The sequence below is a fragment of the Tolypothrix tenuis PCC 7101 genome (genome assembly GCF_963874875.1).
Classification (GTDB): Bacteria; Cyanobacteriota; Cyanobacteriia; order Cyanobacteriales; family Nostocaceae; genus Aulosira; species Aulosira tenue.
On the sequence record NZ_CAWNJS010000001.1, the window covers coordinates 2,687,020 to 2,802,362 of the forward strand.

The following is a 115,343-nucleotide window of genomic DNA, read 5'->3' on the forward strand; positions in this document are numbered from 1 at the left end:
TGACAATATCTTCAAAATCTTCTATATGAGAACGTCCATTAACTTGCCATTCACCTGTAATTCCAGGTTTAACTAGCAACCTTTGAAAGTGGTGGAGTTCATAATTCATCACTTCATCAACAGTGGGAGGACGAGTACCAACTAAACTCATATCACCTTGCAAAACATTCCAGAATTGAGGTAATTCGTCTAAGCTGGTGCGGCGTAAGAAAGAGCCAACGCGAGTAATTCGGGGATCTTGAGCATTCTTGAAAATATGTCCCTTAGCCTGATTTGGCACTAGATGCTTCAGATATTCGGCATTAGGAAGCATCGTCCGGAACTTCCAGATACGAAAATTTTTGCCGTTTAAACCACAACGAGTCTGACTGTAAAAAATTGGGCCGGAACTATCTAATTTGATAGCGATCGCTATTGGTATAGCTACTAATAAAGTAAGAGATAAACCAATGAGCGCACCCACAATATCTATCAATCGTTTTACTAAACTCGTAGCCGAAGGATGTACCCTTTGTGCAAAATTAGCACTCGTTTGAAGATGAATCTGCATGGACTTTTAGTAACAGCGAACTATGACATTTAAATTGACAAAATGAAGAATTAATCACAGAAAGTTCGCCCATTTTTGTGGCTCAAGAAGTAGTGCAATAACCTTGCGATCGCGGCTCCCGAGAAATCAAGTTTTTGGATAGTGATGAGTGGGGAACCAATACCCAAAATTAATTCGCAAATGGCGATGGCAAATATGCTTTCGTTTCGTCTTGTTTCTCAAGCCTAAAAAATGGGCGAATTATACGAATTTGGGATTGGAGATTGAAAAGCTGGAACCTAATACTGTTTTCAGATTTTCAAAAGATAGTACATAACCCAATGCTGATGGTTACTTAAAACCACTCTTGCTGTTAACTGTATGCATGGAATTTATGCATATACTCCCGAAAATTGACCTTGTTCACTTTGCCAATTTTCTAACAATTCAGTGTAAATACCATTCACAACATAACGAGCGTCATAGGGTTTAACTACGCGCACACATGCTTCCGAGGGATAATTTTCCGGATTCCTTAATACCTTTCTCCACTGATCGGCGATCGCTACTGGAGTTTGTTCTTCACAGACAATACCACTATCTGCGGTGAGGAAATTGGGTGTTTCACCCGCACGAGTTGTCACAACAGGTGTTCCACAGGCCAGTGCTTCAATACTACCCCGGCATAATCCTTCGTAAGCACTCGTTAACACAAACATACTAGAAACTCGATATAAATCTGCGAGCTTTGCTTGTGCAAGTGGTGGAAGTAGCGTGACTCTATTCGACAACTCTAAACGAGTAATTTCCGCACGTACATCTTCTTCTAACTCACCCTGACCCACAATTAATAAGTGAGCCTGAGGATCGTTAAGCGCCGCAAAGGAACGAATCAATAATAGTGGCTGCTTTTGTGGATGCAGACGACCAGCAAACAAGATAAACCGAGTATCAGTTGATAGCCCCAACTCTTGTGCTTGCTTGATTCTAGCTGCTTCTCGTTCGCTAGAACTTAAAGAATAGAAAACATCTCCATCCACAGTATTGGGTAGATAGGAAATCCGTTCTGTAATATCTGAGTAACGCTGTTGATATTGTTTTGCAGCTTTAGTATTGCAGGAGAGGATGCGATCAAACTGGCGTACTAACCGGCTTTCCAGCGCGTAATAAGCTGCAGGGAAATATCGCCAGAGAATACCGCCTCCCTCGCTTGAGCCTTTTATTTCCTGCTCAATATCATTATGAATATAAAAAATTCTCTTGCCAGACCAGCCAGAGGCAGCTATTGTCGGTTCTATGCGATGGAATTGCATAAAGTCCGATGAGAAATCGCGCCCTAATAGTGCCATTGTATACTTAACTGTGGTAGGCACTAAACCGCGAATATTGTCGTTCTTTAGCTCAATTAAGGGCATGAACGAAAACTTTCTGCCAAATAACTCAGCGTCAGACCACTGACCCACAGGCATATTTGGATCGCCATTACCTGTTCCCACTAGGCGGATGTGGAACTCCTTAGGCGCATATTTGATTACATAACGGATACAAGTCTGGATACCGCCAATGGTAGGATTCCAGGGATTAAATTGATAGAAAATTGTGAGAGTAGGCTGACTCATAATTAGACTCCTTCATTCTTACCATTGGCTTAGGAAATTTTTGTGGTAACGAGTTTTTTGCCTGGTTGTTGATTAGGCGAATTTACCAGTGCTTCGTATAAGCTCAGATTGTCAGCAGCAATTTTTTCCCAGCTGTAGTGCATTTGCAAATATCGTTGAGCATTGTCAGCCATTGCCTGCATCTCTTGAGGATGGTGAATTGCCCAATTCATTTGCTCAACTAAGGAGTCTAAGTTGCCAGCACGGAACAATATACCTCTCTTAGAACCAATTAGCTGCTGATGCGGTGGAATATCGCTAGCAATGATGGGAATATTTTCTGACATTGCCTCTAGCAATGCTAATGGCAATCCTTCTAGATTAGAGGGTAAGGCAAATAATCCTGTGCCTCGCACAATCTCCCATAAACGTGAACCTTGTAACTCACCTGCAAAAACGATATCGCGATCGCTAGCTACTTGGGCTAAGAGTTGGGCGCTAAAGGATTTTGTATCGCTGACTCCCCCAGCTAGCACCAATTTCCAGCCTTGAGGCTTGAGTTTCTTAAAGGCTTCTAAGAGCAGATCGGGACACTTTTCGGGAACTAATCTACCGAGAAATAAAATGTAGCGTCCTGGTGTTAACCCTAAAGAACGTGCATAGGCAAAATTGGGATCGGACGCGCCATAAGTTGCTGCCGAATTGGGAATATAAACAGACTGCCTACCGTAAGTGTTGCGGAAATAACTGCGTAACTCTTCCGAAACTACAATCATTTCATCGGAAAAGCGAACAGCAGCTTTTTCGCCTTCAAAAATCAAACGGCTGGACATTTTGCCCCACTTGTTACGTTGCCAATCTAATCCATGACAAGTAACTACAACCTTTGTAGACAAAGATAATTTAGGGAGCCAGCTAAATAAAGCCGGGCCTAAAGCATGAAAGTGAACAATGTCGTAGCGGGTTGTGGTAGATAAAATTGCCCCCAATACTGAGCTAAATAAGGCATCTAATCCCTTTTTACCTGGACAAGGTAGAGAGATAACTTGGACACCTTGAAACTCAGTTTGAGTAAAAGGAGAGACATGTGTAGTGGATGAGCGAGCAAATAAATCAACAGAATGACCTTTTGCAACTATGCGGGGATAAATTTCTGCACAGTGATGCTCAATCCCTCCTTGTCTCGGAGGGAGACCTTTTGCACCTATAACAGCTATTTTCATTATTTTTACTGAACAAGATAGATTATTAGACTCATCCAAAAATTTGCCAATTCTTTGCTTTTTGCTGGGCAGAGCGTGAAAACGAAGCCAGAAAAACTAGAGAAGTGAGCCTCAAGATAGTTATAAATTACAAACTACCTGTAAAAATTTTGACAAATCTAGAGACAGATAATTTTAGTTATGATCCGCATTAGTTTGATGCGGTGCAGATATCTTTGAATATCATGAAGTGAAATTTTAATTTTGATTGATGCTCACTGATTCTGTTCTCCCATTTTGATTGTGCCCAGATAATGTTTTCAAAAATCTCCGACAATCTACTTAGAGCGAGATAATTGAACCTCCTTAATAGCTAGAATCCTTGTGTAATAGTTGTTTTAGGCTCAGAATCAAGAATGCTAACTGTGGAATTTACAGAATACAAACTTCTCTGAGTGGCAAATTAACTTTAGGTTAAATCCGAGTTAAACCTAGTATATAAGGCTTATTACCGAAATTGGTTTAAAGTTAGCGTTAAATTTATACGGGTTTATGAACGGAACATAAAGCCTGTGTAATCACGGTATAGCGAAGTTCGGGATTTACGCTAAAACCACACTTCTTTCAAGCGATGTCAGGCGATCGCCTTCAATACCACTCAAGTAATCACTAGCTTCTTTATTAACCTGTATGAGATAGCAAAGCCTCTCCTAGTAAGGAAAATCTGGTAAATATAAAGAATTAGTAAAACTTTTGCCTACTTTTAATTATTTCCTTGCAAAAAATTCTTCAATATTCCGCTATAAATGGGTTTAAGCTAGGGTTAATACAGACTCAGTGTTACGACACAGAGTCTTAGTTGAGATCCAGATAACCAGAGTGTTTACCCGGAATTTAGTTACAATTCTTAATAAAGCTTTTACGATCTCGACGATATGTACCTAAAAGGTGTAAACCTAATAAAACTGGCTAAAATTTTCAGCAGTGACCGAGCAACTTTTAGAATTTCCGTTGGTTTTAGTGACCTTTAATAAGCCCAAATCCCTGCTATATAGAGGTTACAGCGTCATAACTTTTCTAAGAAATTCTAGATTGCATCAACAAATCAAGCTGAAATCACAGTTGGTATCAAAATAAAAATTGCCAAATTTCCCATAATGTGTTATTAGTGAAATCTTAACTTAAGTTAATTCCGAGTTAACAAAGAGTCAACGATTTCAGGTTAAATCGCTCAATTAGGCACTAATGGCAGACACGTGTCAGTGGCATAGAGCCTGAAATAAATAATTAATTTAGAAAACATAGCAATTCCTATTAACGCAATAAGGAGCGGGTGAGATCATGCCAGCACTCCAGGTTGTGCAAATACTCAATAACTACCTCGACAAAAAAAATATTCGTTACTGTCACTGGAAGAGTAACGAGCATGTTGATGCGGCGGTAGAAGGCAAAACAGATCTAGATGTTTTAGTTGATGAAAACGAGAAAGAAAATCTCAAGCAGGTTTTAAGTGAAGTTGGGTTCAAGTATTTTGAAGCAATTCCCTGCCGAAGATATATTGATATTGATGATTATTTAGCTATTGATCGCGAGACAGGAATTTTAGTGCATCTCCATTTGCACTATCGTCTAGAGTTAGGGGAAAAGCATCTTAAAGGTTATCGTCTGCCTTGGGAAGAGTTGTTACTATCGACTCGGATTTATGACAACGAAAATCAAATTTATATTGCTGAACCTAACATTGAAACAATTATATTAATTGTCCGTGCGGTACTCAAAGTGAGAACTCGCGATAGCTTCAAAGCTATGTTGGGTAAGGATTATTTTAAAGGAGATTTTATTCGAGAATTTCGCTGGTTGAAAGAACGGATAGATCTATCGAAAATCCAGCAACTCAGCGAAGAACTTTTAGGTAGTAAAGCCGCTAAGTTAGTTTTAGATGTAATTAACAGCGAATCAAATCTCAAGCTGTTATTAAAATCTGGTAATCCTATCTACTCATCTTTACAAAAATATCGCTATTCCAATCCATTATTCTCTAGATTTTTCAGGTGGCAGAGGGAATTTAAATCTCTTTATTACAAGAGCATGAGAAAGTTTCTCCAAGCTCCTGTTCCTGCTCACAGAACACCTACTAATGGCGGCATAATTATTGCTGTTTTAGGTGCAGATGGCTCTGGTAAATCTACTGTCACTGGTGAAATTACAAAATGTTTTTCTCATAAACTTGATGTTCTGCCTGTGTATTTAGGTAGTGGCGATGGCCCTGCTTCCTTAATTAGATTGCCTTTAGTTTGGGCAAGTAAAGTTGGTCAAGTTCTGCGCTCAAAGAAATCGCGTAATCAGTCCAATTATGCTCAAAAGTCCTCCAGCTCATCAGGAAGTTCTAAGCGGAAATCGAAATTCTCCATTCTTGGTAAAGTCCTATGGGCAATTACCTTGGTTTATGAAAAGCTACAAAAACTTCAGCAGTCTCGCACAGCCAGAGATAGAGGCATGATGGTGATTTCCGATCGCTATCCGCAAACCCAGATTCTCGGCTTTAATGATGGGCCGTTATTGAGTAGTAGCAACCAAGAAGCTTCTCCATATCCTGCTGTTTTACAAAAATGGGAGTTGCAACGCTATCAATACATGGTAAATACCATGCCTCCAGATTTAGTCATTAAGTTGCACGTCACTCCCGAGATTGCTTTAGCGAGAAAGTCAGATACACCACCAGAAATTGCGAAGCAAAAAGTAGAGGCTGTGCATAAATTCAAGTTTCCTCCGCAAACTATGGTGGTGAACATTGATGCAACTCAACCTCTCGATCAAGTTTTATTACAGGCAAAACTGGCTGTATGGGACAATCTCTAACTCACACTAATTTGATGAATACCAACAGTAAACAGTCACTAATATTAGAGTTTGTCGGATTACCTGGCGCTGGTAAAACTACTGTCTGCCGTGAAGTTGCTTCACGATTAAACAACCAGGGAGTATCTCTGGTTGGTGGCGATGAAATTTTGCAGCAGTGGAAGCAGCAAAGTACTTGGCAAAGAATGATCAAACTGATTCCCCAAACCCTGAATCAATGGCAGATTTTGCTGTACTCGCTGTTTTTGGCATTCCAAGTCAAACCCACTAATAGGCAAAGTTTTTCTAAAGCTGCCAAGATTTTTGCCAATGTCAAACGGCTGGATGCGATCGCGCGATCGCATAGCGTCTCGGAGAGAAGCGCAGCGCCAAGGGCGATCGCGCGCCATCAAGATTCGCAAATCATCTTACTCGACCAAGGCTTATTGCAAGAAACTTGGTCAGTGGGAATCACAGGTACCACTCCATCTGCAGAAAGCATCAAACAGGAATTAGCGCTGTTGTTCCACCAAAGACCGATGGCGATCGTTTATTTCCAAATAGATATAGACACTGCACTTAAGCGCATCCAAAACCGTCCAACAGCAGAAAGCCGTTTTGATCGGATGCATCCCGAAGCAGCGCAGCAATTGTTATCTAAATATGTTGCTTATCTGCAAGATATTGTTAACTGCGCGCAAACTTTCAATATTCCCATTCTAGAAGTTGATAGTTCACTGCCTATAGATGAAAAAGCACAACGTATTTTGTCCTGGATGAACAATGATTTTATGGCTCATCCTGAATCTGTTTGTGTAAACAATTTGAGGTAAATATACTCATATTTACTCTATAGAGATAGGATTTATCATTCAAAAACAATAACAGTTTGATTGCCACAAAAATTATTGAAATTCGTTAGAAAATAAAGAATCATAAATCTGTTACTTGTTTATTTAATCTTGAAAATTAATACCTAACAAACATAGTGCTTAACACCAAATATCTGCTCAAAATATTAGTTGATTTGAGCAGATATTTTCCTGATTTTAAATTAGTGCTTGGACTTAAATAAAGCATATATATATACCATAATTAAATCTCAGTATGCTTATGATTGTACGCATAATATTTTCTTTAAAAAGAGTATATTTATCGCAAATATTGGGTTATCAATTATAGATAAAGTTTATATGAAGTTTATGATAAAGTCTTTGATTATACCTACATTACGTATTAATTAGATATAAGATAAACAAGATGACTTACGCATTAACAATACATACAAACTATTATTTGCGTATGGATTACAGGCTGTTGAGATTGATTTTTTGAAGTTTTGTAAGTAATTGTTTAGCAGTAATTTAAAACTCTGAAAACACACTTATAAAAAGCATTTGTTATATTCTTCAAAAGATGATTTACAAAAGCCAAAAAATGTATTTTTGTGATAGCACAAAGTACTAAATTTTTGTAGTGCGTAAGTTTTAATCATTAAGTTATCGTCAATCAATTTATTGTATTAACAGGAATTTCAGCAGCAAAAAGAATGGCAAAATTAGTACAGATTATCTACACTTCTCAGTTCAAGCCTCCTGTTTCTGAATCCAATTCTTTAATAGTGGCCAGTCCAGATCCATCAGGGATTGTTTATATTGATCATTTGCAAAGCCTGTTTATTGCTGATGGCGAAGTAGATGAGATGAAAACTAGATTCGTCTCAAAAAACCTGTTTGAAACTACTCTGACAGGTAGTTATGTGGATAATAATTTAAATGCCATAAATTTTACGCAAGAGGCAACAGGGATTACTTATAATCCCCAGAATCGTTTTCTCTATATTTCTGATGATGACAGGAGTAGAATTTATCAAGTCAATCCCGGAGCAGATGGAAAATACAGTACATCAGATGATGTGGTGACGTATTTTAGTACTAAGATTGACGGTGTTCTTAAGTCCGACTCAGAAGACGTTGCTTATTCCACGAGGACAGGTAATTTATGGGTAGTTGATGGGTTAAATGCACAGGTTTACCAATATACGACCAGCGGCCAATTAGTTAGTCAATTTGGTGCTGCTTTAGCTGACCCCGAAGGAATTGTGGAAGATCCTTTAACTGGGAATCTATTTCTTGTAGGTAGACCACTAATAGAGGCAGGCATACCAGTTTATTATGTGTTTGAAGTAACAAATACAGGTCAAGTTGTCAGCAAGATTGATATTTCCGCAGCAAATCCCAATAAACCTGCTGGTATTACTATTGCACCCAATAGTCAAGATCCTTCCAAGAGAAGTCTTTATATTGTTGATCGTGGTCTTGATAATGACGATCATCCTGATGAAAATGATGGTCGAATTTACGAATTTTTACTAGATGGTAATGGTAGTACCAATCCAACCCCCGATACAACATCGGGTGGTACAACATCGGGTGGTACAACATCGGGTGGTACGACATCGGGTGGTACAACATCGGGTGGTACGACATCGGGTGGTACAACATCGGGTGGTACAACATCCGGTGATACAACAACATCCGGTGGTACAACATCCGGTAGTAGCACATCATTAGACTCTAAATTCACAACTGTGTTTGTGGCTAACAGTGCTAGCACTAACACCACTAATACTTTGGGAGCAGTAAGTTTTGATAAACAAGACATCTTAGCTTACAACCAGAATACAAAAATCTGGTCTATGTATTTCGATGGTTCGGATGTATTCAAGAATGGTAGCTCCAATCTTAAAGATGTCCGTCTTCGAGACTTTCACATCAATAGTGATGGCTCAATTTTGTTTGCTATTAATCAAAGCGTTACATTACCAGGTGCAATAACAGCAGATGAATACGATGTCATCAAGTTTACCCCTACTTCAACTGGTGAAAATACTAGTGGCACATTTCAAATTTATTTGGATGGATCTAAAGTAGGATTAGACCCTGGGGTAAAAAGTGAGGTAATTGATGGAATCGCTATTGACTCAGATGGTGCTTTGGTAATTAGTACAAGGAATGGTTTTAAAGTTCCTGGAGCATCTGGTACAGAACTGAGTGGTTCTGGTGAAGACCTCATCAAGTTCAACGGTACTACAGGAGAAAATACAGTTGGTACCTGGACAATGCTTTTTGATGGTTCTGATGTAGGTCTCAAGGATAATAATATTGATAGTTTTTGGTTAGACTATGACTCTAACAAGAATATTAAATACATTTATCTAAGTACCGAAAAAGCATTTAGCATTACCAATAATAGTAAGACCATTACTGGTAGTGATAGTGATATCCTGCGCTTTACTCCTACCTCACTTGGTAACGATACTAAAGGTAGTTTTGAACTCATAACTAGACTCGATGGACTAGGTGCTTCTACTATTGAAGGTCTTGCTGTTAGTCCAAATTTTTCAGGTTTTTAATCAAGTTAACGTAACAGTAATTCTCTAAAATTCAGTAACAAATGCAAACTCCCAAACCCTTATAAAAGGTAGCTGTCTGAATTTTGAATGGGTATAACTTGACTACCTAATTTCCATTACAAGGCTAGCGGTCAATTTCTTCGCATCTACCATATACTTTGGCTTTTATCTATCAAAACTATCAGCATTTTTGTAACCAAAACCAACCTAATTGATAGAAATAATCCAAAATATACCCAATATTATTAATGCATATCAAAAGATAAGTTTGGCATTATTAAATTTAATTAAATCAAGATATAGTAATTCTTGATAATAAATTTAAGAAATTCCAAATTTTTAGATTGTTAACATTATCCTTCAGAATATTCAAATTTCACAAATCTCATGATCAACTAAGTAGGCTGAATTAAGGCTACAAAATCTTCTATTTTCTCCAAAGAATAAATATTCAGTCTTATAGAAATTTTTTACAGCGTAGAGCAATTTGGATAAATTCTCTTCTCTTGCTCTTCAGTCATAATTTCTATATGCCTTATATTTATCGCGTAAAAAATATATTAAGCATAGATATTTTAAATATGAATTTTTTATAAAGCTTAAATGAATTTTATAATAAAGTATTTGATTTTACGTATATTAAAGTATTAATTAGATGTAATATTAACACTAGAGTTTACGCATTGACAGTACGTGAAAACTATGTTTTGCGTATGGCGCTTCAGGTTCTCAAATGTGATTCTTTGCAGCTTTTCTCATAAATATCTGCTTAACGGCAAGCTGCTACTCTATGGCAACGCTTTGTAAAAGCATTTATGCCATTTATCAAAAGGTATTTAAGCAGCCTGAAAAGAGAATTTTGCGTGAATTCACAAGAGCCTAGATTTGTCTGGTGCGTAGATTTTAATGTGCTTGATCAAGTTAAAAGCAAGCTGTTTAATTCTGAATAATTTCACAAATAGAAACAATGGTCAAACCAAAACTCGTACAAACCATTTACACTAAATTTTCTCCTGACAGTCCCGATCCCTCGGGGATTGTTTATAACTCTAAGACCAACACATTATTAATTAGTGATGGTGAAGTAGAAGAAATAGATGATGTATTCAAGGGAAAAAATATTTTTGAGATTAATCTCAATGGTCAGTTAAAGAATACCTTGACAACTACTGGCATACAAAACGTGGCTAAAGGTTTTTCTGACGAACCAACAGGGATTGCTTATGACTCAAAAAATAATATCCTCTACATTTCTGATGATGACCAGGCTAAAATTTTTCAAGTCAATCCTGGACAAGATGGGAAATTTAACACATCAGATGATGTAATTACCTCTTTTAGTACTAAAGGTAGTAATTCTAAATCTGACTCAGAAGACGTTGCATTCTCCACTAAAACGGGTAATTTATGGGTAGTTGATGGGTTGAATGCAGAAGTTTTTCAGTACACCACCAGTGGCAAAATAGTCAGCCAATTTGATACTGCTAAACTAGGATTGCTTGATCCTGAAGGGATTACAGAAGATCCACTCACAGGGAATCTATTTCTCGTAGGTAGACCTGTGCTTGAGAATAAGACTCCGGTTTACTATGTGTTTGAACTAACAAGTACAGGTGACCTTGTCCGCAAGTTAGATATTTCAGATGCGTTTCCCGATAAACCCGCAGGACTCACCATTGCGCCCAATAGCCAAGATCCTACTAAGAGAAGTCTCTACATAGTTGATCGTGGTGAAGATAATGATAATAATCCAAAGGAAAATGATGGACGGATTTACGAATTTTTACTAGATAACAACAGTGCAGGTGGTGGCGGTACTGGCGGCGGTACTGGTGGAGGCACTGGCGGTGGTACTGGTGGAGGCACTGGCGGTGGTACTGGTGGAGGCACTGGTGGGGGTACTGGCGGTGGTACTGGTGGGGGTAATCCATCACCATTCGATCCACAAGCTACTATTTTTGTAGGCAGTAAAGTCAGCGGCGACACTAATATTGGGGGAGTAAATGCTGATAGGGTAGACATTTTAGCTTACAACCAGAGTAAGCAAACCTGGTCTAAGTATTTCGATGGTTCAGATGTAGGCTTAGATCCGAGCAAATACTACCTACGAGACTTTCACATCAATAATGATGGCTCGATTTTGTTTGCTCTCAATAACCCCGCCACTTTGCCAGGTGGATTAAAGGTAGATGATTCCGATATCGTCAAGTTTACTCCTACCTCCAAGGGTGAGAATACCAGTGGAAAATTTGAACTGTATTTTGATGGTTCAGATGTAGGTTTAGATAGCAGCAACGAGGATATAGATGGAATCGCGTTTGCTCCAGATGGTGGTTTGGTAATTAGTACAACTGGTTCTTATACAGTTCAAGGGTCTAATGGAGATTTAAAGGGTGGAGATGAAGATTTACTACTCTTCAAACCTAGTAGTACAGGCGAAAATACCGCTGGTACCTGGACATTGCTTTTTGATGGTTCTGACGTAGGTCTATCTAGTTCTAGCGAAGACATAGACGCTTTCTGGATTGACTATGGCAATAACGGTGTTATTAAACACATTTACTTAAGTACCGAAGGAGATTTTAGCGTTCCTGGTGCCAATGGTGTTGTCATCAATGGTAAAGGTAGTGATATTCTCCGGTTTACTCCAACTTCGCTTGGTGACGTTACCCAAGGTACTTTTGAACTTGTATCTTGGGATAAATCTAATGTAATAGCTAATGCTGGTATAACTGTTGAAGGTTTCTCCGTAGCTTCAGGTATTTCAGGTTTTTGATTAGCTAAATGTCTTAACTCGACTTTATCCAATTATTTCAATTGCTATACCTCAAACAAGTAGTTAAGAGGTTGTTTTAAAAGTCCTCTGGTTGGTAGCAAAACATTTAGCTCCCCCTAAATCCCCCTTAACAAAGGGGACTTTAAGAGGTTTTTCCCCCTTCTCAATGGGTTGGGGGAATAAACAAGCACTTAAAATCACAGCCAACCACTTTTCAAACATCCTCTAAATCACCACTATATAATGTGACTTTTGTCCATTAAGAATGTAGGCATTTTTCATATAACCAAAACCAATTTGTGTGATATGAGGTGCTGACTAAATACTGATAATTCTATTTGGTATAAGGGTGTGGATTGTTTAATTGGATAAATCATTCGGAGGGCACAGCATTGCTGTGCCCCTACCCATCTGTCACATTCTTCGTTCAAATTAGTATTATCTGCGAGCTAAAACTAATTCATGCTGCTTTAAATAATTGCTGTGCTCTTTGTGTACGTCCGCAATAATCTTTTGACAGATTTTTAAGTTAAAGCGGCTGAAATCGGCATGATGCGGCTTAATACCGAAAATGGTTTTCCCAACTTTATAAGTAGTTTGAAAAAGTCCCCATTCAATTATTTGATTTAGCAGACGATAAGTAAGGAGTGATTTAGCACCACCTTGGGGATGGCGATCGCTAATCGGCTGAAATTTAGCTTCATTGGCGTAGTCATCGACAATAATCAATCCACCAGGTTGCAGCAGAGGCCAGAATAAGTAAAAATCGCGGTCGATGCGTCCATCAGCATCATGTATGAAAGCAGCAATTTTCTGGGTATTAATTAATGCGATCGCTTCTTGTCCATTGTTAAAAGTGAGTTCTTGCGGAAAGAGGCGCACTTGCTCAGTCACACCAAAATTTTCAAAATGTTTTTGAATTAATTCAAGATTTTCCGCATAGCCACCAACATCGGTACGAGTACCGCCTTGGCACTTCTCAACTACAATCAATTTAGATTTTTTTTGGCTATCTCTGATCGACCAACCAATCGCAATACTACCTGTACCCGCAGCACCACCAACTTCGATAATATCGAGGTCGGGTAATTGCAAACAAAGTTGGTAAATCTTTTTATAGACAAGTGGTAATAACATACCATTTGTTTGTTCTCTTAAATGGTAGAATTTAGAGTTTGTAACTTGTTCATAATATAGAAAAATCTTTCTTAAAACCGCTTTAAAATTGGTGTTCATGCTTTAGCCAATCTAGTACTTGGTTACTTATTTTTTATTATTACCATAAGCATAAACAAAACTTTATATTATACGGCTTTACTGTATCTTTATAATCAGCAAGTAGCAAGAATAGCTGAGTTCAATTAACGTAAAAAAAGAGACGGTATTACTGATTTAACCAACACTCGTTTAAATCCTGTGCTCACCGTCTCAAATTATTTTCGTAACTCTATTTTTGGTAGATAGACCGTTACTTTTTGAGTAAATTCATCAATGTAACTTTCACAACCTGAAGAGGGTAATGAGAGTCTTTATGCCTCTATTGATATGTCATAGTTAGATGACTTCCACTTTCACACTGCTCATCTTGATCAAATTTTGTGAGCCTTCTGTTTTTTGGAGGATACCCCGATGTTGAACTGTGCCACCTTGAACAGTAATTTTGGCATTTTTATCAGATTGGAACACCCTAGTTAAAGGATTGGTTGACTTCAAGGTGCAACGAGTCAGGGTAACATCAGCCGACTCAGTAGCATAGATTTGTGCTAGACAACCTGAACCACCACGACAACGAGGTTCTATACCAACGCAATCCTGAACATCTACTTTTGACCAAAATCTGAAGTTACGCTTGTTATCTGCTGCTTTGGCACGAATTAACACAGTGTTCTTAGCTTTGATGTCGTATCCACCATCAGTATTGCCAGCAGCGCTCGTATCTTCAAATCTAATATCTGAGACGTTAGCCTCTGCTGTAAAACCATCTCCATTCCAATAGTCTTTGTTAGAGAGAGTCTGTTGACAGTTATTCATAGTGGTTCGCCGCAGCGTCACATGATGTACATCGCCACGGAGATGTACACCCATACAGAAGTTGTCGCCATCTTGACGTTGCGAGTCACCAACAACTTGCTCAATCAGAATATTATGTGCATCAGCTTGGTTACTAGGTTTAGATTTACCGAAACGTATTGCTCCTTTGGAATAGCCTTGAATATCTGCATTACGGATGGTGACATTCGCTAAATCCCATGAGCCACTAGGATCATGTTCAATGAATCTTTGGACGTTGGTAGCTTTGGTTTTTTCGATAGTCACGTCACCTTTAGTGCCAGCAAATACGAAGCAACCATTACCCTGGTTCATACAATGAATGTTACGGAAAGTCAGGTAACTAGCGCCAGGGAGGAGATTGAAGAGACTGTTCCCTGTCTTTCCTTGTGGAGGTGCCTGATATGGACTGGAGCGATCGCCTACAATTACTGGCATGGATGTTTCAAGTCCCGATGCATCGGTTCCGTGGATGGTTATCGGTTTGCCGGCAGATCCGCCACTAGCAATGCGAATATTCCCACTGTACTTGTAGACTCCAGTCAGTAACCTCACTTCACCGCCTGGCTGCACTCTACTAACAAATGCAGGTAAATCAGTCAGTAATCCTGCATTTTGAGCGCTACTACCATCACGCTTACCAGCACCTTGCGGTGAAATATAGAGAATTTGCGATAAGGTTGCGGCTTGTCCAACGCTGGAATTATGGCAAATCCCCATAATACAGCCAGAAAATCCGACTGAGAATTGAGCCAAGAGCAGCGCTAGGACAAAACCTAAACTAGAGAACACAAGCATCAAAGCTTTATTACTAAATTGCCGTTGCCATTTGCGTACCTCTTTAGCAACGGTATTTAGTAGCACTATGTGTTTTTTCATGGAATCACACAAATATGAACTAATGGACTAGCCGAGAATATCAAAACCCTTATCATGTAAAGGTTTTGATATTGAATGCTGCGATTAGCTTGATACGATCTAAGTATGCCAATCTGTATCATTTATCAAAGCTTTAAATAATCAACAGGAAATTTTTACAATATTGCTGAGTTTGCGGGAAGTGATAAAAGTCCAATTTATTACAGGATAAGCTTTACAGCCACACTTAGATGAGTGTTACAAAATATTACGTAGTTATAGAGACGCGATCAATATTGCAAAGACGCGATGAATCGCGTCTCTACAAGAAGATTTAAACGTCAATCGATTTGTTTTATCCTTGGAATCATCCAACTTCTTGGAAAGAACAAGCGATCGCTAATTCGGCGTGTTCTTTGAGTGTATCTTTATCCAAAGTATGGACGAGATATTGAGGTGCGATCGCTAGTAATTTATCGATTCTGTCTTTTGCTGCTGCGACTACTGTGGGGTCGAGGCTACCGTTACTTAGGGAGTCAGCAAAATCTTGGGCGATGTAATAGGTACGTTCCAAAGAAGATGAGTTGATATTGCGGGAGACAATAAATAAATCACAGCCAGCATTTACTGCTTTGGTGACAGTCCCCTTTTGCACAAACATATCTGAGACGGCTTTCATATCTAAATCATCAGACACTACCACCCCTTTGAAACCTAATTCTTCCCTGAGTATGCCTTGAAGAATGCGTGGCGAAAGTGTTGCTGGTACATCCGGATCTATTTTTGGGAACAGGATATGGGCTGTCATCACCAGAGGTACCTGTTCCTCAATCAGAGTTTTGAAAGGTATAAGTTCGCGATTTCGCAGGTCTTCTGTAGTTAAATCAAGTACTGGTAGTTCTAGGTGGGAATCTTTACTAGTATCTCCATGACCAGGAAAGTGTTTAGCACAACCCAGAATTCCTGATTCTTGCAGACCTAAAAAGTATTCCCGTGCGCCGTTAGCCGCAGATTCGGGAGTTGTACCAAAGGCGCGCGGGCCAATCACAGGATTTTGCGGATGGGAATAAATATCTGCTACAGGTGCCCAGGATATATTGATTCCCAAGGATTGGAGTTCTACTGCGGTGGCTTTAGCTACTTGACGCGATCGCGATTGTAACAGCGAAGCATAGGGAAATCGGGTAATTGGGAAAGGTGTACGCACCACCCGACCGCCTTCATGATCTAAGGTGATAAACATAGAATCACGTTCGGCGTATTGTCTAATTTGGTCGATTAACTCCCTATAGCTTTGCAACCAAATTTCATAAGCAGTGCTATCTAGAAAGTTCTTAGCAAAAAATATTACCCCAACAGGTTTTAATTCACTAAGTGCACGTTTATCGTCGTCGCTTAATGTCGTCCCGGAGACACCGAGAATTAAATGATGCCCAAAGCCCTGGAGATGCTGCGTTACTGACATAACGTTTTACCTGTGGCTATTCATTTAATAGCATTTAATTTTTGATAACAGAGGTATGGTAATTGCTAGTAGCTATTTATGCAATTAGCTATTAAGCTGATGCACATCTAAATTGCAAATTTTTTTGTTTGGGTCGTCAAGAGTCAAGAGTCCAAAGTCAAGGCTAAATTTGAACTTTTGACCCTGGACTCCTGACAATCCAGATGAGTAACTATGCAACTTACAATGCCTAAAAGTTTAGCAATCAACCATCAGTAGCTAGCAAGAATCCAGGTGGGATTAAAATTCCGATACTAATGCTAGTTGTCTCACTGGCTTGGGTTTTGCTTTGGTGAGAGTAGAAGCTTTCAAAGTCATTTTGGGTTGGCTGCTTTGCAAAATTACCGCTTCATAGGGTACGACTCCAGCTATTTCACTACCAAGACAACGGGCTGCAACCCTTGATAGGTCTAAGCTTCTGGGTTCTATATAAGGGCCGCGATCGTTGACTCGGACGATCACAGATTTACCACTTTGAAGATTTTTCACCTGCAAGTATGTATTAAAGGGCAGAGTTTTATGGGCTACTGTCAATTCGTCTTGGTCGTATATCTCGCCGTTTGCTGTTAAACGACCATGAAAATAGCCTCCATACCAAGAAGCTATCCCGGATAGTTTTTTGCTAGAAGGACTGACACCATACATCTCTTTTTGACCCTCCACGAGGGTCAATGTTGGTGCTTTAAAAGCTGAACGGAGATTGTTAATCCATTCAATTGCTAACAATTCACCAGTCTTATGGAACCTCTGGGAGATTTGTTTTTCAATCCCCCATAAAAAGCGATTACCTGCCATTAGGGCAGGTATACCATCAACTAAAGCGGGTCGTAATTGATTAGCGTCCAAGCTGGGTAACTTTGCTAGGTTAGTCAAGCGTTGTTGCATTAACTTTGCTGCCTTTTCTGTAGGTAAAGTAGCAACTAAACTGTTATTCACCCACACTTCATAGTTACTTTGGTCGCGATGGACAACTACTACAGGTAAGGAAGCAGAAATAAAATTCTGCTCTATAGGACTGGTAAAACGGAAGAAATCTTGTAGCGATCGCAGAATTTTATGGGTAAAAAAATCTGGGCTGGGAGAACTTGAGTTGATGATGGTTCCAGATGTCCAACCGCTAGATTTTCTCAAAATTGGCTGTTGTGATGCTATCTCTTGCCCAGCACTACAAAGCTCTTTTTTACTTTTTTTAACTGTCTGTTTTTGAGAATTACGCGGCTTTTCTATGTTGGTGCCACTGTCATTATTGTGCCAATCAATTCTTAAAAACCTTGTAGGTAGCAATGTTGTACTCAACACTTTCCCCTGGGGAAGTACAAACTGGCGATGCTTACTGACAAATTTACCCAGATTTGTTGAAACTTTCGCTGGTAATACTTTCGGCGTAAAATTTGCCGGTAATTTTTCACTCAATGAAAAGAAAGAACTAATCGTGGATGTTATCCAAAGAAATTCAAAAATTAGCATGTCGATTTAAATTCCAAGTTTTTGCACAATTAAACCGTGCACCCCTGGGTTTGCTAAACAACATTTTTAGACGAAAAAATTAAATTTTTATTCTTTAATCCAGAGAAAAATCCTCTCACTTTGTTGACATAATACTGAGCGATCCCCAGCAGGGATCATCATATCTTGTTACACGTAAATAAACAAATAAAACTTTTAGATACTGTTTTGAATTATTTGCCACTTTTAAATTTAAATTTTTTATAACTGCTGCTTTTATTGTTTTTAAAATATACAGAAAATCTAATTTGACAACGATAAAAATACGTAAATGATAAAAATACTAGTATTATTTTTTACTCTTGCTGTTTAATTTGCTAACACAAAAAATACTCACATCATGGCTCATAGTCTTGCTCAAAGCCAGAAAAATTTCTGCCAAACAAATTCAGTAGCGAGCAAAAAATCAATTAAAACCAGAAAAGTAAAAATCTTTGTCAAGAGTCAAGGGTCAAAAAATTTTCGGAATTTTTCAGTTCTTGGTCTCCCCTGCTTTGCTGATTTTTTTAGTCAAGCACTCAGAGGAATATCTTCTAAACAAACATGAAAATTGCTTAAATCCCAATGCTTCCTCCCCAATTTTCTACTTGGGTAAAAGGTAAGAAATAGATCTCGAAAGTATTGGCAAATGACCAATGAAAATGAAAAATGACGACTTGGCTCATCAATTTTATTGATGCTTAAACCTAAAAGCAGCAAGATATTTCCAAGTTTTTTAGGAAAGCGATCGCACAATCGCTGCGAAATGTAACAGATTGCAACGTATAATGAGAACGGCAAAACGATTAAGAAATCTTGAAGAGCAGTAGGGTTAAATGCGAGTAGCGATCGCGGGAGCGGGCCTAGCAGGACTTTCCTGCGCCAAATATCTCACAGACGCGGGTCACACCCCCATTGTCTTGGAACGCCGAGACGTACTGGGTGGCAAGGTGGCAGCGTGGCAAGATGCTGACGGAGACTGGTACGAAACAGGTCTGCACATATTTTTTGGGGCATACCCCAATATTTTGCAGCTATTCAAAGAACTGGGCATTGAAGACCGTTTGCAGTGGAAAGAACACACAATGATCTTCAACCAGCCCAATGCCCCAGGGACATACAGCCGCTTTGATTTCCCAGATTTGCCAGCACCCTTAAATGGCATAGTGGCAATCTTGCGAAACAACGATATGCTCACCTGGCCAGAAAAAATCCGTTTTGGGTTGGGTTTGTTACCAGCAATGGTACAAGGCCAGAAGTACGTAGAGGAAATGGACAAATACTCATGGACGGAATGGCTGCAAAAGCAAAACATTCCCCTAAGAGTTGAAAAAGAAGTTTTTATCGCTATGTCTAAGGCATTGAACTTCATTGGCCCAGAAGAAATTTCCGCTACTATCTTGCTAACAGCCCTCAATCGCTTTCTACAAGAAAAGAAAGGTTCAACCATGGCCTTTCTTGATGGTTCACCAACTGAGCGATTGTGTCAGCCGATAGTAGATTACATCACCGAACGGGGCGGGGAAGTAAGATTAAATGCCCCCCTCAAAGAAATTTTACTCAACCCTGATGGTACCGTGAGGGGATTCTTAATTCGGGGGTTGAATGGCGCAGAAGACGAAGTGTTAACGGCTGATTTGTATGTATCTGCCATGCCCGTTGACCCCTTCAAGGTAATGCTGCCAGAACCGTGGAAGCAAATGGAGTTTTTCCAGCAGCTAGATGGACTAGAAGGAGTGCCAGTAATTAACCTCCATCTCTGGTTTGATCGCAAACTGACAGAAATTGACCACTTACTATTTTCGCGATCGCCCCTCCTCAGCGTTTATGCTGATATGAGCAACACCTGTCGTGGATATGCTAATCCGGATCGTTCAATGTTGGAATTAGTTCTAGCTCCAGCAAAAGATTGGATCTCTAAATCCGATGAGGAAATTGTTGATGCCACCATTGCTGAACTAGAAAAACTCTTTCCCCAACACTTTGGTGGGGATAATCCAGCCAAGCTGCTGAAATATCATGTGGTGAAAACGCCGCGTTCAGTTTACAAAGCGACTCCAGGTCGTCAACAGTACCGTCCCTCACAAAAAACTCCCATTGCCAACTTCTATTTGACAGGGGATTACACCATGCAACGCTATTTGGCCAGTATGGAAGGGGCCGTACTTTCTGGTAAGCTTACAGCGCAGGCGATCTCGGAAGCAATCCCGGTGGACACTGCAAACAAACCGCAAACGCTCACCCGATCGCCCGCAACGAATGCTGCAACTGCCTGATTCACCCCCGCGCATGAAAACGCTGGTCTCTGTAGACGATTCCTACAAACTTTGTCGGCAACTTATCGCCAAGTATTCCGCGACTTTTTACCTGAGCACTTTGCTCCTGAGCAAAGAAAAGCGTCCCGCTGTTTGGGCAATTTATGCTTGGTGTCGCCGTACAGATGAACTGGTAGATGGCCCTGCATCTGCTATGACTACGCCAGAAACCCTAGATCTATGGGAGAAGCAGCTAGAATCAATTTTTGCTGGTCATCCAGTAGAAAATTTTGATGTGGCTTTAGTGGATACTGTGAAACGCTTTTCGATGGATATTCAACCCTTTCGGGATATGATTGCCGGTCAGCGCATGGACTTATATCGCAGTCGCTATGAAACGTTTGAGGAATTATACGTCTACTGTTACCGCGTTGCTGGCACTGTCGGTTTAATGTCCACGGCGATTATGGGGTTGGATGATACCAGAAATACAGCGCCGTGGAACCGTACACAACAGCCCTATGTTCCAGTTCAAGAAGAAATTGCTTTAGGAATTGCGAAGCAACTCACCAATATCTTACGAGATGTTGGTGAAGATGCTAGGCGAGGACGAATTTATCTTCCCTTAGAAGATTTGGCACGTTTTAACTACACCGAACAAGATTTATTTAAGGGTGTAGTAGACGATCGCTGGCGTGCCTTAATGCAGTTCCAAATTGAGCGCGCACGAGAATTCTACACCAGAGCAGAAAGAGGAATTTCCTACCTCTCCGCCGATGCTCGTTGGCCTGTTTGGGCAGCGCTGATGCATTACAGCCAAATTTTAAACTTTATCGAACGCAACGATTATAATGTCTTCACTCAGCGCGCCTACGTCCCCCAGTGGAAAAAATTGCGTACTTTGCCACTGGCTTGGATGCGAGCGCAAGTCCTGTAAATTTTAGTCAGTAGTCAGTAGTCAGTAGTTAACAATTATTTACTAAAATCTTTCCAGATGACGCTTTTTCCTGACTCCAACTTCTGAAAAAACAGTTGACTAATGACTAATGACTAATGACTAAAAAATGTTTGACTTGTAAAGATGTATCTGCTACTATTGTTATTCGTGACCCAGGAGAGGTGGCTGAGTGGTCGAAAGCGGCAGATTGCTAATCTGTTGTACGGCAGGCAACTCCGTACCGAGGGTTCGAATCCCTCCCTCTCCGTTTTCCCAGCCATTAAAAGTAAGTGATGACACTGAGTTTGCATCACTTTTTTAATGAATTTAGGATGATAAGTTTTTTTAAACTCTAAAAATACGTCTTCAGGCATAGGTATTAATGTTGGCATCAACACCTCTATATCTTCAGGAGGATGATATTATTTATGCTTTGGAGTCTGTAAATATTAACCTAACCTCAAATATAGTTAGAATTTTACTTTCAGACTCCTAAAGAATAGAGGAGTGAAAGTAATTTATGCCAAGAATTAGTACAGCCTTAGCCCTGAGTGTAGCTACCTTAGCCGCTGGTTTTCTGTTAGGAGCTTGTAATGATACTGCTAGCAACTCTAATAGTACAGGGAACACACAAGGCACCGCTACCCCAGCAGCCAACTCAACGACCACAACTAATGCCAAAGGTCTGAAAATCGGTTCCTTACTACCATCAACAGGCGATTTAGCATCGATCGGTCAGCAGATGGTGGGTTCAGTTCCCTTGCTGGTAGACACAGTCAATGCTTGTGGTGGCGTAAACGGTGAACCAGTCACCTTAGTACCAGTAGACGATCAAACAGATCCGAAAGCAGGTGCAGCTGGGATGACCAAACTTGCAACCTTGGATAAGGTGGCTGGTGTAGTAGGTTCCTTTGCTAGTAGCGTTTCCACTGCGGCTATCTCAGTGGCGACACCGAATAAAGTGATGTTGATTTCCCCAGGTAGCACTAGTCCTGTGTTTACGGAAAAGGCTCAGAAAGGCGACTATAAAGGCTTTTGGGCACGCACTGCACCCCCAGATACTTACCAAGCACTAGCCTTGGCGCAACTTGCTAAGAAAAAAGGATTTAAGCGCGTTTCTACAGTCGTGATTAATAACGACTATGGTGTTGGTTTTGAAAAAGCATTTGTACAAACTTTTGAAAAATTAGGTGGAACAGTAGTTAATAAAGATAAACCTGTCCGTTACGATCCTAAAGCTCAGACCTTTGATACGGAAGCTGCGGCGGCTTTTGCTGGCAAACCAGATGCAGTATTAGCAGTACTGTATGCGGAGACAGGAAGTATATTTCTTAAAACTGCTTACCAGCAAGGCTTAACCAAAGGAGTGCAAATTCTGCTGACTGATGGCGTAAAATCACCTACTTTCCCAGAGCAAGTAGGCAAAGCTAGTGATGGCAAATATATTTTAACTGGTGCGATCGGTACAGTTCCAGGTTCCGATGGCAAAGCATTAGAAGGCTTTAACAAACTCTGGAAAGAGAAAAAAGGTGGTTCACCAGGAGAATACGCACCTCAAGCTTGGGATGCAGCTGCATTGTTAGCATTAGCCGCACAAGCTGCTAAAGAAAATACAGGTGTTGGCATTGCTAGTAAAATTCGAGAAGTTTCTAATGGCCCGGGTACAGAAGTTACCGATGTTTGTGAAGGGCTAAAATTGCTCAAAGAAGGTAAAAAGATTAACTACCAAGGAGCTAGCGGTAACGTTGATGTTGACGCTAATGGCGATGTGGTTGGTGTTTACGATGTCTGGACTGTGGGGGATGATGGCAAAATCACAGTGATTGATAAAGTTAATCCTAAATAGGGCTCTTTAATTACTCTTTCTAAAATACAAGGTTGGGTTGTAGCTTGCTTCCCTGTAGGGGTTATATCTCAATACATTTCAGAGAAGATCATTAGTGATTGATTTGTCACTTGGGAAACAGTTAGCTCAATTGGGGGATTCTCCCCCAAACCCCCGATTGGAGGACGGTTGCGTCCCCCAAACCCCCTCCAAAATTATTTAGGGCTTACGCAAGTGTCACATTTTTTTCTTTTAGTCTGTCAAAAGTCCAAAGTCCAAAAAACTGAATTTTTGACTCTTGACTCTTGACTCTTAAACCAGAAGATGGATGTACCAGTTGCGTAAATCCTGATTCAAAAATGGGATTTAGAAACCACTGAAGTTGTAGCCAACGCCTAACATCACGCCTATGTCAGTATTGTTAAAAAAGCCAGCATTGACAGACGCAGTAGCCGTAAATTGGGTATTGAGAGGAAAATCAAAGCCACCAGAGACTAAAAAGGCGGCTTCAGAGTTATCACCAGTTTTAATTGCTGCACCTAATCCTATGTAAGGCGCAATTGGTAAGGGTTCACTAAATGGATCTGCTACCTGCTGAAAGGTAAAGTCATAGGTGAGGGGAAGTAGAATTGTGGTGTTGTCACCTAAAACTGCTGATGGACGGAAAGATATAGCATTGCTTAATCCAACTTTACTAATGACAGCAAAGTTACCATCACCTAAAGCAGAGTCACTACCACTGACACCAATGTTACCTGCAATACCAATATAGCTTCTCCCACCACGGGTAGCTCTACCTGGTTCAATATCAGCTTGCGCTACTTGAGTAGTAGCTGGTTGAGTAGTGGGTTGTTGCGCGGTAGGTTCCGAGTTCTGGGGGATAAAGCCAGCAGCTGAGGTGATTGCTGTACCGGGAACTGGTGTAACTATGCGATTAGCGGTTTCTTGTATAGCAGCGTTAGGGAACTGCTGCGAAACCGTGAAATTTGTATTGGTTTGAGTAGGGGTATTTTGGGCTGTAGCTTCTGGTTCAGTAGTTGATTGGCTGGGGGATGCTACGGTTGTAGCAGCATTAGTAAACTGCTGATTATTTGAGGAATCTACTGTTTGAGCGACAGCAGATAAGCTACTACCTAAGACTGCACAAGCTGCTAAACTTGGCAAGCAAAAAACAGCTTTACGAATAATAGTATTCACATTCACTCCTTACAAAAATATTGCCACACATAAATAAACGGTTTTTGGTGTTAAGCCAAGAAATCTTGGTAACATCCAACCATTTAACACGAAAAAACTAATTCTCACACCCCGTATTTGACGGAATTATACTAATCCTTTAGGGTTTGTGATGTTACTCAAGATGGCTGTATAGCCCATGTCAATAAACCTCTCTTATAGGAAAGGCTGCACCCACAGGGTAGCGAACAGGAAAGCAATGGCAATCTTTTCCATGCTCACTGGTCATTCGTAGTGTCTCACAAATAATACCAATTTGAATAAATAATGTGATAAATACGTAGGCTGGGGTGAGTACGCCGCAATACTACAAGGGATAGCTTTTTGAACTCAAAATTAGTTAAGGGGAAAAGGTTAAAGGTTAAGGGTTAAGGGACTTCCAGAAAATAAATTATCGAATATAGTCCGAGAATATTTTTATTCTCCTCCTGCTCCCTGCCCCCTTGCCAAGAAAGCGATAGTATATTTTTTTAGTTGGAAGTCCCTAAAGGTTTTTTCTTTCCCTTTTCCCATTCCCCTTTTTCCCCTTAACCGACAAGTATTGGAGTAAGCCGTACTTTTCTAGTAGGAAATAGCAATCCCAATCAGGAAATACTTAGGGTAATTCACTCATCATTCAAAGTTTCAATTAGCAAATCGACTTGCTGCTGTCGCTGCTGCAAAAAATTCTCGCATTGACGCAAATTCTCGACAGCAGTTGTAAATTGTGCAAATACTTCTTCTAATTCCAACTCGCCTGTTTCAATACGAGTAATAATTTGTTCGATTTCAGCCACTTTATCCTCATAATTCCAACCTGTGAGGGCATCAGAATTAGCAGGGTTCTTACGTTTTATCATCCTAATCTTTTACTTCTTCAACTTTCACTTTAACTTCTCCCTGCCCCAATTGAATCAATAACTCATCACCCACAGCTAAATCTGCAGCAGTTCGGGCGATCGCACCATTTTCTTGTATAACTACAGCATAACCACGCTGTAATACTGCTTTTGGGTCAAGGGTCACCAATTTTTGGCGTAACATTTCTAAATGTTGGCTGGCTTGCTGCGATCGCCTTTTTGTAACTTGCACTAATTGCTGACGCTTCCAAGCTAGCCGTTGCTTTTCTTGTTGTACTTGCCGATCTAAGCGTAAATGTTGCAGCCGATTTTGCAATACTCGCAGCTTGTGTTCAGCAGCTTGTGTAGAGTAAAGTACCGCCTCTTGTAAAGCTTCCACTCGTTGCCGATGTTGAGTATACAATTCCGCCAGTGCTGGTACAACCAGTTCTGCCGCAGCAGTGGGAGTATGCACACATACATCTGCAACTAAATCTGCTAAAGATTCATCTCGTTGATGACCAATGCCTGTAATTACTGGTATAGAACAATTAGCTAGCGATCGCACTACTCGTTCATCGTTAAAGCAAGCTAATTCCTCAACTGCGCCGCCTCCCCGTGACAAAATTAGCACCTCGGCTCGCCCATCTCGTTCTACCCGTTCAATGGCTTTTACTATCGATTCTGGCGCTTGCTCACCTTGTACTGTGGCCGGAGAAAATAAAACCTGTAACCCTGGATACCTTTGTTTCAGAGTTCTTTGAATATCACCCCAAGCCGCAGCCGTTGGGGAAGTAATCACGGCGATAGTTTGGGGATGAGAAGGAAGCGATCGCTTTCTTTCGGAATCAAATAACCCCTCAGATAGCAAGCGGTTTTTTAACTGTTGATAGCGTAAAGCCTGTAAACCTGCGCCAGCAGGTAAAGCTTGCCAAACAGATAGCTGATATTCTCCCCTTTGAGGATAAACTCTCAGACTACCTAAAATAATTAACTGTTCACCAGGAATAGGGATTTGCGCCAGCTTTGCCAATTGACTATTCCACGCCACACATTTAATTCCAGCTGTACCATCAGGATCTTGCAATGTGAAAAATAAACCACTGCGATGGTGATTAGCACTGGAAACTTCTCCTGTCACCCAAACTTGTCGCAGTTGATTGTCTTGTTCCAACAGCAAGCGAATGTAGTCAGTTAACCCAGCTACCGAAAGTGCAGTATCAGGAATTAAAGAGTTGACAAAATCGGAAGTCATCAAAGACGCAGCTAAAAATCTATCCAAATCCTAGCAAATCAGTGCTGACTTACTGAAGGAATTAAAAAACGCAGAGGGGCGCAGAGTGTTTTTGGCGTTTAGCAAAGCTGGTTTTTTAACTGTGGTTGTCTATTTGGGCGCGTTGTAAACTACCAGAAAAGTCAACATAAACACTTTTCCATTCAGTAAAAACATCTAAGGCGGTAGTACCAGCTTCTCTATGTCCATTGCCTGTTTGTTTGACACCACCAAAAGGCAAGTGTACTTCAGCACCAATAGTCGGGCCATTGATATAAGTGATACCTGCCTCAATGTCGCGCATAGCTGTAAAAGCGCGGTTAATGTCGCGAGTGTAGACTGAGGAAGATAGACCGTAATTGGTATCGTTGAGGACTGCGATCGCATCTTCAAAGGAGCTAACCTCAATTAATGCGACTACTGGCCCGAATATTTCTTCACGGGCAACCCGCATTTCTGGTGTCACATTATCCAAAATTGTCGGTTTAAAGAAGTTACCGTTTTTTAATTGCCCCTCGCTGGCAATTTCTCCACCAATTAATATTTTTGCCCCTTCTTCACGGGCAATATCTAAATATTTGCTGACTCTTTGCAACTGCGATTCATTAATTAGCGGCCCGATATCTATATCTGGATCGGTTCCAGCCCCTAAGCGTAATTTGCTGGTACGCTCGTAAAGCATGGCAGTAAATTTTTCTTTGATGTCACGATGCAATATTAAACGACTAGTAGCTGTACATCGTTGTCCCGCAGTTCCAAAAGCTCCCCAAACAGCACCATCTAACGCCAGTTCTAAATCTGCGTCTTCCATGACAACTTGAGCATTTTTACCGCCCATTTCCAAGCAAACGCGCTTGTGAGTACGTCCGCAAGTTGCACCGACAAATGCACCTGTTTCGGAAGAGCCAGTAAAAGATACTAAATCCACATCAGGATGCTCGACTAAGGCTTTCCCCGCTTCTTCTCCCACACCATGCACAAGGTTAATGACTCCTGGTGGTAAACCTGCTGCGGCAAAAATCTCAACTAATTTGGTTGCACAGGCGGGGGTATCTTCAGCAGGTTTGAGGATAACGGTATTACCACATACCAATGCTGGCATAGCTTTCCAGCAAGGAATCGCCACGGGAAAATTCCAAGGAGTAATTAAAGCACATACCCCTATTGGCATTCTCACCGTCATAGCAAATTTATTGGGCATTTCTGAGGGTGTCGTTTGCCCGAATAATCGCCGCCCTTCGCCAGCACTATAAAAGGCGCAGTCAATACCTTCTTGCACATCGCCTCTGGCTTCAGTTAAGGGTTTACCCATTTCGCGGCTAATTAACTGAGCGAGTTCTTCTTTGTGCTGAAGTAATATCTCTCCGACACGAAAAATATATTCGGCTCTAGCTGGTGCGGGAACTTTCCGCCAACTGCGGTAAGCTTGACGGGCGGCGGCTACTGCTTGATTAACATCATCTGCTAAGGAACGGGGAAAGATAGCAACAACTTCATTTTTATCAGCAGGGTTGCGACTTTCTAAAGTGGCTCCCCCTAAAGCACTCAACCACTCACCGTTGATGTAATTGCGGCAACTTAAGGCAGTAGTCATTTTTAAGACCTCCAGCTCTACATCCACTGGAACTTTTGTACTAAGTGTGCCGTGCTTTAGAGGTTGTCGTCAAGTATTGGGCATTGGGCATGGGGCATTGGGCATAGTAATGGGTAATTGGTAATGGTATTTATCTCCTTTTCCCTTTCCCCTTTCCCCTTTCCCCTTTTCCCCCATCCCCCTCTGCTTTACTTCATGGCTGCTAAAGTCCGCCGTCCAATGATGCCGTCTGCTCTTAAGCTTTTGGATTTTTGGAATTTGATGACTGCGGAGCGTGTTTGTTTATCAAATACACCATTCACATTTCCGGTGTACAGCCCTTGTTGCTTTAAAAAGTTTTGAGCAGTTTTAACTCCTTCTCCCTTGCTACCTAACTGAAGTGTAGTAGTAGGCTTTGCCGCAGTATTGGTAATTTTTGTAGCGCTAGGCTTTTTAGTTGTATTGGTTGTTGGCTGGCTAGTTTGAGTAACTGGGGTAGTGCTAGCAGGATTTTGAGTTTTATTCGCAGTTTTGGAGAAGGCTGGAAAAGCAGTCGCTAAAGTTAGTACAGGAATTAAAGTAAGTACTTTCCAATTCATAGTTCTAGTTCCTATTAAAAAGAGATTTTGATGTGCAGAGTCATCGTGTCAGGCCTATGACGCGATCGCAAATCTCCTGAGTAAATCTTGGTGCTTTTTATCGCCAAATATTATTTACTCATTTAGATATGAAATAAGCATCACATATCTAATTGACAAGGCTATTGCAGAACTATGACGAAGCTATGACCAATTATTTTCAGTATTAATATAAGTAAAGAAAATTACTTTTATTTTTGACTATTAATTAATACTACTTAATTTTTAAATTAAGAAAGTAACGTTTAATCTGAGTTCTTACACTTTGAATCTGTTACTAGATTGTAGAGAATTAGTAACAATCATTAACTCTATATGCTAAGGCAGATGAAAAGGGAATAAAGACTAAGTACTACAGACAAGAATGTTTTGCGAGAACTTAGAACTAAGAATTTTATTTTTCCAGCTAGGTGGGAGAGTATAGGATTTGAGAGCCAAATATAAGGAAATGAGTGGAGGATTGTTTTCCTCCATGACCCATTTCCTAATCTCTAGTTTCCATTAAATATGAATTCCACATTCAGTTTTGCCGGTTCCCCGCCAGCGTCCAGCACGTTCGTCTTCACCTTCGCCTACTTTGGTGGTGATTGGTTCGTCACCAATGCTGGGATAGCCTTGGTCATGTAGGGGATTGTAAATTACGCCATGTTCAGCTACATAAACCCAGCTTTGTTGGCGTGTCCAGGCAGCTAAAGGATTTACTTTCAAGCGTCCTTGACCATCTAATTCAAAGATAGGCATATTAGCACGGGTAACAGCTTGGTCACGGCGACGACCAGTAATCCAAGCAACTGTATTGAGTTCGTCTAAACCTCTTTGCAAAGGTTCGATTTTTGTAATGTGGTGGAATTTAGTAATATCTCTGTCCCAAAGTGCATCACCGTATTTTGCGTTAAAGGCTTCACGGCTATCTACATCTGGGGTTTTGTAAGTTTGTAGATCTAGGTTATAGATTTCTTTGCTTTTCGCAACTAGTTCTAAGCTTTGGGGGAAGTGGAATAGGGTATCGAGAAAAATAACAGGGACTGGATGCTTCAGTTCACTATAAAGAATATGGGTAATTATCATGTCATCTACGTTAAAGGCGCTGGTTTGCACCAATCCCGTGGCGATATTTTCTACAGACCAAGCCAGTATGTCTTTTGGGGTAGCAGTTTCAAATTGTTGGTTTAACTGTTCTAAATCAAACTCTTTGGTTTGGTTTCTCGATACCGTGGAAACTGTCATGATAATTTTTTTTAGGTAAATGGGTCTTTTACTCCAACAAAGTCTATTTTACCCCAAATAGGTACATATAAAAGCACATAAATCGCTAGGGTATTAGGTATTCAAAAAAATTATAGTTTTTAGTAATTGTACTTATATTGGCAAATATATAGGGATTGGGGAACTCGGGGCCCCCTCTGGGGATAAGGGGTAATGCAGGGCCGTTTCATTCCCTAAAAGTCCTGAAAATGCAAGAGTTCAGGAGATGAAAAATAAGCAAGGCATTCAATATTAGGCATCAACATGGTCAAGAATTTATGACTTTTGCCCTGATATTTATCGCCAATCATATTGACAAAATACATATCCTTACGAATGAAACGGCCCTGCTCTGGGGATAAGGGGTAATGGGGATTGGGGATAAGGGATAAGGGATAAGGGATAAGGGAGATGAGGAGGATGAGGGAGAAAGACCAATGACCAATGACCAATGAATGACCCATTACCCATTACGCACGTAAGTAAATACCACAGCCTTTACTAAGATAGTTTGCGTTAGATAAAGTTTTACCGCACTTATATAGATATTAAATTATGAGACTGGTATTGTTAATGAATCCTTAACTTTGATGTGGATTCTAAGAAAATGAATAAGTCAAAAACTCCTGGATCTTTTGGTGAATCTATAGTTATGGGCGCTCTCATCATGTTAACCAGCGTAAGCATTATCACCATCATGAGTGCATTTTAAGATCATAAAAATAAATTTTAGCAACGAAACTTTACAAAGCTCCTCTGAAACTGAGAGGGGCTTTTACATTTTGTAGTCTAGGCAGTTAGCGATCGCTTACATTGGCGTTAAGTAATTTTGTGAGTTTGGTCAGTGTCTACACTGAGGTGATTATTGGTGCAAGATATCAAGGAAAAAGAAGATAATTTTTGCCAGTCACTATTATGTTGGACTTGCTGATTCAAAATGGGTTGATTTTCGATGGTTTAGGATCTGCACCTATACGTGGGGATGTTGGAATTCAAAATGGCCGGATTGTAGGTATTGCTCCCAGCTTATCTACCCCAGCGCGGGAAGTGGTTGATGCTGCTGGGTTGTGGGTTACGCCAGGATTTATCGATATTCACACCCATTACGATTTAGAGTTAGAGATTGCACCAGGATTGAGCGAATCGGTGCGTCATGGTGTTACCAGCGTGGTGATTGGCAATTGCAGTTTATCTGTTGCCATTGGTGAAGCTCAAATGCTGGCAGATATTTTTCAGCGAGTCGAGACATTATCTCATCGGTTAATTGCCAAATGGTTGAACAAATCAATATCTTGGCAAACACCAGCAGAATATTTACAGCATTTACAACAGTTACCACTAGGGCCAAATATTGCCCCTTTGTTTGGACATAGTGCTTTACGCGCTCATGTTATGGGGTTGGAACGCAGCTTAACCGTTCAGCCGACCAAATTTGAGCTAAAACTGATGCAGCGTATAGCAGCAGATGCTTTAGACGCTGGATTTGTGGGGATTTCTATTGATATGTTTCCTTGGCATCGTATGAGTGGCGAATGGCGAGGTTATACAATTCCCTCACAACACGCGAAATTTAAAGAATATGCGATGTTGGCTAGGCTTTGTAAGCAGCGCGATCGCGTTTTTCAAGTCACTCCCAATTTACAAAAGCTGGCTTCTTTTGTAGAGATTCTGCGTATGGGTTCGGGGTTTGGCAAACGGCTGCGGCTAACTGTCCTCTCTGCTTTAGATGCTGTACATAATCGCCAACTCTGGCGATTATTTTCCCCTCTTCTATTTATTTGGAATCGGCTTCTCAATGGAAATGTGCGCTTTCAAACCCTAACAGAACCATTCACAATTTATTCTGATGGCCCCGTTACTCCCTTATTTGAAGAATTCGCTACAGGCGCACAATTAAATGGTTGTGAGTCACGCCAAGAACGGGAAAAATTGTGGCAATCTGAAGGTTTTCGTCAGCAATTCCGTCAAGAATGGCTGAGTAAATGGCGAAATTCTTTTCATCGCCGATTAGATTTGATGGAAGTTGTTCGCTGTCCCGAAGCAAGTTGGCAAGGGTTGAGTTTTGCGGAAATTGCCCATCAAAAGCAACAGGAACCAGTAGATTTTTTGATCCAGGCGTTGCAAAAATACGATACAGATTTGCGCTGGGTAGCAACAGGAGCGAACGATCGCTTAAAACCGCGTTTGGCGATGATGCAGCACCCACATATTTTACCTGGATTTACTGATGCTGGCGCTCATGTGCGTAACCTGGGATACTATGATGGCGCATTGTCTTTACTGAAGCAGGCTGTAACAACGAATTTTCTGACATCAGAAGCGGCGATTTTTCGAGTTACAGGAGAACTAGCAACTTGGTTTCGTCTGGATACGGGGGTGCTGAGAGTTGGTGCAAAAGCAGATATAGTTTTACTTAACCCTAATGCGCTCAATCAGCCAATCAGTCCCCAAGTGGAAATATTAGATCCCGTTTTGGATGGTGAACCTCGGATGGTAAAGCGCGGTTCAGATGAGATTGTGCAAGCGGTTTATATTAATGGAGTTCGGGTTATTTCTAAGGGAGAGGTGAGCGATCGCTTAGGGCGTGAAAAATTGGGAAGTGTTTTGTCTCCTTTGTCATAAGAGTATTTCTCACAGAGAAGCAGAGAGCGCTATCCAAGAACTTGTTTGGATTGCATATTAAAGCAATATTTTCCGACAATTGCTTATCTTAAAATAGATATTAAATCTTAAATTTGCTCTAGTAGGCGATGGATACTACAGATAATTACGCTAGCGAAGATAAATGATAGAATTAAATTTTTATTATCTGAATAATCCCCATTCAAATAATGTTTACCATAAATAAATCATTTAGAGGATACAGAACTGTTTCCTATATATCTGTAATATCTTTTTTTAATTAGTATAAGGTGATGACTAAACTAGAAATTATGTTGAAAAATAATCTATCTACGGCATGATGAAGATAAATTATTAATAGCTTTATAGTATTTTAACGATGCCCAAGTTAAGATTGAAGCGGCAAGTATTATAACTCGCTAAAGTAATACCAAAAATTGCGATCACTTGTGTTAAATCTATTAAAAATTTGCATCAGAATCATGTTTCCTGCTGTCAATTCCATTACGACAGCAGAATTTGCTAAGTGGCGATCGGATTCTGCCAAGCTACAGCCTTTAGTGTTAGATGCGCGCAGTCCAGCAGAGTATGGGGTCAGTCATCTCAAATCAGCAATACATATCGATCCGATTGTTTTACACTCAAAAAATGCTTTGAGGATTTCAAAAGATAGCCCTATTGTTGTGTACTGTTCAATTGGTTATCGTAGCGCCAAAATTGCTCAACAGCTTCAAAAGCAAGGTTTTACCTCTATTTACAACTTAAGCGGAGGTATTTTTGAGTGGGCAAATGAAGGACGACTTCTTTTTAAAGATGACAACCAGCAAACAGAGTTTGTGCATCCTTATGATGCAAATTGGGGAAAAATGCTGAAAGCTAATTACCATCCTCAAAATTGTTCTTATCTCGCTTCTCGATGACAAAAAAGCGCCAATAAGGAAAAAGATAATTAGCAAAAGATCATAGCTTTGCTCCTCGACTTCTTTATTTGAGTTTGATGGATGATTAAACCCCACAAATACAAACAACAATCAGGAACAAGCTACTTATGTCTCAAGTTTCGATTGTTATCCCTACTTTAAATGAAGCAGCTAGTTTAGAGCGTACACTACGTCAACTGACGCTACTTCACCCCCCTGCAAAAGAGGTGATAGTTGTGGACGGTGGTAGCGAAGATGAGACAATAGCGATCGCCAAACAAAGCACTGAATCATTTGATCACAAATTAAATATGCAAGTTCTCTGTTGCGAACGACGCGGACGTTCTATACAAATGAACCACGGCGCATTAGTTGCAACTGGAGATATTATTTGCTTTCTCCATGCAGATACTTGGGTTCCTGATGATTTGATTGCAGTGATTGAGAAAACTTTAGCAGAGCCGCAAGTCGCCTGTGGGGGTTTTATTTCGCTGATGGTAGGTTCTTATCATACTCGCTGGGGTATATCTTTACACAACTACCTCAAAACTTACTACGCTCCTCTATTATTTAGACCTCGCTTATTTTTTAAAGGCTTGCGCCTGTTGTTCGGCGATCAAGTTATGTTCTGTCGGCGAACGGATTTTTGGTATTGTGGCGCATTCGATGAGGCTTTACCAATTATGGAGGATGGAGATTTGTGCTTGAAATTAGTACAAAAGGGACGAATCTCTTTAGTCAACCGCATCGTTCAAAGTTCGGATCGTCGGGTTGCACGTTGGGGAAGCTGGAAAGCTACCGCTATTTACTTGTATATCGGTATTTTGTGGGGAATTGGTGTTGATGCTAATTACCTCAAGCAATTTTATCAAGATATTCGCTGATTAAGGCTCCAGTCATAGTCAAGATAAGATATTTGAGTTGCAGCACTTAAGGGTAAATCTGTTTTTAAATAGGAATTAATGTATTCTGGAATCGAAGGCGCAACTTGTAAAAAATCCTGACGATACCACTTAAAAATTTTATTACAATAGAGTTTTTGACTATCAAAATCATAATAAACTTTTTGCGAATTGTTGATAAAGCGATAGGCATCTTCATCTAATTGCTGCATAACTTGCTCAGGAAAATATGCCCCAGCACGTAGTAAAGGACAACCAATAGAAGCGCAGACAATCGCAAAATGAATTCTTGGTTCTTTTAGCTTATTTCTTAAAATTTGATTTTCGATTTGAGCAAGACTATAACGATTGCCAAATATTTCATAAATTGGGCGTTGAAAAAACCATAAAAAAGCTAGCCAATTAGGAATCCCTAAAAAATTTGGCAAAATTGATTTTAGGGGATATTGTTTTAAAATTGTGGAAATAGTAAATGCATTGTAGAGGTTAATCCACAATGTTAATTCTTCCATGACTGTAAGTTGAGAATTTAAATGTAAATGCTTTTTGCTTTGTAACCAATCATCAAGCACTTGGGGTTGCTCTGTTTTCCAAGCAAAATAATCTACACGACCTTTTCGATCAACATACTGATGCAGTAACCTGTCCCAAGGTTCAAAATCAATCATAAATTATACCAATTCAAATAATGTTTGCGACAGATAAATTCTTTGTAAGGGCACGGCATCCGCATTCTTTTGGCATATCAAATATCTTATTGGTGCCGTGCCCCTACCCATCTGTCGCATTCTTTTTTCAAAATGGTATTACTTGGAATTTGGCAACAAGACAATTGATGTAGATTCAAATATGTTTGCAAGTCAAAGCATTTGAACTTGGCGAATACCCTAACATATATAACCAGCTACGCGAACTGTCTTTAGAGGTTATTGATCTAGTAAAAATAAAATTATTGTAGGATGCGTTAGGCGCTTTTTTCCAATATGATTTGTCATGAAATAACTATCTTAGCGCCTAACGTATCATCCATACATCGGGTGGTGCTTTACTGCTCTAATTATCTTTATCCAAAACTCCATAAAAAAAGAAAGAAGATGCAAAAATCTCTCCTTTCTTTACCTTTTATTTAATGAATTAATCTTCGCTCAGGACTGAGTACTCCGAGTTAACTTTCTTCTTGATTCTCAACTTTACGGCCAGGAGAAGATTCATACAAAGCATCTAGCTGTTGGCGAGCATCTTCGACGTTGATTGACCGCATCACTAATAATGGTTCTTTAATTAAGTTACCTGCATTATCTAATAATTCTGGATGTGGCGGAAAATGCTTGTTAACTGAGGGATAGCCATATCTCCCCTGGTTTCTTGTTGCTGGATAATTGCGCTCTCGATCAAAACTAAACATGATCAGATTGCGAATTAGATTAGCAACAGCAATAACGGCAAGAATTGTAAAAGCAAGAATGTAAAGCAGGTGTAACATCGGGTTATCCTCCAGAGGAAGCAAGTTCTAAAAGTTTTTACTGTAACTTTTCGCTTTACTAGTAATTAAAATTACAGATAGAGCGAATGGCTGAAGCACATTGATATGTCTATGTTTCGCAGGGGGGAATGTATTGACCGTTATTCAAAACACGGTAGCATGTTATACATCTTTTTCTGTTTTATTCAAAATTTATTAAGGATTGAGTACTAAATATCGAACCGGAATATCGCGTTGCTTTTTTAATTAAGTCTACCGAACTTAATGAAAAAAAACTTCATTCTCACACATCTCTTTCTTTATGGAAGCGTATTGCCACATTCCAGCATTCTGTCACTAATTCGTGCCAAGGCTTAATTGTTGCCATTTCAATACCAACTTGCCCATCAGTTGCACTGAACATCATCTTTGCTGTATTGAGTTCATCCTGGGCTTGCTGAATTCTGAGAAGCAAGTCTAATTTGTCTTGCTCACTCATAAATGATATTTGCTCGGTTTCCAGAAATTTACGCGATCGCGTAAACCAATACTGAAAATCCTCTAACAGCGGTTCCAATAAAGCTTTGAGCACTTCAGCCCCTGGTACATTTGAGTCTCGCATAAATGAGAAGCATACGTCTATCTTTCTTTATAATATTAACCTTATTTACAATTCTTAATATTATATTTTAATCCCTCCACAGATAGATGTAAAGCAAACTGTAGCTTCTGATACTTTTTTCTATTTTATCCTTATTCCCAAAGATTTGCATAGATCCTCCAATGAGAATGTTGCAAGTGAAATAATTATAAAAGCTAGAAAAAGTCAACTGCGATCGTTGTAAGGTAAATTCATTCGTAGGATAGATTCTAATATTAAAGATATATTGAGAATTTTTGATTTTCTGTAAATAGAAAGTAAGTTTACATTGATCCCCTATGGTAAGTTCCTACAATTCCTTGCACGTAGTTTGTTTAAGCCTGTAGGTTGTGTTGAATCTAAGTGAGGTCAAGCTGCTTCTGCAAAATGCCAAAGAGTCTCACTCAATACTTTTATTTAAAAATCAAAAATATAAAATTAAAATATTAAAGGCAAAATAATACCAATACAAAATTCAAACAGGCAAAATTGCTGGGAATTGCTAGAACTGTTTGCGGTACAAAAGCTTAACCTAAAATCCAAAATCCCAAATTGGTATAACTCCCCTGGCTTCGGGAACCAGGAGTGTTAAACAAAATGCCTACCTGCATGATTACAAACGCTGGAGTATGTTTAAACCGTGGGTATCAGTACCGCAGGTATTGTAAAGACCATATTCATTAGCCAAATGTTGTATTTGTTCTGATTCTAAAGAACTTGGCCGCCAAGGGTTCGGGTTATTGTAAGCGTAGAAAGTTTCTACACCATCAATTCCTCTTTCAGCAGCAGCAGGTATTAAATCTAAGTGCGATCGCCTGTAGCGCGCTGGATGAGCTAATACTGCTAATCCCCCCGCCTCATGAATCGCAGCAATGACGTTATTTGCTTGATATTCTGCGCCTGTTGTGGCTTTTCTTTGCAAATAGGGTTTCATGCTATGGTGTTCTGGCTGGAAGGAGTAAGCCAGAATATGAACTTCCACGTCTAAAAGGTTGGCATTAATTTCTACACCACTCCATAGATGAGGAATGCTTGCACCAGGATTATTCCATTTCCAGTCTTCTAACCAAGCTTTGGCAACTTGGTATCCACCAATACTATGATGATCAGTGATTGCTAGTCCTTGTAAACCAATAGCGATCGCTTGTTCCATTAATGTATTTGGCTGCAATCTGCCATCAGAGTGGACAGTATGTATATGAAAATTAAATGACCTCGGACAACTTTGAGCATTAATATTTTGGAATACTTGCTTTAAAATTTCCGTGGAAGCTGAAGTCCGAGCAAAATTTACAACCATAACCCCTCAAAGACAAAAATACATTGTTCTCAACACAGGAACACGCTGCATATTTCTAGACGAGAAACCATCAACACCATAAGCTAGTGTTGGTAAGTATTTTCTCGAATTCGACCGCAAATTTTTCAATATGTTAAGACTACGTTAGCAAATCTCAACGCTGACGGGCATGAGTATTTTCGATTGCATTTATCAGCATACGTAACAAATAAGTCTAAACACTTATTCATTGCATAGAGATTAGTTCATGAGTGACTACAGCAGTTAACAGTCAACTATCAACTGTCAACACAATTCAATATGCTTTGTTCGATGTGCAACAGCCGATCAATGTTCAATACTGTTTGGTTAAGGGTAAAAAAGCAAAGGGGAAAGGGAAAAGAAAATATCTTTAACCTTTTCCCCAAACCCAATGGTGATGTAAAAATGCTTAACTGCGTAGTATTGAATGAATATTGTTATTTAATCAAGCAATCCGACTAATGAATTGTCACCAGTAATTACTTCACCAATTGCAAAAGCAGGAATATCTTGTGATTGAAAGAAGGTTATTACCTGGTCAGCACTATTTGGTGGGACTAATAGCACATAGCCAATACCCATATTGAAGGTGTTATACATTGCTTCATTATTCACCCCTCCAGCTTCAGCTATCCACTGAAATAGTGGGGGAGTTGTTAAACTCTGGCGATCAATTTTAATTGCTTGACCTGTGCTTAAACATCTGGGTAAATTTTCTGGTAACCCACCACCTGTAATATGTGCCATACCGTTAATTTCTAAACCAGCTTGACGTGCAGCTAGGATAGGTTTGACATAAATACAGGTCGGTTTGAGGAAAGCTTCTGCAATGGTTTCGCCACCTAACAATTTTGGGCGTTCATTCCAATCGAATTTGCCATCGCTCACAATCTTTCGGACTAAACTTAAGCCATTACTATGCACACCAGAACTAGCAAGAGCGATCGCAACATCTCCTACTTGCACCTGGGAACCATCAAGCATCTGGCTTTTTTCTACAATCCCTACACAAAATCCCGCCAAATCATACTCACCGACTTGGTAAAAACCTGGCATTTCTGCGGTTTCTCCCCCCAGCAAAGCACAACCAGCTTGCTGACACCCAGCCGCAATTCCTGCAACCACCTCAGTTAACTGCTCTTTATCCAACTTACCTGTTGCCAGATAATCTAAAAAAAACAGTGGTTCGGCTCCAGATGTGAGCACATCATTAACGCACATCGCCACCAAATCAATACCTACGGTATCGTGGCGATTGAGAACTTGAGCAATTTTGAGCTTTGTCCCGACACCATCTGTTCCAGAGACTAATACTGGTTCCTTAAAACCCCCTGGAAGCTGAAAACAACCACCAAAACCACCCAGTCCACCAAGTACTTCTTTTCTAAAAGTACTGTGAACCAAATTGCGAATTTTATCTACAAAGGCTCGCCCAGCCTCAACATCTACCCCAGCGTCCCGATAATCCATTCCTGACTGCTTCCTGACGGCACTGTTTTCAATTCACTCTAGTTAAGTAGAGTCAAGCTTTAACAACCTTTAGGTGAGTCATTAAGACTCACCCAAGTTAAACTATACCAACAAAGCCTGCTGTTCTATAGAAATCACGCGCCCTTCGTCCTCAAAACCGACAATTTGATCGAAGTTCAAATACCGATATAAATTCTCAGCGAAAGGATGAATTTTATTCGCCACAATATCCAAGTATTCTTGTACTGTGGGAATGCGTCCTAATAATGCACAAACTGCGGCTAATTCGGCGGAACCTAAATACACTCTTGCACCTTTACCCATGCGGTTATTAAAGTTGCGGGTAGAGGTAGAAAATACAGTTGTGCCATCAGCAACTCGCGCTTGGTTACCCATACATAAACTGCATCCTGGCATTTCTGTTCTTGCACCCGCCGCACCAAATACGCTATATACACCTTCTTCTTTTAATTGGTGTTCGTCCATGCGGGTTGGCGGTGCTATCCACAGGCGTGTTTTTACTTCACCTGCGCCTTCTAAAACTTTAGCTGTTGCCCGATAATGACCGATATTTGTCATACAAGAACCAACAAATACTTCTTGTACTGGATCGTTAGCAACTTCCGATAATAATTTCACATTATCGGGGTCATTGGGAGCGGCAACAATTGGTTCTTTGATTTCGTTCAAATCAATTTCAATGATTTCGGCATATTCTGCATCTGCATCAGCTTCCAGTAATACAGGATTGGCTAACCATTCTTCCATTTTGGCGATGCGACGGAGCAAAGTACGCTCATCATGGTAGCCTCTGGCTATCATGTTTTTTAACAGCGTAATGTTAGAACGCAGATATTCAGCAATTGTTTCTGGACTTAGCTTAATTGTGCAACCTGCACAGGAACGTTCTGCTGATGCATCTGTTAATTCAAAGGCTTGTTCAACTTTTAAATCTGGCAAGCCTTCCATTTCTAAAATTCGCCCAGAGAAAATATTTTTCTTGTTCTCTTTCTCTACTGTTAACAATCCTTTTTGAATGGCGACGTAGGGAATAGCGTTAACAATATCTCTGAGGGTAATACCAGGTTGTAATTCTCCTTTGAATCTTACCAGAACAGATTCTGGCATATCCAAAGGCATGACACCCAAAGCGGCGGCAAAGGCTACTAACCCAGAACCTGCGGGGAAGGAAATACCTAAGGGGAAGCGGGTGTGAGAGTCGCCACCAGTTCCGACGGTATCAGGTAGCAGCATCCGGTTTAACCAAGAGTGAATGATACCATCACCAGGACGTAAAGCAACGCCACCACGTTGGGCGAAAAAGTCTGGTAAGTCGTGATGGGTTTTGATATCTACTGGTTTGGGATAAGCGGCGGTGTGACAGAAACTCTGCATTACCAAATCAGCACTGAAACCAAGACAGGCGAGTTCTTTTAACTCGTCGCGGGTCATGGGGCCTGTGGTATCTTGGGAACCAACTGTTGTCATGATGGGTTCGCAAGATGTACTAGGACGCACACCGGGTAATCCGCAAGCTTTCCCTACCATTTTCTGGGCGAGGGTGTAGCCTTTACCTGTATCTTCCGGTGCTTGGGGACGGATAAATAAGCTGCTGGGTTCTAAACCAAGTGCTTGGCGGGTTTTGTCGGTGAGGGTACGCCCAATTAATAAAGGAATGCGCCCACCTGCACGAACTTCATCGAGGATGGTATCGGGTTTGAGGTTGAAGGTGGAAATAACTTCGCCGGCTTCGTTGGTGATTTCGCCTTTGTAGGGATGGATAGTAATTACCATACCTGTTTCTAACTTGGTGACATCGCATTGAATAGGCAAAGCACCAGCATCTTCAGCTGTATTAAAGAAAATAGGCGCGATCGCACCACCTAAAATATATCCCCCAGCGCGTTTGTTGGGAACAAAGGGAATATCATTACCCATGTGCCACAATACGGAGTTGATGGCAGATTTCCGGGATGAACCTGTACCCACTACATCACCAACATAGGCGACAGGATGTCCTTTTTTCTTTAACTCGGCAATGGTTTTTAAGCTTCCCGGTTGCCGTGACTCTAGCATCACTAAGGCGTGTAAGGGAATATCCGGGCGAGTGGTAGCACTTTGGGCGGGGGATAAGTCGTCGGTGTTGGTTTCCCCAGGAACTTTGAAAACTGTAACGGTAATTGTTTCTGGGAGTTGGGGACGCACAGTAAACCACTCAGCTTCCGCCCAAGAGTCTATGACGCGTTTGGCATAGGGATTGGTTTTGGATAATTCCAAAACATCATGGAAAGCATCATACACCAACAAAATTTTGCTGAGGGCGTTGGCGGCATAAGCGGCGATGGGTTCCTTTCCTTGTCCCTGCATGACTAAAGGAGTTTCAGCAGAGTCTGATACAGATACAGTAGGAGTTTGCAGCAATTCAATTAAAGATTGCACATTATAGCCACCTACCATCGTTCCCAGTAATTCTACTGCTTGGATGGGTGATATTAAGGGGCTTTTGGTTTCACCTTTGGCAATAGCTGTGAGAAACCCTGCTTTGACATAAGCTGCAGCATCAACTCCAGGGGGTACGCGATCGCGCAATAAATGCAATAATGTATCTTCTTCACCCTTGGGCGGATTCTTCAGTAATTCGCACAACTCTGAAGTTTGCTTGGCATCTAGCGGTAAGGGGGGAATTCCTAATTCAGCTCTTTCTACAACGTGTTGACGATATGATTCCAACATTCTACACTCCAAGATATTAGCCAAAAATGGTTTTAGTGTTTATAATCACTGCCTATATTTCAAGAGAACTCAAGCTTACAAGTCTTCATTCACGGTATCAACTGGTAATGAGTCTCCCTACTTGAAGTTTTTGGTCTGGCCAGGACTTATAATTATCACTGTATAGCTACTTCTGCCAATAAATCTATTTGAAAATAATTTTTGGGTTGGCATTTCTCGACTTGGTTGTGTGTCTATTCATCAGATAAAATATTTCCTTTGTTAGTTAAATTACATTCTTTTTGTATATGTCCAAAACATACACCGTTGAGATTAACCACCAAGGCAAAATTTATACTTTGCAAGTGCCCGAAAACGAAACTATTTTATCAGTTGCTCAATCTTCTGGTTTGGACTTGCCAACTTCTTGTGGTGCAGGTGTTTGCACAACTTGCGCTGGTCAACTTAGCGAGGGAACTGTAGATCAAACTGATGGTATGGGCGTTAGTCCAGAATTACAAAAACAAGGCTATGTGTTACTTTGTGTAGCCAGACCTCTTTCTGATATAAAAGTGGAAACTGAAAAAGAAGATACACTTTATCAGTTGCAATTTGGCAGAGGCTAATTAAAGGATAAAATATCAAGGCTAAAGGATGAAAATTTGACAGAAATTTATCTTTTAATACTTCATCCTTTATGCTGATATCAGTTATTCTAGAAAGCAATAATAACAAGGATAGGCGAGAATGACTACTCATTTTATTACCGCAGAAATTGACCTCCAAGAAACTCCTACAGAGTTAGAGCAAGCAATCGCCGCAGAATTAGAAAAACAGGGTGAACCTTTACGTTGGGCAATTACCTCTGTGGATACAGAACAGGAAAAGGCTACTGTGGAAGCTGTTGTTACTACAGCAAGTGCAGAATAATTACTAATTCGTAATTCGTAATTCGTAATTCACAAACTAGTATAAGACCCTTGATTTCTCAATCGAGAAGTCAAGCACATGGTGATGAATGTTTGAAAATCTGCATGTCTAAAAGCATAGGACAATAATTACGAATTACGAATTATCAATTACCAACTATTTTATGCAACGTCCATATACTGCTATTTTAATTGTACCTACTGGTGTGGGTGCAGCAATTGGGGGTTATGCCGGGGATGCTTTACCTGTAGCCAGAGTTATATCACAGGTGTGCGATCGCCTCATTACTCACCCCAATGTCCTCAATGGTGCAAGTTTGTACTGGAATTTACCCAACACTTTATACGTTGAAGGTTACGGATTAGACAAATTTGCTGCGGGAGAATGGGGTTTGCGCCCTGTACATCGAAATAAAATAGGTTTACTTTTAGACCAAGGGATAGACCCAGAACTAAGGCTACGACACTTGCAAGCAGCAGATGCAGCCAGAGCCACCCTCGGGTTAAGCTTGACAGATTATGTTGTCACAGATACGCCATTAAATATAGAATTACGCACATCACCATCGGGGATTAGTTGGGGGACAATTGGTAACCCCGATAGTTTATTAAGAGCAGCAGAAGTATTAATTAAACAAGCGGGTGCAGATGCGATCGCAGTAGTAGCCCGTTTCCCCGATGATATAGAAGCGTCAGCAGTGGAAAACTATCGCCAAGGTAAAGGCGTAGATCCCCTAGCAGGTGCAGAAGCAGTCATTAGCCATTTAATTGTGCGTACTTTTCAAATTCCCTGCGCCCATGCTCCGGCTTTAGCCTCATTCCCACCAGATGCGAATTTATCTCCCCGTTCCGCCGCCGAAGAATTAGGCTATACTTTTTTACCGTGCGTACTTGTAGGTTTAAGTCGCGCACCACAATTTATCATAGAGAAAGGAACAATCAAATATCTACCAGAAGATATTTGGTCAGAGCAAGTTGATGCTGCAATAATACCAGCAACCGCTTGTGGTAGTAGTGCAATTTTGCGCCTAAATCAGAAGCAATGCCAAATTATTACTGTCGCAGAAAACCAAACTCAGATCCAAGTTCCTCCAGAACCTTTAGGAATCAAGTCCATACAGGTAAACTCATATTTAGAAGCAGTAGGTGTTTTAGCAGCACACAAAGCAGGTGTAGATCCCGCTGCTCTCCGTCCAAAAATAAATTCTCTACAGCAACTTGTTATTAGTTAAGAGTCAAAAGTCAAGAGTCAAGAGTCAAAAGTCAAAATTAATAAATTATTTTTTCCATAATCCCTATCTAGCCCCCAATCCCCAATCCCCAGTCCCCAGTCCCCAATCCCCCAATCCCCAATCCCCAATCCCCAATCCCCAGTCCCCAATTCCCCTAAACACCCGTGGTTGAACAACAAAAACAAGAACCAGAAATTCCTTACCTGACACGCATCCAAGTATTGGGAGCGATGGGAGCGACTGCAATTATTTTGTGGATAGTCGCTAAATTGTGGTTGCGCTTTGGTGGCTTTTCCCTGTTTCCTTGGCGTTGGAATGAAACTGATTTGCTTTTGGGGCTGGGACTAGGATTAATTATTACTCTTGTGAGTGGCTTAACTTATCGCTTTGTGCCAGCCTACCGTAAAAGCGCAGATTATTATCTAGACTTGGTGCTAAAGCCTTTAGTTTTACCAGATATTATTTGGCTGGGATTGCTACCGGGATTAAGTGAAGAATTATTATTTCGGGGTGTGATGATTCCCGCTTTAGGCGCGGATCATGTTGCTGTGATTGTATCCAGTCTTTGCTTTGGAGTATTGCATCTGAGTGGTTCTCAACAATGGCCTTATGTGATTTGGGCAACTATTGTTGGATTAATGCTAGGCTATGGTGCGGTATTGAGTGGCAATTTGCTAGTGCCAATTATTGCCCATGTGATAACGAATTTGATTTCTAGTTACTTGTGGAAATTGCGAAAAGTATAAAACCTAAATTGTAAGAAGCTGTTAATATGTTCGCTAAATCTAAATAATATGAGCTTAAGCTTTTTGCAAAGTATTTAAGTTTAGCTTAAACTCATTATATTTAATTGCGACAGCTTAAAGTTAAGAAATCAAAGCCTGTATTTATTAATAAATGTCACATTTTTAACTACTACTTGCATAAGTTAGGAAGGCAGAGAAATATATCTGTAGAGAAGATAAAACACCTTTGTCACAGATTTATTTAAACCTTCCCTATGAATCAACCTCTACAATTTGCTAGAAATAATAGCATATATCGCTTCTCTACAATTACCGCAACCTTGATAATTTTGATAGTTGCGGCTGTGTCTGGTCAAGCAAAAATTTACAGTGCTGTAGCACAAACACCAAATACGAGTAAAGTAACTCCAGCGCCAAACCGTAAGGCTGAAGCCGATAAGCTTGTAGAAACAGGAACTAAGCAACTTGATGAACATCAATATGAAGCGGCTTTGCAATCTTTTCAACAAGCACTAACTATTTATAGAGAAATTAAAGACCGTCAAGGAGAAGGTAAAGCATTACAAGGTTTAGGTAGTGCTTATGTCTTCTCAGATAATAATGATCAAGGGATTGAGTATTCTCAGCAAAGTTTAGCAATTGCCAGAGAAATTAAAGACCCGGTAATAGAAGGAAAATCTTTAAGTATTTTAGGCGTAGCCTACAAATCGTTAAAAGATTATACCAAATCTCTAGATTACCAACAGCAAGCGCTAGTCATTGCTAGACAAACTAAAAATGGTGAATTAGAAGCAGATATTTTGCGACGATTTGGTCATATCTACTATAGCCAAGAAAATTACCAAAAAGCGAATGACTACTATCAGCAAAGTTTTACAGTTGCAGAGCGGATTCATAAACCTGAATTAAAAATTATTGCACTAAACAGTTTGGCAGATAGCTATAAATCACTGAATAACTACCAGAAAGCTATTGAATACTATCAGAATAGCTTAGTAGTTGCACAGCAAATTAGCAATGGTTACTTAACAGCTTCTATCCTATTCGGTTTAGGTGATTGTTATAACTCAATCAAAGATTATCAAAATGCAATCATCTACTATCAGCAATCTATCAAAATTTCTCAAGCAATTAATCGGCGTGATGCTCAGTTATACACTCTTCGGGCTATAGGTAATATTTACTATAATTATCTCAAGGATTATCAAAAAGCCATTGATTATTATCAGCAAACTTTAGCGATCGCCAAAGAAATTAAAAATAGTGAATATCAATCTATCAGCCTGCAAGATATTGGTGATGTTTACAACTATAAGCTCAAAGATTACCAGCAAGCAATTAATTATTACCAACAAGCATTAGTACCTACGCGAGAGATAAAAAATAAGGATAGGGAATCCAGTATTTTATATAACATTGGCAAAGCTTACCAGGCTTTAAAAAATCAGCCAAAAGCCCTAGAGTACATTCAACAAAATACCAAACTTAATTTAGAAATAAACCAACTCAATTGTGAATCACGAGATATTTATTCTCTTGGTGCAGCTTATGCAGAGTTAGAAGAATATACTAAGGCAATTGATTATTATAACCAAGCATTGATAATTGAGCGAAAAAGTAACAAGCGTGATTGTGAGTTAAGTATTCTAAAATCTCTGGGTGACACCTATAATTCTCTTAAAGATTATCAAAAAGTAATTACTAATGCTCAACAGGCTTTGATAATTGCTAGAGAAATTAAAGACCGGGGAAGTGAATTTAAAATATTAGCTTACGGTTTGGGGAGGACATATAATTTCCTACAGGAATATGTTAAAGCAGTTGATTATTATCAGCAGAGTGTTGCTATAGTTCGTGAACTGAAAAAGCGCGATCAAGAGTCTGATTTATTGAATGATATCGGTAGTATTTACCATTATTCTCTCAAAGATTACCCAAAAGCTATTGAATACGACCAGCAAGCGCTAGCTGTTGCTCAAGAAATTAAAAATCGACCAGCACAACTCACATCTTTGAGAGGTCTTGGTCTCGCTAATTATAATTTACATAAATACCAAAAAGCAATTGAATACTATCAGCAAGCACTAGCTATTGCTCAAGAAATCCCAGATGTCAAAAATCAAGCGCTACTGCTGATAAATTTAGGTCAGGCTTTTAATAAAGCTCAAGAGGAAGCTAAAGCAATTAATTACTATCAGCAAGCTATTAAAATAGCGAGGGAGAGCAAAGACCGAGATTTAGAAGAACGTACCCTAATGCAAGTGGGAGCGGATTATTTTTTACAGGGAAACTTACCTCAAAGCATTGAATACAATCAGCAAGGCCTAGTAATAGCAAGGGAAACTAAAAATCGTGATGATGAGGGTAAGATTTTAATGCTTTTAGGTAGTGCCTACGGCTACATGGGTAATTTACCAAAGGGACTTGAGCTACTTCAGCAAGCATTATCTATTACTAAAGGAACTAAATTTGAAGGTTATGTTTTGGGAAATATTGCTTATATTTATATGGGACAGGGAGATTATCTCAAAGCCATTGACTTGAGTCAGAAATCCTTAGCAATTGCTAAAGGAGAAAATCCCTCAAAAAATGGACAGATCATTAAAGATCCTGATTTGGAAGGGTTGGCATTATTTGTTTTAGGTAATAGTTACTCTATAAAAGAAGATTATCAAAAAGCCATTGAGTTTCTACAACAAAGCTTGGCTATGGTGCGAGAGAGTAAAAACCGTTTTTTAGAATCGCAAGTTTTGGGTGCTTTAAGTCTTGCATATATAGATCTCCAAGAGTATCCGAAAGCAATTGATGTTGCCAAACAGGGTTTAGCTATTGCTCAAGAAATTAAAAATCCAATAGCAGATGTAGTGTCCTCCTTTCCGCTAGGTATTATTTACAATAATTTAGGAGACTATCAACAAGCAATTTCCTTTTACCAAAAAACGCTGACCAGTGCTCGCAAAACGCAAAATCATTTAGCTGAAGGTGTTGCGCTGCTAGCGTTAGGCGGTATTTATGATAACCAAGGAAATTCTCAAAAAGCACTTGAATTGGTGCAACAAGCAGCAACAGCATTTGAGGAAAGTAAAAGTCCTTTGTTAAAATCTGTGGCGCTAATAAATTTAAGTGGTGTTGATGAAAGCGTAAAAGATTATCCAAAAGCTATTACTACAGCCCAAGAAGCATTAACTATTGCAAGGAAGCTAAAAGACCGATCGCTAGAATATAGTGCTTTAAATCAACTTGGTTATATTGACCGCAAATCGGGGCAAATTCAACAGGCGATATCTTTATATGAAGAAGCGCTGAAAACAAATCCCACTCCCAATATTCCAGGGAGTGCTAGTGGTGCTTATACAGGTTTGGCTCGTGCTTATCGCAGTTTAAATCAGCCACATAAGGCTATTGAATATTATCAAAAAGCTGTTCGTGGAATAGAGGAAGTGCGACAAAAAATTCAAGGTTTACCGCCACAGTTGCAAACATCCTTCCTACAAGCTGGTGCTAAAGGTGAAACTGGAGCAGATATCTATCGCGAGTTTGCTGATTTATTACTTTCCCAAGGTAAGATAGCCGAGGCGCAGCAGGTATTAGATTTGCTGAAACTGCAAGAGGTGAAAGATTTTCTACATATTAGCCAGAAAAATACATCGCCACAAAGACCTACTGACCCCAATACAAATGCGATTCTGGAGAAAGCAGTGGCGTTGGGTAAAGAGTTAGACTCACTAGAAAAAATTCAACCTGCAAGTAAAAGAACAACTAGCCAACAGCAGCGAATTGTCGAATTGCGAAAATTACAAACAGATATTCGCAAACAGTTTGGTGAATTTCTCAAAGATCCAGAAGTAGAAAAATTGGTAGCAGAGTTACAACAAAGCACCGGAGGAGAAAATATCAACTTAGAAACTCAGGTAAAAACCATTCAAGATAGTCTACAAAGATTGGGTCAAGATGCAGTAATTCTTTATCCATTAGTTCTTCAAGACCGATTAGAATTAGTTTTAGCAACTCCTTACGCTCCTCCTATCCATCGCACAGTTGCAGTAACACAAGAACAACTCAACAAAGCGATTGAGAAATATCGCCGGGATTTACAAACTCCCACTAGTAATCCGAAAGCTGCTGCTGGTCAACTCTATGAATGGTTGATTAAACCTATAGAAAAAGACTTAGTTGCAGCTAAAACTAAAACTATTGTTTACGCCCCTGATGGCAAACTGCGTTACATACCTTTAGCCGCTTTATATGATGGGAAAGAATGGTTAGTACAACGCTTCCGCATCAATAATATTACTGCTCTGAGTCTGACCAATTTCACCACCAAACCACAATCACAATTGCAAGTTTTAGCAGCAGCGTTTGCTAATGCTCAACGTAGTGTCAATGTGAAAGTTGCTAACCAAGATTTTAACTTTCAAGGGTTACAATTTGCTGGGCGAGAAGTGGAAGGAATAGCAGCGACAATTGATAATACTAAAAAAGTGGTTGATGACCAATTTAACCCAGATATTGTTTATTCAATGAATGACTACAATATTATACATTTAGCCACCCATGCAGCCTTTGTGGCTGGTCAACCAGAAGATTCTTTTATTGTGTTTGGTAATGGTAAATATGCGACTCTACGCGATGTGCAAAATTGGAATTTACCTCATGTAGACTTATTTGTGTTGAGTGCTTGCGAAACTGGCTTAGGTGATAAGTTAGGTGATGGTAAAGAGATTTTGGGCTTTGGCTACCAAATTCAAAGAACAGGCGCTAGAGCTGCGATCGCTAGTTTATGGTCTGTTGATGATGGTGGTACCCAAAGTTTAATGAATAATTTTTATTCTGCATTGAAAAAGTCCAACACAACGAAAGCAGAAGCCTTGCAAGCAGCGCAAATAGCTTTAATTACCGGGAATTATCAGACTTCAGGTAAACAGCAAGATGTTGCAGGTAATCTCAGCCATCCTTATTATTGGGCACCGTTTATTCTCATTGGCAATGGATTATGATAATTAGCCCAGATTTATAGCACTGGTTGGTTTAGGAAAAAAGGGAAGAGGAACAACCTTTCCCCTTTCTACTAAAAAACAATTAATGTTTAAGCATGATTGAGGATGAGCGATCGCCTGTGTGCGGCTAGGGCGATCGCTTGTGGTAAAATTCGGTGTTCCTCAACTTGAATCCTGGCGTGGAGCGTTTCTGCGGTATCATTTGCTAACACTGGTACTGCTGCTTGGATGATAATAGGGCCGCTATCTACTTCTAAACATACTAAATGCACCGTACAACCAGTAATTTTTACCCCAGCGGCTAAAGCTTGTTCTACCGCATGAATACCCTTAAAACTTGGTAGCAAGCTGGGATGAATATTAATAATTCTGTCAGGAAAAGCATCAATTAATACTGGTGTTAATAGCCGCATCCAGCCAGCTAAAATTACCCAATCTACATCGTACTGCTGCAAAGTCTGTACAATTTGCCCATCAAACTTTTGACGATTTTTGCGATCGCGGTGATTCAACAATACCGCCTCTACACCCCGATTCGCCGCCCGCACAGCAGCCTTAGCATCAGGGTTGTTGTAAATTAAAACTTTAATTTGGGCGTTTAGCTGTCCGGCTGCAATAGCTTGAGCTACCGCCTCAAAATTGCTGCCATTTCCAGAAGCGAGAATGCCTAATTTTAAGGGAGTGCTGGTTTTTAAGACCTCACTAGAAATGTTGGGCGAAATTAAACTAGTCGTAGCAGTATCGATTGTAGAATTATGACTCATAATTGCGGGTTAATAAACTTGGTATTCTCCGGTAGCTTCGTGGTATCAGAAACTTTGGTGAATAGGGTTGCTGTCCCAGAGAAAGCTGTCGGTCGTGGTTTACCAGGGTCGGTATTATCTAATTGCAAGCGCAGTTGACCATCAGGTGTAAATTCAAAAATTGTCAGTACTGGTTGTTTTTCTTTAGCGACTATGACATTTAAATGCATTGGTTGGGCTGTAGGGTTGATCTGATATTGAAATTCCACAGCTACAGAAGTTTTTGTATCAGGCGACAGAACATATAATTTACCATCTGGCGAGAACATAAAAGTTAGCGTCACAGGTGATGAAGGGTCTTTAGTTTGCCATTCACCGATTAATTTTTGGGCAATGGGGTTTGTAGACTGTTCTGTAGGCGCTGGATTAGGGACTGGTGTTGGTATCGCCTGATTTGTCGGTGCTGGGTTAGGAATTGGCGATTTTGCAGGTTCAGCCAGCACAGCTGTATTGAGTGTCATCGATAATGCTATAAGTACGCTAGAGGTCAGCTTTGTGCTGGCGATCGCAAATTTGCCAAAGTAGGGGAAAATGTGAGGCATTCGTTTGAGCCAAATAGAATTGACAGGATCTTAGCAGTACCTCTGCGTCGAATCACACCCTACCGCATTCAACAGCCAAAACCGCTATGAAAACATCCCGTTCCTCTCAGATGCAACTGCTAGATAATGATACAGTTGCCGCCTGGGTTTTTCTCACACCCGCACTGATTTTACTAGGTCTGTTTATCATTTGGCCGATCGCCTATTTGTTTTATCTCAGTTTTACAGCTGGTAGTTTTACCTCAAAAGGTACTTATCTCGTCGGCTTCAAAAATTATTGGCGCTTGCTGTTCAATTCCGATTTTTGGCAAGTTTTGGCTAATACCGCTTATTTTACAATTGCCACGGTAATTCCCAGTTTAGTGATTCCTTTAGGGCTAGCAGTATTATTAAATCGTTCTTTAGCTTTGCGAGGCATCATCCGCAGCGCTTATTTTCTACCTTCAATTATTTCTCTTGTAGCCGCTGGCTTAGGATTTCGCTGGTTATTTCAAACCACTGGCCCCGTGAACGGATTTTTAAATATATTTGGTATTCCATCGATTCCTTGGCTAGGAGATACGTTTTGGGCTATGCCAGTAATTATTTTACTGAGTATTTGGAAACAACTGGGCTTTAATATGGTGGTGTTTTTAGCAGGGTTACAAGCCATTCCTCCCAGTCGTTACGAAGCTGCGGAATTAGATGGTGCAGATGGTTGGCAACAATTTTGGCATATTACTCTCCCCGGATTGCGACCAACTTTAATATTTGCGATTGTTACCACTGCTATTTTTACCTTGCGGAGTTTTGAGCAAGTTTACGTGATTACAGGCGGCGGGCCGCTAAATTCGACGAATTTGCTAGTTTATTACATCTATCAAGAAGCATTTGGTCAATTTGATTTTGGTTATGCAGCCGCAGCCGCAACGGTGTTACTAGCAGTAACTCTAGTTTTGGTGTATTTGCAATTGCGAACTTGGGGAGAGGAGTAGGTAATAGGGAATGGGTAATGGGTAATGGGTAATGGGTAATTGTTGTTTGGTGTTGGGTGTTTGGTGTTTGGTTTTTCCCCTGTCTCCCAATGCCCCATGCCCCATGCCCCATGCTCCACGTAAAACACAAGTTGATACAGCTGACAATCTGTCCCAGGATGTGTATCCTAGTTGAGGATTATTAACTAACTGCAATATTTAACGCATCTTGATATGGATAGAAAAACTAAACGCCTTTTAATGCTGGTTGTTTTCTGTAGTTTGAGTGGTGTTATTTTAGGCGGTACTACCAGTTGGGCAGAAAGTACTATGTGTTTGGAAGCCAAAACAGTTACTAGTGACTGCTTGACTCAAGATCCTATACAAAAAACTATACAAGGAATGAGTACTGGTTTAGTAGCCGGTGCTGGGGCAGCTTTTGGTGTAGCTTGGCAGTTACGTCAACAAGACTAAACAATTCGTAATTCGTAATTTGTAATTCGTAGTTAAAGCGGCTATTTTGGGATAATCAATCGCAAAATAGTCGCTTTGCATATACAGAGTTAGGTGTGTTATTCCGTAGGCTAACGCACCTTGAATACGCTTGGAATTGTAGATGATATGTCGGTGCGTTATGCTGTGCGACAGCACACTACTAAGTAATTACGAATTACGAATTAGTAATTATTCAAAGCGATAGTTGCGATCGCGCACCCATAAACTAATAGGTACAGCATTACCTTGAGGATCGACTTTGACTTTGACTACTATTGGTTGTCGTCTTCCCTCACGAGAGTTTAAAGCGCGAGAAATATCTCTACTAATCCGTTCTCTCTGTTCCTCTGGAATGTAGTATGTCTCTACGCCATAATTGACAACGCCATCCCGATATACGCCTTTTAGGGCGACCTGATCATTTGCTAGGTTTGTAGGTCGTTTTCCGCTAACTCTTATTGGCCTCCAAGCAGACGGAACACCACGACCAGAAAATTCTCTCTCTTCCAGAGTTACATACAAATTGGTTCCTTCTGCCAATTGTCTAGTTCTACCCCTATTTTGCCTTAGCAACTCCTGCCAGCCAGGTAGTCTTCTCAAAGTTGCAATCCGGGAGATGTTATAGTCTAAATTGATGGCGAAGTTTTGCCGCACATCATCAGGATCTACAGATGCGCTTTGCAAAATCACTGTTTTGCCTGCAACGTCTGTGTAAACAGCTTGGGTGGGTACTGCCATAATTAACCCTGTTTGAATTAACAGGGGAACCAGTAACCGCCAAAAAGGTAAGGGCTGGTTTGCTTTTTGTTCAGTAGCAATTAAATAATCCCGAAAAGTCAGCTTTCCAGAAAATTCAGCTTCGGGAGACCAACCTTGATTAGATTTATTTGATGATTTATTCGATTCAGAAGCGCTGGATTTATTTGATTCGGAGGCATTACTTTTCATGGGCGTAGTCCTGAAAGGAGAGGAAAATAACCGGGATTAGGACTTACGCAGAGACAGGCTAAGAGAATTTCAACTAAAAAGATATTCCATCACTATGCCAGCAGAGGAAGCGGAGGAAGCAGAGGAGAAAGAATTTGTTCCTCTGAAGGTGGGATCATTTATTTTCCGAAAATCCCTAACTACTCAAATATTAGGAATACACAGAGATCACATTCTACCGAATTCTTCGTAATTACGAATTATGAATTACGAATTACGAATTACTTTTTTTACTTTTTCCTTCAGATTGGCGACGTTCAAACCACAGTCCGGCGCTAATTAGTACAGAACCGCACATTACAAAAACCAGCGACTTGACTAGCAAGTCTGTATTGTACTCCCACACCCGACTGAGGACTTGTAAAGTTAACAATAGCATACCGCCCCAAAAGGAGGGTCTATCGTTAAGTTTCAATCCTTCTTGAATTAGTTTCCAAGATAAGATCACTAACAGAACGTTGAAGGCAAAAATTCCCAGTTCGCTAATGCGAGTAATACCTTGATGCCAAAAAGGTACTAAAGCCGTGATGCCAATAAATATCCCTATCAGGATCAGGTTGAAAACCATTTCTCGACGGGCGGGATTGTTGCGTTGACGCAGCAGAAATAACCATTGTAATACTGCCAAGCCACTAAGAATCCCGATATCGATGATGGGAAGACTTCTGAAGATGTTGCTGTTAGTAGTTGGCGGTATATAGCCATTTTCGGGAAATTCCCATTGCCAACGGAAGGACAAGATATAAAATGCAAAACCAAAACAGAATAAAGCGAGACTACGCGCTAGGGGTTGAAACAAGCGATAATTAATTGTGGGAAAGAGTAAGTCATCGTAACTCCACAATAAAGCTGGTGGGAGTGCAAAGGCAAAGGATGCTACCCACGGCGCAATATCAGTGTAAGTTAGTACTTGTAAAGGATTGAGGTTGAATTGCAAGGAACTTACAAAAGCAAAAACTGCTAATCCAAAAATCCACCGTGATCGGCAAAAATAGGCTAAGGGTACAAAAAATAGCCAGGATATCAAGGGCATATGTCGCACGATTAATCTTGCCCAAGTCCATTCGCCCTGAGTGTACCACCAGTCTCCGAGTCCACTCCAATAGCCAATGAGGACGAGGACAATGCCCAGAATACCCAAGGAATTTATGGATAGACTGTAAGCCATGACTACAACCCCAAATCCCCAAGCAATAAAGAGTTCCGCCGTGGAACCAGCAATATTGAAGACTTGAGCCATCAAGAGGATATTTGCGCCTAAAATAAAAGCGCCTAATATCAGTAAAGCCTCTCCTAATAAGCGTTTGCTGCGGTCAAGTTTTTTGCCTTCCGCTTTCTTAAGTGCAGGTTCTCGCCAAGTGTAAAAACCAGTGATAGTAACAGACAGAAACAAACTGATCATCAAGATAAACTTGACATCTCGTGACCATTCTTGCCAGTTGGCGGCGATAAAAATAATCACACCTAACACTAACAAGATACCGCCAACTGCGATCGCAATCATCCGCGAGCGATCGCGTGTTGCTGCTTCTATGTTGTTAAATTGATAACGGTCTGCTAACTGTTGATACTGCGAAGCACTAATTAGGCCTTCATCTCGCCATAGCTGTGCTTCTTTGCGTATTTTTCGCTGAAAATTATCGAATATCATGACCCTCGGTGGTGTAGTTTGGGGCTGGGGATTGGGGACTGGGGACTGGGGACTGGGAAGATAAAGGAAAATAAGTAACGCCAAACACCTAATACCAAACACCAAACACCAAATACCAAATGCCCAATGCCCATTTCAAATGACATGATGTTTTTCAGTATGCAGCTAAACCTTAGCTTGGCATTGTTCTTTCATAACAGTTTGATTTATCGATGGAAAAACCTTCAAATCTATTAATTAAACTTGCAAAGCGTTTGTTTGCAAACGTTGATATTCAAGAGAAATTTATTGAAGCACTGATTAATCCTCAACCTTTTCATCCCTGCATTCTATGGTGTCAATCAAGACCAAATATTTCACCTTTTTCTGTAGAAATACCAGCCACTTGGCAACCGGAATTTGTAGATAGATTACCTTTAGGAGAAAAGCCAGGTAAACATCCTCTACATGACCAAGGAGATTTTTATTGTCTGGATTTTTCTTCTGTATTTGCAGCTGCGCCTTTATTAACAATTACCCCATCGGTAAAGCTGATATTTGATATGTGTGCTGCACCAGGAGGCAAGAGTATCTTCGCGTGGAAAGCTTTACAACCTGAATTACTGATTAGTAATGAGGTAATTGGTAAACGTTTAGGAATGCTGATTTCTAATTTGAAACGTTGCCACATTAAGCCTAGCTTTGTAGTTAATCGAGATTCTAGTATCTTGGCTGAGACTATACCGTTATCTAGTAATTTGGTTTTAGTCGATGCTCCTTGTTCTGGGCAATCTTTACTCGCTAAAGGTGAAAAAGCACCAGGATGTTTTCACCCAACTAATATTAATAAATGTGCTAATCGTCAAAAACGGATTATAGCTAATTCTGCTCAAGTTGTAGCGCCTCAAGGGTATTTAGCTTATATGACTTGTACTTATTCTCCAGAAGAAAATGAGGAGGTGTGCGAATGGTTTTTACAGCGATTTCCTCAATTTAAGGCAATTAAAGTGAGTAATTTACAAAATTATCAATCGCATTTAACTGATATACCTTGTTATCGTCTGTTTCCGCAAGATAGGTTAGGAGCAGGAGCATTTACAGTATTGTTCAAAAATACAGAATTTGGTGATAGCAAGGAGGTAGATGACGAGATTCTTAATCAGCTTGGTTGTCGAGAAATTTTACCTGAATGAACATTAAGGAAATAGTCCCAATGAAACAAGTTTCACCGCCAATTATGAAAGTCTCAATGGGATTTTTACTCAGTACTCATCATACCAATTCAAATAATGTTGGCGACAGATAAATTCTTTGTAAGGGCACGGCATCTTCAATCTTTTGACATATCAAATATCTTACTGGTGCCGTGCCCCTACTCATCTGTCGCGTTCTTTTTTCAAAATGGTATCACTCATCACTTTCAAGTCAGGAGGTAGGAGGAATAACCAGAAATTGTATATGATTGGATTTGACAGGGACACCGTATTTTCTGTGATACGTTTATCAAAATATATTTTTTATTTTGTTAATCAATAAATTTATTAGGTGCGTTAGCTTTAGCGTAAAGCACCGATGGAAACGCTTTTCGTGCGTTACTTGCAAGTTTGAGAACGAGTCTATTAGTATCACCTTAGGGGTAAGCAAACTTACCATAGAGAAAATTGTAATTTTTTTTGACATTTGGGCTAGTTTCATATTTCAAAAATCAGGCTAGATTAAGACCAAAATCAGCAGATTAAGGTAAATATCATGAGTAATCAAAGGCCTGTTCTTGTAATTCCTGAATCGCAGCTATTGCAAATAATAAATTGGGGTGCGTTAGCAGGAATAGTGGCATTATTTGGCATCGCACTTCACGGTTGGTTAACATTGCCCGATACGATACCAGTCCATTTTGGCATTGATGGACGCGCTAACGGCTGGGGTAGCAAAAAAGTTATCTGGTTGCTACCAATTGTGGGTTTATTTATGTATGGAATGCTGACAGTGATCAACCGCTATCCCCATACTTTTAATTATGTGGTGAGAATTACGGAAGAAAATGCATTGAGACAATATCAAATTGCTTGCTCAATGATCATTTGGTTAAAGTTTGAATTAGTTTGGCTCTTTGCTTACATTGAATGGCAAATGTACAATCTCGCCACTACCGAAAATCCTACTTTAGGAATTTGGTTTGGCCCTGTGTCTGTAATATTAATATTTGCTACAGTCGCATATTGGTTAAGCCAGTCTTTGATGGCTCGTTGATAGCGAAGGCTAGCTAGACTGGTGCTAAAAGTTCTAATTGGCACTCAATATATGCCTGAGAATAGCGATCGCCATATTCCACAAAAATATCTAAAGCTTTTTGATAATTTTGGCGCGCCTGTGCTGTATCATGCATAGTCTGGGCAATCATCCCCAGGTTTTGATAAGTACGGGCTTGTTTATAGCGATCGCCATATTCTATATAAATATCCAAAGCTTGTTGATAATAGCTTTGCGCCCGTGTTAGATTCTGCATTTGTTGAGCAACTAGCCCCAAGTGTTGGTAGATATTGGCTTGCTCATAGCGATCGCTATGTTCGATGTAGATTTGTAACGCTTGTTGATAATAGCGTTGCGCTTCGACAAATTCCTGTGTTTTTAGGGCTACACTTGCCAAATCTTGATATATCTTAGCTTGCTCATCGCGATCGCCTTGGGCAATGTAGATGATCAAAGCTTGTTGATAATGTTGTTGCGCTGCTGCAAATTCCTGTGTTTTTTCGGCTATACCTGCCAAATTTTGATATATCAGTGCTTGGTGCTGGCGATCGCCATGTTCAATATAAATATCCAAAGCTTGTTGATAGTTACGTTGCGCTGGTGATAGCTCTTGTAATGCTTCGGCAACTACACCCAAATTGTAATAGGTGCTGGCGCAAGAATAGCGATCGCTATGTTCGATGTAGATTTGTAACGCTTGCTGATAATTGCGCTGGGCTTCGGTAAATTCCCGCAATTCTTGGGCAATTCTACCTAAATTGTAGTAGGTGCGGGCACAAGAATAGCGATCGCCATGTTCAACATAGATTTTTAACGCTTGTTGATAATAATTCTGTGCCTGTGACAATTCCCATGTTTGTTGAGCAATATTGCCCAATTGGTAATAGGTACGGGCTTGATGATAGCGATCGCTATTTTTGATGTAAATATGCAAAGCCTGTTGATAATTACTCTCTGCCTGTGCAAATTCTTGCATTTGCTGGGCGATTATCCCTAAATTATAGTAAGTGTTAGCTTGCCAAATTTGTTTCTGTATTTGCTTTTGGCTGTCTAAAGCACTGTATATTTGTAATGCTTTTGTGTAAGATTGTCTGGCTTGTGAATATTGTTTTTTTAACAGTTGCCAGCAACCTAGTTTTTGAATTGCTAAGGGTATTTGATAGCCTAATTCACTTTTAATAAATGCAGCCGGATATTTTTCTAAATTTTGACAGACTATTTCTGCTAACTTCTGGTTTGTTTGATTATCGTCAATCAAATCTAAGTATCTATCTAAGCAAAAATAAATACTAATACTTTCTTGAGTTTCCAAACATAATTGCAATGCTTTGTAAAGGTTTTCATATTGCCATTGGCAAAATAATCTCCCCTTTTCCCGCTCTTGGTAATCATGGGAATTTAGCAACTGGTAATATTTGTCTGCATACTTTAAATAGTGGTTTTTAAATGCCTCGTCTAACGCTTTATGCATTTGCTCGTTGAGGCTTTCTAACTTATGCTGCAAAAAGTAAGGAAATACAGGTTGGATAATCAGCAAATTAGCAAAAATATTATGATATTTTAACAATCCCCAGTCAATAGCTTCTTGAAGAGCAGCATCAATTTTTTTTAGAGAATATTTCTTAAGGAATTCTAAATTTTGTAATTCTCTAATGTAATTTACCAGTTCATTCCGGTCAATCAAACCCTTCAAGGGAGCTAAACACAATAGTAAGCTCTGTGTATCTGCAGATAAATCCTTGTGAGGATATTCTACACATTTAAAGATTGTTTTATTTTTATAATCGCTAAATTTGTTTAAATTTATATTAACATCCTGCCAATCTAGCCACATCTCCTGTGGCGATTGCTTGTGCCAATTCGCTAGCACTATTTGCTTTGCCAAAGGATAGGCCGCCAACAAATTCATCAACCGATGGACATCTGCATCTTTGCGAATCGCATCAAATCTGTTAATAGCTTGGTTTTGACGAATCCTACTGACTGACACGGCTAGAGACTCCCAAAATTTATAATTACATTCTGCAATTACTGTTTAATATATTCTCTATGGAATCGCTGATAATTTAAAAATATTTTCATATATTTTTAAATTATCAGTATACGATTCTTCTGCAATTTCCGTAGGTAGGTTGTGATACAAACTACAAATTTATAATTTTTAATCCAAGATTAAGAAAACCTGAACTGTATAATTTTAATTGAGCGCTATCTTATTTAAATTAATATTAACTACAGCTTTTTCTATAAGTTATGTGATAGTCGGAAAATCTGCTGACTCTAACTGAGGATAAATTGGTTAGAGAAAGCAGACTTAAATATTTACTTAATTTTTTCACATTTAACTTACATAACTCAGGTGTTATTTCAGGCAAAAGACACAAATATTTAATTAAGCTGAGATATGCAAATTAGCAGATGCTTGCTGCAAAAATTGCAGAAAAGAAAGCGCTACTTTTACCAGGAACGTAAAGCACGCAGTTGGTGTGTTTTCTTCATTTGATGTGCCTGCATTCTAGTGAGAACATCATCTAAAATTGTTACAGCCTGGACAATATAGGCCCCTTTGTTCAACATCACGCACTCAGCCCTTTCTGCCATTGCTGCATCAGTCATTTCTGCCCGTGAAGGCATTCCGTGTTTCACGAGATTTTCTAAAACTTGAGTAGCCCAAATTACAGGCACATGGGCAGCTTCACATAACCACAGAATTTCTTCTTGAATTTCTGCTAAACGCTGGTAACCAATTTCCACAGCTAAATCGCCTCTAGCAATCATAATGCCAAAGGGTTGTTGACCTGCTGCTTGCACAATTAATTCTGGCAGGTTGCTAACAGCCAATGGGGTTTCAATTTTAGCGACGATCGCGGGGATGGGAGAACCTGCTGGTAACCTGGCTTGTAATTCCTGTTGTAAAAGCGCAATATCCTCAGCTTTTTGCACAAAGGAATAGCCAATAATATCCACCAGTTCGGCGTGGCTAGCGATAAAGTCGAGATCTTGTTTGTCTTGATTGGTGAGTGGACTTAAGTGCAAATCTGTATCGGGAAAGTTCAAACCCTTATCCAGCTGAAGTTTATTACCTTTGAGGCGGGTTTGAGTAATGCGTATCCAGATACCTTCATCTGTGATGGCTTCCACAAGTCCACCTATATGACCATCATCAATCCATACTCTCGCGCCTAGCTGTATTTGATCTAGTACTTCCGGCAAAGTACAACTGGCTTGGAAACAACTAGATCCAACGGTGGTGGATACATCACGAGTCAGCAGCAGCAAATCTCCACGACAGATGTGACGTTTACCATTAGGAGCGAGAGTAAATTCAATTCGCGGTTTCGGCCCGCCTAAATCCATTAAAATTTTACAGGGATGTTTCATCTGTGCTTCTGCCAACCGCACATTCGCAATCATGGCAGACCATTCAGCCGGAGTATCATGAGAGCAGTTAATCCGTACACAATCGGTTCCCTGGTGAATGAGATTCCGGACTAACTCATAATTGCTAGCTGCTTCTGTCGGCAATGTCACCATAATTCTGACTCGACGCTGACGCATTGTCTGGCCAAACAGCGCCTCAGTTTGTTCTTGCAGCAAGCGATCGCCTTCAAAAAACTCCTCTAATGGTGGGTGACTAATGGGAGAATTTAACTTGACATCACAAGCAGCTGCTAACGTGGCAATTACCGCATCTAAATGTGCTAAAACCTTGGTTTCAATATGTCCTAATGAACATAAACCCCAAGGTAACAAAGCCATTTGCAATTCCCGCAAGTCATAACGCCGCAGTGCTAAATAATAAGCTAAGTTGAGACTACTATTAATAAATGCTGGCCGATGAATGCGCGATCGCCATTCGTGAAAAATCTCCTGTCCTTCTTGATAAACACATCTACGAAGCTGTTGTAAGGCGGTAAGTAAGGCTTGGGGATTGGATAGATCCACACCAAAATCGGGCGTTTTTAAGCTTGAAGACAGCATATAGGTTAAGGGTTGGAAGTCCGATTGTTAGGGAATAAAGATGATAGTCATGGAAACTGCTTGTAAAAATCAAGCTGAACCTGCTAACGTGGCTGGGGAATTTTCTTTAACAGCATCAACTACCCCTTGTACTGCTAAAACTGAACAAGGAGCATGATGCAGCACGTAATTGCTAACGCTACCTAAGAAAAACTCGCTAATTCCCGTCAGCCCACGCCGACCGAGAATAATTAAATCAGCTTGCCAACTACGGGCTAAATCGCAAATAATTCGACTCGGATCGCCAAATTCCTGAGTGTACTGGGCATTGACACCTTGAGCGATCGCTTTATTGTTTAACAACGTCAAAAATTCTACGCCTTCACGCTTTAAAGATTCCCACTGTCCCAGATAATAGTTGACATCATCAGGAGTAAAAGGAGCGTAAATTCCATCTGTAGCTATACCGGGAGGATTGGGATAGCGTTCATCAAAAGGTGAAAGCACATAGAGCAACATTAATTCCGCATTAGTTGCTTTCGCTAAAGCTAAAGCCTGATCAAAAACTTGTTGACCAATTTCCGAATTATTAACCGCAACCAACACTTTGTGAAACATCATGATTACTCCTTAGTGATTTGGTATTTGGGCATTGGGCATGGGGCATGGGGCATGGGGCATGGGTAATGGGTAATGGGTAATGGGTAATAATTATTTCTCTTCATCCCCCTCATCTCCCTGCCCCCTGCCCCCTTGCCTCATCCCCTAGCTTCTGCATTAGCAATTTCTAGGAGTGTTTTCAGTACTGAATCCGGATTGAGGCTGATGGAATCTATTCCTTCTTGGACTAGGAAACGGGCGAATTCTGGGTAATCACTTGGTGCTTGGCCGCAAATACCAATTTTGCGTCCGTGCTGTTTAACTGTTTGGATAGCTGTGGCGATTGTTCGCTTCACAGCTTGATTGCGTTCATCAAATAAATGGGCGACTAATTCTGAATCTCGATCCAATCCAAGAGTTAATTGCGTCAAGTCATTGGAACCGATGGAGAAGCCATCAAATACTTGAGCAAACTCGTCTGCGAGAATCACGTTACTTGGCAATTCGCACATCACATAAACTTGTAAGCCGTTTTCGCCTCTGACTAAACCATTGTTTGCCATCTCAGCTAATACTCGCCGCCCTTCTTCAGGTGTCCGGCAGAACGGTATCATTAAAATGATGTTGGTTAAGCCCATGCGATCGCGCACTTGCTTCATCGCCTGACATTCCAAAGCAAAGCCTTCACGATAGCGTTGATCGTAATAGCGCGAAGCACCACGCCAGCCAATCATCGGGTTTTCTTCTTCCGGTTCAAATTGTTTACCACCTAAAAGATTGGCGTATTCATTACTCTTGAAATCAGACAGACGCACAATTACAGGTTTGGGATAAAAAGCAGCTGCGATCGTGCCAATTCCTTCAGCTATTTTATCTACGAAGAATTGCGCTTTATTTTCATATTGAGTAGTTAACTCAGCAATTTTGTATTTAGCTAGTTCGTCTTCTAATTCATCAAAATGAATCAAGGCTAAAGGATGGGCTTTGATGTGGTTAGCAATAATAAATTCCATCCGCGCTAATCCTACACCATCATTAGGAATAGCTGCAAAACCAAATGCTTCTTCTGGATTGCCCACATTCATCATAATTTGAGTGTGGGTGTGGGGCAGTTTTTCTAGTGGTAATTCTTGGATTTCAAAAGGTAATAAACCTGAATAAACTTTTCCGGTTTCACCTTCCGCACAACTAACAGTAATTTCTTGCCCAGTTTTCAAGATAGTAGTCGCATTCCCACAACCAACAATCGCCGGAATTCCCAACTCCCTGGCAATAATTGCTGCATGACAAGTACGTCCGCCAGCGTTAGTTACAATCGCACTAGCCCTTTTCATAATCGGTTCCCAGTCTGGATCGGTGCGGTTTGTTACGAGTATTTCTCCAGCTTGGAACTGATTAATTTGATGCACATCTAAAATGACTCTGGCTTTACCTTGCCCAATCATCTCACCGACGCTACGACCTGTAACTAAAGGGACTAGGGATTGGGTATCAGGGATTGGGGATTGAATACTGTCTTTCCCAGTCCCCAGTCCCCTATCCCCAGTCCCTAATAACCGATAAGTCCGCAATATATTCCCCGTCTTTTGGGACTGCACTGTTTCTGGACGCGCTTGGACAATAAACAGTTCATTGCTAATCCCATCTTTTGCCCACTCAATATCCATTGGTGTGTATGTACCACGGACTTGGGAGTAATGTTCTTCAATGATGCAAGCCCAATTAGCAAGTTGCAAAATCTCCTCATCATTAAGCGCAAATACACTCCGTTCTGATGGGGCGACAGAGATATTTTTGGTTAATTTTGAGCCGCCCAAGTCATAAACCATCTTAATTTCTTTACTGCCAAGGCTTTTCCTGATAATTGGGCGGTATCCTTGTTTTAATGTCGGCTTAAATACTAAATATTCGTCGGGGTTAACTGCGCCTTGAACAACGTTTTCGCCTAAACCGTAAGCAGCAGTAATTAAGGCTGCGTCTTTAAAGCCGGTTTCGGTATCAATAGAGAACATGACACCAGAACTAGCCAAGTCAGAACGTACCATTTTTTGCACGCCTACCGACAGGGCAACATTGAAGTGATCAAAACCCTTAATTTGGCGATAGGAAATGGCGCGATCGGTAAAAATAGAAGCAAAGCATTTGTGACAGGCTTCTAATACAGCTTCTAAACCGTGGACATTTAAATAAGTTTCTTGCTGTCCCGCAAAGCTAGCATCTGGTAAATCTTCTGCAGTCGCACTGGAGCGAACAGCTACATCAGTATCCATTTCAGCATCATATTGCTGACAAAGACTGCGATAAGCTTGGGCGATCGCTTCCTGCAATTCTACAGGAAACGGAGTTTGCAGCATTAATAACCTGGCTTTTTTACCACATTGCCGCAGATTTGGCACATCTTCTACATCTAAATCAGCAAAAATTTCTCTAAGTTTTGTTTCCAAACCTGCGGCAGAAATAAAGTATTTATATGCGTAAGCAGTGGTAGCAAACCCTGTAGGAACTTTTACACCTTTGCGCCGGAGTTGCTGAATCATTTCCCCTAAAGAAGCATTTTTGCCTCCAACTAAAGGAATGTCTGCAATACCTACTTCATTTAAAGGCAATACAAATGCTTGTTCTTTGGAAACTGAGCGAGATATTTCTTGATTATCCAAGATTTCTAGCATAATTTTAAGTTCCTTAAAGAAATAGAGATACTGAAGAGCGATGTATTATTTGTTTTGATCCCAAGCCCTACACTTAATTTATATACGAGGATAATTTGAGGATCTTGTGAAGATCATTTATTAGTAATTTGTTTTTACATAAACCTAAAAACTGCAATTCAAAAGTGTGTTTTTATTTTTTATTTGAGAGCAGCAATTATTAACAATCCAACTCATATATTGCGAAATATGTACAAAAATTACAAAAACAAGAATAACTTAACTTTCTTCACAAGTTCCTCACATTTCACAATTATCTTAAAAGTGTTGATAGTGAATTTTTCTAGTTCAGCTGATTGCAGAACTTGTAAATATGAATTACTGTCCTTGCTGCTCTAACTTACTACTGCTACATATCAATGGTTCTGATCTGTACTGGTTCTGCCGACATTGTTGGCAAAAAATGCCAGTATTTCTAGGACATCAATCCTGCTTATTATCAGAACATTTTGTAGAAGAGTTACCGACCATTGTTGATCATCATGACGAATCTGAAGGCCTTGTTTGTACAAACAAACGTGAAACCATCAACGGATGGATAGGCTTAGACAGAATATCAATTTGAAAGATAGATATTACTGATTAATAATTGGGTTGAGGAATTGCTGACTAAATAGGAAATAAAAATGTCTGAATTCAGCGTTTGTATTAGTAAGGTGCGTTAGGCACATTACCTAATGCACCACCAAAAAAATTAATTAATACAAAGTTAAATATTGTTGGCAACAAAATAAATTATTCATACCAATTTAATGTGAAGATGCACATATCTTGATACACCTAATAGCCCCATCTAACAATATTAGATGGGGCTATTATTTGTTGCTTTAAATTTCTTTTACGGAATTACCTATTTATATGAAAATCATTAATTTTTAGCTGTCTCAATGTATGAAAATGTTGTGTAATACCATTTTGAAAGAAGAAAGCGACGATGGGTAGGGACACGACACTAGTAAGATATTTGATATGCCAAAAGATTGAGGATGCCGTGCCCTTACAAAGAATTTATCGGTCGCAAATATTATTTGAATTAGTATAACAAATCCTTTTAATAAGGTTCTAAGTGCGCTGTGTAGAGCTTTTCAACAGGTAATTAAGGTATGGCTTGACAGCAAATCACTAGAGATGAAGGTGATAGCTGGTAAAATAGCTTTCATGCCTTTGTAGTGATGGTTTTAGATTTATTGCACTAGTTTGTTAGACAAATTTGAACACAAGAACTAGTTATGGTATTGAGTGAGCATTGCTTGAGTATTAAGATTAGTCTAAAAATATACTAATTTTAATATTAAAACACTGGAAATAAGTCTTTTAAGTATTTTTTGAGCATTAAGTTGAAATTAAAGGCTGGAGTATTGAAAAATCAATATATATTACTGTCTTTATTTGCAGCAGGTTTATTATTCTGGTCTAGCTTGGCTGCTTTGTTACCAACGCTACCACTTTATATGGAAGATGTGGGCGCAACTAAGCAACAAATAGGTATTGTGCTTGGTTGTTTTGCTATTGGAATGTTACTATTTCGCTCTTTTTTTGGGCGTTTAGCAGACCAAAGGGGACGGAAAATAGTCTTAATAATTGGGATGCTAGTGAATGCGATCGCACCTCTGGGTTATATATTAGTACAATCAATTCCCGGGTTAATGGCGGTGCGGGCGTTTCATGGGCTAAGTATCGCCGCTTTCACCACAGGTTTCTTAGCATTGGTAGCCGATTTAGCACCAGAAAAAAATCGTGGTGAAATCATGGGTTACATGAGTTTGGTAACTCCCATTGGTACAGCCATTGGCCCCGCTTTAGGAGGTTATTTACAAGCAACAAGTGGTTACACACTATTATTTTTGCTATCTACAGGATTGGCGGGGATGGGTTTATTGTGTCTCGTACCGATTGTTAATCCCCCAATCCACAAACAAAACAAATCGGATAGCGATAGTAGCAAATTTTGGCGCTTGTTATTCAGTCCTAGAGTGAGAGTTTTAGCCAGCATTATGCTGATGATTGGCTTGGCGTTTGGGGCTTTGCACACCTTTGTACCTTTATTTATCAAAGCCGCACGAGTAGATTTAAACCCAGGCTTATTTTACACAGCTGGCGCACTTGCTAGTTTTAGCGTCCGATTTTTTACTGGTAAAGCAAGCGATCGCTATGGTAGAGGTTTATTTATTACTCTCAGCTTAGTTGTGTATGCGATTTCTATGATGTTATTAGCTTTTGCTACTACCGCCAATGTCTTCTTAATTGCGGGAACTTTAGAGGGTGCTGGTTCTGGTATCCTCATGCCCATGATTTCTACAGTAATTGCCGATCGCTCTCTGCAGCAAGAAAGGGGAAGGGTATTTTCACTTTGTATTATGGGGTTAGATTTTGGCATTGCGATCGCTGGCCCAATTTTCGGTTCGGTTGCAGAACAAGTTGGCTATCGCAATATGTTTGGTTTTTGCGCTGGTTTAGCTATCCTGGCGCTGTTAATTTTCCTAACTCAAGGCAATAAAAACTTTACTGATTCCCTACGCTTTGCCTTGGGTCGAGGCAAAGATGCCTATTCTCTAAATCAATCATAAAAAAGAAGCGCAATCAATGATTGCGCTTCTTTTTTTTAACGGGCGAGGAGGGATTCGAACCCCCGACACCGTGGTCCGTAGCCACGTGCTCTAGTCCACTGAGCTACACGCCCCTGTCAGAAAATCATATTAACACGTTCTGCAAAAATCATGCAAGACAATTTTTCCTCTAATTTTCCTAACCTCACTCATCTCGACCAACAAGGACAGGCACAAATGGTAGATGTGTCTGCGAAAGCCCCTACTGTGCGCCAAGCCGTAGCTGCTGCTCAAGTGCGAATGCTACCGGAAACTTTTGCCGCCATCCAAGCTGGGAACACTCCCAAAGGCGATGTACTAGCTACTGCGAGGATAGCGGGAATTATGGCTGCGAAACAGACAGCTAATTTAATTCCTTTATGCCATCCTTTGCCGTTGCAGAAAGTTGAAGTCGAAGTGATACCTGATTCCCAACTTCCCGGCTATCAAATTCAGGCTACCGTCAAAACCAAAGCCGAAACTGGTGTAGAGATGGAAGCTTTGACTGCTGTCTCTGTGGCGGCTTTAACCTTATACGATATGGCAAAAGCCTTAGAAAAATCGATTCAAATTGAATCAATTCGCTTAATTAGCAAAACTGGCGGTAAATCTGGAGATTATTCCCCAAGAATTAGTGGCTAAGTGCCAAAAATTTCTGTGGTGGTTTGGGAAAAGGGGAATGGGGAATGGGGAAGGGATAAATTAAAACCTTTCCCCTGGAACCAAAAAGTATTGGATTATTGCCCACTAGCAATATCAACTACTCCCAATCTTGTCGGTTAAGGGCAAAAGGGCAAGAAAAAACCTTTAACCCTTACCCTTTCTCCTGCGGAGACGCTATGCGTAGCTTGCTTAAGCGCAGGGGTACACCTTTTCCTCAAACCAAATTAAGAGTTGAAAATCCTTAACCAATGGGATTGATGTTCAATTTTGTTGATTTTTGATCAGTACTTACGCAACTGGCACAGTGATCCTCTGACATAAGAAAATACAGTTCAGTTAAGAAAATTAATTGCTTATAAAACCAAAAAACTAGTTACTCAACAACAAAACAGAACAATACTTTTGGAGGGGGTTTGGGGGACGCAACCGTCACCCAATCGGGGGTTTGGGGGAGAATCCCCCAAGTCTTCTGGCTTCTTTAAGAAGTGAAAAATCAATCGCTAATGAGCTTATCTGAACTGTATTGTGACATAAGAGTCAAGAGTCAAAAATTTAGTTTTTTTGGACTTTTGACATTTGACTAGGGACAAACCTAAACGAAAAAAATATTACACTTGCGTAAGTCCTATAGATGTTGACTGTTAAATTGCTCAAAAGCTGATTTTTGACTTGTTTTGGCTTCAACGATAAATTTTATTTTATTTTTTACTTCCCTAACGATGAGGATAAAAGAACAAAAGCAAGGGAAAATTGTGTAAAAAACCTGTAATTTTTAATTGATAATTCGTAATCAAAATCTGCAATATATCGTTGACAGATACTGATTCAATGTGAATAAATAATCATGACCTTTTATCAGTTGCTTGTGGCGAGACCAATTCTAAAATAGTTGATAAAGCATCAAACTGGCATCGTCAGGGTGAGCGTAATTTGTAAAGTCAATTCAAATTACAAAATTAAAACATTAAAGTAACATACACATCACTAAATACTAATTTATGCCACATCTAGAGAGTGATGCCGTCGAAGCAGGACGTTTATACAGAACTACTGGTGCAATAGCATCTCATAAGTTGCGATCGCCAGTTTATCGCGCTTGGGAAAGATCCCACCTGCAAGGAGCTAACCCTCTGGCGTTACAAGCAGAACAACTATCTAGCCGAGACACAGAGCATCTGCTTCAGCAAAATAATTATTTAATTGATGTAGTGCGTCCCTATTTCCGAATGCTATCACAGGCGGCAGGGCAAGAACACCATGCGATCATGTTAGGCGATCGCCAAGCTATTCTATTAGATGTGATTGGTGATGAGCAGACTGTAAACGGGCCAGAACCTTTTCCACAAGCAGGTTCTCTACTATCAGAAGCTGTGGCTGGCGCTAATGGGATAGGCACAACTTTAGCAGAAGAAAATTATATAGAAATTATTTCCGCAGAGCATTTTATCGAAGGATTTCAGCCTTTTACTTGCCAAGGTATACCGCTGCGAAACGACAAACAAGACATCGTTGGTGTGTTGAGTATTTCTTTGCGACGTGCAGATGCGAGAAAACGCCTCAAAGAAATATTGCGATGTGCTTCCCATGCTATTGAAGCCGAATTTGCAATCGCAAATTTAGAAACAGATGTTCATCGCGTACTAACTTCGCAACCAGACGAATATGAGCCATTAGAAGAATTACGCCAGGATCTCATTCAAGTACATCAAGCCGCACGCTTAAAACTTGAGGTGATCTCGCGGATGGTGGCTGTTAATCGCTGGGAGTATGCAGCGCAACTACTCAAACAAGCAGAACAATCAATTGAAATTTTTCGCCGTCGCTCTGAGATTTGGCGCAATTTGGCATCATTAGAGACTGGTAGCGTTCAATCTCTGCCACTCATCCAGAGTATTAATGATGTGATAGAGATTTTATCTACAGAAGTTGCTATTCGTAAAGTTGAAGTTGTGACTAATTGGCAAGAAGAAATTACAGTGCTTGCCGATCCACAAACTCTGTTACGTAATATATTGCGTTGTTTTCTCCAAGCTTTTGAACTTGCAGGCCAAAATGGGACAATAGAAGTATCAATAAACAAGGTGCAAAATGCTCAATTCGCACAAGTAAATTTTATGGCAAGTTCAGCAGTAAATATTGACCATTCGGAATTAACTCCGTATAGTCTTTGCTTATCCATAGCCAAAACCAAATTATGAGCCTTCAAAGTTTAGCAAAGCGCAAATTGGTAATTGCAGACGATGACAGCGACAGTCGCACCATGCTCGCTTTTTTACTTGAGCAAGAAGGGTGGGAAGTGATGGAAGCAAAAGATGGTAAAGAAGCTTTAGAACAAGTTCTGACACAACAACCAGACTTATTAATTTTAGATAATAGAATGCCAGAACTTACGGGTGCTGAAGTTTATCAAAATCTCCAGGCTAGAGGAATTAAGTTAGCAGTTGTATTAGTGACTGCTTATAACCAAGTGGATGAATTGGCTTCATCCCTAGGAATTTCTTATTTTGTCAATAAACCCTATGACATTACAAAATTGCTCACAACTATAGAATCTGCTTACGAAAATTCGCCATCCTCATAAAAGTAGAGCTAACTCGCAGATCAACCCCCACGCCTGAAATTAAGATATAAAAATATATATTTCTGTGTTCCCTATTTTCTTTTTTCAAGAAAGTCATTCATACCAGGTTTTGCCACAATCAAGCAAGAAAATCTGTCTTCCTATTCTCAATGCCCATTTTCTCCCTCTAATAGCAACTGCACCCCGAACACCCTTAGAATAAGTAGGTGTGTCACAATCTGTAACAAATATTTATGCCTCCTCGTTGGCCTACCAAACCCGATCGCAAAGACCCAGCCTACCGCAAAATTGATGACAGAATGAATTTCGCTGTTCACGTAGCGATCGCAGCTACGATTAATTCTGGGTTGTGGTTTGTCCACAATCTCAAAGCAACTAACTGGGAATGGCTGCCTTGGTTAACAGTCAGTTGGATTGTGGTATTGTCGGTGCATCTGCTTTATATCAGTGCGATCGCCAACTATTCCGATACACCACCAAAATCCACCTGAAGACTGACTATCAATGCTGGGGCGATTGTAACCTGTGACTGTAGAGATAGCCTAGCCAATTGAGCGATAATGAGAAATAGCCTGAGAGTTAACGCTCTTTGTTGATATGGGGTGATTTTTATGGCTAAGACTAACACCACAGAACTGCTAGAAGCCCTAGCAGCCGAAATAGGTGACAATGTTTACATAGATATTGCTAAGTGGCATCTTTATTTATCCAATGCCAAACTGCATACCGTTGTTGCCGAACAGCTCTATCCTCTAATTACTTCTAATAGTGTTACCGAAAACCGTGTAACAGCAGTATTAGAATCAATACCTGTCAAAATTGGCGGTGGTAGAAAGGAAATTCCTTTAATAGATTTACTCCCACTCCAATGCCAGGTTAACTTAGTAGATATTTTAGAAAAATATCAACGAGAAATTTAACTTTCTCCTCGACCAGCAGCTATGTTATTTGTTCCTTTGTCAGCAGTGCTGAGTCAAGAGTCCTGATTACTGAGGCTTGAGTAGGGCCACTCACCCAGCATTCAGAACTTTTAACTCAGCACTTTTTGTTTAATACCTACTAGAACAAGTTATAGATAATACCAATTTGAAAAAAGAATGCAACAGATTGTAGGGGCAAGGCACTGCCTTGTCCTCTAGAATATATTGATGTGTCGCAAAAATTATTTGATTTGGTATAACATCAGTACATACTATTTGATGGCAATAAATCCTCAGTTTGAAATTGGCAATGACTAAGAATTAATCAGAAGAGTCAAGACCATCTTTTCCTGCTAAAAATACCTAAGTTTTGTTAAATAAGCAGTTAATAAATAAAAAATCCTGAGAAAATAAGATTGGGCAAGAATCCCATAGTCATCTCATTAGACAATCAATGCAGTAAAAGTGAGCAATTCGGAAGTTATAAGATTACATACTTTGATTGTCAGTGCCAAATATTAATTTGCCCAACTGCTTGATTAGATGGTGCGTAGTAGACTTATAAGATTTAATTCAAAGTGTGTCTAACTTTTCTCTATATGGCGAGAAAAGCAACGCTCAATTCAATACCTTATATCCTTATCTATCAGATAAAAGTAATAGAATTACCAGCATCTTTTCTGCCAAGAGAGAGTTTTCTCGAACCCATGATTAGTGATAAAAATGGGTGAGGCAACTTGTCGCATACGAAAAATTTACTGAGCAATTAATTGAGGATTAACCAATATGTTTTTACAACTCAAAGATACTGGAGATTTAGTCAAAATAGTTGATGTACAAGAATTACTTGACCCTAATAATGAGACTATTCACGGACAAGATCAAGAAGGTCAAGAAGAACAAGAAACAGATATCTTCAAAAAAGATGAATTAGTTTTTCCTTCAGGTGAAAGCTTACCACGCTGTTGGTTAGATGCTAACTACAGAAAAGCTAAATAACAATTTTTTCTAGGATGCATTACGGAGTCCGTGACGCATCCTACTGCGCCAATAGGATGCGTTACGCGATCGCTAACGCACCCTATTGGCGTATCAATTTTTAACAAAAATCATTGAAATGGTGTAAAAACTAAGCTATTATACCAAAAATATTAAGTAATAACCGAAGTAAAAATTAGATAAAAACTATATGACTCAAAGTTTAGAAGTTCAAGAATTTGTCATAGCGATCGCAGTTAGGCAGCATAACCCCACAGTTCTGACACCAGACTTTCTTAAATATAGTGGTATTGTCCCTAGCGATTGGGAATTAGCTAGGCAACCAATTGTAACAAACTCTGCAGCACAGGTAGTTTATCAAAACGGTATCAGTATAATTGCAGAAATTAATAGAATTGTTTTCTCAGAGCCAATTCCTACTAAAGAATTGCAAGATGTATCTATTCCTGCAATAGCTCGCAAGTATGTTGAGACACTAACTCAAGTTAATTATCAAGCAATTAGTATTAGTTTTAGAGGTTATGTAATTTTCGAGCAGAACAACATAGCCCATAACTACATCTTTGGTAAACTGCTACAATCAGGCCCTTGGAAAGATTTTGGTACTGCACCTGTGCAAGCTGCATTGCGGTTTATTTATACCCTTCAAGATACGCAACTCTTCTTGGATATTAATGAAGTTGGGCTACAATTACCTGACAAAACCCAACTGCCAGCAATTTTATTTTCCGCTAATTTTAGCCATGCGATCGCTCAAGACGAGCCGAAAGTGCGTTTAGCTAACCTAGTTCAAGTTATAGGTAAATGGCAGACTGACTTAGCAACTTACAAAGAAGTAGTGAATACCAAGTTTTTAGGCTCACAGAACTATCAAATCAACATAGCACCAGATGAACCTTTGATATTTCCCAAAGAAGTAAGTTAATCACGGCATCTGAGAAAAGCTAAAAATTGAATTTTTGAGAAATAGGATAACAGTAAAGGTAAAATAAATTTACTGTTATCCTTTATTTTATTTCTTCTCAGCACAACCCTCAAAAACTTGATTACCCAGAATAAAAATTGCGGAGTAAGGATAGTTTTTATCCGACATTCCATCACTACAAGTATCGACTTGCTTGATAATTAATATACTATTTTCCCTATTTTTTAAGCGGTAAACACGTACTAAATCTGCCGGACGGCCTTGTGCTGTTAAAGGTTTAGTGTACAGAAAGGTTTGTTTTGGCTTGTCAGGCGAAGAGAAAATAATTGCGCTTTTACCTACAGTTACGCTCCAAAATGGTTCTGTACCTCTAGCAATGAACTCCTCGCTCTTACTATTTTGTGCAACAACGAGATGATTGCTATGCATTGATAACAAAGTGATTCCCAGCCCAAAAAACGTAATGGATGAAAGGAAGGTTTTCATCATAAATTGAGGTTTACAATATTAAGAAAAACTTGATCGCAAGGTGACTCAATCAGCCGTGAATCAACATGGGACAATGCCACAAAGCAGTGAACCCACATATTACTCCCTGCTAGGACTGCATCCCTCGGCATCGGTAATCGACATCCGTCGAGCGTACCGAGAACTGAGTAAACGCTATCATCCTGATACTACCGATTTACCTGCTACTCTTGCTACTGCTAAATTTCAGCGACTCAATGAAGCATACGCTACCTTGAGTAACCCAGAGCGTAGGTTAAATTACGACTTAAAAATCGGCTATTCCCGCTTTGGAGTGATTCAAGCACCTGCCGATTTAAACCATCCCGTGCAGAAAACCTATGACTGGTCAAAATCTGCTTACCTAGATGCTAGCGATCGCCCACTCTCATCGGGCGAAATTTTTGCATTATTTATTCTAGTGTTAACGTTTTTGGGTTGTCTGTTACTCGCGATCGCTATTGGTTTAACCCGTGGTGAAGCAGCTTTTCAAACACAACAGCTACCACAACCTGTTACAAGTCAGCAGCAAATTCTCAAAATGGCACCATCAGCCAGTTTTTTGGGAATAGAAAACTACTTTTGTTAATGTGTAATTTTAAACTTAATCATGTCTTTTCTTCCTCCAGATGCACCCTTATATAACCACACCCTGCCACAAATTGAGCAGTGGCTTAAAGACCAAGGCTGTCAACAAAATGAAGCAGAGTTACATTGTTGGCACGTAAAACGCCCTACTTGGCAAGCTGATCTCTCCCTTGATGTTGAGCAACTAACAGTGCGCTATATCGAAGCCGGAGAAAATCACCAAGATATCCTCCGTTCATTTAAATATTCCCTCAGCCGGGAAGATATTGAACAAGCGGTTTTTGCTGGGCCATAAGGGATGGGGTAATTGGGTGTTTGTCATTTGTCATTTGTCATTTGTCATTTGGTAATGGGTAACGGGTAATGGGTGTTTATTATTTCTCCCACCCTGCGGGAAGCCGCTACGCGTCTACATCTCCCCAATCCCCAATCCCCAATCCCCAATCCCCAGTACCCAATCCCCAGTCCCCAGTCCCCAACCCCTACACCGCACCAAACCGCCGTTCCCGTTGCTGATAAGCACACAAAGCGCGGTGGAATTCTACGCGATCAAAATCCGGCCAGAGTGTTTCAGTAATATAAAATTCACCATAAGCCATTTGCCATAAAAGGAAATTTGAGAGGCGCATTTCGCCACTAGTACGTATTAATAAATCTGGATCAGCAATACCTGCTGTGTATAAGTGGCGTTCAAATACCGCTTCATCAATTTCATCGGGTTGGATTAGACCTTGTTGAACTTTTTGGGCGATCGCCCGACAAGCCTGTAAAATTTCTTGCCGTCCACCATAATTGGTGGCTACTGTAAACCGGATGCTGCGATTATCCTTAGTTTCTGCCATTGAACGGGAAATTTCTTCTTGGAGCGATCGCGGTAGTGCATTCAAATTCCCCACGAATTGAATTTGCACGTTCTCTTCTACCATTTCTCGCAGTTCTTGGCGTAAAACTCTTTGAAATAGAGTCATCAAAAAATCAACTTCTTCTTGGGGCCTTTTCCAGTTTTCTGTAGAAAAAGCATAAGCTGTTAACGCTTGAATTCCCCAATCTTTACAACAACGCAGCAAATCTTTGAGTGCATCTACACCCCGTTTATGACCCATAATCCGGGGTAGACCTTGACGTTTCGCCCATCGACCATTGCCATCCATAATCACCGCAACGTGTTTGGGCAGTAATTCTCGTTTTAAGCCAGGGGGCAAATCTTGTAATTCAGTTTGTTGTGCTTTCATTTTTTATCTCGAGAAGCGGTCGTTCGCGTAGCGCGTCGAAGACGTGGTAATCCGAGTAACCTTGAAACCAGTACTAGTGCCTTAGTATTAAGCTGACGACCCAAGCTTAACAAACCAGGAGCCACAGCTTCCCGATCTACCGTTGGGGATAAAAGAGCTTCTAAAGACTCTTTGAGTTTTCTAATCGTCAGAGGTCTATTAAGAATTCCCCTTTCAGCTAAGGAAATAGAACCAGTTTCTTCTGATACAACAACACAGATGCAATTTTCGACCCGCTCAGTAATTCCCATCGCAGCCCGGTGGCGTGTACCCAACTGGCGCGAGGCTGTGCGTCCCGAAAGTGGTAAAATTATACCCGATGCAATAATCCGTGAGCCACGTATCAAGGTTGCCCCATCGTGTAATAAAGTTTTCGGTTGAAATATAGTTTGTATTAATTCTTTAGTAACCTCAGCATTCAGTTTCACTCCTGGTACAGAAAAATCTCGCTCGTCAATCGGGCCTGTTGTTTCCACAATCAATAAAGCGCCAATTCGGTTTTTTGACAGTTCTTTGACAGCATCAACAATCTCATCAATTACACTGTCAGATTTAGGTACTGCCAAACTGGAGGGATGAAACAACTGGCGGAATTCGCCACGCCCTAATTGTTCTAAAAAACGCCGAAACTCTGACTGGAGTGCCACTGCCATTGCTACAGCACAGCCAATAACCAACTTTTCTAGTACGAAATTTAAGAGTGGTAGCCCCAACCTATTACTTAGTGCTGAAGCCAACATTAATATAATAAATCCCCGTACCATCCACAGCGTTCGGCGCTCACTAATAATAACTAGTATCATGTAGGTCAGCGCCAATACTAATACGATATCCAGAGTCCCAAGCAGCAAGGACTGCGACCATCCCAGGTTTGTCAGCCATTGCTTCCACCAATCTCTCATGACATCTGGATTAATATTTTGCCTCTAAAATACAGTGAATTAATAGTCCAGAGTCAAGAGTAAAAAGTCAAGAGTGAACATTTATTAACTCTGGACTTTGAACATTTGACCTTGGACGTTGAACTATTTCTTGAGCCTTTCTGGTAGGCAATCTTGCCTAATTAAGTCCTGATAAGTTTCGCGTTGCAAAATTAAATTTGCTTCGCCGTTTGAGACTACAACAGCTGCCGGTCGGGGTAAGCGATTGTAGTTAGATGCCATACTGTAATTGTAAGCACCAGTTCCCATAACTACGAGAATATCCCCAGGTTCAGTTTGTGGGAGTTGGGCATTTTTAATCAAAATATCCCCAGATTCACAGTGCTTACCAGCAATTGTGACAGTTTCTGTCAAGGAAGCAGAAATTTTGTTAGCGACCACAGCCCGGTACTCTGATTGGTAAGTAATCGGTCGTGGGTTGTCTGACATACCTCCATCTACTGCTATGTAAGTACGGATTTCCGGAATTACCTTTGATGAACCTATTGTATAAGCAGTTACACAAGCTGTAGCAATCAGCGATCGCCCTGGTTCCGATAATAACTTGGGTAAAGGTAGATTTTCTGCTGCACAAGCTGTTTGCACTACTTCACAAATCGCTTTGACCCATTCATCAATACTTGGTGGATCATCTGATTCTACATAGCGAATCCCTAAACCACCGCCAACATTTAGCTCTGTCACATTTAAACCGTACTTAGCTGCATCACGCAACCATTGCACCATGACAGCCGCTAAATCCTGATGGGGCTGGCGTTCAAAAATTTGGGAACCAATGTGAGCGTGTAAACCCGCGCAATTCAAAGCTGACTGCTTACTAACAAAGGTAAACACCTCATCCAAATCATTTGGATCAAAACCAAATTTACTGTCTAAGTGTCCCGTGCGGATGTATTCATGGGTGTGACACTCAATACCTGGCGTTAAGCGCAACATAATGCGAATGGGTAGCGGGAAGGAATTTTCTCCTTGCTCCTCTGCTATTGCCACTAAGGTTTTTAACTCATACCAGTTATCCACCACAATGGTGACACCAGACTCAATTGCTAAAATTAGCTCTGAGCGACATTTATTATTGCCGTGGAGGTAGATTTTTTCTGGGCTAACCCCAGCGCTGAGGGCGGTGTAGAGTTCTCCCCCAGACACGACATCGATTCCCAAGCCTTCATCAGCAACGATCGCACAAACTGCTAAACAATTCCAAGCTTTAGAAGCGTAAAGTACTTGAGATTCTCCCTGGTAATATTGCTTGAAAGCATCTCGATATTGCTGACAAGCCGAACGCAGGGTTTCTTCATCTAAAATATATAAAGGCGAGCCAAACTGCTTTACTAGGGTTGTGATATCACACCCACCAATTTCTAGGCAGCCATGACTATTTACTTTAGCCGTCAAGGGTAAAAGTTCTTGATTGGGCGAAGTACTACGCCTTGCAGGTAAATATTGACTACCAGCCTGTTGAACCCCAGTGGGGTGAGTCGATACCATAACTATAAGAGTTGTCCTTGTTCAAATTATGGGCGTGAGTGAGTCTCCCGATTCCCAGTTTACAAAGGGTTTGTAATCTTATCCAATAACTGTGATCTCATTAGAGTTAAAACTGCAATCACTGACATCAGACGATCTCAGCGCAATCCTAGAACTGGATAAAGCTTGTTTTGGCGGTCTTTGGACAATGGAAGGCTACCAACGAGAGTTAGATAGTCCTAACAGTGTACTACTAGGCTTATTTTCCCCAGCTTCTAGCTTAAGTTTGCTAGGAATGGGTTGTTTTTGGTCAATTTTAGAAGAAGCCCATATTACGATTTTGGCAGTACATCCCCAATATCACTGTCAAGGTTTAGGACAAGCTTTACTTTATTCCCTTCTCAAGACAGCTAGCGATCGCGGTTTGGAGCGAGCTACCCTCGAAGTTCGAGCTTCCAACCTAGCGGCTATATCTTTATATCAAAAATTTGGCTTCAAAACAGCTGGGCGACGACGGCGCTACTATCAGGACAATGGCGAAGACGCTTTAATTCTTTGGCTTCCCGACCTGCAATATCCCCAATTTCAAACAACTTTGCTCCAATGGGAAACAATGATAAGCGATCGCCTCAACAAATCCTCTTGGCAATTTCGGTTTTTTTAAATTTGTCATTGGTCATTGGTCATTTGTCATTTGTCATTGGGTAATGGGTAATGGGTAATTGGTAATGGGTAATGAGTAATGAGTAATGAGTAATGAGTAATGGGAATTTGCCCCTTGTCTCCCTGCCCCCTGCCTTTTCCCTATCCCCAGTCCCCAGTCCCCAGTCCCCAGTCCCCAATCCCCCTGATTCCCATGTAACTTTTGATGACTTTGCGGTTGACTTTTGGTCATCTTCATGAAAAAAATACACTTTCTTCAAGAAAATTTGATGAGTATTATTTATTTTTTAAAACTATTTAATTGAAAAAATAAATACATTTTTAATAATTCTTGACTTCATCTAATAGATATGTTAAGAATAAATGTTTGGAAGTGGCTGTAAAACTAGACTTCCAGCGCTTTTTTGCGGGCAATAAGAGCTAAAAACGCTGTTTCTCTTGTTCTCCTCAGTACAACAGCCACACAAAAGTAATAAATATTCAGGAATTACGCCATCAAATTGGGTGATACCGCTTGGATATCTTGTTTTTTTTATACAGATATCCAAAAGCTTGGCCTGTGCTAAAATCAGCGTACCGGCACGACGCAGGTGATGGGAAAAATGCCATGTTTGAACGCTTCACAGAAAAAGCTATTAAGGTAATCATGCTGGCCCAAGAAGAGGCCCGCCGTTTAGGCCACAATTTCGTCGGCACTGAACAGATCCTCCTGGGTCTGATTGGTGAAGGGACGGGAGTTGCGGCCAAGGTGCTGAAATCAATGGGTGTCAATCTCAAAGATGCCCGCATTGAAGTAGAAAAAATCATAGGACGGGGTTCGGGCTTTGTTGCTGTGGAAATTCCTTTTACGCCACGGGCAAAGCGGGTTCTGGAACTATCTTTAGAAGAAGCGCGCCAATTAGGCCATAACTACATTGGCACCGAACATCTGCTGTTGGGCCTGATCCGAGAAGGGGAAGGTGTGGCAGCCAGGGTGTTGGAAAACCTCGGCGTGGATCTATCGAAGGTACGAACCCAAGTCATTCGGATGTTGGGCGAAACAGCTGAAGTCACCCAAGGAGGCCCCTCTGGGCGCACCAAAACTCCAACCTTGGATGAATTTGGTTCCAACCTCACCCAAATGGCAACCGATAACAAACTCGATCCTGTGGTGGGACGCGCCAAGGAAATCGAGCGAGTTATCCAAATATTGGGTCGCCGGACAAAAAATAACCCAGTGCTGATAGGTGAACCAGGGGTTGGTAAAACAGCGATCGCTGAAGGTTTAGCGAGCCGCATTGCCAACAAAGATGTCCCCGACATCCTGGAAGACAAGCGCGTAGTCACGCTGGATATTGGTTTACTTGTAGCCGGAACCAAGTACCGGGGTGAATTTGAAGAACGCCTGAAGAAAATCATGGACGAAATTCGTCAGGCGGGTAACGTAATTCTCGTCATTGACGAGGTACACACCCTGATTGGTGCAGGTGCAGCCGAAGGCGCAATCGACGCTGCGAACATCCTCAAGCCAGCCTTGGCTAGAGGTGAGTTGCAATGTATTGGTGCAACCACCCTAGATGAATATCGCAAACACATCGAACGGGATGCAGCATTAGAGCGACGCTTCCAACCAGTAATGGTAGGCGAACCCTCAGTTGATGAAACAATTGAGATATTGTACGGTCTGCGCGATCGCTACGAGCAACACCACAAACTAAAAATTTCCGATGAAGCCTTGGTGGCGGCAGCGAAATTGTCCGATCGTTATATTAGCGATCGCTATCTGCCAGATAAAGCCATCGACTTAATCGACGAAGCAGGTTCCAGAGTCCGGTTGATTAACTCCCAATTGCCCCCCGCAGCCAAAGAGTTAGACAAAGAACTGCGCCAAATCTTAAAAGAAAAAGATGATGCAGTTCGCTCCCAAGACTTCGACCGCGCTGGAGAACTGCGCGATCGCGAAATGGAAATCAAAGCCGAAATTCGCGCGATCGCTCAAAGCAAAACCAATGGCTCTGGTAACGAAGGTTTAGAACCCGTAGTTACAGAAGAGGACATTGCCCACATCGTCGCATCCTGGACGGGAGTTCCGGTGAACAAGCTCACCGAATCCGAATCCGAGAAGCTGTTGCACATGGAAGACACCCTACATCAGCGCCTAATTGGACAAGAAGACGCTGTGAAGGCAGTTTCCCGCGCAATTCGCCGCGCTCGTGTCGGTTTGAAAAATCCCAATCGACCCATCGCCAGCTTTGTCTTCTCAGGCCCCACAGGCGTAGGTAAAACTGAATTGGCGAAATCCTTGGCTTCTTACTTCTTCGGTTCCGAAGAAGCAATGATTCGCCTAGATATGTCGGAATATATGGAGCGTCACACCGTCAGCAAACTGATCGGTTCACCTCCAGGTTACGTTGGCTATAACGAAGGCGGTCAGCTAACCGAAGCAGTGAGACGCAGACCTTACACCGTGGTGCTATTCGACGAAATCGAAAAAGCTCACCCCGATGTCTTCAATATGCTGCTGCAAATCTTAGAAGACGGTCGCTTAACCGATGCTAAAGGTCGCACCGTAGACTTTAAGAACACTCTGTTGATTTTGACATCTAACATCGGTTCCAAGGTAATTGAAAAAGGTGGTGGCGGTATCGGCTTCGAGTTTGCAGACGATGCTAGCGAATCGCAATACAACCGCATTCGCTCCTTGGTGAACGAAGAACTGAAGCAATACTTCCGTCCAGAGTTCCTCAACCGTTTAGATGAAATTATCGTCTTCCGTCAGTTGAGCAAGGCCGAAGTTACAGAAATCGCCGACATCATGCTCAAAGAAGTATTTGGTCGCCTGACCGAAAAAGGTATCACCTTAGAAGTCACCGACCGCTTCAAAGACCGCCTCATCCAAGAAGGCTACAGCCCCAGCTACGGCGCACGACCATTACGTCGAGCAATTATGCGCTTGTTAGAAGATAGCTTGGCTGAAGAGATTCTCTCTGGTCGCATTAAAGATGGCGATACAGCCCTGGTTGATGTTGATGAAAACGGTAACGTTCAAGTCAGTTCTCAACAGCGTCGGGAGTTATTATCCCAAGGTGCTGAGTAAAATTTAAAATTTAAAATTTGGGATTAAATCTCAAATTTAAAAACGCAAACGGTAGAGTATTAATTGCTCTACCGTTTTTTTGACTCTCTAAGGTAAAAACTCATTTAAATTAATTGCTAGATATTTTACAAACTCTTTTGTATATCTCTTGTACAAACCAGGATATTGCTTTTTGGATAGTCTCAAAATTTTCACTTGAATCGTATAATTTCTTTGCATAATGTCCCAATTTATTTAGTTGTGAATCTAAATCAGATTTACTGCCATGAGTCTTTAGATTTCTTAATTTATTCATATTCATTATTGTTAAATAATTTGCTTTTAGATGCTGCGTTTCCATATAGTTAGGTTTAATAATTTCAAAAAATATCTGAACTGATGCAGGAAGGCTTTCTCTTCGGATTTTTTCTATGTTTTTTCTATCAACGTAGATGCCACCAATATTTTTTAAATTTTCTGAGTTGATGGCAGAATTTGGTACAGTTACACATATTTGCGGTAACTCCCAATTACTATTTTTTCGTTTATCATAAGATGATTTCACTCTATTATAAGCTTCAAAAAATGATTTATTATTTTCATTAATATATTTATATTCTTCCTCAAAAAGAACTTCGATTGCAGATTCCAAAGTATTACGAGCAGACTCACAAAAATTTGTAATCTGCTTTTTATCTCGGCATTCAGCCATATCTTTACTATATTTTTTTAAGTTATCAACCCAAGATGAATAATTTGTATCCGTTATATATGAATAATCAATATAATATTCATCTGGTATCTTTGACTGTTTCTGAGTTTTTTGGAAATTTTCTTTATCAGTTTTAATTGTGATGTTATCAATTGATTTATTAGTTAATGCTTGTGTTTCAGATAACTTAAAAATTTGCTCTGATAGTCGATTTATGTTACTAGAAAAATTTTCATTTAATCTAATAAATTGACAATTTATTTCATTAGATAATAAATAAATATTACTTTTTATATCTTGAATTTCTTGTTTTAATTCTTCATCCATATAATATCCAGCATTGTGTATTTAGACAATTTACTGAGGTTTACTAATTTTAGTATAAAGCTCTAAATATTTTTTATAGATAGAATCATTTCTTCCCTTAACCATACCAATAAACTCTATTTTTCCCCGAAGTACTTGTTTAAAATTTTGTTTATCCTTGGCGGGTAATCTGCTTTGAGATTCATACTTTTCTTGATACTCTTTTTCCACAGCCTCAAGCCCAAATTTAGCCCAAGCATGAAGCATAGCACGAACCTGACGCACATACCTTCTGTCAACATTAGGAAACAGATTAGTCGTTAATCCCGTTACTTCTTGATGATTACCTTTGACTTGCAGTCGATTTTTATGATAATTTACCTCAAATCCATTTTCATTAATAATTGATAGTAATCTATTACCAATAAAAATTTTATCTTCATCTTCTTCAGCTACTATATATGCTAATTCTTCAGGGAACTTAGGTAAGGTTGTTGAAAAAGTAATATCGTCTGCATACCTTGTATAAGTCGCTTTGTACTCTTTAGCTAAACGCTGCAATTGACTATCCATCTTGGCACAAATCATATTAGTCACTATGGGTGAAGTTGGTGCGCCTTGAGGTAACTGATTGTTATGACAACAAATCTGTGCTAAAACTGTCGCTACATCTGGGTGTAAACCATAGGGTGTAGCCATAAACATACCCCGGACTCGACCAAAATTAATCGACGGGAAAAAATCAGTTAAATCAAGATTTAGAACATAGCGTTTTTTAGTATGAGCTTGAGCATTAGTTACAATATTTTTCTCTATTACAAACCCATGCACTGATGGTTTTATCTCATAAACTGTGTGTAATACTTGATTAAGTTTTGCCTGAATAATTTTAAGTGCAGTTATCGGAGTTGATATTTGACGCATCCTACCAGATTTTTTAGGAATCTCAAAAGTTTTATAACGTTGGTTAGGTTTAACAAGATATATATGATAAACAAGACGGGAATAGGAAACCTCTAAAAGGTCAGCTATATCCATTGGTTGTTTGAGAGAATAAAATTTTTCTCGTAAATATTCAGGACTTTGCTTCAGAAGTAACTGAGAGTTTTTTTGTGCTTTATCCATAATGAATAATAAAAAAATATCACTTGCGGGTGTATTCTCGCCTATTCGGATAAGGAAAAGGAGTCAATTCAGAAGAATAGAATCCTCGTAAAGCTGACCGTAAAATACACCGTCGCAGGATCAACAACGGAAATCAATACTTGTACCCGCAAGTGATTTAAGTTGTCTGTATGAGGTTGTTTATACGAGGAATTACTAAATAATTCATCACTTATATACACCTCTGCCCTAGTTTAATCGATAAGTGCGTTTACTAGCCACAAAGTGGGAAACTTTGCTAAAGTCCTCTACTGAAAGAGTATAAAGTTTTGATTCAATCCACGCAAGGTGAGTAAGTTATGAATGATGGTTTGTAGTGACTATTAAAATTCTGCTCACTATGCAAAAAAAACCTATGTAGCGTAGTAAGAAATATTCTTTTAAATACCAGCTACTAATTATAATTTTTACTTAGTTGACTTAGTTTAGGGACTTGCTTCTTTGCACAGTCAATGAACTCAACAATAAATAAATATTTAACTTGGTGAGAAAAAAGAAAAACCGACTGGCTGTATCGCTCTACCAGTCGGCAACTAGCTTACCTTACTTTTCAGAAGGAGACAATAAGACAACAAAACGGATAATGTTCTAAAACCTTGCCTTATATTTGCAACAATTAAAATTAGGTATTGGAATTACCTATTTACTATACCTAAAATTGTGCTTGTATCGAATCAGACAGGCTATAGTTCATTTTCAGCGCTTTTGCCTATAATTGGTAGATGCGATAGACCATTTAATAATGCTTGTATGGGTTGAATGCAGAACCCAACTTGATTACAAGTATACCTTGAGTGCCAAAATAATCAAGGTATTTGTACCACTTTTTTTACTGGCTGAAAAATTCTATGACTCCTCACGAAAGTGAAGCAAAAGATAGCCCAGCGTCATCAAAAATATGGCGTAGTTGGCAGGAAAATCTAACTCTAGTTGCGATCGCGTTATGTTTGGCCTTTCTGATTCGCACTTTTATTGCCGAACCGCGCTTTATCCCTTCGGATTCTATGTTACCCACTTTACACACAGGCGATCGCCTGGTTGTGGAAAAAATTTCTTATAAATTTCATCCGCCTAAAACTGGGGATATTATTGTTTTTCAGCCACCAGAAGAACTGCAACGCCGGGGATATCCTAAAGACCAAGCTTTTATCAAGCGGGTGATTGGTGAACCGGGAGAGATTGTGAGCGTTGCTCATGGTAAAGTTTACCTCAACGGTCAAGCCTTGCAAGAAGACTATATTGCTGAACCACCAAATAATCCTTACCCACCACAAGTAGTTCCAGAAGGCGAATTTTTTGTCATGGGTGATAATCGTAACGATAGCAATGACTCTCGTTACTGGGGTTTTTTACCCAGAAAAAATATTATTGGTCGAGCCACATTTCGTTTTTGGCCCCTCGACCGCTTTGGGTTTATTTAAAATAAAAGGCTAGGGACTAGTGGTCTGTCAAATTCATTTTGACTGTTAGAGAGACGCGATAAATCGCCGTCTCTACAGGAAATCTATCCGTCAATTATTTCTTGACAGACTGCTAGAAATTAGAAATTAAAAGTAGCTTTTCTAGTTAATTATGATTGTTCCTAGTCCCCAATCCCTAATCCCTAGTCCCCAATCTCCAGTCCCCAACTTAAAACCTGAGATAATACATTAGTTGCGCGATCGCATCTGCTGGAAGTGCCAAGCGCTGCTGGAAATCCACTAAGCTACGATAAGGGCCAGCAGCTAAACGATTTTGCACAACAGCTTGCGCTAAAGATATATCAATAAAAGGTATTTTTGCTAGGTGTTCAACTGTTGCTAAATTGGGATTAAGTAAGGGTACCGGACATTCTAAAGATTCTTCGTCATAGTAAGCAAAATTAAGCAGTGGCTTAATTGGCTGTAATCGCTGCACAGGAATAGCCAAAGCTGCTGCAATATCTTCTATACAATAAAATTTAACACCGGAACGTGAAAGTTCTACGAGCGATCGCGCCTGATGAATGGAAAACCCCGGTAAGCGTAACCAATCATCTACAGTTGCTTGATTAGCATCAATGTGAATCCCCAATTGAATCGCCAGCTGAATTTCTTCCCCAGATTGCAGTCTATAGTAAGGGTCGTTGAGGAGCTGGGTACGGAGTTTTTGTAACCTGGGGTTGAAAGATAGCCAGTTTTTCATACTTTTTCTGGTGTTAAGAAATTTGGTCTAGCATCTGGCGGCGCTTTTGCTCAAATTCGTACTCAGAGATTAATCCATCTTGGCGCAGCTTATCTAATTCTCGCAAAGCATCTGCGATCGCTCCTACTTGATTGCTTACCTGCTGTGAATTTTTGATTGCTGACTTACCAAAATTAAAATTGCGATCAAAAGCTTCTTCATCTTGAGCCAAGTACCAAACCCCTTCAATAGCACTGGCTACTTTGGGGATAGGAGTCCAAGAAAGCAGAACATACAATATTCCCCACACTGGTTGTCCTAGATAAAACTTATGTAATCCTGAAATGGTCAGCGTGCCAGAAAAAGCTAAAATAGCGGCAACGCTGCGGCTTTTTCGCTTGGTTAACATATTCCCCAATTTACCACTAGTACATTACCTACAATTAGATAGTCATCCTAGCAAAGCACTTGCATAAATGCAGCTTATTGTTTGGTGCTGGGCATTGAGTGTTTGATGTTTTTCTTGATCACCCATTACCAATTACCGATGGTTACGGCTAAAAGTTGCAAATAAACTTAACTATTCCATTGGCTGTGCTGCCTTCTGCCTCTTCTCTACAGCAAATATTTATACTTCTCCTAATGTATGTGAATCTATTTTATTGATTTTTGCTATGGCTGATCAGTTCTCAATAAGTAGGCTATATTCAAATAACCTAGATACCGAGGAATTGCCTAAATTCATTGTATTTCCTAGCAGTTATTTATATATAATATGTAATATATGATATTACATAAACTTGGGCTGAGGAAATTTCTTAAATAGCAAAAATTTGAGCTAGGTTTTAGTTCAAATTAGTCTTAGCCACAAAAAATAAAATTCTCGGTTTTTAGTGTACCGAATAGTTGCAAAATATCCACCTGTTGTTACTACAAGCAGCGATGTCCCTAATTCCGAAACTCAGAGAAAAACCAGTGGAACAGAAAGTAGACCAAAAAAATCATGTTCAGCCCGTCGAACAAAACTATGCGGATCGGCACTACCAGAGGGCTGTTCAGTATGCTAATCAAAGCAACTGGGCAAGTTGTGTGCAAGAATTACGTGAGGCCATCAAACTAGAACCAAAAATTAGTGACTATCATGCATTATTAGGCGTTGCATATTTTAAGCAGAACTTCCAGGGAATGGCAACAGTTTATATTCGCCAAGCATTAAAGCTGAATCCCCAAGACCCTGTAGCATTGAAATATGCTGCCAAATTGAACATTAAAGAAGCCCAACCCCCCAATCCTAAATCAGCAGCAATTTCTGTAGGTCTTGCCTCAGTATTAAGCTTGTTTACTTCACGCTCGGAATCTTGAGTCAAGTGTTGAAATTTCCCTAAAAAACCGTAAAGAAACCGGAGCTTATTCCCTAGAGTATTGCCCTAGACTAGAATAAAAATATAAGCAAAACCATAATTTGCTGAGTGTGGGCGCTCAGTTGAATATTAAACAAAATGGGATTCTTTGACTCTGAGATAGTTCAGCAAGAAGCAAAACAGCTGTTTGACGATTATCAAGCACTTATCAAGCTTGGCAATAGCTACGGCAAATTTGACCGTGAAGGTAAAAAGCTGTTTATTGAGCAAATGGAAGCCATGATGGATCGGTATCGCATCTTTATGAAGCGCTTTGAGCTATCAGAAGATTTCATGGCACAAATGACTATGGAGCAGATGAAAACTCAGCTAGGTCAGTTTGGAGTGACACCACAACAAATGTTTGACCAAATGCATCTTACTCTACAACGGATGAAAGCCGAGCTGGAAAAACAAGTATAGGGTCTAGGGGCTAGAAGTTAGGTAATAGTGCTGCTATTAAGTCAGCCAAAATTTAAAATCCAAAAAGTCAATATTCATCAGCTTCTAGTCCTTAGTCCCCAGTACCCATTATCTAGTTCCTATTCCCGGTCATTTGATTTTGGACGAGGGAACTGAGAGGGCGATTTAAAGCTTTCTACTGGTACATCCTTTAAAGCCTTTTGCATAAAGTCACGCCAGATGGGGGCTACCATCACCCCACCTGTAGCACCGTGGGCTAATTGTCTATTGTCGTCTCTACCAACCCAGACAGCAGTTGTTAACTGGGGTACCGTACCTACAAACCAAATATCCTTTTCTGAGGATGTTGTACCCGTTTTACCTGCGGCAGGGCGACCTATAGCAGCATTTTTACCAGTACCATCAGTAATTACCGATTGCATAACGTTAATAATTGCTGCTGATGCCCAAGGATCTAAGACTAGTTGGGGCTTGGGGGTGTTATCTAATAAAACATTTCCGCTACTATCTGTAACACGAGCAATGACTGTGGGTGGTGACTGCCAACCATAATTAGCAAAGGTGGCATAGGCACTAGCCATTTCTAATGGTGTCACGCCAATCGCACCTAGAGGTAAAGAAGTCACTGGCTCCATTGGACTCATAATTCCCAAGGTACGGCAAGTTTCGATGACTTTATTCATCCCCACTGACTTACCAACCTTAATGACAGGGATATTACGCGATTGGGCTAGGGCTGTGCGAATTGACATTGCCCCAGAAAACCCACCATCATAGTTTTTCGGATAGTACCAACCATTACCATCTCGATAACTAACTGGAGCGTCTACCACCGTTGTATCTGGTGCAAATTTTCCAGAAGCAAAAGCTGTGTAGTAAACAAATGGTTTGAAAGAAGATCCAGGCTGACGTTGCGCTTGGGTGGCCCGGTTAAATTCGCTGGTTTTAGCGTCTACACCACCTACCAAAGCTTTGACAAAATGTGTCCGGGGGTCAATTGCTACCAAAGCCATTTGATTTTTAGATAAGCCCTCGCCTTGGAGCCTTTCATGCCAGGTAGCAACAGTTTGCTCTGCCATTTTTTGGAATTCGGCATCAACTGTAGTTTGGACGCGCATACCGCCTTTCAATAGTGCTTCTCGCCCGAACTTCTTCGCTAGCTCCTGAGAAACGGTATTAGTGACATAAGGTAATGCACTACCTTGAAACGACCTGATTTTACCTAATTTAATTTCTTGCTTGAGCGCATCATCATACTCTTGCTGGCTAATCCAGTTTAAATCCAGCATCCGCCCTAAAACTTCTTTTTGTTTTTGTTTTGCCAACTTCATGCTGACAAAAGGGCTAAATTCCTCTGGTGCTTGAATTAAACCAGCCATCATCGCCGATTCGCCCAAAGTTAAATATTCTGAGGATTTGTTAAAGTAACTGCGTGCTGCAGTTTGTACTCCATAGTTGTTATGACCCCAATACACTTGATTGAGGTACATTTCTAATATTTGGTCTTTAGAAAGAATTTGCTCTAAGCGAATTGCCAGAACTGCTTCTGCAATTTTGCGGGTAAAGGCACGCTTTTGAGACAAAAATATATTTTTCACCAACTGCATGGTGATGGTAGAGCCACCTTCTTTAACTCCACCAGCAATTGAGTTAACAACGATCGCACGCCCTACACCTGTAGGATTAATACCGTGGTGGTTGTAAAAATGACCATCTTCGCTGGCTAATACTGCCCGTTTTAAATTGGGAGAAATTTTATCTAAGGGCATAACTTCGCGGTTAGCTTCGCCATGAACGCTAGCTAACAGCTTGCCTTTAAGATCATAAATATAAGTAGTTTCTGAAGGAAAAAAGTTACGTAGTTGCCTCACATCTGGCAAGTTACGGAAACTAATAGCCAAGCCCACCAATCCGCCCGCCACAATTGAACTTGTCAGCATCGTGATTGATAATAGAGTTCCGCCAGCTACCTGACCTACTCCTTTCAAAAACTCAAAACCTGATGAAGCCTTAGTTTGTGGCTCCTTGTCTTCAAAAGTCCTAGACGACACGGCGATTTCACTTCCTCACTTGTAAATTTAACTGTAATTGATTTGGCGAAGCAAGGCGGTTGATTTTTTGCAATTATAGTAGTTTGGCAGATAAGAGAACGGACAAATTGCCAGTGAATACAACCAACTTAATTTCTTCAGCCCAAAGTTTAATTAATAGCGAATCTCCTAGCATGGCGCAAGATTTTGCTTGGTTGCGTCGTGGTGTCGTGGAAATCTTCCCACAACCAACAGATGTTGACAGCGAAAGTGAAACTTTAGAAAAGCGCTTGGCAACTACAAGCAGACCTTTAAGGGTCAAATTAGGCATTGATCCAACCGGTGCTGATATTCATCTTGGTCATAGCATACCGGTACGAAAACTGCGAGCTTTTCAAGATGCTGGTCATACAGCAGTGCTAATTATTGGTGATTTTACGGCTCGCATTGGCGATCCGACTGGTAAATCTGAGGTACGTCGCCAACTGACAGAAGCAGAGGTAGCGCAGAACGCCCAGACTTATCTTGACCAAGTACGCCCTATATTGGATTTTGACACACCTGGCAGATTAGAGGTACGTTATAACTCCGAATGGCTCTCCCGGCTAGATTTAGGAAAAATTTTAGAATTACTTTCCACAATGACAGTAGGGCAGATGCTAGCCAAGGAAGGATTTGCAGAGCGTTATAAAAAAGAGAATCCTATTTTCCTCCATGAGTTCCTTTATCCGTTGATGCAGGGATATGATTCTGTGGCGGTTGAGGCTGATGTGGAGTTAGGGGGAACTGACCAAAAATTTAATATTGCTGTGGGGCGAGATTTACAACGCCATTTTGGGCAAAAGCCTCAGTTTGGGCTATTACTACCAATTTTGATTGGTACAGATGGCGTACAGAAAATGTCTAAGTCTTTAGGTAATTATGTAGGGTTGTCGGAACACCCATCAGATAAATATCAAAAGCTGCAGGGAGTTCCCGATCAATTACTAACCCAGTATTTTGAACTACTGACAGATTTAGCTTTAGAGAAATTGCCCGCAAACCCACGCGATCGCCAATTACTTTTAGCATGGGAAGTTGTGAAACAATATCACGGCGAAGCTGCGGCGAATCAAGCGAAAGAAGCTGCTGATAGTGGCGGTAAAAAAGGTGCTATTCCGGAATTCTCCTTGGCTGAGATTCCTCAGTTTCCGGTAAAGTTGGCTTATTTGCTCAATGTTAGCGGGTTATGCAAAAGTAGCGGCGAAGGTAAACGCAAAATTCAAGAAGGTGGGGTTTACCTAGATGGCGATCGCATTACTAATGTTGATACCACTTTTGCCCAACCTGATGAGTTAGCTCAGAAAGTTTTGCAGGTAGGGAAAAACAAGTTTGTGCGCTTAGTACCTTAATCTATGAAATGAACCGCCGATCAACGCCGATGAAAGCCGAGCAGCGAATTATTGTACCTTTGGATGTGCCAGATGTAGCGAGTGCGATCGCTCTTGTGGATCAGCTTCCGCAAGTTAATTTCTGGAAAGTTGGCTTAGAGTTGTTTACTAGCACTGGGCCAGCTATTCTCGCAGAGCTAAAATCTCGAGAAAAGCAGATTTTTCTGGATTTAAAGTTTCATGACATCCCCAATACTGTTGCTGGCGCTTGTCAGGCGGCGGCTCGTTATGGGGTGGATTTGTTAACTATTCATGCTACTGCTGGTAAGGATGCGCTGAAAGCCGCAACCGCAGCAGTACAAACGGGAGCAGCACAAGCGGGTGTAAAACCGCCAAAATTGATTGCGATTACGCTGTTGACGAGCATTTCTGCTAGGCAGTTGGCCTTTGATTTAAAAATTCCGCTGGAATTGCCAGAATATGCTTTGTCAATGGCGCTACTAGCTCAAGAAACAGGCTTAGATGGCGCAGTTTGTTCGCCCCAAGAGGTAGCACAACTGCGGCAAACGTGCGGAGATGATTTTCTCTTCGTTTGTCCTGGCGTGCGTCCAACTTGGGCAGACAAAGCAGATCAACAGCGATCGCTCACCCCAGCACAAGCCATTAAAGCTGGGGCAGATTATTTAGTAATTGGCCGTCCAATTACTGCGGCTACCGAGCCTGAGTTAGCCTGGAACAGAATTATTGAGGAGATAACTCAAGGGACTAACAAATAAAAAATATCCTATCGCTGTGTAAGCTGAGGGAGCAGAGGAAGCAGAGGAAGCAGAGGAGGAATAGAATTTTACCTTTGCTTTCAAAACTCGATAACCTAATTTTTGGAAGTTCCAAAGAGGTATAAAACAGGAATATTCCCTCTTCAAGAAACGATGGGCGATCGCTCCCACAACCAAGCATGAAAACCATTCCCCAATCCCCAATCCCCAGTCCCCAGCCCCCAATCCCCAGTCCCCAGTCCCCAGTCCCCAATCCCCAAAAAAGCCGCTTCTGGCTAATATTTTGTTGCTTCTGGCTAGCATTTAACAGCTTTGATAACTTAGCGTTTTCGCAAAACTCATCTGTATCTAAGGATAAGGTGAAGTCTGCTTGCACTGAGCAAGATGTGCAATCTTTAACTACTTGGATGCTGCGCGATTTACCGAGTTATACCAATCGCGTCAGTCAACGGGCGCGCCGTCTTAGCCGGAGTAGTGAAGTTTACAGTTATATACTTTTAGCAGGTAGGCCAGAGTTTACGCCTTTACCTTTGAATCCGGGGATTGACACCCCAGAGACAGCGAAAAGTTCAGCATCAGGAGTCGATCAAGTTTTCTTTACTACTTTAGAACGGCAGTATGTTGGGGGGAAAGCTGTGGAATTAGAAGAGTTCCACTGGCTATTGTTGACTAAAACTCAAAATGGCTGGCGTTTGGTAATGATGTTTACTCAAACTGATGCATCTGTTCCTGGACAACCAATATCTCCCCCAAGAGATAGTAGTAATAGCGCTATTGCTCAAGCGATTAAAATTTGGCTAGGGGATTGTCAGGCGGGAACTGTGCGGATGGGTGGGATTAAAGGAAATCAGTAATAGCATTGAGAAATTAATTTGGGGGAAAGGTGAAAGGGGAAAGGGTAAGGGTTTTGATTTTACCCTTTTACTTTTGTGGTGAATTTAATCATTATCGTCATAGATAGGAATCTGAATTTCAAATTCTGTCCCTTTACCTAGTGCAGAGTTGGCATTAATTATGCCTTCGTGTTTTTCTACAATAATTTGACGAGCGATCGCTAATCCTAAACCTGTACCTTTACCTACGCCTTTAGTAGTAAATAGATGGTCGAAAATTTTGGATTTTACTTCATCTGAAATTCCAGGGCCATTGTCAGCAATAGAAATTTTTACGTTTTGATTTTGCAGAGATGTGGTAATTGTAATTTGGTTGGGATTTGCTTGAATTTCTGTAAAACTTCGCCCAGCATTAGATTCATCGAAGGCATCAATGGCATTTGCTAAAATATTCATGAATACCTGATTCAATTGCCCTGGAAAACATTCTATTTTTGGTAAATTGCCATAATTTGTAATTACTTCAATTGCTGGGCGTTGTTCGTTAGCTTTGAGGCGATGTTTGAGAATGAGAATTGTACTATCAATGCCTTCATGGATATTAAATTTTACTTTGTAATCTTTATCAGCACGAGAGAAAGTTCTTAAACTAGTGCTAATATTACTTAGGCGATGACAGGCAATTTGCATAGAATCAATTACCTTGGGCAAATCTTCTAACAGGTAATCTAAATCAATTTCTTCTGCATGATCAATAATTTCATCGTTAGGATTTGGTAAGCTTTTTTGATAAAGCCTCAAATGTTCCATAACATCTGCAAAGCTAGGTTTAGTTTGAGTTAAGCTGGCAGAAATAAAGCCTAGAGGATTATTCATTTCATGGGCTACCCCTGCCACTAAATTGCCCAGTGCTGACATTTTTTCACTTTGAACTATTTGTAATTGCGCTTGTTGTAAATCTTGTAATGCTTGTTGCGCCTGTTGATACATCCGCGCATTTTCTAATGATATAGCTGCTTGGGAAGCAAGTAATTTTAGCACTTGTAAACGGTCATTAGTAAATACTCCTTGAGTGAGTTTATTTTCTAAATAGATAATGCCTACTAAATTACCTTGATTAATAATTGGTGTACAAATAATGCTCTTGGGTTGATGCTTCAACATATATTCCCCAATTACGCCAGGAATATCAGTTTCTAAATTATTGATGATGACTGTTTGTTGAGTATTTTTGACATAATAGATAATTTTTAGGGGGACATCTTGACATTGTTCTAATAGCTGTGATTCAAGAATAGTTTTAACTTGAGTTTGGGAATTTTCTTGATATGAAATAAAGGTAATTGCTCTGACTTGCCAAGTATCTTCTACAGGAAGAATCAGCGCAGATTTTTTGGCACCAGAGTTTTCTAGGATAATGCGGGTAAGGTTGGTGATGAGTTCATCTAATTGGATGGAACTAGAAATGGCTTGAGCAGCTTTGAGGACAGAGGTAAAATCTAGAGCATCAGAAACATTGGTACTAGAAGAGTTAGTACATACAGAAGTACCTGAAAAGGCAATAGTAGGAATAGTTTCTAGCAGCGGATTGAAACGGTGTTCTTGTTGTTGGACAATTGGTTGGAGCAGTTGCGTATAGCGTTTTTCTAAGTCATCGGTTTTTGCTTTAGCTCCCCAATGAGCATAACAGTAATAAGCTTCTTGCATATAAGCTTCGGCAACTTTTTCTTTACCCCAGTTGAGATAGAATTTTGCTGCAAGTTCGTTAGCAAGGGCTAATTCTTGAATATAGCCATTTTCTTTTGCTTGCTTAATAGCATCATCGTATAAATTGAAAGCGGCAAATTCTTTGTTTAAAACCCGATTTATTTCTGCTTCAATCAAGTTATATTTATGTTGATAATTACTGGGTGCAAACTCTCCCCATTTCTGCATTTGCTGTTGATTTTCTGAGACTTTGTTTAGGTATTCTTGCTTTTGTGGTTCTTCAGCAGTGGAGCATAAACCCAGTAAACTGAGAGATTGGTAAAAATTTCTTAAAGGAATAATTGCTAAACCTGTTGCACCAGCTTCATATTCCTCAAATTTTTGAGCGGAATCAACAGCATCTTGGTAGTCTCCAAAGAAATAGGATAATAAGGTTTTGGCTAGATAAACGTAACAAATACCATTAATATTTTGATATTCAATTAATCCTGGTAAATCTGTTTGCTCGTTAAAAGCAGAACCAATTAGCAGCGTAGGTTGATTAACTTGACCTTGCAAATTTAAGACAGTTTGTCTCCAAATTTTACCCCAAATTAAGGATACCTCTTGCTTAATTTCTGCCATGAGGTTGCAATATTTTAAAGATTCTGACTCAGCAAAATCTAGATGTTCTCCCGCCCAAAAGAGAAATTGGCAATAGCAATTAGCACAATAACCGACATATTCTAAATTACCTGTTTCTAAGCCACTAACTAAACCTTCTTGGAATAAAGTTAATGTAGATTTTATCGGGTCTTTCCAGTGTTTAATAAATAAACTAAAGGTGAGATAAACTCTACTTTTTAGCTCTTTGGCTGGGAAACGCTCTAACATCAGTACTGCTAAGGTACCAAATTCATAACCTGCATCAATTTCTCCCATACCACATAACAGTAAGCCATACAAACTATAGGCGATCGCAGCTTGGGGAGAGTTACCATGTTGAATGCAAATTTTCACCATTGTGAAAATCTTTAATGGTAGCAATGCGGGTTGAGCAATATAAACTGGTGCAAATAAGCCAGAGAGAATCCGCAAGGCGAAGAGTTGATTGGGGTCAAGGAGTTCTGGTAAATTAGCCAAGTCGCTAATTAAGCGATCGCCTAACAGCAGTTTCACTTGTTCGGCTTCTTTGAATGTCGTTTCGCGATCGCAGTCTGTCGGTAAAGTCACACCCAGTAAACTTAAGGCTTCTCTTCCGGTTTGGATAGCTTCAATAAATTTATTTTGCGCGGTGTACGATTGAATCTGAATTTCGTAGACTTTAACTTTCTCTAAGGCTGTTTTTGCCTGCTGAAGGGTGATATCGATTAATTTTTTAGAAGCATCAAAGTTGGTATTTAAATATTCTGATTCAGCCGCAGATTCATAAAGTGCTAGAGTCAAATCATATTCACTATTCCAGCTATCAGCTGCTAGCAGTTTCATACCGATACTAAAATAACTCACAGCCGCAGCATAAGCCGTCGATGATTTAGCTCGATTTCCCGCAATTAAATTAAGTTGAGCGAGTTGATTTTTTTGAGTCTGTTCAACAATTAAATCAATACCTAAGTTTAATTGATTAACAATATTGAATATGCGGTTTTCTAATTCTGCCTCATCTGTATTTTTCAGTAACAATTGACCAATATTTAAGTGAGTTGCTTGTTTTTGGTTTTCTGGGATTAAAGAGTAAGATGCTTGCTGTACTCGGTCATGTAAAAATCTGTATGTAGGAACTTGGAAACTGGCATTAGCAAAAGGCTGTGACTCATAATCCTTCCCAGTTTCTTGATAAAATTTATAAACTTCACTATTGGGTAAAATCACCCCTTCTTGCAAAGCTTTCCATAAATCAGCAGCCGTTTCAATTTGAGAATGCTGATAGATAATTGCTAGAGTATCAAGGTCAAAGCGGTTACCAATACAAGCGGCTAATTTTAAAATATCTTGAGTAGCTTGTGGCAATTTTTGTAACTGAATCGCCATAAATTCAACTACATCATCAGTCAGAGCTAAGGCTGTAACTTCAGCAATGTCGCATTGCCAATAGCCTAACTCAAAATTAAAGGTAACTAACCCATCCTCATACAATGTTTTCAAGAATTGATTGTTGAAAAATGGATTACCTTTAGTTTTTTTGTAAACTAATTCTGTTAAAGGAATGGCAAGTTCTTCAGAACAGCTAAGAGTATCAGCTATCAGGAGATTAATATCAAATTTATTCAGTGGGCTTAAAGTAATGGTGTTGAGTGTAGCTCCAGTTTTAGCAATTTCATGTAAAGTTAAATTTAAAGGGTGAATAGGAGAAACTTCGTTATCTCGATAAGCACCAATAATTAGTAAATAGCCGCGATTAGCTTCACTCATTAAGAGTTGCATGAGTTTTAACGAAGCTAAATCTGCCCATTGTAAATCATCCAGAAAAATTACCAGAGGATGTTCGGGAATAGTGAAAGTAGCAATAAATTTTTGGAAGAGTAAATTAAAGCGATTTTGGGCTGCATTCCCCGAAATTTCTGGTACAGGTGGTTGTGTACCAATAATTTCCTCTAACTCGGGAATTACTTCAATAATTACTTGTCCGTTATCGCCTAATGCTGACAGAATTTGAGTTTTCCATTGTTGTAATTGGCTATCACTTTCAGTCAGTAATTGTCCCATTAAATCCCGCAAAGCTTGGACAAAGGCAGAGAAAGGAACGTTACGATTAAACTGGTCAAACTTACCTTTAATAAAATAGCCATGTTGTCTGACAATCGGTTTATGAATTTCATTGACGACAGCAGTTTTGCCAGTACCAGAAAAACCAGCAACCAACATCAATTCTGAGTTATTATTGGCAACGCGATCGAAAGCGCTGAGTAAAGTTTGAACTTCTGTTTCTCGCCCATAGAGTTTTTCGGGGATAATGAAGCGATCGCATATATCGCGTTTGGCAATTTCAAAGTCAGCAATTTCTCCGGTAGCGTTTAATTGAGCAAGACATTTTTGTAAATCATATTTTAAGCCTAAGCCACTTTGGTAACGGTCTTCGGCATTTTTTGCCATTAATTTACTCACAATCTCACCCAATACTGGAGGGATTGCAGGGTTAATTTCATTCACTAAAGGAGGGTATTTGGCAATATGACAATGTACCAACTCCATCGGTTCGTGAGAATTAAACGGTAATTTTCCTGTCAGCAGTTCAAAAAATGTCACACCCAAGGAATAAAAATCACTGCGGTAATCTATACCCCGGTTCATTCGTCCTGTTTGTTCGGGGGATAAATAAGCTAAAGTCCCTTCTAAAACATTGGGACTGATAATTGTTTGAGTTTCTCTAGGTAATAAAGAAGCAATACTAAAGTCGATGAGTTTAACTTCTTGAGTTTTAGGATGAATGAGAATATTGGCAGGTTTAATATCTTTGTGGATAACGCGATTTTGGTATAAATAGTCAATAATTTCAGTTAATTGCAGCGCTATTCGCAAAAATTCTCTCAATGCTAGTGGTTGATTGCTGGTATATTCTTTTAAAGAAATTCCTCCAGAATCTTCCATCACTAATGCATAGCTATTACGATAAGCTTCTAAACTCAAAGGACGGACTATACCGGGAGTATCAAGATTTTTAGCAATAGTATATTGGTTGCGAAATTGCAACAGTTCGTTGAAACTAGGAAATTCTAGCCGCAGTAATTTGATGACAACAGCTTTTTGATCTGCAACTCTAATAGCGCGGTAAACTTCGCTTTTATAACCTTGGTAGAGTTTAGCGACGAATTCATAGCCATTAATGTGGGAAAACTTATCACTTTCTCTTGTCATGGTTATACTCCACAAATCAATTTTATTTGCTAAAACTCAAAGTTTATATAGCCGTTTGGCATTTATTATTCCCAAAAAACTATGAGAGTAACCACATTTAAGAGAAAGGAAGTGTTAGGTTGAAAAATGTTAGTTTGAGAAATTAATTTTGTTTAGGTAATTACAAGCAAGCCAGCAATTATGAAATATCTCCAAGGAAAAGTCACATTAGTTACAGGAGCCACCAGAGGTATTGGGAAAGGAATTGCCATTGGACTAGGTGAAGCAGGCGCAACTGTATACATTACAGGGCGCAGCCTCAATAACTCTAATTCTCAGGATGATATTGGAGGTAGCTTAAATGACACCAAATTAGCAGTAGAAGCAGCTGGCGGTGTCTGCATTGCGATTGCAGTAGATCACAGTGATGATGAGCAAGTGCGATCGCTTTTTCAACGCATCGAACAAGAACAAGATGGCAAGCTGGATTTGCTGGTAAATAATGTATTTTCAGGAGTTCCAGCTTTAAGGAAGCTGGATGATAAACCTTTTTGGGATTTTGACGCGAGTCTCTGGGATGCTTGCAACAATGTAGGTTTACGTAGTCACTATGTAGCAAGTATTTTTGCAGCCAGGATGATGGCTAAACGTCAACAAGGCTTAATTTGTACAATTTCCTCTTGGGGTGGGCTTTCTTATATTTTTGGTGCAGCCTATGGTGCAGGTAAATCAGCGTGCGATCGCCTCGCCACAGACATGGCTGTTGAACTCAAACCCTATAATGTAGCTTCAATCTCCCTTTGGCCGGGGATTGTGGGCACAGAACACATTAGCAGCATCGCCTCAGAAATGGCTGACAGTAAGTCAACTGACCCAAAAAAAGCCATGTTTAGCGATCGCTATAACTGGGAAACGCCGTTATTAACAGGACGAGTCATTGCTAAACTCGCCAACGATTCAACAGTAATATCCCGTACAGGACGCGTGCATATTGTTGCTGAACTAGCCAAGCGATATGGAGTGGTAGATCAAGAAGGAAATCTACCTGTATCACTACGTTCTTTGCGCTTTTTGCTACCTACGGCTTTACCACAATTGAGAAAAAATTCCTGGCTAATACCAGATATCAAAATTCCTTGGTCACTGCTACTAATGAGTAGCCTCAGTTCCCCGAAAATTTGATAAAAAAACAGGACATAAGGGACTTCCAAATAAAAAAATATCCCAGTATTTATTGTGGGGTGGACATCTTGTCCGCCCAGTTTATGTGGCAGGCAAGATGCCCGCCCCACAAGATGGAATAATTTATTTGTTGGAAATCCCTAAGACATTTCCATTGATTTATCGATAGGACGAAAGAGGTGATGAATTTTGAATTTTGAATTTTGAATTTTGAATTTTGAATTCCCCAAAGGGGTCAGCTTTCTGGGAATGGGAAAAAGAGTACGGGATACCAGCTTTGACGCAAGATTTCAGCCGCAAAACTAGAAACCAACCATTCCTGGAGCTTACCTATAGTTTCGGAAGACACAGCAATTGCACTAATATCTGCCATAAAAGCTGTTTCTAAAATCTGATTTACAGGGTTTCCTTCGCGGACTTCTGTTTTTACTTGTAAATTTACTCCTTCCAAATCAGCTTTAATTTGAGATAGAGTTGCTTGCGCCTCCTGTGGCAGAATTTTTGGTGGTCTTTCTTGACGACCACAGTTATCTATTACCCAAGAAAGTTGACAATTTTGCAGAAATTGGCCATGCTGTTTCTCTGCTAAATCTTTCACCTGTTTTACCAAGTAATTCGCTGATTGAGTATTGTTATAAGGAAGTAGTAAAGAACGAAAAAGATGCTGACAACGCAGTGTTAATTCCTCGCTAGTGTAGGCAGATATTAACTGAGGACGTAATACTAATAAAGGAATTTTGGTTTGGTGGGATAAGTCAGACATCGTACTTCCCACTAATTTTTCTGTGAATAAGCTGCGACTTTGAGAACCTAAAATAATCAGTTCAGACTGATAACTTTGCGCTACCTTCAGGATTTTTTCAACTGCTTTTCCTGATTGAACTTCTATTTTGACTTCTACATCTGAATTATTTTCACCAACTGCTGCGGCTAATCGGGTTTGCGCTGCTTCGATGTTCTCAGTATCCACTTTTGGAATAGCGCCTTTTTCCCAAACTGGTACAACGTGCAGAAACACAATTTGCTTTATTCCTGCTAGCCCGAGGCTAGAAACAAAATGTGCCAAACGGTGCAAACCATCAGCAAAATCTGTGGAAATTAAAACTCTTTCAAACATAAATAATTTAATACAACGAAGTTTTCTGTATTCTACTTTGGCACTACAGCCATCTGCTTTGATTTTTGGAAATACTTATACCAATTCAAATAATGTTGGCGACAGATAAATTCTGAGGAAGGGCACGGCAGCCACAATCTTTTGGCATATCAAATATCTTACTGGTGCCCATTGGTGTTAACTTAAGCTAAAAGCTATATAGGGCAGGCGTTGTACAAAAACTCTCGCGCCCTCATCCCCTAACCCCTTCTCCCTCAGGGAGAAGGGGAATTGAATCTCTTGCTCCCATCTCCCTGAGGGAGAGGGGCTGGGGGTGAGGGTAAAACCTTTGCACAAAGCGGGTTTGGTGTTAAGTTGACACCAATGACTGGTGCCGTGCCCCTACCCATGTGTCGCATTTCAAAATTGTATTAGAAAAACGAAAGCCTCTATGAACAATATTTCACCACCATACGTGAAAATTGGACTAAAATTTTTACTCAAGACTCAGCACTATTTAAGTCGCAGTTGCACCCAACTGGAGAGCATAAAGGTTAGCGTAGACACCTTGCTGGGCGATCAGTTCTGCATGAGTTCCCCGTTCAACAATTTGTCCTTGCTGAATGACTAACACCTGAGAAGCCTGAGTTACAGTACTGAGGCGGTGAGCAATAACAAAGCTGGTACGCCCTTGCAACAAACGTGCGATCGCACTTTGTACGAGTGCTTCGGTGCGGGTATCGATACTGCTGGTAGCTTCATCAAGGATCAAAATTCTCGGGTTAATTAATACCGCACGGGCGATACTAATTAGTTGGCGCTGTCCCTGGCTGAGAGGCGCACCCCGTTCGCCTAATTGAGTGGTATAACCCTGGGGTAATGAGGTAATAAACTCATGCACATTCGCCAGTTGTGCCGCAGCTTCGATATCTGCTTGGGTAGCGTTAGGAACACCAAAGGCAATATTTTCCGCTACAGTACCGCTAAATAAAATATTATCTTGCAGGACAATGCCAATTTGACGACGCAGACTAGCTTGTGTCACAGTCCGCACGTCAATTTCATCTATTTTGACTGCACCATCAGAGACATCATAAAAGCGCAATATCAGGTTAATAATGGTAGTTTTGCCAGAGCCAGTAGGGCCGACTAAGGCGATCATCTGCCCAGGATAGGCGTGTAAATTTACACCTTTAAGTACTAATTGCTCTGAATTATAGCCAAATTTGACATCCTCGAAAGTCACCTCTCCTTGAATCGGTGGCATTTCTGTAGCATCGGGTGCATCATTAAGTTGCGATGGTTCATCTAAAAGTAGGAAAATTCGCTCTAATCCCGCAAAAGCAGACTGAGCTTGAGTGTAAAACTGGCTAAGAATTTGAATAGGACGGAAAAACTGCTGCACATACAGTAAAAAGGAAGTCACCACACCCACTGTTGCGCCACCAGTAACAGCTAGATAGCCGCCATAAGCGAGAACACCTGCGGTTGCTAAAGTATTGAGAAAATCAATTGATGGTAAAAATGCCGCAGTAATAGCTACAGCTTCAACATTGGCATCCCGATTAGCAGCGTTGAGAATATCAAACTCGGCAATATTGATATGTACGCGATTAAATGCTTGTGCTTCCCGTACACTGCCGATATCTTCTTCCAATTTGGCGGAAAGTTCGCCAATGGTTTGCCTAGTGACACGAAATCTCGCTCTTGCCCAACGTGCAAACAAGCTGGTGGTTAAAATCATCAGTGGTACAACTAGGTTGCTTAACAAGCCAAGTTGCAGATTGATTGTCAGCATGGCAATCACAATGCCCACCAAACTGAAAATGTTGCCTAGCATTTGGGCGATCGTTTGCCCAAATGCCTGATTGACAGTGTTGACATCATTGAGCAGACGGCTCATTAAATCGCCAGCTTCACTGCGGTCAAAAAAGCTCAGTGGTAAACTCTGAATTTTGATGAAAATATCTTGTCGCAGCTGCGCCAGCAAGCGCTGCATAATCCAGCCAACTCGCATAATTTGACCGCGAATTGCCCAGACACCAAGGGCATAAATTACCCCTAGTAAGGCTAATAGCAGCAGCAATCCCTGTAAATTACCGCGTGCAATTAGATGATCTACCGACCACCCAAGTAGAAATGGCCCGATCGCCTGGGTTGATGCACCCATGAGAACTAACGTCAAGGCAATGGGGATTTCTTTGCGGTAAGGTCGCAAGTATTGTAAGAAGCGCCGCAAGGTTGAGAGTTGATTACTTGCTTGTTGTTCGGGCGCAACAACCGGGCCAATACCTCTCATTTGTTCTCCTTTGCCTTGACTTGAGATTCCAAAATTGCACCGTAAAGCGGGCTGGTTTGCATCAATTGTTCGTGGCTTCCTTGGGCTACCAACCTTCCTTTATCAATTAACAAAATGCGATCGGCATTCTTCACCGTACTAATACGTTGAGCCACAACAAAGGTAACGCAGGCTTTGCGACGCATTAAGTTGTCGAGTTCAGCTTGGATTTGCGCCGCAGTTTTGGCATCTACAGCCGAGGTACTGTCATCCAAAATCAGAATACTGTAATCGGTGAGTAGGGTACGAGCGATCGCAATCCGCTGTTTTTGTCCCCCAGATAAACCGATACCCCTCTCCCCGACAATCGTCTCGTAGCCATCGGGTAAACCGTCGATAAAATCATGAATTTGGGCAGTTTTTGCGGCTTCAATGACTTCTGCTAGTGGGGCGTTGGGTTTGGCGTAAGCGATATTCTCGCGGAGAGTGCCAGAAAATAGGGTGGTTTCTTGAAAGACGATGCCAATATGCGCCCTCAGGCTTTTGAGGGTAAAATCCCGCACATCCCGCCCATCAATGCGAATTGAGCCGTTAGTGACATCATAAAACCGGGGAATCAAGTTCATCACGGTGCTTTTACCGGAACCTGTCATTCCTAGAACAGCGATTAGTTCTTTCGGCTTAGTTTCAAAAGAAACATCCTTCAGCGCTTCGGTTGTAGCACCAGGATAACGAAAAGAGACATTTTCAAAGGTGATTCTACCACCACAAGTTTTAAACTCAATTGCATCGGTGCGATCGCGAATTTCCACGGCTGCGTCTACCACTTCATAAACTCGCTGGGCTGAAGCCGCAGCTTGTGCGATCGCAGGTGCAGCAAACCCAATCAATAAAATTGGTTGCAGTACCAAAACTAAATAAGAGTTAAAAGCTACCAGTTCCCCAATCGAGAACCTCTGACCAATTACCTGCGCCCCCCCATAGCCAAAAACAGCCAGAGTCACTAAATTACTCAGCAAAAAGATAAACGGGAAGGTATTGTGAATAGCATCGATAGTCCTCATGTTAGCCGTGACCAGGCCATTATTTAGTCCTGTATAACGTGACCTTTCCGCCGACTCGCGCACGAAGGCTTTAACTACCCTAATCCCTACCAGATTTTCTTGTAATACCGCATTTAGATCACCCAGTTGTTGCTGTATCTGACCAAATAATCGGTCATTGCGGCTAATAAATCTTGCCATTAACCATCCTGAGATTGGCACAACTGTTAGAGTAATTAATGCCAATCGCCAATTCATGATCAGCAGAACTACCGCAATAGTCACTAATGTCACCACTGCACCAATCACCTGAATTAAGCTAGTACCAACAAATGTGCGGATTTGTTCAATATCGCTGGTAACGCGAGTTAATAGTTGCGAAGTTTGCGCCTTGTCGTGATAGCTAAAACTGAGATTTTGAATTTTGCTGAAAATCTTATTGCGTAAATCATAGGCTACACCTTGAGAAGCCGCTTCCGCCCAATAGCTTTGTCCAAAATTAAACAAACCCCGAGCGATCGCCGCAACTACCATCCATGCAGCACTATAAAGCACTATTTGTAAATTTTGCTGGACAATACCTCCATCAATTCCCCAGCGAAATAATTGGGGGGTAATTGCATTCGCAACTGTCAAAAGTAAGAGACTTAATAAAGCTCCTAAGGAAATCCATCGATAATTTCTTAAGCTAACCAAAACACGTTGGATGGCTTGCATTGACGAATTTTCTGTGAGTTCTGATTGTGGTAGCAATGAAATTCACCCTGGTATCTTTTAAAGATTATCTCGCATATTGAATACTCATGCTGAGTTTGATTATCTATAGATCATTAGTGATTGATTTGTCAGTTATGGAAACAGCTAGCTCAATTGGGGGATTCTCCCCCAAACCCCCGATTGGGTGAAGTTTGTGGGGAAGGTTTCCTTCCACAAAACTTCGGACGGTTGCGTCCCCCAAACCCCCTCCAAAATAATTGTTTTGTTGTCAATTTATTTTTTTACTGAACTGTATTGATCTATAAAGGGTGAATATTACATTGGCGATGAAATTATGTAATTAAATATGTTTGATTGTTGATTTTTTTATAAAATTGCTTAATAGATAAATATTATGTAGCTAGAAATAGTATTTATACAAATTAGAAAAAAGAATGCGACAGATTGTAGGGGCAGGGCACTGCCCATTGGTGTCAACTTAAGCTAAAAGCATAGGGCAGGCGTTGTACAAATACCTCGCGCCCTCATCCCCTAACCCCTTCTCCCTCAGGGAGAAGGGGAACTAAATCTCTTGCTCCCTTCTCCTGGTGGGAGAGGGGCTGGGGGTGAGGGCGAAACCTTTGCACAAAGAGGGTTTCACGTTAAGTTGACACCAATGAACGCAGTGGCTCCCCTACTTAAGAATTTGGAAGCTTAAAAATAATTCCTATTCACGAATTACGAATTCTCCAAAACTATTGGGCGCAATCTTCCTTCTACTTCTACATGAGGAAAATTTGGATCAAAAGTTAAATTTTCCAATTTATCATCTGCAAGAATTACAAAAGTATCTTCAATTTTTGCCCCTGGTAAACTGGGGTTCCAAGCCACAGCCATATTTTGTGCCAAAGTATCGCTAGTATGAGGATTAGCTACTATTTCTCTTGCTAAATATCCTGTTGTTCCACCTTGATGATGTTCGCGAATTGCATTAGGAAATCCGTGCTGTTGATAGGTTTGTGCTAAAGTTTCATAAACTGTATTCAGAGGTTTTCCTGGCTTGCATAAGTTCAATACTGAGGCTTCAATTTCGCGGATACTCTCATGCAATTTGGCTTGTGCTTCGGGAAGTTTACCAAAACAGACAAATCGTGTGAGATTGGCATATAATCCATAGCCACGCGCACAAAAAACCATCATCGCTTCTTTGCCAATTTCTTCTTTTGTCGCCGTCGCATGGCGATATAAAGGTAAACGTCTTTCTCCTGCAACTAGTGTCAGCGCTGGATGTAAACCCCTAGCCCACAAAGCTTCTGCACCTGCACCCGCTAATTGATATTCTGTCCAAGTAGGTTGAGCAACTTTTAGTACTTCTGTCATTGCTTCGCTGGCTTTGCGCCCTACTTGGCGATAACGTTCAATTTCTGTGGGTAACAGTACGCGTTTATGATTCAGTAGAGAAGCGGGTAATTGTTTTTCGATATGGGAGAGAGGGCGATCGCTTAAAACTATACCCCCATTGGTAGCATTGCGGACAAAAGCTTCACGGGCGTTACTATCAGCCCAAGGGTTAATGTGCAGCTTGAAATCAATTGGTAACTCTTCATCCTGCAAACGCTGGGCTTCTATTTCATCCGTCAGTACCCATGCATCTTGTGCTGTTACCAAAACTTCTGCAACCCCTGTTTCCGCAGTCAGCAGCACAGTGTTAGAACCGCCAGCCGTCGCCCAAGCAAACCAATCAGTTCCACGTAAACGCAATCCTGACGCTTCAGTTTCATTAAGGGTTTGGCGGATTAATTCTAACTTCAGGGAAATTTCTTGATTCACGGAATTCATCCCTACTTGCATTCCAAAAGTGCAAACATCAACGCCCGTACATAATGCATACGGATTTTAAACTCTTAATTTGGTTTGGGGTAAAGGTTAAAGGGTAAAGGTTAAAGGTTTTTTCTTGTCCCTTTTCCCCTTTACCTTTTCCCATTTCCCTTTTTCCCCTTCACCGACAAGTATTGGGATTGGGATCTGTGTATCTGCCGTATTCTTAATTTACAAGTGGTATTACCTCGGATTTAAGCGAATTGTTACCACAAAAACCTCAACCCTAAGACTGAGGGAATTGATAGCCATCGTAAAGTGGTGGTGAAAAGTTGCTACAGGGTACGCGAAATACGGAAACGTCAACCCTGAAGTTGATTCCGGGTACGCGAAATACGGAAACGTTAACCCTGAAGTTGATTCCGGGTACGCGAAATACGGAAACGTTAACCCTGAAGTTGATTCCGGGTACGCGAAACACGGAAACGTTAACCCTGAAGTTGATTCTGGGAACCCTGAAGTTGATTCCGGGTACGCGAAATACGGAAACGTTAACCCTGAAGTTGATTCCGGGAACTCTGAAGCTGATTCTGGATACGCGAAACACGAAAACGTCAAAGCAAAGCCCAAAAATTGTAGCGTGTGTGATGGCTGTGAAAGGTTTTGAGGCTAGAAAGACAATGCAAATCAGCCGTAACGCACCGCCATATAACTAAATAAAGTTCAGTGAAGAAAATTAATTGATAAGCTGTTCCATATTTAATACCAAATTAAAAAGAGAATGCGATAGATACACAGCTATAAACCTTGTCCTATCTGGATTCTTAATTTTGAATTTTGAATTTTGAATTTTGAATTGGTATAACTTGCATATATTGGGCAGGCAAGATGCCATTGGTGTCAACTTCAGCTAAAAGCTATATAGGGCGGGCGTTGTACAAATCGCGCCCTCATCCCCTAACCCCTTCTCCCCCGGGAGAAGGGGAACTAAATCTCTTGCTCCCCTCTCCCTGTGGGAGAGGGGCTGGGGGTGAGGGCGAAACCTTGCAACCAAGCAGGTTTCACGTTAAGTTGACACCAATGGCAAGATGCGCTTGTTTTAACTTATACCAATTCAAATAATGTCGGCGACAGATAAATTCTTTGTAAGGGCACGGCATCCGCAATCTTTTGGCATATCAAATATCTTACTGGTGCCGTGCCCCTACCCATCTGTCGCGTTCTGTTTTCAAAATGGCATTATGCGGAAACCGGCATTTCGATATTTACAGCCACCGCCTGTAAATCTTTAGCCTTATCTTCTGGTAAAGCATCATTAGCAAACATACCCGCTGCAAGTTCAGTTCCAGCTAAATACTTTAGCCTGTCACTGGTGCGATAGGGCGGATAAAACTGGGCGTGTAAATGTGCTTCAGGATGAGCTTTGCCATCGGTGGGTGCTTGGAACCAAGCCATGAGGTAAGGAAATGGGCGATTCCACAAACCATCATATTTGAGAGTGACGGTTTTTAATGCCCTAGCTAGTCCCTGACGTTGCTTTGCCGTCAAATCATGAAAGGTGGGTACTGGTTGTTTAGGTGCAAGCCAAACTTCGTAGGGGTAACGGGCGCATACGGGGATAAAAGCGATCGCTTCTTCATCTTGATAAATAATGCGCTGGTTGTCGGCTATCTCTTTTTCAATTAAATCCGCTAGTAAACCCCGTTGATGTTCTTGATAAAATTGCTGCTGCATCTCCAACATTTTGGCGGGAACTGGCGGGACAAAAGGATAGGCATAAATTTGTCCGTGGGGATGGTGTAATGTTACCCCTACCTCCACACCTTTATTTTCAAAGGGTAGGACATACTGTATTTGCGGATTTGCGCCAATTTCACGAGTGCGATCGCCCCAAACTTGCAACAATAACTCTAGATGGGACAATGCCAAAGCACTGAGGGAAGTATTAGGGTTTTGAGTGAATACCACTACCTCGCACGCCCCATTCGCAGGTAAAGTTTCCACAATGCTAGCTGGCGGATTATTTGCTGTCACTGCCATTGAGGGAAAGCGATTATCAAACACAGCAATGTCATATTTCCCCTGTGGTAGTTCTGTGGGAAACTCCCGATTGCTGGTGGGTGCGAGGGGGTTATATTCTGGGGGCGGCATAAAAGTCCGCCCTTGACGGTGACTAGCGTAAGCTACCCATTCTCCCCGTAAGGGGTGCCAGCGCAGGTGGGGATTGGCTTGCACTGGCTCATTACTGGGACTAGTAGCTGTAATATCTTGAGAAATGGGGTATCGACTATATAAAGTTAGTTGGCGGCCATCTGGCTTTAACAACTTGTGGGAGTACATAATCCTCCAGAAAGGGTAGCAGCGCGTATCGTCTCCAGTGGAATTTTCGGTGTGCGATCGGCGTATAACAACCCGTTAGCTTCTTGGAAGGTATCGGTTAATTGTGTATAGCAGAAACCGCTAAACATCTCGATGTTATTCACACTTTCCAGCAAAGCAGTGTATTTAATTTCTAATTCCGAGAGATTCCAGCAACGCTCGTATCCCCAGGCTTTGTTAGCATCAGGTTGATCTTCTGGCGCATAAGCAATTCCGCCAAACTCGGTCAGCATGACTGGCTGTCCTTGGTGGGGATAATTATCCAGTGTGAGAATACGTCCGCCGGGACGCTGACGATTGAATAAATCTGATAGCTTTACTTCTGGGCCATAACGTTGAGTCAAATGCTGGGGATTGGTATCGTAGTCATGGATGGCGAGAATGTCGGTATCTGTACTTTCCCAGCCATCATTACCAATCACAGGACGAGTCGGATCGAGTGTCTTGGTTAAGTGATACATCGCCAAAACATAGTTCCGGTGAGCCTGTGTCTCAACTAAATTTGGCACTCCCCAAGACTCATTAAAAGGTACCCAAGCAACAATACAGGGGTGATTAACATCCCGCTTAATGACTTCCATCCACTCATGGGTCATGCGTGCCACTGCTTTGGGGGAGAAGCGATAAGCGCTAGGCATCTCCTCCCATACTAACAACCCCAACACATCTGCCCAATATAAAAAGCGGGGGTCTTCAATTTTTTGGTGTTTGCGGACTCCATTGAAACCCATCGCTTTTGCGAGTTCTACATCTCGCCGCAATGCCAAATCATTGGGTGCAGTCATTAGGCTTTCAGCCCAGTAACCTTGGTCAAGCACCAAACGCAAATAGTAAGGACGACCGTTAAGCATAAAGCGATCGCGCTGGATGCTGACAGTCCGCATTGCTGTGTAAGATATTACTTTATCTACTAGTTGCCCGTTATCCCATAACTCAATCTCAGCATTGATAATTGTCGGTTTCTCTGGACTCCACAACAATTCATTACGGTAATCATCAATACCAGGGTCAGAAAGAGAAATTCGGCGGTTCACCTCGCCATTAAATACTTCATAAATATCATTCGCCAGCACGCGATCGCCCACAGTTAACTTCATCTTCATTTGAATACCTGAAGCTGGCGCATTACCTGCAAGGGCAGCATAACAACCAATTTCCCAGCGTTCAAAGTCGGGAGTCCAACGAATATGATCTATATAAGTCGCTGCTACAGGTTCTATCCACACTGTCTGCCAAATTCCACTGGTACGCGGATACCAAATACTGTGGGGTTCTAGCTGCCAATCCTGCTTACCACGGGGCTTGGCGAGGTCTTGTGGATCGTCCTGCGCCCAAACAGTCACCTTGGTTGTACCCCTATTATTTAAAGCAGCAGTAATATCCATCGTGAAATTGGTGTGTCCGCCTTCATGCTCGCCAATATATTGATCGTTGACCCAAACACGGGCCAGATAATCTACAGCCCCAAAGTGCAGCAATAACCTACCCTCACCTGGGGGTGTAGCAAATTCCTTTTCATACCAACAATTGGGATGAAATCCAGTGTCAGCAATACCACTTTTGATAGATTCGGGAGCATAAGGTACTTGGATATCATGTGTCCAATGGCTCAGGTCACTGGGGCGAGTGCATTTGCCTTGGTCATCAAATGCAAACTTCCAAACACCGTTGAGACTTTGCCAAGGCGATCGCGCAGAATTTTTGGTAGAAATTCGTCGCAATTGTGGACGTGGATAAGCCGTATCGATTAACTCTAAAGTTGTTTTTTTATCGGCATGAGATTTTAAATCCACCGCGTTATTAGCCATCTCCAACAAATTAGTTTCCATATATTCTTAAATTCGCTATAGAAATTATTTTTGAAAAACTTGTCTCTAGCTGAATCTTCCCAGAGTCAAAGCTGTATAAATACTTAGAATTCTCCGCTAACTACCAACCAAGTTCTACATTAGTTTGAAATTACTAAATGTAGAGCTTGGTTATTAGCAAATGACTAATTTACCCCTATATTGCTTAGGGGCATTCAGTTTATTACTACCTTTTTACTCGTGACATTATGGCACAAATGAGACAAAAGTTTAAAATAAATTTTTACAGCAAAATCTCAAAATAATCACCCTATATCAATTATTTTAATAGTCAATTCATAGAGATAATCTAACTTAAATTCTGACTAATATTAGCCGTCCGGGATTGTAAAGCAGTAATAGACAATAAAACACCCAGACAGAGTTTTTTAATGCTCAAAATGCTAGAAAATGCTAAATATTCAAGATTTGATTAAATTTATCTCCGCGAACCTATAGCTGCGCTCATAAATTAATTAAATGATTAGGGCAGTATGATTGATGAAGCGAAAAATCTAATGAAATGAAAGCACCAGCAAACTAACGCATAAATCCATACGCTTTGAAAAACATCACAAATTTATCTAATTCAGCAAAATTCTATCTTTATACAGTCAATTGTAGTGAAATTAGCTACAACAATTAATTATCTATTAAGAATCCAATTTGATTGCTGAAAAAATCTCAGCACGAAAACCTTTGGCACGGATGCGTTACGCTATCGCTAACGCATCCTACGTGAACTGGAATTTTTTCAGCAATCACATCGAACTCAAGCACCAGTCGGCTGTTCATTGAGCAATTCTGCGGCTACTTCGTCTACTGTTTTTTTGAGGTAAACAGCGCGTTCATCTATTGCTCTCACCCAATCAATGGGGAACCAGTGATGTTGTCCATCAGGAGCATTATTCTTGGTTAGCTTGACATATTTATTTCCTTCCACAGAATCGACATTGCCAATATGTTTGACACTCCCCCGACTGTTTAAATTTCGCTTCGCTTATTTAAACAAAAAGTCGGGGGATTCTTAAGAGTCCACAAATGAACTCGTAATGGCGTAGTCAACGCGCCTCTACTGACTCCACTGAGGTTAATCCCCAATGTTGCCGCTACTTTAGAAACAATATTCGCTGCTCCATTGGTATCTGCATTGATATACCAATTGTTTGCAGTACGGAATAATCCGCGTTTTACTCGCTTACCTGATGACTTCCACCCTTCGGGTTTTTCACCATATTTTGGGAGACTATCGCCATCAACAAATGAGGCAGCAGAAGTATTAGCTTCTTCGGTTTCAACAAAATCAATGCCATATTGTTGGCAAAGTTGAATAATACGTTCTTTGAGCTTGGCTGTAGGAATTTGAACAAATTTCTGATTAGCTTTACGTCCCATATTTGCATTGTCTTTTTGTCCTTGATTCCAACCAAAGACAATTCGACCAATGCTATTTTCTAGGCAGTGACTAATCACTAATCTTGCTGCTTTGTTTACAGCATCTCTCATTTGGCGGTTACGTTTTTCTGTGATTGCAGCTAGTTGCTTAGACCAGAAACCTTGCTCTTTATTCTCTTTTAGACTGGCAACTCGCTTGTTATACCATTGGTTGAGAGACTTAAGGTGCTTCCCATCAACAATGAAGCTTGTGCCAATATTACTAACGCAAGTCAACCAGTTGTCAATGCCATGATCAATCCCTAATACCTTATTTGCAGACAGTTGAGATTTGATATCCTCAACAAGAGGCAGGGGGCAGGGGGAAAAGGAGCAGGGGGAAATGACCCCTGACTCCTGCCGTGGAGCGGAGCGGAACATGGGTCTGATTCCCCCACTTCTATCAAGTTGCTCTCGTTCAGGTGGGGTCGAATCCCCATCTGAACTATCCCCCTTGCTCCCTGCTAAGAGCCCCTTTTCCTCTTTTTCAACGGGATAAACAAATTCGGCATAAAAACATCTATTTCTGGGTAATATCCTGAGTTCTTTGATATCTTCCCACTTTAAATTTGATGGCATTGGTAAATAAATTGCATCAATGCCAAACCAAGTTTTTACTTGATTCCCTAACGGTATTCTAATTCCATCGTCTGTTAGTTTTAACCAACGCTTAGGGTAAGTGACCGTGAATAATCCAGTTTTTCGATATTTTGGTAACGATGGTTTGTCTTGAAGTTCTCCGCGTTTCCAAAGTTTTGTTAATTCTTGGAATGACTTAAAAGCTTCTGCGACGTTATTACAAGTTTGCTGTGCTGAAGATACATACATCGCTCCAAAATGTTTATTCTTAGAGCGAACCATTTCAGCACATATTTCAGCCCGTTTAATTACTCTGCTAGTTTTAAAATAGATTTGTCTAGCGTAGTAAACAGAGCAGTTCCAAACTTTGTTTGATTCTGTGCATAGGTATTCAATAATAGCCTGAACATCAGGCGGAGCATGAATTAGCGTCTGTTGACATCCATACATAATTTTGTCGATATCTTTATACTAAACGACAGTATATCACAAGATAATGAGATTAAACATGATGATTGAAAAATGGCGAGACTTCATGCGTAAACAGACTTTTGAGTATCAGCACTATAATCACTCTGTAGGTTTGGCTATTGTTCATTTCGTTTTCATCCCGAAGCGTCGTAAACCAGTCTTGAAAGGTGAAATCAGAAATCGCCTTTATCAAATATGGCAAGAATTAGCTGCGGAGAAAAAATGGAACATCCGAGCTTTAGAAATTGCTCCAGACCATATCCACTTGTTTGTTGAGATTAACCCAACAGATCCAATTCATTTAGTTGTTAAAGCTTTTAAAGGAAGGTCTTCAAATTATCTACGCAAAGAGTTTCCTGAACTACTGAAACTACCTAGCTTATGGAGTAAAAGTTACTTTTTCAGCACGGCAGGTAATGTTAGTGCTGAAACCATCCAGAAGTATATTGAAGACCCACATCATTACTAGGCGACTAAAGTCGCACGGGTCGCTTTTCCGCCTCGCTCTGAAGAGACGAGGCGGAAAAGCTTCCCGCTATTTTCGGGTGTCAGATGCTCCTGATAAACCGCCAGGGCCTTCTGCATAGACTGGTAAATGTTCTTGAAGCTGTGATACATCCATTTTGTACCTCGTAATTAAGTTTGTAAAAAATCTGACCTTGCTCCTGCTGATTCGTTTTATCAATGAGCAGGTAGGGTTTTAGGCAACTTCACTAAATACGATAGTTACATTCTTAAAGACGTGCTTCGTTCTCCAGACAGATGGTATTGTACTGATATCAGTACTTCAAATGGCATACAGATCAGCTTTGTTCGTAGAGAAAATTGTTCGCTACTGATGGGCTTTGTTTACCTAAAAAAGGCTGTATTGATAAAATTTAAGATAATTCAGGTCAATAAAAAATTGAAACAATACCCTGTACAATTTTTATTTAGATTTAATAAATCGAAGCGACATATAAAACGACCAGTTAACTTTACTGCTGAGATGGTTCATAGGTATCAGGGTATGATTTCTCTAGATTATGATTCCATTCATCATGTAGATGAATTGCTGAGACAAATCAGGATTAAAGAAAGTCAATTAAAAATTGCACAAGAATCTAATATGGTCTACACGGCTCAAGCATTAGAAAAGCAAATATTAAAATTACAACAAAAGTTATCAGAATCACGAGACCCTGAAATTCATGCATTGATGAGTTTGTTAGATGATTGAAAATTTTGGTTGAGCAAATTTAACCAAATCAAAACTCATCCAAAAAATTATGCTGACAGCAGGTCGTAAGTACCGCCACGTTCCAGGGCGCGCTGATAAGCTGGTCGTGCGTGAATCCGATCTAGAAATTCCATAAGATGAGGGTGGCTGGCATTTAGCCGTCCTAGTGCATTAGCCGCTTCTAGGGGAAAGCTGACTTGGATATCTGCGGCGGTGAATTCATGGCCAGCAAACCACGTGCTTTTTTGCAGTTCCGCTTCTAGGTAATCTAGGTGCTGCGCTATCTGCGGCCCTAGAAAAGAAGTTTTGACACGTCCTGCGATCGCTCTGGCTATGGGCCTGGCAAAAAAGGGCATTGGCTCATGCTCGATGCGATCAAAAATCAGCTGAAACACCAGCAATGGCATCGCTGAACCTTCTGCATAATGCAGCCAGTAGGTATAGCGTAGTCGTTCTGGTGTATCCGCCGGAGGAATCAATCTGCCGTTACCATAACGTTCTACCAAATACTCAATGATGGCACCG

86 protein-coding genes and 2 tRNA genes (2 of these 88 only partly in view) are annotated in these 115,343 nt (G+C 40.6%); 41 read left to right on the forward strand and 47 right to left on the reverse strand.

Annotation, left to right across the window (positions count from 1 at the left end; genetic code table 11):
• From AACU25_RS11080 to AACU25_RS11090, 3 genes are all read right to left on the reverse strand, one after another.
• Positions 1–550, reverse strand: the 5' portion of a protein-coding gene (locus AACU25_RS11080; RefSeq protein ID WP_096575544.1) for a sugar transferase. It extends 101 nt beyond the left edge of the window; the window shows 550 of its 651 coding nt (coding positions 1–550); its start codon is at positions 548–550; its stop codon lies beyond the left edge, outside the window.
• 371 nt (positions 551–921) lie between these two features.
• A complete protein-coding gene (locus AACU25_RS11085) occupies positions 922–2,148 on the reverse strand; it encodes a glycosyltransferase family 4 protein (protein ID WP_096575546.1) in 1,227 nt (408 codons plus the stop codon).
• Between the two features lie 29 nt (positions 2,149–2,177).
• On the reverse strand, positions 2,178–3,350 hold the full coding sequence (locus tag AACU25_RS11090) for a glycosyltransferase family 4 protein (protein WP_096575548.1): 1,173 nt from the start codon (positions 3,348–3,350) through the stop codon (positions 2,178–2,180).
• Positions 3,351–4,670: 1,320 nt separating this feature from the next.
• On the opposite strand from AACU25_RS11090, the gene AACU25_RS11095 reads away from it, so the two are divergent.
• The 4 genes from AACU25_RS11095 to AACU25_RS11110 all read left to right on the forward strand — a co-directional run bounded on the left by AACU25_RS11095 (position 4,671) and on the right by AACU25_RS11110 (position 12,358).
• Complete coding sequence (locus AACU25_RS11095) at positions 4,671–6,188, forward strand: nucleoside/nucleotide kinase family protein (protein ID WP_096575550.1); 1,518 nt, start codon at positions 4,671–4,673, stop codon at positions 6,186–6,188.
• The gene (locus AACU25_RS11100; protein ID WP_096575552.1) at positions 6,173–7,000 is read left to right on the forward strand and encodes an AAA family ATPase; all 828 of its coding nucleotides are present in this window, start codon (positions 6,173–6,175) and stop codon (positions 6,998–7,000) included. The genes AACU25_RS11095 and AACU25_RS11100 overlap by 16 nt, the downstream gene beginning before the upstream one ends.
• A gap of 716 nt (positions 7,001–7,716) precedes the next feature.
• Positions 7,717–9,582: a hypothetical protein gene (locus AACU25_RS11105; RefSeq protein ID WP_321206638.1), complete on the forward strand. Its 1,866-nt coding sequence runs from the start codon at positions 7,717–7,719 to the stop codon at positions 9,580–9,582.
• A gap of 967 nt (positions 9,583–10,549) precedes the next feature.
• Positions 10,550–12,358, forward strand: coding sequence for an SdiA-regulated/phytase-like domain-containing protein (locus AACU25_RS11110; RefSeq protein WP_190445701.1), 1,809 nt, complete (start codon positions 10,550–10,552; stop codon positions 12,356–12,358).
• Positions 12,359–12,796: 438 nt separating this feature from the next.
• Here the strand turns inward: AACU25_RS11110 and AACU25_RS11115 are convergent, their stop codons facing one another.
• From AACU25_RS11115 to AACU25_RS11130, 4 genes are all read right to left on the reverse strand, one after another.
• On the reverse strand, positions 12,797–13,495 hold the full coding sequence (locus AACU25_RS11115) for a class I SAM-dependent methyltransferase (protein ID WP_190445700.1): 699 nt from the start codon (positions 13,493–13,495) through the stop codon (positions 12,797–12,799).
• Between the two features lie 417 nt (positions 13,496–13,912).
• On the reverse strand, positions 13,913–15,286 hold the full coding sequence (locus AACU25_RS11120; protein ID WP_096575560.1) for a hypothetical protein: 1,374 nt from the start codon (positions 15,284–15,286) through the stop codon (positions 13,913–13,915).
• Between the two features lie 346 nt (positions 15,287–15,632).
• Positions 15,633–16,730 (reverse strand): beta-N-acetylhexosaminidase, encoded by a 1,098-nt coding sequence (nagZ, locus tag AACU25_RS11125; RefSeq protein ID WP_096575562.1) that lies wholly within the window; start codon positions 16,728–16,730, stop codon positions 15,633–15,635.
• A 279-nt stretch (positions 16,731–17,009) separates the two neighbouring features.
• The gene (locus tag AACU25_RS11130) at positions 17,010–18,236 is read right to left on the reverse strand and encodes a septal ring lytic transglycosylase RlpA family protein (protein WP_096575564.1); all 1,227 of its coding nucleotides are present in this window, start codon (positions 18,234–18,236) and stop codon (positions 17,010–17,012) included.
• A gap of 854 nt (positions 18,237–19,090) precedes the next feature.
• On the opposite strand from AACU25_RS11130, the gene pds reads away from it, so the two are divergent.
• The 4 genes from pds to AACU25_RS11150 all read left to right on the forward strand — a co-directional run bounded on the left by pds (position 19,091) and on the right by AACU25_RS11150 (position 23,292).
• Positions 19,091–20,530 (forward strand): 15-cis-phytoene desaturase, encoded by a 1,440-nt coding sequence (gene pds, locus AACU25_RS11135; protein ID WP_096575566.1) that lies wholly within the window; start codon positions 19,091–19,093, stop codon positions 20,528–20,530.
• Positions 20,514–21,446: a 15-cis-phytoene synthase CrtB gene (crtB, locus tag AACU25_RS11140; RefSeq protein WP_096575568.1), complete on the forward strand. Its 933-nt coding sequence runs from the start codon at positions 20,514–20,516 to the stop codon at positions 21,444–21,446. Before pds ends, crtB begins: the two co-directional genes overlap by 17 nt.
• A gap of 176 nt (positions 21,447–21,622) precedes the next feature.
• Positions 21,623–21,714 (forward strand) — tRNA-Ser (locus tag AACU25_RS11145).
• A gap of 252 nt (positions 21,715–21,966) precedes the next feature.
• Positions 21,967–23,292, forward strand: a complete 1,326-nt coding sequence (locus AACU25_RS11150) for an ABC transporter substrate-binding protein (RefSeq protein WP_096575570.1) — start codon at positions 21,967–21,969, stop codon at positions 23,290–23,292.
• Between the two features lie 345 nt (positions 23,293–23,637).
• On the opposite strand, the gene AACU25_RS11155 is transcribed toward AACU25_RS11150, so the two are convergent.
• From AACU25_RS11155 to cysH, 6 genes are all read right to left on the reverse strand, one after another.
• Entirely contained in the window at positions 23,638–24,468 is an 831-nt protein-coding gene (locus tag AACU25_RS11155) for a hypothetical protein (RefSeq protein ID WP_096575572.1), read from the reverse strand.
• 644 nt (positions 24,469–25,112) lie between these two features.
• Positions 25,113–25,346, reverse strand: coding sequence for an exodeoxyribonuclease VII small subunit (gene xseB, locus AACU25_RS11160; protein ID WP_096575574.1), 234 nt, complete (start codon positions 25,344–25,346; stop codon positions 25,113–25,115).
• Position 25,347: 1 nt separating this feature from the next.
• On the reverse strand, positions 25,348–26,580 hold the full coding sequence (xseA, locus tag AACU25_RS11165; protein WP_096575576.1) for an exodeoxyribonuclease VII large subunit: 1,233 nt from the start codon (positions 26,578–26,580) through the stop codon (positions 25,348–25,350).
• 115 nt (positions 26,581–26,695) lie between these two features.
• Positions 26,696–28,192 carry an aldehyde dehydrogenase family protein gene (locus tag AACU25_RS11170; RefSeq protein WP_096575578.1) on the reverse strand — a complete coding sequence of 499 codons (1,497 nt, stop codon included), beginning with the start codon at positions 28,190–28,192 and terminating at the stop codon, positions 26,696–26,698.
• Between the two features lie 188 nt (positions 28,193–28,380).
• Positions 28,381–28,770: a peptidoglycan-binding domain-containing protein gene (locus AACU25_RS11175; protein WP_096575580.1), complete on the reverse strand. Its 390-nt coding sequence runs from the start codon at positions 28,768–28,770 to the stop codon at positions 28,381–28,383.
• Positions 28,771–29,310: 540 nt separating this feature from the next.
• Positions 29,311–30,036, reverse strand: a complete 726-nt coding sequence (cysH, locus tag AACU25_RS11180) for a phosphoadenosine phosphosulfate reductase (RefSeq protein WP_096575582.1) — start codon at positions 30,034–30,036, stop codon at positions 29,311–29,313.
• Between the two features lie 918 nt (positions 30,037–30,954).
• On the opposite strand from cysH, the gene AACU25_RS11185 reads away from it, so the two are divergent.
• From AACU25_RS11185 to AACU25_RS11195, 3 genes are all read left to right on the forward strand, one after another.
• Entirely contained in the window at positions 30,955–32,676 is a 1,722-nt protein-coding gene (locus tag AACU25_RS11185) for an N-acyl-D-amino-acid deacylase family protein (RefSeq protein ID WP_321206637.1), read from the forward strand.
• Between the two features lie 482 nt (positions 32,677–33,158).
• On the forward strand, positions 33,159–33,596 hold the full coding sequence (locus AACU25_RS11190; RefSeq protein WP_096575586.1) for a rhodanese-like domain-containing protein: 438 nt from the start codon (positions 33,159–33,161) through the stop codon (positions 33,594–33,596).
• A gap of 128 nt (positions 33,597–33,724) precedes the next feature.
• Positions 33,725–34,480 carry a TIGR04283 family arsenosugar biosynthesis glycosyltransferase gene (locus AACU25_RS11195; protein ID WP_096575588.1) on the forward strand — a complete coding sequence of 252 codons (756 nt, stop codon included), beginning with the start codon at positions 33,725–33,727 and terminating at the stop codon, positions 34,478–34,480.
• Here the strand turns inward: AACU25_RS11195 and AACU25_RS11200 are convergent.
• The 6 genes from AACU25_RS11200 to acnB all read right to left on the reverse strand — a co-directional run bounded on the left by AACU25_RS11200 (position 34,465) and on the right by acnB (position 42,124).
• The gene (locus AACU25_RS11200; RefSeq protein ID WP_096575590.1) at positions 34,465–35,166 is read right to left on the reverse strand and encodes a DUF547 domain-containing protein; all 702 of its coding nucleotides are present in this window, start codon (positions 35,164–35,166) and stop codon (positions 34,465–34,467) included. The genes AACU25_RS11195 and AACU25_RS11200 overlap by 16 nt on opposite strands.
• Positions 35,167–35,663: 497 nt before the next feature.
• Positions 35,664–35,981, reverse strand: coding sequence for a DUF2973 domain-containing protein (locus AACU25_RS11205; RefSeq protein ID WP_096575592.1), 318 nt, complete (start codon positions 35,979–35,981; stop codon positions 35,664–35,666).
• A 283-nt stretch (positions 35,982–36,264) separates the two neighbouring features.
• Positions 36,265–36,582 (reverse strand): DUF2605 domain-containing protein, encoded by a 318-nt coding sequence (locus AACU25_RS11210; RefSeq protein ID WP_096575594.1) that lies wholly within the window; start codon positions 36,580–36,582, stop codon positions 36,265–36,267.
• A gap of 631 nt (positions 36,583–37,213) precedes the next feature.
• On the reverse strand, positions 37,214–37,900 hold the full coding sequence (locus AACU25_RS11215; protein ID WP_096575596.1) for a PHP domain-containing protein: 687 nt from the start codon (positions 37,898–37,900) through the stop codon (positions 37,214–37,216).
• Positions 37,901–38,362: 462 nt separating this feature from the next.
• Positions 38,363–39,391, reverse strand: coding sequence for a phosphoribosylformylglycinamidine cyclo-ligase (gene purM, locus AACU25_RS11220; RefSeq protein WP_096575598.1), 1,029 nt, complete (start codon positions 39,389–39,391; stop codon positions 38,363–38,365).
• Positions 39,392–39,493: 102 nt separating this feature from the next.
• Positions 39,494–42,124 carry a bifunctional aconitate hydratase 2/2-methylisocitrate dehydratase gene (gene acnB / locus AACU25_RS11225; RefSeq protein ID WP_096575600.1) on the reverse strand — a complete coding sequence of 877 codons (2,631 nt, stop codon included), beginning with the start codon at positions 42,122–42,124 and terminating at the stop codon, positions 39,494–39,496.
• A 287-nt stretch (positions 42,125–42,411) separates the two neighbouring features.
• On the opposite strand from acnB, the gene AACU25_RS11230 reads away from it, so the two are divergent.
• From AACU25_RS11230 to AACU25_RS11250, 5 genes are all read left to right on the forward strand, one after another.
• Positions 42,412–42,729: a 2Fe-2S iron-sulfur cluster-binding protein gene (locus tag AACU25_RS11230; RefSeq protein WP_096575602.1), complete on the forward strand. Its 318-nt coding sequence runs from the start codon at positions 42,412–42,414 to the stop codon at positions 42,727–42,729.
• A gap of 121 nt (positions 42,730–42,850) precedes the next feature.
• Positions 42,851–43,033, forward strand: coding sequence for a hypothetical protein (locus AACU25_RS11235; RefSeq protein ID WP_096575604.1), 183 nt, complete (start codon positions 42,851–42,853; stop codon positions 43,031–43,033).
• 163 nt (positions 43,034–43,196) lie between these two features.
• The gene (locus AACU25_RS11240; protein WP_096575606.1) at positions 43,197–44,264 is read left to right on the forward strand and encodes a DUF3326 domain-containing protein; all 1,068 of its coding nucleotides are present in this window, start codon (positions 43,197–43,199) and stop codon (positions 44,262–44,264) included.
• 164 nt (positions 44,265–44,428) lie between these two features.
• Complete coding sequence (locus tag AACU25_RS11245; protein WP_096575608.1) at positions 44,429–45,010, forward strand: CPBP family intramembrane glutamic endopeptidase; 582 nt, start codon at positions 44,429–44,431, stop codon at positions 45,008–45,010.
• Between the two features lie 254 nt (positions 45,011–45,264).
• On the forward strand, positions 45,265–50,007 hold the full coding sequence (locus tag AACU25_RS11250; RefSeq protein ID WP_096575610.1) for a tetratricopeptide repeat protein: 4,743 nt from the start codon (positions 45,265–45,267) through the stop codon (positions 50,005–50,007).
• Between the two features lie 89 nt (positions 50,008–50,096).
• Here the strand turns inward: AACU25_RS11250 and purN are convergent, their stop codons facing one another.
• A complete protein-coding gene (purN, locus tag AACU25_RS11255; protein ID WP_096575612.1) occupies positions 50,097–50,771 on the reverse strand; it encodes a phosphoribosylglycinamide formyltransferase in 675 nt (224 codons plus the stop codon).
• Positions 50,768–51,352 (reverse strand): hypothetical protein, encoded by a 585-nt coding sequence (locus tag AACU25_RS11260; RefSeq protein WP_096575614.1) that lies wholly within the window; start codon positions 51,350–51,352, stop codon positions 50,768–50,770. Before AACU25_RS11260 ends, purN begins: the two co-directional genes overlap by 4 nt.
• A gap of 86 nt (positions 51,353–51,438) precedes the next feature.
• Here AACU25_RS11260 and AACU25_RS11265 point away from each other — a divergent pair, with 86 nt between their 5' ends.
• Both AACU25_RS11265 and AACU25_RS11270 read left to right on the forward strand, forming a co-directional pair.
• Positions 51,439–52,326, forward strand: coding sequence for a carbohydrate ABC transporter permease (locus AACU25_RS11265; protein ID WP_096575616.1), 888 nt, complete (start codon positions 51,439–51,441; stop codon positions 52,324–52,326).
• A gap of 213 nt (positions 52,327–52,539) precedes the next feature.
• On the forward strand, positions 52,540–52,779 hold the full coding sequence (locus AACU25_RS11270) for a hypothetical protein (protein ID WP_045871573.1): 240 nt from the start codon (positions 52,540–52,542) through the stop codon (positions 52,777–52,779).
• Between the two features lie 210 nt (positions 52,780–52,989).
• Here the strand turns inward: AACU25_RS11270 and AACU25_RS11275 are convergent, their stop codons facing one another.
• Positions 52,990–53,748: a GDYXXLXY domain-containing protein gene (locus AACU25_RS11275; RefSeq protein WP_096575618.1), complete on the reverse strand. Its 759-nt coding sequence runs from the start codon at positions 53,746–53,748 to the stop codon at positions 52,990–52,992.
• A gap of 253 nt (positions 53,749–54,001) precedes the next feature.
• Positions 54,002–55,438: a DUF2157 domain-containing protein gene (locus tag AACU25_RS11280; protein WP_096575620.1), complete on the reverse strand. Its 1,437-nt coding sequence runs from the start codon at positions 55,436–55,438 to the stop codon at positions 54,002–54,004.
• 212 nt (positions 55,439–55,650) lie between these two features.
• Between AACU25_RS11280 and AACU25_RS11285 the strand changes: the two genes are divergently transcribed.
• Complete coding sequence (locus AACU25_RS11285; RefSeq protein WP_096575622.1) at positions 55,651–56,610, forward strand: RsmB/NOP family class I SAM-dependent RNA methyltransferase; 960 nt, start codon at positions 55,651–55,653, stop codon at positions 56,608–56,610.
• Positions 56,611–57,166: 556 nt separating this feature from the next.
• Positions 57,167–57,667: a DUF1648 domain-containing protein gene (locus AACU25_RS11290; protein ID WP_096575624.1), complete on the forward strand. Its 501-nt coding sequence runs from the start codon at positions 57,167–57,169 to the stop codon at positions 57,665–57,667.
• Between the two features lie 13 nt (positions 57,668–57,680).
• Here the strand turns inward: AACU25_RS11290 and AACU25_RS11295 are convergent, their stop codons facing one another.
• The 4 genes from AACU25_RS11295 to ppsA form a co-directional block, all read right to left on the reverse strand.
• Complete coding sequence (locus AACU25_RS11295; RefSeq protein WP_096575626.1) at positions 57,681–59,657, reverse strand: tetratricopeptide repeat protein; 1,977 nt, start codon at positions 59,655–59,657, stop codon at positions 57,681–57,683.
• Between the two features lie 467 nt (positions 59,658–60,124).
• The gene (locus AACU25_RS11300; RefSeq protein ID WP_096575628.1) at positions 60,125–61,648 is read right to left on the reverse strand and encodes a pyruvate kinase; all 1,524 of its coding nucleotides are present in this window, start codon (positions 61,646–61,648) and stop codon (positions 60,125–60,127) included.
• Positions 61,649–61,717: 69 nt separating this feature from the next.
• Positions 61,718–62,245, reverse strand: a complete 528-nt coding sequence (locus AACU25_RS11305) for a universal stress protein (RefSeq protein ID WP_096575630.1) — start codon at positions 62,243–62,245, stop codon at positions 61,718–61,720.
• A gap of 140 nt (positions 62,246–62,385) precedes the next feature.
• Positions 62,386–64,896 (reverse strand): phosphoenolpyruvate synthase, encoded by a 2,511-nt coding sequence (gene ppsA, locus AACU25_RS11310; RefSeq protein WP_096575632.1) that lies wholly within the window; start codon positions 64,894–64,896, stop codon positions 62,386–62,388.
• A 1,397-nt stretch (positions 64,897–66,293) separates the two neighbouring features.
• Here ppsA and AACU25_RS11315 point away from each other — a divergent pair.
• Entirely contained in the window at positions 66,294–67,502 is a 1,209-nt protein-coding gene (locus AACU25_RS11315; RefSeq protein WP_339382013.1) for an MFS transporter, read from the forward strand.
• Positions 67,503–67,541: 39 nt separating this feature from the next.
• Here the strand turns inward: AACU25_RS11315 and AACU25_RS11320 are convergent.
• Positions 67,542–67,615: transfer RNA gene (locus tag AACU25_RS11320), tRNA-Arg, on the reverse strand.
• 37 nt (positions 67,616–67,652) lie between these two features.
• Between AACU25_RS11320 and moaC the strand changes: the two genes are divergently transcribed.
• The 7 genes from moaC (at position 67,653) to AACU25_RS11355 (ending at position 73,608) form a co-directional block, all read left to right on the forward strand.
• Positions 67,653–68,162, forward strand: a complete 510-nt coding sequence (gene moaC / locus AACU25_RS11325) for a cyclic pyranopterin monophosphate synthase MoaC (RefSeq protein WP_096575638.1) — start codon at positions 67,653–67,655, stop codon at positions 68,160–68,162.
• A gap of 1,019 nt (positions 68,163–69,181) precedes the next feature.
• Complete coding sequence (locus AACU25_RS11330; RefSeq protein ID WP_096575640.1) at positions 69,182–70,381, forward strand: sigma-54-dependent transcriptional regulator family protein; 1,200 nt, start codon at positions 69,182–69,184, stop codon at positions 70,379–70,381.
• On the forward strand, positions 70,378–70,764 hold the full coding sequence (locus AACU25_RS11335; RefSeq protein WP_096575642.1) for a response regulator: 387 nt from the start codon (positions 70,378–70,380) through the stop codon (positions 70,762–70,764). The genes AACU25_RS11330 and AACU25_RS11335 overlap by 4 nt, the downstream gene beginning before the upstream one ends.
• A 233-nt stretch (positions 70,765–70,997) precedes the next feature.
• Complete coding sequence (locus tag AACU25_RS11340; RefSeq protein ID WP_045874029.1) at positions 70,998–71,255, forward strand: 2TM domain-containing protein; 258 nt, start codon at positions 70,998–71,000, stop codon at positions 71,253–71,255.
• Between the two features lie 120 nt (positions 71,256–71,375).
• Positions 71,376–71,684 carry a DUF3181 family protein gene (locus AACU25_RS11345; protein WP_045874028.1) on the forward strand — a complete coding sequence of 103 codons (309 nt, stop codon included), beginning with the start codon at positions 71,376–71,378 and terminating at the stop codon, positions 71,682–71,684.
• Between the two features lie 786 nt (positions 71,685–72,470).
• Positions 72,471–72,683 (forward strand): acetyltransferase, encoded by a 213-nt coding sequence (locus tag AACU25_RS11350; protein WP_096575644.1) that lies wholly within the window; start codon positions 72,471–72,473, stop codon positions 72,681–72,683.
• A 190-nt stretch (positions 72,684–72,873) separates the two neighbouring features.
• The gene (locus AACU25_RS11355; protein WP_096575646.1) at positions 72,874–73,608 is read left to right on the forward strand and encodes a hypothetical protein; all 735 of its coding nucleotides are present in this window, start codon (positions 72,874–72,876) and stop codon (positions 73,606–73,608) included.
• A gap of 87 nt (positions 73,609–73,695) precedes the next feature.
• Here the strand turns inward: AACU25_RS11355 and AACU25_RS11360 are convergent, their stop codons facing one another.
• Positions 73,696–74,037, reverse strand: a complete 342-nt coding sequence (locus AACU25_RS11360) for a COG3650 family protein (protein WP_321206636.1) — start codon at positions 74,035–74,037, stop codon at positions 73,696–73,698.
• A gap of 133 nt (positions 74,038–74,170) precedes the next feature.
• Here AACU25_RS11360 and AACU25_RS11365 point away from each other — a divergent pair, with 133 nt between their 5' ends.
• Together AACU25_RS11365 and AACU25_RS11370 are read left to right on the forward strand one after the other, a co-directional pair.
• Positions 74,171–74,704, forward strand: coding sequence for a DnaJ domain-containing protein (locus tag AACU25_RS11365; RefSeq protein WP_096575650.1), 534 nt, complete (start codon positions 74,171–74,173; stop codon positions 74,702–74,704).
• A gap of 21 nt (positions 74,705–74,725) precedes the next feature.
• Positions 74,726–74,998 carry a DUF3143 domain-containing protein gene (locus tag AACU25_RS11370; RefSeq protein WP_045874022.1) on the forward strand — a complete coding sequence of 91 codons (273 nt, stop codon included), beginning with the start codon at positions 74,726–74,728 and terminating at the stop codon, positions 74,996–74,998.
• A 187-nt stretch (positions 74,999–75,185) separates the two neighbouring features.
• Here AACU25_RS11370 and AACU25_RS11375 read toward each other — a convergent pair whose 3' ends face one another.
• The 3 genes from AACU25_RS11375 to lysA all read right to left on the reverse strand — a co-directional run bounded on the left by AACU25_RS11375 (position 75,186) and on the right by lysA (position 78,403).
• Positions 75,186–75,935 carry an isoprenyl transferase gene (locus AACU25_RS11375; RefSeq protein WP_045874021.1) on the reverse strand — a complete coding sequence of 250 codons (750 nt, stop codon included), beginning with the start codon at positions 75,933–75,935 and terminating at the stop codon, positions 75,186–75,188.
• Positions 75,932–76,876, reverse strand: a complete 945-nt coding sequence (gene cdaA / locus AACU25_RS11380; protein WP_045874020.1) for a diadenylate cyclase CdaA — start codon at positions 76,874–76,876, stop codon at positions 75,932–75,934. The genes AACU25_RS11375 and cdaA overlap by 4 nt, the downstream gene beginning before the upstream one ends.
• Before the next feature lie 123 nt (positions 76,877–76,999).
• Positions 77,000–78,403, reverse strand: a complete 1,404-nt coding sequence (lysA, locus tag AACU25_RS11385) for a diaminopimelate decarboxylase (protein ID WP_096575654.1) — start codon at positions 78,401–78,403, stop codon at positions 77,000–77,002.
• A gap of 91 nt (positions 78,404–78,494) precedes the next feature.
• On the opposite strand from lysA, the gene rimI reads away from it, so the two are divergent.
• Together rimI and AACU25_RS11395 are read left to right on the forward strand one after the other, a co-directional pair.
• The gene (rimI, locus tag AACU25_RS11390) at positions 78,495–79,046 is read left to right on the forward strand and encodes a ribosomal protein S18-alanine N-acetyltransferase (RefSeq protein ID WP_096575656.1); all 552 of its coding nucleotides are present in this window, start codon (positions 78,495–78,497) and stop codon (positions 79,044–79,046) included.
• Positions 79,047–79,652: 606 nt separating this feature from the next.
• Positions 79,653–82,121, forward strand: coding sequence for an ATP-dependent Clp protease ATP-binding subunit (locus AACU25_RS11395; protein ID WP_096575660.1), 2,469 nt, complete (start codon positions 79,653–79,655; stop codon positions 82,119–82,121).
• A gap of 109 nt (positions 82,122–82,230) precedes the next feature.
• Here AACU25_RS11395 and AACU25_RS11400 read toward each other — a convergent pair whose 3' ends face one another.
• Positions 82,231–83,139: a hypothetical protein gene (locus AACU25_RS11400; RefSeq protein ID WP_096575662.1), complete on the reverse strand. Its 909-nt coding sequence runs from the start codon at positions 83,137–83,139 to the stop codon at positions 82,231–82,233.
• Between the two features lie 30 nt (positions 83,140–83,169).
• Positions 83,170–84,243, reverse strand: coding sequence for a reverse transcriptase domain-containing protein (locus AACU25_RS11405; RefSeq protein WP_096575664.1), 1,074 nt, complete (start codon positions 84,241–84,243; stop codon positions 83,170–83,172).
• Positions 84,244–85,130: 887 nt separating this feature from the next.
• On the opposite strand from AACU25_RS11405, the gene lepB reads away from it, so the two are divergent.
• Entirely contained in the window at positions 85,131–85,703 is a 573-nt protein-coding gene (lepB, locus tag AACU25_RS11410) for a signal peptidase I (protein WP_096575666.1), read from the forward strand.
• Between the two features lie 208 nt (positions 85,704–85,911).
• Here the strand turns inward: lepB and AACU25_RS11415 are convergent, their stop codons facing one another.
• Positions 85,912–86,445, reverse strand: coding sequence for a ComEA family DNA-binding protein (locus tag AACU25_RS11415; protein WP_096575668.1), 534 nt, complete (start codon positions 86,443–86,445; stop codon positions 85,912–85,914).
• Positions 86,446–86,458: 13 nt separating this feature from the next.
• Entirely contained in the window at positions 86,459–86,833 is a 375-nt protein-coding gene (locus AACU25_RS11420) for an NINE protein (protein ID WP_045874012.1), read from the reverse strand.
• Positions 86,834–87,366: 533 nt separating this feature from the next.
• On the opposite strand from AACU25_RS11420, the gene AACU25_RS11425 reads away from it, so the two are divergent.
• Positions 87,367–87,786: a tetratricopeptide repeat protein gene (locus AACU25_RS11425; protein ID WP_096575670.1), complete on the forward strand. Its 420-nt coding sequence runs from the start codon at positions 87,367–87,369 to the stop codon at positions 87,784–87,786.
• A 137-nt stretch (positions 87,787–87,923) separates the two neighbouring features.
• Entirely contained in the window at positions 87,924–88,247 is a 324-nt protein-coding gene (locus AACU25_RS11430) for a DUF1825 family protein (protein ID WP_045874011.1), read from the forward strand.
• Positions 88,248–88,366: 119 nt separating this feature from the next.
• Here the strand turns inward: AACU25_RS11430 and AACU25_RS11435 are convergent, their stop codons facing one another.
• On the reverse strand, positions 88,367–90,298 hold the full coding sequence (locus tag AACU25_RS11435; protein ID WP_096575672.1) for a transglycosylase domain-containing protein: 1,932 nt from the start codon (positions 90,296–90,298) through the stop codon (positions 88,367–88,369).
• A gap of 173 nt (positions 90,299–90,471) precedes the next feature.
• On the opposite strand from AACU25_RS11435, the gene tyrS reads away from it, so the two are divergent.
• The 3 genes from tyrS (at position 90,472) to AACU25_RS11450 (ending at position 93,277) form a co-directional block, all read left to right on the forward strand.
• Entirely contained in the window at positions 90,472–91,668 is a 1,197-nt protein-coding gene (gene tyrS, locus AACU25_RS11440; RefSeq protein ID WP_190445706.1) for a tyrosine--tRNA ligase, read from the forward strand.
• Positions 91,669–91,697: 29 nt separating this feature from the next.
• Positions 91,698–92,423, forward strand: a complete 726-nt coding sequence (pyrF, locus tag AACU25_RS11445) for an orotidine-5'-phosphate decarboxylase (RefSeq protein ID WP_096575676.1) — start codon at positions 91,698–91,700, stop codon at positions 92,421–92,423.
• Positions 92,424–92,602: 179 nt separating this feature from the next.
• A complete protein-coding gene (locus AACU25_RS11450) occupies positions 92,603–93,277 on the forward strand; it encodes a hypothetical protein (protein WP_321206635.1) in 675 nt (224 codons plus the stop codon).
• An 84-nt stretch (positions 93,278–93,361) separates the two neighbouring features.
• Here the strand turns inward: AACU25_RS11450 and AACU25_RS11455 are convergent, their stop codons facing one another.
• A complete protein-coding gene (locus AACU25_RS11455) occupies positions 93,362–98,797 on the reverse strand; it encodes an ATP-binding sensor histidine kinase (RefSeq protein ID WP_096575677.1) in 5,436 nt (1,811 codons plus the stop codon).
• A gap of 180 nt (positions 98,798–98,977) precedes the next feature.
• Between AACU25_RS11455 and AACU25_RS11460 the strand changes: the two genes are divergently transcribed.
• The gene (locus tag AACU25_RS11460) at positions 98,978–99,958 is read left to right on the forward strand and encodes an SDR family NAD(P)-dependent oxidoreductase (protein ID WP_096575679.1); all 981 of its coding nucleotides are present in this window, start codon (positions 98,978–98,980) and stop codon (positions 99,956–99,958) included.
• Between the two features lie 235 nt (positions 99,959–100,193).
• On the opposite strand, the gene AACU25_RS11465 is transcribed toward AACU25_RS11460, so the two are convergent.
• From AACU25_RS11465 to AACU25_RS11500, 8 genes are all read right to left on the reverse strand, one after another.
• Positions 100,194–101,075, reverse strand: coding sequence for a universal stress protein (locus AACU25_RS11465; protein WP_096575681.1), 882 nt, complete (start codon positions 101,073–101,075; stop codon positions 100,194–100,196).
• Between the two features lie 496 nt (positions 101,076–101,571).
• A complete protein-coding gene (locus AACU25_RS11470; protein WP_096575683.1) occupies positions 101,572–103,353 on the reverse strand; it encodes an ABC transporter ATP-binding protein in 1,782 nt (593 codons plus the stop codon).
• On the reverse strand, positions 103,350–105,092 hold the full coding sequence (locus tag AACU25_RS11475) for an ABC transporter transmembrane domain-containing protein (RefSeq protein WP_190445699.1): 1,743 nt from the start codon (positions 105,090–105,092) through the stop codon (positions 103,350–103,352). The genes AACU25_RS11470 and AACU25_RS11475 overlap by 4 nt, the downstream gene beginning before the upstream one ends.
• Positions 105,093–105,809: 717 nt before the next feature.
• Complete coding sequence (locus AACU25_RS11480; protein WP_096575687.1) at positions 105,810–106,910, reverse strand: M24 family metallopeptidase; 1,101 nt, start codon at positions 106,908–106,910, stop codon at positions 105,810–105,812.
• Between the two features lie 1,218 nt (positions 106,911–108,128).
• Positions 108,129–109,229, reverse strand: coding sequence for a galactose-1-phosphate uridylyltransferase (gene galT / locus AACU25_RS11485; protein WP_096575689.1), 1,101 nt, complete (start codon positions 109,227–109,229; stop codon positions 108,129–108,131).
• Complete coding sequence (locus AACU25_RS11490; protein ID WP_339382014.1) at positions 109,208–111,076, reverse strand: glycoside hydrolase family 2 protein; 1,869 nt, start codon at positions 111,074–111,076, stop codon at positions 109,208–109,210. The genes galT and AACU25_RS11490 overlap by 22 nt, the downstream gene beginning before the upstream one ends.
• Positions 111,077–111,887: 811 nt before the next feature.
• On the reverse strand, positions 111,888–112,076 hold the full coding sequence (locus tag AACU25_RS11495; protein WP_096575693.1) for a DUF2171 domain-containing protein: 189 nt from the start codon (positions 112,074–112,076) through the stop codon (positions 111,888–111,890).
• Positions 112,077–112,099: 23 nt separating this feature from the next.
• Positions 112,100–113,128 carry an RNA-guided endonuclease InsQ/TnpB family protein gene (locus AACU25_RS11500; protein ID WP_339382015.1) on the reverse strand — a complete coding sequence of 343 codons (1,029 nt, stop codon included), beginning with the start codon at positions 113,126–113,128 and terminating at the stop codon, positions 112,100–112,102.
• Between the two features lie 535 nt (positions 113,129–113,663).
• Between AACU25_RS11500 and tnpA the strand changes: the two genes are divergently transcribed.
• On the forward strand, positions 113,664–114,068 hold the full coding sequence (gene tnpA, locus AACU25_RS11505) for an IS200/IS605 family transposase (RefSeq protein WP_096583666.1): 405 nt from the start codon (positions 113,664–113,666) through the stop codon (positions 114,066–114,068).
• A 540-nt stretch (positions 114,069–114,608) separates the two neighbouring features.
• Complete coding sequence (locus tag AACU25_RS11510; protein WP_096583668.1) at positions 114,609–114,818, forward strand: hypothetical protein; 210 nt, start codon at positions 114,609–114,611, stop codon at positions 114,816–114,818.
• A 47-nt stretch (positions 114,819–114,865) separates the two neighbouring features.
• On the opposite strand, the gene AACU25_RS11515 is transcribed toward AACU25_RS11510, so the two are convergent.
• Positions 114,866–115,343, reverse strand: partial view of a glutathione S-transferase family protein gene (locus tag AACU25_RS11515; RefSeq protein WP_096575695.1) — the 3' portion only. 197 nt of this gene lie beyond the right edge of the window; 478 of the gene's 675 nt are visible here — the last part of the coding sequence; its start codon lies beyond the right edge, outside the window — the gene reads right to left on this strand; its stop codon occupies positions 114,866–114,868.

Coding starts and splice junctions, on each gene's coding strand:
- AACU25_RS11085 (WP_096575546.1), bottom strand. CDS start 2,148: ATGAGTCAGCCTACTCTCACAATTTTCTATCAATTTAATCCCTGGAAT.
- AACU25_RS11090 (WP_096575548.1), bottom strand. CDS start 3,350: ATGAAAATAGCTGTTATAGGTGCAAAAGGTCTCCCTCCGAGACAAGGA.
- AACU25_RS11095 (WP_096575550.1), top strand. CDS start 4,671: ATGCCAGCACTCCAGGTTGTGCAAATACTCAATAACTACCTCGACAAA.
- AACU25_RS11100 (WP_096575552.1), top strand. CDS start 6,173: ATGGGACAATCTCTAACTCACACTAATTTGATGAATACCAACAGTAAA.
- AACU25_RS11105 (WP_321206638.1), top strand. CDS start 7,717: ATGGCAAAATTAGTACAGATTATCTACACTTCTCAGTTCAAGCCTCCT.
- AACU25_RS11110 (WP_190445701.1), top strand. CDS start 10,550: ATGGTCAAACCAAAACTCGTACAAACCATTTACACTAAATTTTCTCCT.
- AACU25_RS11115 (WP_190445700.1), bottom strand. CDS start 13,495: ATGTTATTACCACTTGTCTATAAAAAGATTTACCAACTTTGTTTGCAA.
- AACU25_RS11120 (WP_096575560.1), bottom strand. CDS start 15,286: ATGAAAAAACACATAGTGCTACTAAATACCGTTGCTAAAGAGGTACGC.
- nagZ (WP_096575562.1), bottom strand. CDS start 16,730: ATGTCAGTAACGCAGCATCTCCAGGGCTTTGGGCATCATTTAATTCTC.
- AACU25_RS11130 (WP_096575564.1), bottom strand. CDS start 18,236: ATGCTAATTTTTGAATTTCTTTGGATAACATCCACGATTAGTTCTTTC.
- pds (WP_096575566.1), top strand. CDS start 19,091: ATGCGAGTAGCGATCGCGGGAGCGGGCCTAGCAGGACTTTCCTGCGCC.
- crtB (WP_096575568.1), top strand. CDS start 20,514: ATGCTGCAACTGCCTGATTCACCCCCGCGCATGAAAACGCTGGTCTCT.
- AACU25_RS11150 (WP_096575570.1), top strand. CDS start 21,967: ATGCCAAGAATTAGTACAGCCTTAGCCCTGAGTGTAGCTACCTTAGCC.
- xseB (WP_096575574.1), bottom strand. CDS start 25,346: ATGATAAAACGTAAGAACCCTGCTAATTCTGATGCCCTCACAGGTTGG.
- xseA (WP_096575576.1), bottom strand. CDS start 26,580: ATGACTTCCGATTTTGTCAACTCTTTAATTCCTGATACTGCACTTTCG.
- AACU25_RS11170 (WP_096575578.1), bottom strand. CDS start 28,192: ATGACTACTGCCTTAAGTTGCCGCAATTACATCAACGGTGAGTGGTTG.
- AACU25_RS11175 (WP_096575580.1), bottom strand. CDS start 28,770: ATGAATTGGAAAGTACTTACTTTAATTCCTGTACTAACTTTAGCGACT.
- cysH (WP_096575582.1), bottom strand. CDS start 30,036: ATGACAGTTTCCACGGTATCGAGAAACCAAACCAAAGAGTTTGATTTA.
- AACU25_RS11190 (WP_096575586.1), top strand. CDS start 33,159: ATGTTTCCTGCTGTCAATTCCATTACGACAGCAGAATTTGCTAAGTGG.
- AACU25_RS11195 (WP_096575588.1), top strand. CDS start 33,725: ATGTCTCAAGTTTCGATTGTTATCCCTACTTTAAATGAAGCAGCTAGT.
- AACU25_RS11200 (WP_096575590.1), bottom strand. CDS start 35,166: ATGATTGATTTTGAACCTTGGGACAGGTTACTGCATCAGTATGTTGAT.
- AACU25_RS11205 (WP_096575592.1), bottom strand. CDS start 35,981: ATGTTACACCTGCTTTACATTCTTGCTTTTACAATTCTTGCCGTTATT.
- AACU25_RS11210 (WP_096575594.1), bottom strand. CDS start 36,582: ATGCGAGACTCAAATGTACCAGGGGCTGAAGTGCTCAAAGCTTTATTG.
- AACU25_RS11215 (WP_096575596.1), bottom strand. CDS start 37,900: ATGGTTGTAAATTTTGCTCGGACTTCAGCTTCCACGGAAATTTTAAAG.
- purM (WP_096575598.1), bottom strand. CDS start 39,391: ATGGATTATCGGGACGCTGGGGTAGATGTTGAGGCTGGGCGAGCCTTT.
- acnB (WP_096575600.1), bottom strand. CDS start 42,124: ATGTTGGAATCATATCGTCAACACGTTGTAGAAAGAGCTGAATTAGGA.
- AACU25_RS11230 (WP_096575602.1), top strand. CDS start 42,412: ATGTCCAAAACATACACCGTTGAGATTAACCACCAAGGCAAAATTTAT.
- AACU25_RS11235 (WP_096575604.1), top strand. CDS start 42,851: ATGACTACTCATTTTATTACCGCAGAAATTGACCTCCAAGAAACTCCT.
- AACU25_RS11240 (WP_096575606.1), top strand. CDS start 43,197: ATGCAACGTCCATATACTGCTATTTTAATTGTACCTACTGGTGTGGGT.
- AACU25_RS11250 (WP_096575610.1), top strand. CDS start 45,265: ATGAATCAACCTCTACAATTTGCTAGAAATAATAGCATATATCGCTTC.
- purN (WP_096575612.1), bottom strand. CDS start 50,771: ATGAGTCATAATTCTACAATCGATACTGCTACGACTAGTTTAATTTCG.
- AACU25_RS11260 (WP_096575614.1), bottom strand. CDS start 51,352: ATGCCTCACATTTTCCCCTACTTTGGCAAATTTGCGATCGCCAGCACA.
- AACU25_RS11265 (WP_096575616.1), top strand. CDS start 51,439: ATGAAAACATCCCGTTCCTCTCAGATGCAACTGCTAGATAATGATACA.
- AACU25_RS11270 (WP_045871573.1), top strand. CDS start 52,540: ATGGATAGAAAAACTAAACGCCTTTTAATGCTGGTTGTTTTCTGTAGT.
- AACU25_RS11275 (WP_096575618.1), bottom strand. CDS start 53,748: ATGAAAAGTAATGCCTCCGAATCAAATAAATCCAGCGCTTCTGAATCG.
- AACU25_RS11280 (WP_096575620.1), bottom strand. CDS start 55,438: ATGATATTCGATAATTTTCAGCGAAAAATACGCAAAGAAGCACAGCTA.
- AACU25_RS11285 (WP_096575622.1), top strand. CDS start 55,651: ATGGAAAAACCTTCAAATCTATTAATTAAACTTGCAAAGCGTTTGTTT.
- AACU25_RS11290 (WP_096575624.1), top strand. CDS start 57,167: ATGAGTAATCAAAGGCCTGTTCTTGTAATTCCTGAATCGCAGCTATTG.
- AACU25_RS11300 (WP_096575628.1), bottom strand. CDS start 61,648: ATGCTGTCTTCAAGCTTAAAAACGCCCGATTTTGGTGTGGATCTATCC.
- AACU25_RS11305 (WP_096575630.1), bottom strand. CDS start 62,245: ATGTTTCACAAAGTGTTGGTTGCGGTTAATAATTCGGAAATTGGTCAA.
- ppsA (WP_096575632.1), bottom strand. CDS start 64,896: ATGCTAGAAATCTTGGATAATCAAGAAATATCTCGCTCAGTTTCCAAA.
- moaC (WP_096575638.1), top strand. CDS start 67,653: ATGCAAGACAATTTTTCCTCTAATTTTCCTAACCTCACTCATCTCGAC.
- AACU25_RS11330 (WP_096575640.1), top strand. CDS start 69,182: ATGCCACATCTAGAGAGTGATGCCGTCGAAGCAGGACGTTTATACAGA.
- AACU25_RS11335 (WP_096575642.1), top strand. CDS start 70,378: ATGAGCCTTCAAAGTTTAGCAAAGCGCAAATTGGTAATTGCAGACGAT.
- AACU25_RS11340 (WP_045874029.1), top strand. CDS start 70,998: ATGCCTCCTCGTTGGCCTACCAAACCCGATCGCAAAGACCCAGCCTAC.
- AACU25_RS11345 (WP_045874028.1), top strand. CDS start 71,376: ATGGCTAAGACTAACACCACAGAACTGCTAGAAGCCCTAGCAGCCGAA.
- AACU25_RS11350 (WP_096575644.1), top strand. CDS start 72,471: ATGTTTTTACAACTCAAAGATACTGGAGATTTAGTCAAAATAGTTGAT.
- AACU25_RS11355 (WP_096575646.1), top strand. CDS start 72,874: ATGACTCAAAGTTTAGAAGTTCAAGAATTTGTCATAGCGATCGCAGTT.
- AACU25_RS11360 (WP_321206636.1), bottom strand. CDS start 74,037: ATGCATAGCAATCATCTCGTTGTTGCACAAAATAGTAAGAGCGAGGAG.
- AACU25_RS11365 (WP_096575650.1), top strand. CDS start 74,171: ATGCCACAAAGCAGTGAACCCACATATTACTCCCTGCTAGGACTGCAT.
- AACU25_RS11370 (WP_045874022.1), top strand. CDS start 74,726: ATGTCTTTTCTTCCTCCAGATGCACCCTTATATAACCACACCCTGCCA.
- AACU25_RS11375 (WP_045874021.1), bottom strand. CDS start 75,935: ATGAAAGCACAACAAACTGAATTACAAGATTTGCCCCCTGGCTTAAAA.
- cdaA (WP_045874020.1), bottom strand. CDS start 76,876: ATGAGAGATTGGTGGAAGCAATGGCTGACAAACCTGGGATGGTCGCAG.
- lysA (WP_096575654.1), bottom strand. CDS start 78,403: ATGGTATCGACTCACCCCACTGGGGTTCAACAGGCTGGTAGTCAATAT.
- AACU25_RS11395 (WP_096575660.1), top strand. CDS start 79,653: ATGTTTGAACGCTTCACAGAAAAAGCTATTAAGGTAATCATGCTGGCC.
- AACU25_RS11400 (WP_096575662.1), bottom strand. CDS start 83,139: ATGGATGAAGAATTAAAACAAGAAATTCAAGATATAAAAAGTAATATT.
- AACU25_RS11405 (WP_096575664.1), bottom strand. CDS start 84,243: ATGGATAAAGCACAAAAAAACTCTCAGTTACTTCTGAAGCAAAGTCCT.
- lepB (WP_096575666.1), top strand. CDS start 85,131: ATGACTCCTCACGAAAGTGAAGCAAAAGATAGCCCAGCGTCATCAAAA.
- AACU25_RS11415 (WP_096575668.1), bottom strand. CDS start 86,445: ATGAAAAACTGGCTATCTTTCAACCCCAGGTTACAAAAACTCCGTACC.
- AACU25_RS11420 (WP_045874012.1), bottom strand. CDS start 86,833: ATGTTAACCAAGCGAAAAAGCCGCAGCGTTGCCGCTATTTTAGCTTTT.
- AACU25_RS11425 (WP_096575670.1), top strand. CDS start 87,367: ATGTCCCTAATTCCGAAACTCAGAGAAAAACCAGTGGAACAGAAAGTA.
- AACU25_RS11430 (WP_045874011.1), top strand. CDS start 87,924: ATGGGATTCTTTGACTCTGAGATAGTTCAGCAAGAAGCAAAACAGCTG.
- tyrS (WP_190445706.1), top strand. CDS start 90,472: ATGGCGCAAGATTTTGCTTGGTTGCGTCGTGGTGTCGTGGAAATCTTC.
- pyrF (WP_096575676.1), top strand. CDS start 91,698: ATGAAAGCCGAGCAGCGAATTATTGTACCTTTGGATGTGCCAGATGTA.
- AACU25_RS11450 (WP_321206635.1), top strand. CDS start 92,603: ATGAAAACCATTCCCCAATCCCCAATCCCCAGTCCCCAGCCCCCAATC.
- AACU25_RS11455 (WP_096575677.1), bottom strand. CDS start 98,797: ATGACAAGAGAAAGTGATAAGTTTTCCCACATTAATGGCTATGAATTC.
- AACU25_RS11460 (WP_096575679.1), top strand. CDS start 98,978: ATGAAATATCTCCAAGGAAAAGTCACATTAGTTACAGGAGCCACCAGA.
- AACU25_RS11465 (WP_096575681.1), bottom strand. CDS start 101,075: ATGTTTGAAAGAGTTTTAATTTCCACAGATTTTGCTGATGGTTTGCAC.
- AACU25_RS11470 (WP_096575683.1), bottom strand. CDS start 103,353: ATGAGAGGTATTGGCCCGGTTGTTGCGCCCGAACAACAAGCAAGTAAT.
- AACU25_RS11475 (WP_190445699.1), bottom strand. CDS start 105,092: ATGCAAGCCATCCAACGTGTTTTGGTTAGCTTAAGAAATTATCGATGG.
- AACU25_RS11480 (WP_096575687.1), bottom strand. CDS start 106,910: ATGAATTCCGTGAATCAAGAAATTTCCCTGAAGTTAGAATTAATCCGC.
- galT (WP_096575689.1), bottom strand. CDS start 109,229: ATGTACTCCCACAAGTTGTTAAAGCCAGATGGCCGCCAACTAACTTTA.
- AACU25_RS11490 (WP_339382014.1), bottom strand. CDS start 111,076: ATGGCTAATAACGCGGTGGATTTAAAATCTCATGCCGATAAAAAAACA.
- AACU25_RS11500 (WP_339382015.1), bottom strand. CDS start 113,128: ATGCCATCAAATTTAAAGTGGGAAGATATCAAAGAACTCAGGATATTA.
- tnpA (WP_096583666.1), top strand. CDS start 113,664: ATGCGTAAACAGACTTTTGAGTATCAGCACTATAATCACTCTGTAGGT.
- AACU25_RS11510 (WP_096583668.1), top strand. CDS start 114,609: ATGATTTCTCTAGATTATGATTCCATTCATCATGTAGATGAATTGCTG.